The 93,699-nt window shown below is 69.2% G+C and carries 89 protein-coding genes and 2 pseudogenes; 48 read left to right on the plus strand and 43 right to left on the minus strand.

Translation table 11 applies throughout. The features are described 5' to 3' along the window. Nucleotides 1-487 precede the first annotated feature (487 nt). Together ACFOYY_RS34995 and ACFOYY_RS35000 are read left to right on the plus strand one after the other, a co-directional pair. On the plus strand, nt 488-871 hold the full coding sequence (locus ACFOYY_RS34995; protein ID WP_386195445.1) for a hypothetical protein: 384 nt from the start codon (nt 488-490) through the stop codon (nt 869-871). Between the two features lie 71 nt (nt 872-942). Continuing rightward, complete coding sequence (locus tag ACFOYY_RS35000) at nt 943-1,233, plus strand: hypothetical protein (RefSeq protein WP_386195446.1); 291 nt, start codon at nt 943-945, stop codon at nt 1,231-1,233. 113 nt (nt 1,234-1,346) lie between these two features. Here the strand turns inward: ACFOYY_RS35000 and ACFOYY_RS35005 are convergent, their stop codons facing one another. Both ACFOYY_RS35005 and ACFOYY_RS35010 read right to left on the minus strand, forming a co-directional pair. Further along, nucleotides 1,347-1,559, minus strand: coding sequence for a DUF397 domain-containing protein (locus tag ACFOYY_RS35005; protein ID WP_386195448.1), 213 nt, complete (start codon nt 1,557-1,559; stop codon nt 1,347-1,349). Beyond that, nucleotides 1,550-2,374, minus strand: coding sequence for a helix-turn-helix domain-containing protein (locus ACFOYY_RS35010; RefSeq protein ID WP_386195449.1), 825 nt, complete (start codon nt 2,372-2,374; stop codon nt 1,550-1,552). The genes ACFOYY_RS35005 and ACFOYY_RS35010 overlap by 10 nt, the downstream gene beginning before the upstream one ends. Before the next feature lie 250 nt (nt 2,375-2,624). Here ACFOYY_RS35010 and ACFOYY_RS35015 point away from each other — a divergent pair, with 250 nt between their 5' ends. Both ACFOYY_RS35015 and ACFOYY_RS35020 read left to right on the plus strand, forming a co-directional pair. After that, nucleotides 2,625-3,068 carry an ATP-binding protein gene (locus ACFOYY_RS35015; RefSeq protein WP_386195451.1) on the plus strand — a complete coding sequence of 148 codons (444 nt, stop codon included), beginning with the start codon at nt 2,625-2,627 and terminating at the stop codon, nt 3,066-3,068. Nucleotides 3,069-3,605: 537 nt separating this feature from the next. Beyond that, nucleotides 3,606-4,331: a hypothetical protein gene (locus tag ACFOYY_RS35020; RefSeq protein ID WP_386195453.1), complete on the plus strand. Its 726-nt coding sequence runs from the start codon at nt 3,606-3,608 to the stop codon at nt 4,329-4,331. 733 nt (nt 4,332-5,064) lie between these two features. On the opposite strand, the gene ACFOYY_RS35025 is transcribed toward ACFOYY_RS35020, so the two are convergent. Further along, on the minus strand, nt 5,065-5,268 hold the full coding sequence (locus tag ACFOYY_RS35025; RefSeq protein WP_386195569.1) for a hypothetical protein: 204 nt from the start codon (nt 5,266-5,268) through the stop codon (nt 5,065-5,067). A 228-nt stretch (nt 5,269-5,496) separates the two neighbouring features. Further along, nucleotides 5,497-5,724, minus strand: a pseudogene (locus ACFOYY_RS35030) (winged helix-turn-helix domain-containing protein); the annotation flags it as partial. A gap of 128 nt (nt 5,725-5,852) precedes the next feature. On the opposite strand from ACFOYY_RS35030, the gene ACFOYY_RS35035 reads away from it, so the two are divergent. From ACFOYY_RS35035 to ACFOYY_RS35055, 5 genes are all read left to right on the plus strand, one after another. Continuing rightward, on the plus strand, nt 5,853-6,305 hold the full coding sequence (locus ACFOYY_RS35035) for a hypothetical protein (RefSeq protein WP_386195455.1): 453 nt from the start codon (nt 5,853-5,855) through the stop codon (nt 6,303-6,305). Nucleotide 6,306: 1 nt separating this feature from the next. Then, nucleotides 6,307-6,621 carry a hypothetical protein gene (locus ACFOYY_RS35040; RefSeq protein ID WP_386195457.1) on the plus strand — a complete coding sequence of 105 codons (315 nt, stop codon included), beginning with the start codon at nt 6,307-6,309 and terminating at the stop codon, nt 6,619-6,621. Between the two features lie 49 nt (nt 6,622-6,670). Further along, nucleotides 6,671-7,372 carry a hypothetical protein gene (locus ACFOYY_RS35045; RefSeq protein WP_386195459.1) on the plus strand — a complete coding sequence of 234 codons (702 nt, stop codon included), beginning with the start codon at nt 6,671-6,673 and terminating at the stop codon, nt 7,370-7,372. Next, on the plus strand, nt 7,369-8,082 hold the full coding sequence (locus tag ACFOYY_RS35050; RefSeq protein WP_386195460.1) for an FtsK/SpoIIIE domain-containing protein: 714 nt from the start codon (nt 7,369-7,371) through the stop codon (nt 8,080-8,082). The genes ACFOYY_RS35045 and ACFOYY_RS35050 overlap by 4 nt, the downstream gene beginning before the upstream one ends. 993 nt (nt 8,083-9,075) lie before the next feature. Beyond that, nucleotides 9,076-10,527 (plus strand): replication initiator, encoded by a 1,452-nt coding sequence (locus tag ACFOYY_RS35055; protein WP_386195567.1) that lies wholly within the window; start codon nt 9,076-9,078, stop codon nt 10,525-10,527. Between the two features lie 416 nt (nt 10,528-10,943). Here ACFOYY_RS35055 and ACFOYY_RS35060 read toward each other — a convergent pair whose 3' ends face one another. Next, nucleotides 10,944-12,503 carry a recombinase family protein gene (locus ACFOYY_RS35060; RefSeq protein WP_362780157.1) on the minus strand — a complete coding sequence of 520 codons (1,560 nt, stop codon included), beginning with the start codon at nt 12,501-12,503 and terminating at the stop codon, nt 10,944-10,946. A gap of 45 nt (nt 12,504-12,548) precedes the next feature. On the opposite strand from ACFOYY_RS35060, the gene ACFOYY_RS35065 reads away from it, so the two are divergent. Beyond that, complete coding sequence (locus ACFOYY_RS35065; protein WP_386195462.1) at nt 12,549-13,205, plus strand: ABC transporter ATP-binding protein; 657 nt, start codon at nt 12,549-12,551, stop codon at nt 13,203-13,205. A gap of 177 nt (nt 13,206-13,382) precedes the next feature. Here the strand turns inward: ACFOYY_RS35065 and ACFOYY_RS35070 are convergent, their stop codons facing one another. The 5 genes from ACFOYY_RS35070 to ACFOYY_RS35090 all read right to left on the minus strand — a co-directional run bounded on the left by ACFOYY_RS35070 (nt 13,383) and on the right by ACFOYY_RS35090 (nt 17,482). Continuing rightward, entirely contained in the window at nt 13,383-15,212 is a 1,830-nt protein-coding gene (locus ACFOYY_RS35070; RefSeq protein ID WP_386195464.1) for a caspase, EACC1-associated type, read from the minus strand. Continuing rightward, complete coding sequence (locus ACFOYY_RS35075) at nt 15,202-15,606, minus strand: effector-associated constant component EACC1 (protein WP_386195466.1); 405 nt, start codon at nt 15,604-15,606, stop codon at nt 15,202-15,204. Before ACFOYY_RS35075 ends, ACFOYY_RS35070 begins: the two co-directional genes overlap by 11 nt. Nucleotides 15,607-15,979: 373 nt before the next feature. Then, entirely contained in the window at nt 15,980-16,438 is a 459-nt protein-coding gene (locus tag ACFOYY_RS35080; RefSeq protein WP_352014398.1) for a GNAT family N-acetyltransferase, read from the minus strand. A gap of 203 nt (nt 16,439-16,641) precedes the next feature. Next, nucleotides 16,642-16,827, minus strand: coding sequence for a 4-oxalocrotonate tautomerase DmpI (dmpI, locus tag ACFOYY_RS35085; RefSeq protein ID WP_352014399.1), 186 nt, complete (start codon nt 16,825-16,827; stop codon nt 16,642-16,644). 259 nt (nt 16,828-17,086) lie between these two features. Next, a complete protein-coding gene (locus tag ACFOYY_RS35090; protein ID WP_352014400.1) occupies nt 17,087-17,482 on the minus strand; it encodes a winged helix-turn-helix transcriptional regulator in 396 nt (131 codons plus the stop codon). Between the two features lie 159 nt (nt 17,483-17,641). Between ACFOYY_RS35090 and ACFOYY_RS35095 the strand changes: the two genes are divergently transcribed. Next, nucleotides 17,642-18,607 carry a zinc-binding dehydrogenase gene (locus ACFOYY_RS35095; protein ID WP_386195468.1) on the plus strand — a complete coding sequence of 322 codons (966 nt, stop codon included), beginning with the start codon at nt 17,642-17,644 and terminating at the stop codon, nt 18,605-18,607. On the opposite strand, the gene ACFOYY_RS35100 is transcribed toward ACFOYY_RS35095, so the two are convergent. Both ACFOYY_RS35100 and ACFOYY_RS35105 read right to left on the minus strand, forming a co-directional pair. Next, nucleotides 18,591-18,794: a hypothetical protein gene (locus ACFOYY_RS35100; RefSeq protein WP_362913595.1), complete on the minus strand. Its 204-nt coding sequence runs from the start codon at nt 18,792-18,794 to the stop codon at nt 18,591-18,593. The two genes, ACFOYY_RS35095 and ACFOYY_RS35100, sit on opposite strands and share 17 nt — an antisense overlap. Before the next feature lie 316 nt (nt 18,795-19,110). Next, nucleotides 19,111-19,764: a type 1 glutamine amidotransferase domain-containing protein gene (locus ACFOYY_RS35105; protein ID WP_352014403.1), complete on the minus strand. Its 654-nt coding sequence runs from the start codon at nt 19,762-19,764 to the stop codon at nt 19,111-19,113. 96 nt (nt 19,765-19,860) lie between these two features. On the opposite strand from ACFOYY_RS35105, the pseudogene ACFOYY_RS35110 reads away from it, so the two are divergent. After that, nucleotides 19,861-19,956 (plus strand): annotated as a pseudogene (locus tag ACFOYY_RS35110) (helix-turn-helix domain-containing protein); the annotation flags it as partial. A 226-nt stretch (nt 19,957-20,182) separates the two neighbouring features. Continuing rightward, nucleotides 20,183-20,680 carry a substrate-binding domain-containing protein gene (locus ACFOYY_RS35115; RefSeq protein ID WP_386195470.1) on the plus strand — a complete coding sequence of 166 codons (498 nt, stop codon included), beginning with the start codon at nt 20,183-20,185 and terminating at the stop codon, nt 20,678-20,680. 4 nt (nt 20,681-20,684) lie between these two features. Here the strand turns inward: ACFOYY_RS35115 and ACFOYY_RS35120 are convergent, their stop codons facing one another. Together ACFOYY_RS35120 and ACFOYY_RS35125 are read right to left on the minus strand one after the other, a co-directional pair. Continuing rightward, nucleotides 20,685-21,881 carry a hypothetical protein gene (locus ACFOYY_RS35120; RefSeq protein ID WP_386195472.1) on the minus strand — a complete coding sequence of 399 codons (1,197 nt, stop codon included), beginning with the start codon at nt 21,879-21,881 and terminating at the stop codon, nt 20,685-20,687. Continuing rightward, on the minus strand, nt 21,881-22,402 hold the full coding sequence (locus tag ACFOYY_RS35125) for a SigE family RNA polymerase sigma factor (RefSeq protein ID WP_386195474.1): 522 nt from the start codon (nt 22,400-22,402) through the stop codon (nt 21,881-21,883). Before ACFOYY_RS35125 ends, ACFOYY_RS35120 begins: the two co-directional genes overlap by 1 nt. A gap of 827 nt (nt 22,403-23,229) precedes the next feature. Here ACFOYY_RS35125 and ACFOYY_RS35130 point away from each other — a divergent pair. Then, a complete protein-coding gene (locus ACFOYY_RS35130; RefSeq protein WP_386195475.1) occupies nt 23,230-25,356 on the plus strand; it encodes a tetratricopeptide repeat protein in 2,127 nt (708 codons plus the stop codon). 76 nt (nt 25,357-25,432) lie between these two features. Here ACFOYY_RS35130 and ACFOYY_RS35135 read toward each other — a convergent pair whose 3' ends face one another. From ACFOYY_RS35135 to ACFOYY_RS35145, 3 genes are read right to left on the minus strand one after another with little or no spacing between them, the layout of a single operon-like run. Next, nucleotides 25,433-26,365: a carbohydrate kinase family protein gene (locus ACFOYY_RS35135; RefSeq protein ID WP_362780178.1), complete on the minus strand. Its 933-nt coding sequence runs from the start codon at nt 26,363-26,365 to the stop codon at nt 25,433-25,435. Continuing rightward, nucleotides 26,362-26,922: a hypothetical protein gene (locus ACFOYY_RS35140; RefSeq protein WP_386195478.1), complete on the minus strand. Its 561-nt coding sequence runs from the start codon at nt 26,920-26,922 to the stop codon at nt 26,362-26,364. The genes ACFOYY_RS35135 and ACFOYY_RS35140 overlap by 4 nt, the downstream gene beginning before the upstream one ends. A gap of 11 nt (nt 26,923-26,933) precedes the next feature. Then, complete coding sequence (locus ACFOYY_RS35145) at nt 26,934-28,061, minus strand: hypothetical protein (protein ID WP_386195479.1); 1,128 nt, start codon at nt 28,059-28,061, stop codon at nt 26,934-26,936. 319 nt (nt 28,062-28,380) lie between these two features. Between ACFOYY_RS35145 and ACFOYY_RS35150 the strand changes: the two genes are divergently transcribed. Then, a complete protein-coding gene (locus ACFOYY_RS35150; protein WP_386195480.1) occupies nt 28,381-31,467 on the plus strand; it encodes a tetratricopeptide repeat protein in 3,087 nt (1,028 codons plus the stop codon). Nucleotides 31,468-32,228: 761 nt separating this feature from the next. Here ACFOYY_RS35150 and ACFOYY_RS35155 read toward each other — a convergent pair. Further along, complete coding sequence (locus tag ACFOYY_RS35155; protein ID WP_386195482.1) at nt 32,229-33,875, minus strand: MFS transporter; 1,647 nt, start codon at nt 33,873-33,875, stop codon at nt 32,229-32,231. A 122-nt stretch (nt 33,876-33,997) separates the two neighbouring features. On the opposite strand from ACFOYY_RS35155, the gene ACFOYY_RS35160 reads away from it, so the two are divergent. The 3 genes from ACFOYY_RS35160 (at nt 33,998) to ACFOYY_RS35170 (ending at nt 40,777) form a co-directional block, all read left to right on the plus strand. Continuing rightward, nucleotides 33,998-34,573, plus strand: coding sequence for a helix-turn-helix transcriptional regulator (locus ACFOYY_RS35160; RefSeq protein WP_362780192.1), 576 nt, complete (start codon nt 33,998-34,000; stop codon nt 34,571-34,573). 857 nt (nt 34,574-35,430) lie between these two features. Next, nucleotides 35,431-37,476 carry an elongation factor G gene (gene fusA / locus ACFOYY_RS35165; RefSeq protein ID WP_386195484.1) on the plus strand — a complete coding sequence of 682 codons (2,046 nt, stop codon included), beginning with the start codon at nt 35,431-35,433 and terminating at the stop codon, nt 37,474-37,476. Nucleotides 37,477-37,876: 400 nt separating this feature from the next. Next, on the plus strand, nt 37,877-40,777 hold the full coding sequence (locus ACFOYY_RS35170) for a DUF6493 family protein (RefSeq protein WP_386195485.1): 2,901 nt from the start codon (nt 37,877-37,879) through the stop codon (nt 40,775-40,777). Nucleotides 40,778-40,923: 146 nt separating this feature from the next. Here the strand turns inward: ACFOYY_RS35170 and ACFOYY_RS35175 are convergent, their stop codons facing one another. Both ACFOYY_RS35175 and ACFOYY_RS35180 read right to left on the minus strand, forming a co-directional pair. After that, a complete protein-coding gene (locus tag ACFOYY_RS35175; RefSeq protein WP_386195487.1) occupies nt 40,924-42,165 on the minus strand; it encodes an MFS transporter in 1,242 nt (413 codons plus the stop codon). Next, complete coding sequence (locus ACFOYY_RS35180) at nt 42,162-42,641, minus strand: GNAT family N-acetyltransferase (protein WP_362913567.1); 480 nt, start codon at nt 42,639-42,641, stop codon at nt 42,162-42,164. The genes ACFOYY_RS35175 and ACFOYY_RS35180 overlap by 4 nt, the downstream gene beginning before the upstream one ends. A gap of 26 nt (nt 42,642-42,667) precedes the next feature. On the opposite strand from ACFOYY_RS35180, the gene ACFOYY_RS35185 reads away from it, so the two are divergent. Next, nucleotides 42,668-43,345: a CGNR zinc finger domain-containing protein gene (locus tag ACFOYY_RS35185; RefSeq protein WP_386195489.1), complete on the plus strand. Its 678-nt coding sequence runs from the start codon at nt 42,668-42,670 to the stop codon at nt 43,343-43,345. Here ACFOYY_RS35185 and ACFOYY_RS35190 read toward each other — a convergent pair. From ACFOYY_RS35190 to ACFOYY_RS35215, 6 genes are all read right to left on the minus strand, one after another. Next, nucleotides 43,306-44,172 (minus strand): ParB N-terminal domain-containing protein, encoded by an 867-nt coding sequence (locus ACFOYY_RS35190; protein WP_386195491.1) that lies wholly within the window; start codon nt 44,170-44,172, stop codon nt 43,306-43,308. The two genes, ACFOYY_RS35185 and ACFOYY_RS35190, sit on opposite strands and share 40 nt — an antisense overlap. Nucleotides 44,173-45,447: 1,275 nt before the next feature. Continuing rightward, entirely contained in the window at nt 45,448-45,672 is a 225-nt protein-coding gene (locus ACFOYY_RS35195) for a BldC family transcriptional regulator (RefSeq protein WP_386195493.1), read from the minus strand. Between the two features lie 12 nt (nt 45,673-45,684). Beyond that, on the minus strand, nt 45,685-45,918 hold the full coding sequence (locus ACFOYY_RS35200; RefSeq protein WP_386195495.1) for a hypothetical protein: 234 nt from the start codon (nt 45,916-45,918) through the stop codon (nt 45,685-45,687). A 427-nt stretch (nt 45,919-46,345) separates the two neighbouring features. After that, the gene (locus tag ACFOYY_RS35205) at nt 46,346-46,657 is read right to left on the minus strand and encodes a hypothetical protein (protein WP_386195497.1); all 312 of its coding nucleotides are present in this window, start codon (nt 46,655-46,657) and stop codon (nt 46,346-46,348) included. 59 nt (nt 46,658-46,716) lie between these two features. After that, the gene (locus tag ACFOYY_RS35210; protein WP_386195499.1) at nt 46,717-47,178 is read right to left on the minus strand and encodes a hypothetical protein; all 462 of its coding nucleotides are present in this window, start codon (nt 47,176-47,178) and stop codon (nt 46,717-46,719) included. Beyond that, nucleotides 47,175-47,399: a hypothetical protein gene (locus tag ACFOYY_RS35215; protein WP_386195501.1), complete on the minus strand. Its 225-nt coding sequence runs from the start codon at nt 47,397-47,399 to the stop codon at nt 47,175-47,177. The genes ACFOYY_RS35210 and ACFOYY_RS35215 overlap by 4 nt, the downstream gene beginning before the upstream one ends. Nucleotides 47,400-48,325: 926 nt before the next feature. On the opposite strand from ACFOYY_RS35215, the gene ACFOYY_RS35220 reads away from it, so the two are divergent. The 4 genes from ACFOYY_RS35220 (at nt 48,326) to ACFOYY_RS35235 (ending at nt 50,143) form a co-directional block, all read left to right on the plus strand. Then, the gene (locus ACFOYY_RS35220; protein ID WP_386195503.1) at nt 48,326-48,571 is read left to right on the plus strand and encodes a GntR family transcriptional regulator; all 246 of its coding nucleotides are present in this window, start codon (nt 48,326-48,328) and stop codon (nt 48,569-48,571) included. A 220-nt stretch (nt 48,572-48,791) separates the two neighbouring features. Then, complete coding sequence (locus ACFOYY_RS35225; protein WP_386195505.1) at nt 48,792-49,616, plus strand: helix-turn-helix domain-containing protein; 825 nt, start codon at nt 48,792-48,794, stop codon at nt 49,614-49,616. 2 nt (nt 49,617-49,618) lie between these two features. Further along, nucleotides 49,619-49,825, plus strand: a complete 207-nt coding sequence (locus tag ACFOYY_RS35230) for a DUF397 domain-containing protein (protein WP_386195507.1) — start codon at nt 49,619-49,621, stop codon at nt 49,823-49,825. A gap of 114 nt (nt 49,826-49,939) precedes the next feature. After that, the gene (locus ACFOYY_RS35235; protein WP_386195509.1) at nt 49,940-50,143 is read left to right on the plus strand and encodes a DUF397 domain-containing protein; all 204 of its coding nucleotides are present in this window, start codon (nt 49,940-49,942) and stop codon (nt 50,141-50,143) included. Nucleotides 50,144-50,199: 56 nt separating this feature from the next. On the opposite strand, the gene ACFOYY_RS35240 is transcribed toward ACFOYY_RS35235, so the two are convergent. Genes ACFOYY_RS35240 through ACFOYY_RS35265 form a run of 6 tightly spaced genes read right to left on the minus strand, consistent with a single transcriptional unit; the run spans nt 50,200 to nt 56,880 of the window. After that, nucleotides 50,200-52,857, minus strand: coding sequence for a fumarate reductase/succinate dehydrogenase flavoprotein subunit (locus tag ACFOYY_RS35240; RefSeq protein WP_386195511.1), 2,658 nt, complete (start codon nt 52,855-52,857; stop codon nt 50,200-50,202). Then, nucleotides 52,857-53,594 (minus strand): ABC transporter ATP-binding protein, encoded by a 738-nt coding sequence (locus ACFOYY_RS35245; protein ID WP_362913559.1) that lies wholly within the window; start codon nt 53,592-53,594, stop codon nt 52,857-52,859. Before ACFOYY_RS35245 ends, ACFOYY_RS35240 begins: the two co-directional genes overlap by 1 nt. Further along, nucleotides 53,591-54,448: an ABC transporter permease gene (locus tag ACFOYY_RS35250; protein ID WP_386195513.1), complete on the minus strand. Its 858-nt coding sequence runs from the start codon at nt 54,446-54,448 to the stop codon at nt 53,591-53,593. The genes ACFOYY_RS35245 and ACFOYY_RS35250 overlap by 4 nt, the downstream gene beginning before the upstream one ends. Continuing rightward, the gene (locus ACFOYY_RS35255; RefSeq protein WP_386195515.1) at nt 54,445-55,890 is read right to left on the minus strand and encodes an ABC transporter substrate-binding protein; all 1,446 of its coding nucleotides are present in this window, start codon (nt 55,888-55,890) and stop codon (nt 54,445-54,447) included. Before ACFOYY_RS35255 ends, ACFOYY_RS35250 begins: the two co-directional genes overlap by 4 nt. Before the next feature lie 16 nt (nt 55,891-55,906). After that, nucleotides 55,907-56,134: a 4Fe-4S dicluster domain-containing protein gene (locus ACFOYY_RS35260; RefSeq protein WP_352014431.1), complete on the minus strand. Its 228-nt coding sequence runs from the start codon at nt 56,132-56,134 to the stop codon at nt 55,907-55,909. Continuing rightward, nucleotides 56,125-56,880 carry a GntR family transcriptional regulator gene (locus ACFOYY_RS35265; RefSeq protein ID WP_352014432.1) on the minus strand — a complete coding sequence of 252 codons (756 nt, stop codon included), beginning with the start codon at nt 56,878-56,880 and terminating at the stop codon, nt 56,125-56,127. The genes ACFOYY_RS35260 and ACFOYY_RS35265 overlap by 10 nt, the downstream gene beginning before the upstream one ends. 164 nt (nt 56,881-57,044) lie before the next feature. Here ACFOYY_RS35265 and ACFOYY_RS35270 point away from each other — a divergent pair, with 164 nt between their 5' ends. Continuing rightward, entirely contained in the window at nt 57,045-57,920 is an 876-nt protein-coding gene (locus ACFOYY_RS35270) for a class II glutamine amidotransferase (RefSeq protein WP_386195518.1), read from the plus strand. A 4-nt stretch (nt 57,921-57,924) separates the two neighbouring features. On the opposite strand, the gene ACFOYY_RS35275 is transcribed toward ACFOYY_RS35270, so the two are convergent. Further along, on the minus strand, nt 57,925-59,160 hold the full coding sequence (locus ACFOYY_RS35275; RefSeq protein WP_352014434.1) for a beta-ketoacyl-[acyl-carrier-protein] synthase family protein: 1,236 nt from the start codon (nt 59,158-59,160) through the stop codon (nt 57,925-57,927). Between the two features lie 59 nt (nt 59,161-59,219). On the opposite strand from ACFOYY_RS35275, the gene ACFOYY_RS35280 reads away from it, so the two are divergent. The 3 genes from ACFOYY_RS35280 (at nt 59,220) to ACFOYY_RS35290 (ending at nt 63,686) form a co-directional block, all read left to right on the plus strand. After that, nucleotides 59,220-59,801, plus strand: coding sequence for a TetR/AcrR family transcriptional regulator C-terminal domain-containing protein (locus ACFOYY_RS35280; RefSeq protein WP_352014435.1), 582 nt, complete (start codon nt 59,220-59,222; stop codon nt 59,799-59,801). A gap of 288 nt (nt 59,802-60,089) precedes the next feature. After that, complete coding sequence (locus ACFOYY_RS35285) at nt 60,090-62,405, plus strand: NACHT domain-containing protein (RefSeq protein WP_386195521.1); 2,316 nt, start codon at nt 60,090-60,092, stop codon at nt 62,403-62,405. An 18-nt stretch (nt 62,406-62,423) separates the two neighbouring features. Beyond that, nucleotides 62,424-63,686 carry a M28 family metallopeptidase gene (locus ACFOYY_RS35290; RefSeq protein ID WP_386195523.1) on the plus strand — a complete coding sequence of 421 codons (1,263 nt, stop codon included), beginning with the start codon at nt 62,424-62,426 and terminating at the stop codon, nt 63,684-63,686. On the opposite strand, the gene ACFOYY_RS35295 is transcribed toward ACFOYY_RS35290, so the two are convergent. After that, nucleotides 63,572-64,339 carry a DUF2306 domain-containing protein gene (locus ACFOYY_RS35295; protein WP_386195524.1) on the minus strand — a complete coding sequence of 256 codons (768 nt, stop codon included), beginning with the start codon at nt 64,337-64,339 and terminating at the stop codon, nt 63,572-63,574. The genes ACFOYY_RS35290 and ACFOYY_RS35295 overlap by 115 nt on opposite strands. Before the next feature lie 164 nt (nt 64,340-64,503). On the opposite strand from ACFOYY_RS35295, the gene ACFOYY_RS35300 reads away from it, so the two are divergent. Together ACFOYY_RS35300 and ACFOYY_RS35305 are read left to right on the plus strand one after the other, a co-directional pair. Further along, entirely contained in the window at nt 64,504-65,643 is a 1,140-nt protein-coding gene (locus ACFOYY_RS35300) for a sensor histidine kinase (protein WP_386195526.1), read from the plus strand. Next, nucleotides 65,640-66,296 carry a response regulator transcription factor gene (locus tag ACFOYY_RS35305; RefSeq protein WP_362913543.1) on the plus strand — a complete coding sequence of 219 codons (657 nt, stop codon included), beginning with the start codon at nt 65,640-65,642 and terminating at the stop codon, nt 66,294-66,296. The genes ACFOYY_RS35300 and ACFOYY_RS35305 overlap by 4 nt, the downstream gene beginning before the upstream one ends. Nucleotides 66,297-66,347: 51 nt before the next feature. On the opposite strand, the gene ACFOYY_RS35310 is transcribed toward ACFOYY_RS35305, so the two are convergent. The 3 genes from ACFOYY_RS35310 to ACFOYY_RS35320 all read right to left on the minus strand — a co-directional run bounded on the left by ACFOYY_RS35310 (nt 66,348) and on the right by ACFOYY_RS35320 (nt 68,160). After that, on the minus strand, nt 66,348-66,719 hold the full coding sequence (locus tag ACFOYY_RS35310) for a YciI family protein (RefSeq protein ID WP_386195529.1): 372 nt from the start codon (nt 66,717-66,719) through the stop codon (nt 66,348-66,350). 98 nt (nt 66,720-66,817) lie between these two features. Next, the gene (locus ACFOYY_RS35315) at nt 66,818-67,606 is read right to left on the minus strand and encodes an SDR family oxidoreductase (RefSeq protein ID WP_352014442.1); all 789 of its coding nucleotides are present in this window, start codon (nt 67,604-67,606) and stop codon (nt 66,818-66,820) included. 185 nt (nt 67,607-67,791) lie between these two features. Next, on the minus strand, nt 67,792-68,160 hold the full coding sequence (locus ACFOYY_RS35320) for a YciI family protein (RefSeq protein ID WP_386195531.1): 369 nt from the start codon (nt 68,158-68,160) through the stop codon (nt 67,792-67,794). Between the two features lie 202 nt (nt 68,161-68,362). On the opposite strand from ACFOYY_RS35320, the gene ACFOYY_RS35325 reads away from it, so the two are divergent. Together ACFOYY_RS35325 and ACFOYY_RS35330 are read left to right on the plus strand one after the other, a co-directional pair. Further along, nucleotides 68,363-69,895, plus strand: coding sequence for an MFS transporter (locus ACFOYY_RS35325; RefSeq protein WP_386195533.1), 1,533 nt, complete (start codon nt 68,363-68,365; stop codon nt 69,893-69,895). A 223-nt stretch (nt 69,896-70,118) separates the two neighbouring features. Then, on the plus strand, nt 70,119-70,895 hold the full coding sequence (locus tag ACFOYY_RS35330) for a DUF2306 domain-containing protein (RefSeq protein ID WP_352014445.1): 777 nt from the start codon (nt 70,119-70,121) through the stop codon (nt 70,893-70,895). A gap of 116 nt (nt 70,896-71,011) precedes the next feature. Here the strand turns inward: ACFOYY_RS35330 and ACFOYY_RS35335 are convergent, their stop codons facing one another. From ACFOYY_RS35335 to ACFOYY_RS35345, 3 genes are all read right to left on the minus strand, one after another. Next, nucleotides 71,012-71,353: a VOC family protein gene (locus ACFOYY_RS35335; protein ID WP_352014446.1), complete on the minus strand. Its 342-nt coding sequence runs from the start codon at nt 71,351-71,353 to the stop codon at nt 71,012-71,014. Nucleotides 71,354-71,485: 132 nt separating this feature from the next. Next, nucleotides 71,486-72,406 (minus strand): TIGR03619 family F420-dependent LLM class oxidoreductase, encoded by a 921-nt coding sequence (locus tag ACFOYY_RS35340; RefSeq protein ID WP_362780270.1) that lies wholly within the window; start codon nt 72,404-72,406, stop codon nt 71,486-71,488. Between the two features lie 24 nt (nt 72,407-72,430). Next, entirely contained in the window at nt 72,431-73,747 is a 1,317-nt protein-coding gene (locus tag ACFOYY_RS35345) for an extracellular solute-binding protein (protein ID WP_352014448.1), read from the minus strand. Nucleotides 73,748-74,024: 277 nt separating this feature from the next. Here ACFOYY_RS35345 and ACFOYY_RS35350 point away from each other — a divergent pair, with 277 nt between their 5' ends. Beyond that, entirely contained in the window at nt 74,025-75,206 is a 1,182-nt protein-coding gene (locus tag ACFOYY_RS35350) for an acyl-CoA dehydrogenase family protein (RefSeq protein WP_352014449.1), read from the plus strand. 57 nt (nt 75,207-75,263) lie between these two features. Here the strand turns inward: ACFOYY_RS35350 and ACFOYY_RS35355 are convergent, their stop codons facing one another. Further along, nucleotides 75,264-75,968, minus strand: coding sequence for a DUF2306 domain-containing protein (locus tag ACFOYY_RS35355; protein WP_362913529.1), 705 nt, complete (start codon nt 75,966-75,968; stop codon nt 75,264-75,266). A 322-nt stretch (nt 75,969-76,290) separates the two neighbouring features. On the opposite strand from ACFOYY_RS35355, the gene ACFOYY_RS35360 reads away from it, so the two are divergent. From ACFOYY_RS35360 to ACFOYY_RS35395, 8 genes are all read left to right on the plus strand, one after another. Beyond that, the gene (locus ACFOYY_RS35360) at nt 76,291-77,766 is read left to right on the plus strand and encodes an FAD-dependent oxidoreductase (RefSeq protein WP_386195536.1); all 1,476 of its coding nucleotides are present in this window, start codon (nt 76,291-76,293) and stop codon (nt 77,764-77,766) included. Next, complete coding sequence (locus ACFOYY_RS35365) at nt 77,684-78,841, plus strand: epoxide hydrolase family protein (RefSeq protein ID WP_386195538.1); 1,158 nt, start codon at nt 77,684-77,686, stop codon at nt 78,839-78,841. Before ACFOYY_RS35360 ends, ACFOYY_RS35365 begins: the two co-directional genes overlap by 83 nt. Before the next feature lie 7 nt (nt 78,842-78,848). Next, nucleotides 78,849-80,219: a condensation domain-containing protein gene (locus ACFOYY_RS35370; protein WP_386195539.1), complete on the plus strand. Its 1,371-nt coding sequence runs from the start codon at nt 78,849-78,851 to the stop codon at nt 80,217-80,219. 139 nt (nt 80,220-80,358) lie between these two features. Beyond that, nucleotides 80,359-81,597, plus strand: a complete 1,239-nt coding sequence (locus ACFOYY_RS35375) for an acyl-CoA dehydrogenase family protein (protein ID WP_352014454.1) — start codon at nt 80,359-80,361, stop codon at nt 81,595-81,597. Beyond that, nucleotides 81,594-82,955, plus strand: coding sequence for an FAD-binding oxidoreductase (locus ACFOYY_RS35380; protein WP_386195541.1), 1,362 nt, complete (start codon nt 81,594-81,596; stop codon nt 82,953-82,955). Before ACFOYY_RS35375 ends, ACFOYY_RS35380 begins: the two co-directional genes overlap by 4 nt. 40 nt (nt 82,956-82,995) lie before the next feature. Next, the gene (locus ACFOYY_RS35385; RefSeq protein WP_386195543.1) at nt 82,996-84,477 is read left to right on the plus strand and encodes a multicopper oxidase family protein; all 1,482 of its coding nucleotides are present in this window, start codon (nt 82,996-82,998) and stop codon (nt 84,475-84,477) included. Nucleotides 84,478-84,677: 200 nt separating this feature from the next. Then, the gene (locus tag ACFOYY_RS35390) at nt 84,678-85,439 is read left to right on the plus strand and encodes a maleylpyruvate isomerase family mycothiol-dependent enzyme (RefSeq protein WP_386195544.1); all 762 of its coding nucleotides are present in this window, start codon (nt 84,678-84,680) and stop codon (nt 85,437-85,439) included. A 166-nt stretch (nt 85,440-85,605) separates the two neighbouring features. Beyond that, on the plus strand, nt 85,606-86,142 hold the full coding sequence (locus tag ACFOYY_RS35395; RefSeq protein ID WP_352014458.1) for an NUDIX hydrolase family protein: 537 nt from the start codon (nt 85,606-85,608) through the stop codon (nt 86,140-86,142). Between the two features lie 227 nt (nt 86,143-86,369). Here the strand turns inward: ACFOYY_RS35395 and ACFOYY_RS35400 are convergent, their stop codons facing one another. Beyond that, nucleotides 86,370-87,698 (minus strand): helix-turn-helix domain-containing protein, encoded by a 1,329-nt coding sequence (locus ACFOYY_RS35400; RefSeq protein WP_386195547.1) that lies wholly within the window; start codon nt 87,696-87,698, stop codon nt 86,370-86,372. A gap of 161 nt (nt 87,699-87,859) precedes the next feature. Between ACFOYY_RS35400 and ACFOYY_RS35405 the strand changes: the two genes are divergently transcribed. From ACFOYY_RS35405 to ACFOYY_RS35440, 8 genes are all read left to right on the plus strand, one after another. Then, the gene (locus ACFOYY_RS35405; RefSeq protein ID WP_386195549.1) at nt 87,860-88,087 is read left to right on the plus strand and encodes a hypothetical protein; all 228 of its coding nucleotides are present in this window, start codon (nt 87,860-87,862) and stop codon (nt 88,085-88,087) included. Further along, nucleotides 88,084-88,452 carry a hypothetical protein gene (locus tag ACFOYY_RS35410; protein WP_386195551.1) on the plus strand — a complete coding sequence of 123 codons (369 nt, stop codon included), beginning with the start codon at nt 88,084-88,086 and terminating at the stop codon, nt 88,450-88,452. The genes ACFOYY_RS35405 and ACFOYY_RS35410 overlap by 4 nt, the downstream gene beginning before the upstream one ends. Nucleotides 88,453-88,934: 482 nt before the next feature. Further along, nucleotides 88,935-89,180 carry a hypothetical protein gene (locus ACFOYY_RS35415; RefSeq protein ID WP_386195553.1) on the plus strand — a complete coding sequence of 82 codons (246 nt, stop codon included), beginning with the start codon at nt 88,935-88,937 and terminating at the stop codon, nt 89,178-89,180. A 17-nt stretch (nt 89,181-89,197) separates the two neighbouring features. Next, the gene (locus ACFOYY_RS35420; RefSeq protein WP_386195555.1) at nt 89,198-89,428 is read left to right on the plus strand and encodes a BldC family transcriptional regulator; all 231 of its coding nucleotides are present in this window, start codon (nt 89,198-89,200) and stop codon (nt 89,426-89,428) included. A 97-nt stretch (nt 89,429-89,525) separates the two neighbouring features. Further along, nucleotides 89,526-90,365, plus strand: a complete 840-nt coding sequence (locus ACFOYY_RS35425; RefSeq protein ID WP_386195557.1) for a hypothetical protein — start codon at nt 89,526-89,528, stop codon at nt 90,363-90,365. After that, nucleotides 90,331-91,791, plus strand: a complete 1,461-nt coding sequence (locus ACFOYY_RS35430; protein WP_386195559.1) for a B12-binding domain-containing radical SAM protein — start codon at nt 90,331-90,333, stop codon at nt 91,789-91,791. The genes ACFOYY_RS35425 and ACFOYY_RS35430 overlap by 35 nt, the downstream gene beginning before the upstream one ends. Next, the gene (tmk, locus tag ACFOYY_RS35435; protein WP_386195561.1) at nt 91,788-92,423 is read left to right on the plus strand and encodes a dTMP kinase; all 636 of its coding nucleotides are present in this window, start codon (nt 91,788-91,790) and stop codon (nt 92,421-92,423) included. Before ACFOYY_RS35430 ends, tmk begins: the two co-directional genes overlap by 4 nt. Continuing rightward, nucleotides 92,420-92,878 (plus strand): NUDIX hydrolase, encoded by a 459-nt coding sequence (locus ACFOYY_RS35440; RefSeq protein WP_386195563.1) that lies wholly within the window; start codon nt 92,420-92,422, stop codon nt 92,876-92,878. Before tmk ends, ACFOYY_RS35440 begins: the two co-directional genes overlap by 4 nt. A 58-nt stretch (nt 92,879-92,936) precedes the next feature. On the opposite strand, the gene cyaB is transcribed toward ACFOYY_RS35440, so the two are convergent. Further along, nucleotides 92,937-93,476 carry a class IV adenylate cyclase gene (cyaB, locus tag ACFOYY_RS35445; RefSeq protein WP_386195565.1) on the minus strand — a complete coding sequence of 180 codons (540 nt, stop codon included), beginning with the start codon at nt 93,474-93,476 and terminating at the stop codon, nt 92,937-92,939. Nucleotides 93,477-93,699: the final 223 nt, after the last annotated feature.

The following is a 93,699-nucleotide window of genomic DNA, read 5'->3' on the forward strand; positions in this document are numbered from 1 at the left end:
AGGGAGGGGCAGAGCCCCTCCCAGCGGGGGCGGGGTGCCAGGGGAGGGGGTAAGACCCCCTCCCCTGGGGCGGGGGTCCGGGGGAGGGGTGGAGAACCCCTCCCCTGGGCGCGAAGCGTCTCCTCCTTCCCCTTCTCCCGATTTTCCTTCCTCTTCCTCTGCCTCTTCCCTCCCCTTTCCCCTGTCTCTTCCTCTCATTTTTGGGGGCCGGTACGGGGTGGGTGCGGGGGGTGGGTGGTGGGCAGGGTAAAACCCCTTCCCTTCGGCTTCTTGCGGGTATTTCAGCAGGTGGGAGCGTGCAGCCGGCGCCACGCCGTAGGCGCCCCGCAGGGGCCGCGTAGCGGTGGGGCCGGTCGCAAAGCGGCTCTGATCAGCGGCGGAAAACTCGTGAGGCCACTTTTCGTGACTCGGGAGGCGAGCTGTTCTTATGCTCGCTTTACTCGGCTCCGGGAAAGGGGCCACCTTCACGGGAAAGATAGGTTTCCGCATGCCTGAAATGCTGAGTATGCCGTCCGCCGTTCGCCGTGCCAGGGCCTTGATGTGGATTCAGACGGCGCTTTGCGTGCTGGGTCTGCTGGCCATGTTGGTGCTTATCGGGATGGCGGGGGCACGTGCCGGGAGCGCTGGGGGGCTACTGGTGATCTTCCTCTTTGGCGTGACGCAAACAGGCGTGCTCGGATGGTTGGCGGCTGCCTTAGAAGATCCACGCCAGTGGGTCAAATGGACTTGCATCGGCGTCGAGGCGATCCTCATCGCACTGCGGATTCCATCTGTCCTGAGCGGTGACATTCCCGCGCTCATAGCTGTCGTCCTGGCGCTCGTCGTCATCGGCTCGCTGTCAGGAAAGGAGGCGGCCCGATGGTTCGGGTAAGGTGGCCTGCCCCTGCCGTTATGGAGTTGGTGATATGGGCGCTCCTGGCCCTGCAAGTTCTTCTAGGGGCGGTGAACGCCCTCGTTACAACTATCGTCCTCGCTGCGATGGGGATGCCTTTGGAAGCGATGCCGCTTCCGCTGGTGGTCTTCTACGTTCCGGTTCTCTTGCTGCTGGGCGTCACGATCGCGGGTCCGCGCCGCGCCTGGGGGCCGATAGCGACAGTCCTCATCGAAGCCGCATGGCTCGTGTGGACGAACACAATCGCAGTGGTTCATTACATAGAGTGGGCGGATTCGATCGCCGCGTTAGTAGTTATCTTCCTGATCGGCGTCGAACGCCTGCGTAAGGTTCACGACTGAGCGCTAGGCAGGAAGCAACAGGGGCGGTCCGCCGTAGGCGGGCCGCCCCTGCTTGATGTAGTAGGGAAGTTCGTCACACGCTTCAACCGCATGGTTCGAACCCCGAACAGCTTCTAGAAGTCGAACTCGCCCTTTTTGGCACCGTCGATGAAGGCGTCCCAGACACCAGGGCTCACAACGAACGGCGCCTGGTCGGGGGCTTCGGTGTCGCGGATGCCGACGCGCCCGCCCGCCAAGGGAGCCACCTCAAGGCAGTTACCTTGGTTGGAGCCGGACTTCGTCGCCTTACGCCAGACAGCGGTCTTCAGTTCCTCGTTCAGGTCCATTTCTGAATCATCTCCTCTATGTAGCGTCTGCTCTCTCTACGGGAGAGAGCATCAGCTCTAAGGGCCTCATACCTGATGCTGGTAAGCCGCACAGTGTCAGGCTGGTCCGTGACCTGGCCTGTGTCTGCGGACTCCAGATACGCAGTTTCCCTTGCCCCGGGGACTAACGCCAACGCAAATCCACCGAGGATTCCGACGGTCGAACCCAACTCTAGGGGGGAGACCTGGACACTGATGTTGGGAAGCTCTATCGCCCCAAGTAGATGTGTGAGCTGTCTACGCAGCACGGCCTGACCCCCGACAGGTCTGATCAGGGCGCACTCGTCCAGCACAGCCCACAGCAGGACCGGGGCTTCTCGATGGAGCACCTCCTGCCGGGCCATTCGGGCCTCGACTGCTTTGTTCGCCTGAGCCTGCGTGATGCCGGGTTCACCGAGGATGGCCGCCATGGCGTACTCCTCAGTCTGGAGCAGGCCCGGAATGACTAGGGGCTCCCAGGAGCGGATGGAGACAGCGACCCGCTCGACCTCAACCCAGTTACGGAACCAACTCGGTGCGCTCTCCGACTCCAACGCCGTGTAGAGGGTCAGTAGCTCGTCCTTAGCCCCCAGGACCCGGGAGCACTCCTCAACGAAGTGCAGTGAGGGGAAGCGCCCTCCGCGCTCCACTTGGCTCACCTGCGAATGTGAATATGAAATTCTTTCGGCTAACTGCTCTTGGGTGAGACCCGAAGCCTCCCGAAAACGACGAAGCGCCAGGCCAAGGGCCATGCGGGGAGTCTTCGGGTTGGGGTCTAACTTCTTCGGTGCAGGCATGGGGGCTCCTTGTTACCGAATGCGACCTATTAAACATACGCCGGAGGCACATCTGTCGAATAGGTGTGCACTAGATCCACTCCCAAACGACAGCCCTTCGAGGGCATTCTTAGCAGTGCCCAGCCACACGGCCGGGAACAGTGGGAATCTCTCCGAAGCTCGACCTTGACTCATGCCAAAGTCGGGCAAGGCAGTCAAAGCGGGTGATACCGAGATGGTATGGACAGAGGATCCATTAGGGACCTTCCCCTTGAAGAAGGCGGTTGAGAGCGTCCCAAAGGCTAGGGCTCAGGCCCGGACCCTGGACCCTATCGAGAACAGTCCGAAAAGGGATGACATCCTTCTCGTGCTCTCCGAGTTGGTGACCAACGCAGTGGTTCATTCGAGCCTGGGCGACTCAAACTCGGAGATAACGGTAAGTCTCATAACCGGTAGGGATGTCCTTATCGTCGAGGTCCGCGACCCGGGCTCGATGCTGTCGGGTCCTCACGTGAATCGCTCAAGTCCCCTGATGGGCGCCCGGGGTCGGGGCTTGGTCCTCGTTGAAGACCTCTGCGGTCTGCGATGGGGTACTCACATCTCCATCGACGCGGAGCGCGTCGTCTGGGCCGCCATCCCTCTCGGAGACGACGCGCCGTCCGCTGAAGAGATCATGATTGCTCGCCGGAAGCAACGGTTTCGAGCGGTCTCCTAAAGCACCCCCGGCAGGGGTGTCAGCAGGTACGTTTCGTCAGCTCGGGGAAGACGCGCCTCGCCCAGGCCCTGGCCTCTTGGGCCTCCCGCAGTTCTGGGTTTCCTCCTGCCGGGGGCACCACCCCTCCACCATCTACGGAGCCGACCATGCCCCGGAAGGTCCTCTTCGTCGCCCTGGCAGGCGGTGAACTCGGCTACTTCATTCGGGCCCGGTCTGTGCGTCATACGAATTGTTCTTTGTTGCCGCAGTCGGCGGAATCGCGCTGATTGCGATCGGAACGCCCCCTCGGTGGCTCCGCCGCCGACCTTGAGCCCCCGGCAGGGGTCCGACCCAGAGAAATTCTCTGGGTTCATCCATCTCATGACCTCTGCCGGGTTTTTCATGCCCGCAGCTACGTGAAGGGAGTCGTTATGCATTGCCGCAATTGTGGTATTGGCCACCTCTGCCGCTGTAAGCCCACGATATTGCCCCCCAAGCCCCAGCCGAACCCCTCCGAGGGGAATCCCTCAGCGGACCAGAAGAAGAAGTAGGAGAGCAATGAGAGCTATCACGCTCAACCTCGGCTACCCCGGCCCGACCGGTGGGAAGCTCGCCGAGATGTTGATCCAGGTCGCCGACCTCAAGCCGGACTTCCTCGGCGTGCAGGGGGCGAAGGGCTGGGAGAAGGCGAACGCCCCGTTCCCCTACGGGGGCCAGGTATTCCACACGGCAGAGGAGACCCTCAACATGAGGGGCTACCTCGTACCGAGCGCCCATGATGGGCACCACCTTGTGGGTTTCGTCGGCGAAGCCGTCCGCGTCGTCGGGCAGGACCACGAAGTGGGGTCTCCTTTCTGGCACGGGGTGGTCTGCCTGGATCTCCGTATGGGCGACCACGACTTTCGAGGCGTCGTCACCCAGGCGGCTCCGGACTCGCCGAGACTGCGCGAGATCGAGGCCGAAGCGCTCGCCGAAAAGGTCAAGGTCGAAAGAGTGGTGATGTTGGGCGGCTGGAACGCCGTCCCGACCTCCCACCCGGGAGGCGGGCCTCGGCGCAAGAACGACGTGGCCGCCGCGCGAGCGCTGGAGGAGGTGAACCTGCTGGACGCCGCAACCGAGGTCGGCAACGCTACCCCGACCGTCCTCACTCCCATGCCCTACCAGTCGGATCGGGTCTACTTCAAGGGATTGACCGTGAAGACGGTCCAGATCGTCGGGGTGGGCAGTAAGCACGCGGCGGCTGTCGTTGACTTCGCCATCCCCACGCAGTCCGGGGCGGCCTAACCGCGATGGCATATCTCTGCAATTTGTGCCAGGACAAAGGGATCATCATCGAGTACGGCCCCAGGGGGCAGTATTCGAGGATCTGTTCCTCTAACGTCCACCAATACCCGCCTCCGTCGCCGCCTCCCCGAGGAAGTAGCTGAGTCCGCAGAACCTCTCCCCGGGTCTAGAGCCAAGATCTACCTTATGACTCCAAGCACCTGACATCTCGCGGGAGAAGTTGTGCGTCAGCATGGCGGGAAAATAGTACATCTGTTCTTAGACCCGGACGCTCGGGCCAGCGAAGTGCAGCAATGGGACAAAAGGGCATCTCGTCGCGCTGCAAGCGGATACATCGTTACCGAGCAAGTGTTCGGACATCCCCTAGACATCGTCTGCCCGTACTGCAAGGTGCAGGTGGTCGTTGCCAGCTCTCCAGAGCGAAGAAGGCAGGAGTCACATGGCAGATTGTCGGACTTGTAGAGGTTCGGGTACGGTCACGAAGCGTGAGCGAGTCAAGAACCCTGACGGTTCCGTCACCATCATCGAGAAGACGGAGAATTGCACCTTCTGTCGAGGGACCGGCCAGAGGCAGTAGTGAGAAGTAGCGGTTGAAGTTACGAAAGCTCTTCCCCGGCGCGCTGGGGAAGAGCTTTCGTTTTTTCATGTGCTCCGGCGGCGGTCGTACGGGGACGCCCCATGCGGTGTGGACGTGGACAAGCCGTAGGCACCTTCTATCAGTCGCCCTCCTTGTTCAGGGCATTTCGTAGTAGTCACTGAGGCGCACCCTGCTGTGCAGCACGGACCTGATGACGGCGATGGGGGTACGGGTGCCGTCGTACAGCACAGCATCCCTGGTGAGTGCTGGGCGCCCTTCGGTCGTCAGAGTGGGCGTGGTGGTCTCGGTGACGTAGCGAACCGCGCCGGTGTCGTATCCCGGCGTAGGGGTGTACTTCATTCGCATCTCAACGGGTCCGAAGTCGTCGGCTAAGGACACTTGCTCGCAATACAGCGGGTGGTCTGGGGCTACCCCCAACATGTTCGCGACATCGGGCGGTGACACCTGGGGACCGGTGCTGATCTCTGTTCGTGTCAGCCTCGCGTAGGGATCGGCTGGGGTGTCTGCGGGCCGGTACCGTCTCGCTGGCAGGGTGAGCCGGGGCTGAGGACGGGTCACGATGGTCCCGCGTCCCTGTTTGGCCTCGGCCAGTCCTTCCGTGACGAGCTGGCTAAGCGCGCGGCGGGCGGTGGTGGTGGATACCTCGTACGCCTTCGTGATCTCGGGATATGAGGGCAAAAGGCTGCCGGGGCCGTAGAACCCATCAGTGATCTTCTGGCGTAGGTCGTCGGCGATTTCGGCCCATCGGTGGGGCGGTGGCTGGGCTGGTCCGTGGGTCCCTGGGGTCTCGGGCACGGCTCTGGCCTCCTCTGGTGAGGGAAAGATCTTGGCTCCCTGAATTTGCGCATCTTCATGTGTCAGGTCTTAGGTTGAAGTTAGCGCGCTAATGCGCGCGCGCCAACCTGTCGAAAGGTGATCCCGGCATGAAGTTCCCCATCGACACCAGTTCCATCCTCTTTGCCATCGCCATCCCTGGCGTCGTCGTCACCGACTTCCGTACGAAGGAGATCCGCAAGAACGCTGACGGTCACATCTTGCACGCGGTCCACCTGATGGCCATGGACGGGGTGGACTCGTACCTCATCAAGATCAGCCTGCCGTACGATCCACAGCTTCCCGCCGGGCAGCTCGTGACGGTGAAGGGGCTTGCCTACCAGCTCGCCAAAGCGGGAGAGATGCGCTGGTGGTCGGCTGAGAGCGTCGAACCGATCGGGCCTCGGCTGCCCACGCCGGGGACTCCGGCTTCTGTTCCTCCTGCGCCTCCCGCTTCTCCTGGTCCGGCGTCGGCGTCGGGTCCTCCGGGGCAGACGGCACAGACGCAGACGAGGCGGCGTAGTCCGATCGAGGGTGCGCAGACCCCGGGGGGTGAGGGCTGACATGCTGATCATCCCCCCGTCCCCCTGCACAGCGGTACGCGCCTACAGCTTGCCGGGCGCCTGGCCCGCACTCACGATCACGATGGTTCACGGTGAGCGCGCGGTCTTCGCCATGGATCACCTTGCGCCGGTGGATGCCCTTCGGACGGCGGAACGGCTGGCGCGTGCGGCGACGGCGTACGCGGTTGAAGCGCGGAAGGCGTTCACGGCTTTCGACGGCACCGAGCGTCTTCGGGGTAAGCAGCAGCCGGACCCGTGGACGCTGCCGGACTTCCGGGGCGCGGTCCTGCTGGACACCTACCGTCCGGGAGGCTGAGGTGGGGCGGCATGATCCCCGCTACGGGTGGGGGCCGCCGAGTGAGCCCGTGGGCGGTCTGCCTCCCTGGATCGAACGGCCCGACCTGCCGGTTCGGGTTCCATACGATCGGCAATCGCGTCTTGTCGCCGATGTGCTGCGCCCCCTGTGGCTGAGCCGGAGGGAATGGGCGTTCGGCCTGCTGGTGCTGACGCTGGCCATGGTGGGACGGGCGGCCGGTGGCTGGCCTGGCGCCCTGGTGGCCGTGGGCCTGCTGGCTGCCGTGCTGCTCGGGCCGCCTCCGATGCGGCGGTGGACTCTGAGGGTGTTCCGGCATGCGCGGGTGCGGCGGCGGTGGGACAAGGCGTGCCGGTTTGCGGGGCTGACTACGTCGAACGGTCGCATCCCGCGCATCACGAAGGTGATGGATTCACCGGCTGGTGAGCGTGTACGGGTACGCATGCCGGGCGGCCTGGCGGTGCCCGACCTGGAAGAACGCGGTGAACACATCGCCGCTGACTTAGAGGTGCGGGATGTCCGTATCCGGCGTGATCCGGAGAATGCCCGGTTCGCCGCCGTGGAGATCGTGCGCCGTGATCCGCTGGGGTCTCGGGGCGTGCTGGCGTGGCCGTGGCGGGATGCCTGGCGCACGACTCCAGTCGTCAGTATGTGGGAGCCCTTCCCTGTGGCCGTGGGGGAAGACGGCGCCGTTCTCACCGTGAGCTGGTTCGACGACAACCACGAACCCGGGGATGAGGAGGAACCAGCATGATCAACCTACTCATCGGTGGTGGCGTCGGGTCGGGCAAAAGCTCCACACTGCATACGATCATTGCGGCGGCGGCGATCGATAAGGACCGGCCTCCGCTGGTGTTGATCGACGGCAAGGGCGGCGTCGAACTGGGCTTGTGGGAAGCGGTCGCCCATGGTGGGGTTCGCCGGACTCCGGCGGAGGCGGTTACGGCGTTGACCTGGGTCAAGGGTCAGATGGACAGCCGGTATGACTCCATGCGGGCCTTGGGCGTGCGCAAGCTGGGCCGCATGCACGATATCCCCCCGCTTCTGGTTGGTATTGACGAACTGGCAACCTTCACCATGGGGAGAGACCGCAAGCGTAGGGACACCTTCATCGGTCTGCTTCATGACGTTGCCTCGCGCGGCAGGGCGGCGGCTATCCGCATCGTCGCCACCACTCAGAAGCCGGGGACTGACGTGGTGCCGTCCCATGTCCGCGACCTTTTCGATACGCGGTGGGCTTTCCGGGTGTCCACCCGGGACGCCTCCGACACGATCCTCGGGGCGGGCATGTCGGCCGCCGGATATTCGGCTGCCAAGCTTCCCGCCTATCCGGGAGCGGGGCTCTTGCTGGCGGGAGGCGAGCCGCCGGTAAGGACGCTTTCTCATTATCTGGGCACCAAGGATCTGGAGCGGCTGGCGGCGTATGCAGCGGCGCTTCGCAATCGTCAGATAGGCGGGTCCTGATGAGCGCTTCTTTTCTTCCCGGGGCCGGTGGGATCGGCCTGGTGTTCGCGGTGCTGGCGGGGGTGATCTATGGCTTGCTGCGGCGTGAGATGCGTGCACAGATCTACCTGGATCATGCCCGGGTTCGTGCTGCCCGTGACTTTCCGTGGCCGCATGAGGAGTACATCATTGCGGCGCGGTTTGCGCCTGGGGCTGGTCCTGACGTGTGGACTGACCGGGTTCGTACGACATGGCCCGAACTTGCGCGGTGGGCGGCGTCCTGGTCTAGCACACCTAGCGTGATCGAGGTGTGCGCACTGCGGCGATCTCGGTGGGGAGTGGTGAGTTGGCGGTGGGCGAATGGCTCTCAACTGTCCCCGTTGATCGGCCGTCAACCCGATGTCAACCCGAAAGGTAGCTTTTCCGACTACCTTGATCGTTCCACCTAACGAGAAAGCGAAAGATGGTCGCTCCCTCCCGGGGGCGGTAGTGGGGACACACAGAAAGGTTCGGAAAGGGGCACCGTGCGATTTCGGGTAGCGGCACGTGACTACGAGGCGCTCGAAATCGAAGACACAGAGCTTGTCAGATTGTTCACCGTTTGGTTACGCGGGCCTGCCGGGCAGGACGAGATGCGGCGGGTAGTGCAGCGGTGGATGTGGACTCCGGCGGATCTAGGTGGCCTGGGTACTGCTGAGCCCGATACCCCCGATGGGGTTGACGAGCTTCGCCGTGTGGTCCTGGCGAGCATGACTAAGTAGGTGACCGTGCCCCTTCCTCCCTCGGGAGGGGCACGGCCCTCCGCTCCTTGCCCCGGTCGGGAGGGTGGGCCGGTCGCTGCCGAAGGCACCCGTCAGGGCGCGCGTAGCGCGGCAGCCGGCGCACCCGGCGGAGAGATCTCAACGGCGTGATGGGCACGCGCCTTCTTGGACGGCCAGGGGCCACGCGCTTCCCTGAGCCGCGCTTCCTTCTTCTCTTGTCGTGAGGTGGACGGTGACGTCAGTTCTGATACAGATGGTTGAGCGGGTCTCCGACCCTGCGGGATACCGGCGCTGGGCCGGTCAGGTAGAGCGGACAGGGCACTGCATCCGGCCTGTGCGGCTGGTCGGGTCGGCCATGGCGGCGGACCGAACCAGCGGCGAAGTGCGTGCTTCGACGGGTGATGGTGACGGCGTGCTGTTGGTGGCCTGCGGCGACCGGCGGGAAACCGTGTGCCCGCCGTGCGCGGCGACGTATAAGCGGGATGCGTGGCATGTGTTCGCGGCGGGCCTGACCGGGCGGGAAGATGCCGGGCAAGGGCCGCGCGCTGCGGCGTCGGCGTCGGTCCCGGAAACAGTGGCTCGCCACCCGGCGGTGTTCGCGACGCTGACCGCTCCGAGCTTCGGGGCGGTGCACTCCTACCGGGACGGCGGGGTGTGCCATCCGGTACGGCAAGGCGGCAAGGTGCGGCGGTGCCCGCACGGGGTGGTGCGCTCCTGCGGGATGCGGCACGGGCCACGTGACCGGACCCTCGGCGCGCCGCTGTGCCTGGCGTGCACGGACCTGGTCAGTATGGTGCTGTGGAACGCCTTCGTAGGGGAGTTGTGGCGGCGGACCACGATCTATGTTTACCGGGCGCTGGCTCGGCTGGCGTCGGTGCGGACGGGGCAGGCTGTCACTGTGCGATCCGTGCGGCGTGTGCTGCGGGTGTCGTACGCGAAAGTGGCTGAGGGGCAACGGCGCGGGGTGGTGCACCTGCATGTCATCGCTCGGTTGGATGGCGTGTGCCCTGATGATCCGGATGCGTTGCTTCCTCCTCCGGCCTGGGCTGATGCCGCGCTGCTGGGGGAGGCGATCCGGGAAGCCGCGGGAGTGGTCGGCGTTCCGCTGCCCTCCCCGGACGGGCGAATGCGCGTTGCCGAGTGGGGTACGCAGTTCGACGTACGGGCGATCAGCGCCGGAGACGACCGAAGGAAGCTCGCCGGGTATCTGGCGAAGTACTCGACGAAGACCGTAGGCGCCGTGCTGGACGATGCGGTTCCCCGTGATGCGCTGTGGGACCGGGAGCAAGCGGGCTCCGCTGGGGGGCGTCGTCGGCATCGCGTACCTCCGCCTGCGCACCTGGGCGCGTTGGCGGCGACGGCTGCGCGGCTGGCCGGTCATCCGGCGTGCGCGGGTCTGCGGCTGGCTCGTCACGCGTCGGCCTTCGGGTACCGGGGGCACGTCACCAGCAAAAGCCGGAAGTACAGCACAACCTTCGCGGCGCTTCGGGCGGTGCGGCGGGCGTGGCGCATCGCCCATCGGGCGGGAACCCCCTCGGAGGGTGATCCGTGGGCGTTCACGGATGACCCCGGGACGGTCGTGGTCTCGTCGTGGCGCATGGTGGGAGTCGGACACACGTCCCTCGGCGATCTGGCGCTTGCGGAGAGCCTGGCCCGTGAGCACCGGCAAGCCCGTCAAGCGGCGCGGGTGGGGTTGCTCGAATAGCGGTGGCGGGGCTGCGCCCAGTGCCTGAACCCCTCGTTGACGTTGTGCGCGCTGAATGTCGCGCCGAAGGCTCCTCTTCTTCTTGGTTCTCGTGTTCTTCTTGGTTCTCGTGCCCGCGTCTTGTCGCGTGCCTTGCCCTGCGCGGTCGTGTGGGCGGGTGGGTGGGGCTCGCGATGCGGGGGCATGCCAATTCCCCTCACGATTACGGAGAGTAATTAATGAGTGCGAAAAGTGATGATGCGACTGGCCGGTCCTCTGCCCTCCCTCCCGATGCTGACGAAGTGATCGCCTCGATTCGGGCGATGGTGGCCACCTGGCCCAAGTTGAGTGAGCGCCAGCGGGCACGCCTGGCGCTGCTGCTGCGACCGTAGAACGAACTGGGCGCCCCCACCTAAGCGGCGGGGGCGCCCATGAGGTTAAGCGGCGATGGGGCTGGCCTGAGTGGTCGGCGCGTCGGGCATGGCAGGCGTGATCACGATGTAGTCCCGGATGTCCACCTGTCGGCGCCCCCGGCCGATGGGCAGCAACTTGACTCTCATGAGCAGCTTCAAGACCTCGCGCTGACGGCCCAGATGCATTTCCTTCCACGTACGCCTTACATCACTGGAGGAAACGAACGGTTCTAGCGGGCTCTCTGCCGCGCTGCCTCGGAGCTTCTCCCAAATCTCGGCGGTGCGCCTCTCGATCACTTCTCGGGCCGACTCCCACTCCTCGTCATCCATCTGCCCAAGAGCGTTTCTCGCTGCAATCTTCCGGCGGTTCGCGTCAAGCATGACGAGTTCCTCGCGTAGCTCCGTAAGGCCCTCCGTCTGCTCCTCTTCCTTCGGCAGGAGGTCTACCACATCATCGTGGGAGAGTCGTTCCACGATCGTGCTGGTAATGTACGCGTCGGTTCTCTCCACCCAATGAACTATATGGTTCTTGTCTCGGCATGTGTAAGCGGGCCGCTCGTGGATGTAGCGCACGCTCATGACTGCCCCGTTATTGCATATGCCGCACTCGTAGATGAGGCTCCCGAGCCACTTGGGCGTATTGCCTCTCATCGTGCGGCGGGAAGGGTCAGAGAGCAGATCAATAAGGGCTTGCCGTTGGTCTTCGGGAATGATCGCGGGGTACGCGTTCCTCTTTATGATCTTGCCCTGATGCACGGTGTGGCCAGCAACGCGGGGGTTGGTAAGGACATAATGAATCGTGCTGGAACTCCACCCGTTGTGCTTGACCTCTTTGCCGTTCCGGTGCCTGGTGAGCCCGTCGGTCTGGGCCACCGTCGGGACCTTCCGTGCGGCCAGATCGGCGAGGATGTGACGTATGGACACCCCTGTCAGCAGGTCTTTCGCCCATCGGCGGATCTCCGCTACCTCGTTGGGGCGGTGCTGGGTCATGTCCAGCACGGGGCGGTCTTCGTAGATGCGCTCTGACACTGGAGCCTGCGGATTGACGCACACCGACCGAACGCGGCCCGTATCAACGCCCCATCCGTAAGGGCGTATTCCACCGCCGTAGACTCCATTCCTGGCCTGGCGCTTCCGGGCGTCCGATACTCTTTCCCCTCGATGCTCGCTCTCGTACTCAGCATCTACGGTGTCGTTGATCAGGTCCTTTCTCCCCGCTGCTTTCTCCAGGTTGTAGAAGCTTCCGCGCATGCCGCTGTACAACTTCACCTTGTGCGCGCGGGCTACCTTGATGAATGCTGATACCTCGTCTACCGACCTATGCAACCGGTCGGCGTGACGGATGATGATCACGCCAACCGTTCCGGCTTTCATGTCCTTCAAGAGCTGCGCGTACTGCGGACGCTCCACACCGGAGTAAGCCGACTTGTCGTTGTCTACGTAGGACCTGGCGATGGTTAGGTCCAACTCTTCTGCTGAGATCTCGTTCTCAAGGTGCTGGGTCGCTACCCCCTCGGCTGCTCCGCGCTTGTCGAAAGAGATCCGGCAGTAATCGACGGTTGCCCTTGCGGTCGTTTCAAGCATCGTCTTTCCTCCCCTATAAACCAGCTTATATGTGCCAATCTATTAGTGGGGAAGTCGACCCTGCTGCGCACCGTCTACCGGTCGCTGCGCCCCTCCGGCGGGGTGGTACGGCTGGACGGCGAGGACCTGTGGGGGATGCGTCCCCGGCAGGCGGCCCGGCGCCGCGCGGTACTGCCCCAGCACGGCCAGGCGGCCGACGGGTTCTCGGCCGAGGAGGTCGTCGCCGTCGGCAGGCACAGCCGCAGGAAACCGCTCGGCAGGGAGACGGCGGCCGACCGCGAGGCGGTCACGACCGCGCTGCGGCGGGTCGGCATGGACTGGGCCGCCGACCGGCTGATGACCACGCTGTCCGGGGGTGAGCGTCAGCGGGTCTTCCTGGCCCGCGCGCTGGCCCAGGAGGCGCCGCTGCTGGTCCTCGACGAACCGACCAACCACCTGGACGTCGGCTCCCAGCTTCTCCTGCTGGACCTGGTCCGTTCCCTCGGCCTGACGCTGCTCGCCGCCCTGCACGACCTCGACCAGGCGGCGGCCTACGCCGACCGGGTCGTGGTGCTCAGGCGGGGCCGCGTCGTGGGACACGGCCGGCCGCTCGACGTGCTGACCCCGGCCTTCATCGAGGAGGTGTTCGGCGTGCGGGCGCACGTCGGCCCCCACCCGCTGACCGGCCGCCCGCACATCGCCGTGGCCTCCCCGGAGAGGTAGGCCCGCCGGGAACCCGTGGGGTCGTCGTCCGGCCGTGGCCCCACGGGTTCTCTCGGGTTCCCACCGGTTCCCACGGTGGATCCGGCCATGGTCCGGGACGGCCTTGGTCACGGCTCAGAGCGGTCCGGCGGCCTTGGTCGCCGATCCGGGTGGGGCGGTGGGGTTCGGGGTGGCTTCTCAGCCGGTTCGCCAGAGCCGGATGGTTCTGTCGAGGCCGCCGCTGGCGAGGGTGTGGCCGTCGGGGCTGAACGCCAGTGAGGTGACGCCACCGGTGTGGCCGGTGAGCGGCGGCCCCTTGTGCTTGTGGGTCTTGGTGTCCCACAGCTGGATCCTGCCGTCGCCGGTGCCGACGGCCAGTGTCCTCGCCCTGGGGTGGTAGGCCACCGCGTTGACGGGGTTACCGGTGCGCAGAGGAGGGTCCTCCGGGTGGCCCCCGCCGTTCCCGTTCCACAGCGTGACGTCGCCGGGGCTGTTGCCGAGGGCGATGACCCCCTTGCTGTTCACGGACAGGGTGTTGACCGAGCTGATCCCGTTCACCGTCAGCAGGCCCATCTTCTCGTGGGTCCCCACGTTCCAGAACCGCACGTGGTTGTCACCGTAGGCGGTGAGCAGCACGGTTCCGTCGGTGCCGAAGCGCACGGCGTTCACGACCGCAGGACGGTCGGTGAGGGTCGCGGCGGTGCGCCTGCTCGCCACGGTCCACAGCCGGGCGGAACGGTCGGCTCCCCCGCTGGCCAGGATGTTCCCCCTGACGTTGAACGCCACCGAGTTCACCGCGCCGGTGTGGCCGGTCAGGACGGCGGTCGTGGTCTCGTTCGCCACGTCCCACAACCGGACGGTGCCGTCGGCTCCCCCGCTGGCCAACGTTCTCCAGTCGGGGCTGAACGCCACCGCGTTCACCGCACCCGCGTGCCCTGTCAGTACGGCGACGGCCCCTCCGCTCTCCGGGTTCCACAGCCGGATGCCGCCGTCGGCGCCTCCACTGGCCAGTGTTCTCCCGTCCGGGCTGAACGCCACGGAGTTCACCGCACCCGTGTGACCCGTCAGGACGCTCCTGTCGACCGTCGGGGTCACGCTCAGGCTCGGTGTGTTCGTGGGACGCGGTGTGGCCGCCGTACCGCCGTAGAAGCGTCTGACGACCTCGGCGACGCCGAAGACCGTGGCGACCGCGGCCGCGCCGACACCCGTGGCCAGGACGGCACGGCGCCCGACCCTGAGAGGCGGGGCCTTCCTGGAGGGAGGGACCGGCCGAACGGACGGTGCCCTGTCAGCGGCCTGGTTGCGCACGAAGGGGTGGTGGATCGCGGTGTCGGTGCCCCGCTGGTTGGGGGCGGGCAGCCCGCGTCCACGCAGCCGTTGCCTCAGGTGGGAGTAGATGTCGTTCATCGTCAGCCACTCGGGACCGCCGGAGACTCCGGTGCGGACCAGGTCGAGAAGCTCGGCGGTGAAGGAGGTCGGGGTGTCCGCCTGCTGGTCGAGGGAGACGACGTGGGCGTTGTGGTCGCTGGCGGTGAGGGTGTAGGCGCCGTGGATGTCGGTGCTGTCCACGACGGTGCTGGAGAGGGCCTCGATGGCGCGGCCCGAGTAACAGCAGTCCAGGATCACGATCTTCGTCCGGGCGGGGCTGTCCATCAGGACCTCCCTGAGCCGCTCGAACTCCAGGCCGGTGATGTCGGTGTCGGTGAAGTCGGTGTCCTTGAGGATCATGCACAGCTGCCCGCGCCGGGTGATGGTGCCGTGCCCGGCGAAGTAGACCAGCAGCACGCTGGTGGTCTCCTCGGCCACACGTCGTAGGTTCTGCACGAGCCTGCGCATGTCGGTGGGGTCTCGCCAGACCTCGACCTGTTCCTCGGACCAGCCGCACAGTTCGGGATCGGTCAGGACCTCCGCCATCCCGCGCAGGCTGTTGGCCACCGCGGGAAGCTGGGGGAAGCGCCGGTCGGAGTATTCGGAGGTACCGATGAGAACGGCCCGCGATTCCGAACGGTCGTGGATGTCACCCCTCATCGCCGTCCCGCTGGGTCTTCTCCTCGCCGCCGTCCCGAAGGATCTCCTCCTCGCCGTCCCGCAGGATCTCCTCAAGCAGCGACAGCACGGCGGTGTCCCTGACCCGCTGCGCGTTGAGCTCCACGGTCCCCGAGGGAGAGGTCACCGTGATGGTCACATCGGCGCGACGGGTCCGCAGCCATGTGGTCAGAGCCCTGACCAGGGCCATCCCGGCACCGCTCGACCCGAGTGCGACGGCGAGCGTGTCGAGCACCCCGCCCAGTTCGCCCTCGGCCGGGGGACGCCGCACCACGCGAACCCCGCCTGTCAGGGCGCGTTCGGCGGACAACCACCCGCGTAGTTCGGTGAACTCGGTGATCTCGTCGCCACCTGAGACCTGGACCAGGGCATCCATCGGCACCTCTGACCTGTCGGCCCTCCGGCCCGCCGGGCGGAGGGACACTCGACAACGCGCTGAATTATTTCAGGAAACGCCCCGGCCGTGAGGTTGGTTCCGCACAGAGGAAAAAGAGATCGCTTCCATGCGGATCTCCATATTTGCCATTTTCACCGGTATAAATTAAGCCTTTTTCGTCCCGGCTTCCACAGGAGCGGGCGAGGCTCGGCCCATGACCTGCGACGACAAGGGCTGCGAGCGAAATCACGGGGTGCCGTTCCCCTGCGTCACCCCCGACCAGGCGACGACCCCCGGGAGAGCGAAAAAGGCTTATTGATATGAAATATCCGGATATCACACTATATAGCGATGGATCGCCCTGGCCCTTCGCTCACCCCTCGGGCAGCGCGAGCAGCACGTGCTCGTGCTCGCCGTACCGGACCGTGTCGACGCGCCGGAAACCGCACCTCTCCAGCAGGCGCACCGAGGCCGTGTTGCCGCCCGACGGGTCGGCGTAGAGCGGGCGGACCCTCTCAAGGGCCAGGAACAGGCTCAGCGCCTCGGTGCCGACGCCCCGGCCCCAGAACGGCCTGCCGAGAACGTAGCCGATGAAACGCCTGTCCTCCGCCCACCAGGAGACGACGTTTCCCGCGGGCTCGCCGTCCACGGTGACCGTCCGCACCAGGACGGTCGGATCGCCCAGGACCCGCGTCCGCCAGTGGCGCATGAAGACCTCACGCTCCCTGGGGGTGAACATCGAGCGCCTGACCGTCTCGGGGTCGTGCTCGTGCTCAAGGAACAGCTCCAGATCGGACTCCACAACGGCCCTCAGCCGCACGCCTGCGCTCACGGCGCCGATTCTCACACCGGCCACCGACATTCCCCCGCCGGGAAAGCGGGTCGCCGACGCGCCGGTCCGTCGCGACGGGGAGAGCGGTCCGGGCTTACGCGTTTCCCCTGCCGCGGAAGGCTCTTCCCCGGAAGGGAGCGGCGCCGTGCCGGGCGATCGAGACGGTGTCCCGGAACGCCCGGCTCGCCGTACGGACCGTGGGCCTACTTGTCGTCCACCACCAACGTGCCCGCGACGCCCCAGCTGTCCGCGGGAACCTCGGTGATCCACACCTGGACGGTCTCCGGCGGCAGGCCGTACGACTCGACGAAGGCGTCGGTGATCCTCCTGACCAGTTCGCGCTTCGGCTCGATGTCCCGCGGACCCTGAAGCACAGTGACGACCGGCATGGCTACTCCCAATGATGTCGGCCCCGGATTTCGGAGCCGACACCAGTTTCCGAACGGCCGGCCGCGGGCGGAAGACGGCACCGAAAGGTGCCATGGGCACCACCGGGTGACCTACCTCCGAACAGGTGACCGCCCAACGGCTTTGTCGCCGGACGTTTTCCTGCCGGGTCGGAGGGGCAGCGAAGACCGGCAGCCCCGTTCACGGGCCTCAGCGGAAATGCGGAAATCGCGCTGAGGATTCAAATGGTCCGTCCGGCTCTCAGCCGATGCCCACCCGCGGCGTTTCCCGGTCGTTGTACTCCTGACGGGCGAGCAGGATCTCCCCGATGTGGCCGTAGGCCCACTCACGCACCACGTCCACCGTCCTGGCGAGGCTGTGGCCCAGGGGGGTCAGCGAGTATTCGACCGTCACCGGGACGGTCGGGTAGACGGTGCGCAGGATCAGACCGTCGGACTCCATGCCACGAAGGGTCTGCGTCAGCATTTTCTGGGAGACGCCCTCGATCCTGGCCCGCAGCTGGGTGAAACGAAGGGTCTCCTCTCCCAGCGAGAGAATCACCAGCATCGTCCACTTGTCGGCGATGCGGTCGAGGATCTCGCGGGTCGGGCAGGCGGACTTCAGCATGTTCCAGCGGGAAGAGGAGCTGTCTGCCATGGCGACATCATAGCCTCGGCCTTTTCGGTTTCCTCCAGGTGCCCTGGCCACCTCGAAGTGCCGACTTCCGGGAGCGGGAAACCGTTTTTAGACTCCGAGACCGGTCGGCGGGTTTCCCGAACTTCGAATGCTCGCCGGATGGAAAAGGAGAAGTTTCACATGAAGGCTCTGGTGCCCACCGGCGACCTGGATTCCCTGGTCCGGTACGACGACGTGGCGGCCCCGTGCCCGAAACCCGACGAGGCGTTGGTCGCGGTTGAGGCGTTCTCTGTCAACCGGGGGGAGTTCTTTCTCCTGGCGAGACCGCGTGAAGGCTGGAGGCCGGGCAAGGACATCGCGGGCACGGTCGTGCGGGCAGCCGACAACGGGACCGGACCGGGTGTCGGAGAACGGGTGGTCGCCCATCCCGCGTCCGCCGGGTGGGCGGAGAAGGCGGCCGTCCCCACCTCCTCGCTCGCCGTACTGCCCGGCTCGATGACAGCCGTGACCGCGGCGGCGCTGCCGCTGGCGGGACTGACCGCCCTGCGCCTGATGCGGCGGATCGGCGGCGTCCTGGGAAAGAGGATTCTGATCACCGGCGCCTCCGGCGGCGTCGGTCACTACTTCGTCGAACTCGCCGCCGCCTCGGGCGCCGAGGTGACGGCTGTCAGTGCCTCGCCGGAACGCGGGCTACGGCTGACCGAACTCGGCGCGGCGGACGTCGTGCACGACGTGGCGGAGGCCACGGGACCGTTCGACGTCGTACTGGAGTCGGTCGGCGGCGGCTCGGCTCCCAAGGCACTGTTGAAGACGGCCAAACGGGGGACCTTCATCTGGTTCGGCCAGGCGAGCCGCCAACCCGCCACCTTCAGCTTCTTCGACTTCTTCGCCGGGCCCGAGTCCGCCCGGTTGCACCACTTCCACTACGCCGACAGCGACGTGGCCGATGGAACCGACCTGGCCACTCTGGTCAGGCTGACCGCGACCGGGCGGCTCCATCCCGAGATCGGACGTGAGACGGACTGGGCGGACACCGCCACGGTGCTGGCGGACCTGCGGGACCGGAGAATCCGTGGCAAGGCCGTCCTGCGCGTGGAACCCGCGCCGACGAGCGGGGCTGACCGCACGGCTACGCACGCGGCCTGAAGTGGCGCACGGTCAGGGCCACGGCGCAGGCGACGGTGACCACCCCCGCGGTGAGCCCGAGCGTGCTGCCCTCACCGCCGTTGGCCATGTTGGAGACCACGTTGACCGTCGCGCTGACCGCGAGGAGCATCCACAGCAGAGCACGCGCGGCCCGAAAACGCCTGCGGGGAACCGGGAAATAGTTCATGCCGAAACCCTAGGAAAACCCCAGGACCTGGGTAATCCGGTCCGCCACCGACCTGGGTTGGGGCTGACAGGAAGGCCGGAAGGTGGGGCCGGCACCACCATCCCCACCGAACCGGCCCCGGTTCGAACCACGGCTCGCCCCACCCCCGCTCAGGATCCCGGCTTTCGTCCCGCGTCAGCCTTCGCCCGGCCCCCGCTCAGGCTCCCGCCCCGCCCGGCCCCTCCCGGCGTTCGTCCCGCGTCAGCCTCTATCCGGCCCCGTTCAAGCTCTCCGCCCCGTTCGGGCGCCGGCCCCCGTTCGGACGCTCAGGGCCTGTTCACTCCCCGGCCAGTACCCGTACGACCTCCTCGGCCACGCCACGGGCCGAGGCCGGGTTCTGGCCGGTGACCAGGCGGCCGTCCGTGACGACCTGGGCGGCGAAGTCGGCGGCGGGCACGTGCTCGGCCCCCTGCTCGCGCAGCCGCTCGGCCAGCGGGAACGGCACCACCGCGGTCAGCCCGACCGCCTCCTCCTCGCTGCCGGTGAAGGCCGCGACCCGCCTGCCCGCGACCAGCGGCTTCCCGTCGGACAGTTCGAGGTCGACCAGCGCGGCCGGACCGTGGCAGACGGCCGCGACGACACCACCCCGCTCGTGGACCCCCCGGGTCAACCGGCCGATCCCGGGGTCGCCGGGGAAGTCCCACATGGCCCCGTGACCACCCGCGAAGAACACGGCGTCGTACCTCTCCGGCTCCAGGTCCGCCACCCGCGCGGTCTCCCCGAGCACGTCGAGGAAACGACGCTGCACCGGGTCGTCGGCGTTCTCGCCGTCACGCGGCGGCACACCCCCGGCCACACTGACCACCTCGACCTCGTGCCCGGCCTCGGTGAAGATCTCCCACGGCTCCGCCGCCTCCGACACGTAGAAACCGGTGCTCCTGCCGGTTTCACCCAGTTCGCCATGGCTGGTGAGGACAATCGCGATACGCATGCCATGATCGTCACCCATCTCCCCGTGGACGACCAATAACGCCTTCCGGGTACTACCATCAGAAATCTGATCTCACTCGACCTGCTGCGTACGTTCCTGGCCGTCCACCGGTCAGGGTCGGTCACCCGTGCCGCCGAGCACCTCGGCCTGTCGCAGCCCGCCGTGACCGCGCAGGTCAGGGCGCTGGAACAGGCACTCGGACAGCCGTTGTTCGAACGGCTGCCCCGGGGCATGGCCCCGACCCCCGCCGCCGACGAACTGGCCGGACGCGTCGCGGCGCCGCTCGACGCGCTTGAGGAACTCGACGTCACCGAGACGCCGGAGCGAGCCGTACACCTCGGTGGGCCCGCGGAGCTGATGTCCGTCCTGGCACTGCCCGCGCTGGCCCCCATGGTCGCCGGGGGGGCTGCGGCTGCGGGTGACGCTCGGCCTCGCCGACGACCTGCTCACCACGCTCGCCGGGGGCACGCTCGACCTGGTGGTCTCCACCGTACGGCCCCGAAGGGGTACCGCACTGACGGCCGAGGCGCTGTGCGACGAGGAGTTCGTGCTGGTCGGCGCCCCCGGCTGGGACCTCGGCCGGCTTGAGGCGGCTCCCCTGGTCGCCTACGCGGAGAACCTGCCGATCCTGCGCCGTTACTGGCGGGTCGTCTTCGGGACCCGCCTGACGCGCGTGCCCGCCCTGGTCGTCCCGGACCTGCGCGGGGTCCTCGCCGCGGTGGTCGCGGGCGCGGGGGTGACCGTCCTGCCCCGTTACCTGTGTACGGCGGAGCTGACCGGCGGCCTGCTCGTCCCCCTGCTGGAGCCCGAGCTGCCGCCGATCAACACGCTGTTCCTGGTGTCCAGGGCAGGAAGGCTTCACCCCATGGCCGTCGCGGTCCGCGACCACCTGCTACGACGGGGACGTTCCTGGTGACCGGTCACGGAATCCTGGACAGGACGACCACGTGGAGTTCACCCTTGAGCCGGTAGGACATGATCCGGCCCGTCGGGTCGGTGACGGGGATCCCGCCGTTCGCCACCTCCTCCCGCAGGCCCAGGTCGACGATCGTGCCGGTGCTCACGTCGAAGAGCCCGAGCGCCTGCTCGTCCTCCTTGATGTTGCACAGATGGAAACGGTCCTGCCTCGGCGGCTCGGGGATCTGGTAACCGAGGGGCACGTCCTTCTGCTGTGAGCCGTCACGCAACCGGACGAAGCCCTCCTCGTCAGCCGTCACGCCGATGCAGGAGCGCACCCCGCAGGCGTACACCCGGTCCTTCCCGTCGACGGCGGCCGAGTCGACCTTTCCGGTCTCCAGGTTGACCAGCCGGGTGAAGAGGGGCTTGTCGCGCCCGCCGCCGATGCCCGGCGAACCCGCCCACGGCCACGACAGCAGGTGCTGCCTGTCGCCGGCCGGAATCCGCGTCGCCTTCCCCCCGGTCAGGGGAACGGTGAACACCCCGCCGTTCACCGGGGAGAACACGACCTTGCCGTTCGCCACGCCGAAGCCGTCGAACCCCTCCATGTCCTGGTCGGCCACGGGACGGGCCCCCGCACCGTCCAACGACGCGGCCCAGATGTGGGTCTTGCCCTTCGTCGTGTTCCACCAGGCCACCTGACCGTCGCCGACGCTGAAATCGGAGGCGAACCGCACCGCCTTCTGAGGCTCGGGCACGTCCGCGATCTTCCGCGGCTCCCCGCCGGCCAGGGGGTAGGCGTAGATCGTCTCCGGCCGCTCGAAGTCACGGTCCGCCGCGACCAGCAGCGTCTGGTCGTCGATCAGGGTGATCGGCCGCAGGTCCCGGCCGTTCGGCGCCTTCAGCGGCAGCTTCACCACGGCCTGCGGCCACACCTGCTCGATCGGCTTGGCCTCGATCTTCGTTGAGGTCATCACCTGGGACGACCTCCCGCCTGTGGTGCTGGCCGACGAGGCCCCCGTGTCACCGCTCACGCGCAGCCCGACCACGCCTCCTCCCGCGACCGCGACCACGGCCGCCGTCGCGAGTGCCGCCTGCAGCCGCCGCCTGCGCCGCCGGTATCCGGTCTCCAGCCGGGCCGCCGCCGTACCGGCCAGCCGGGGTGCGTTTCCCGCCGCGTGCCCCAGGGTCTCCTGCAGACTCCTTTCGAAATCGTTCATCACCACTCCCCCTGCACTGCGCCGATATTTCCCGAAATTTCGTGGCTTTCCGTCCGCATGGCGGAGCGAAGCTTGTCCAACGCCCGTGACGCCTGGCTCCGTACGGTCCCCCGGGAGATCCCCAGGGTCGCCGCGATCTCCGCGTCGTCGAGCCCCTCGTAGTACCGCAGCACCAGCACCACCCGCTGTCTGCGCGGCAGTACGGCCAGCGCCTCCCACATCGCCTGCTCCCCACCGTCGGGCAGCCTGTCGTGGTACCCGTGCTCGGGCGGCTCCCAGCTGAGCACCTCACGGCGCCGCAGCCGCCAGACGGCGACGTGCAGCCTGGCCATGATGGTGCGCACGTAACTCTCCGGATTCTCCTTCGTCAGGAGGCGCGGCCAGGCGGCGCGGAGCTTCAGCAACGCCTCCTGCACCAGATCCGCCGCGTCGTGTGGGTTCCCGGCCAGCACGTAGCCGTAGCGCAACAGCGCGTCCCCCCGCTCGGCGACGAACTCCGCGAACCGTGGATCCGCTTCCAACTACCTTCGCCTCCCGTCGTCCTCATCACCACCCAGATGAGAACGCCCCCCAAACTGTTGCATCCACGGCGAAATCCATGCGGATCACGCGTGACCTGTCGGCGTCGGCAGGAATCTGTATGACAGGCCTGTCCCGGTCGGCCGGTGCCCCATGGCTCGCAGCCCGAGCTGTGGAGCCGCCTGCCTCCGTGTTCTTCACCGTCCGCAGCCAACATGGCGGTTTCACCGTCGAGGGCCGCGATCCGAATCTTCGGACCTACGTTCGAGTGTGAAACATCACGACTTTATGGTGCGTCTCTCACAGTTCGTACCGGAAGCAGCCGCCCTCCGACGTTTCCCCTTGCGGGAACTCGGGCGTTGGCCCTTTCACGTCGAACGAACCGTCCGCGAACAAGGTGACCGTATTTGCTCACTTCCCTTTTCCCTGGAGTTCCCCAAGTCGTCGGAGCGATCCGTACAACTCCGCCCCCGAATCGATCGCCGAAGTCGAAGCTCCAGGACACGGCTGGGGCGGAGCGCCATCCGGGGCGGGCCAGAGCGTCTCTCCAGAGAGCGGGCAGTGGATTTACGACGCGTTCCCCATTCACCATACGGTGACCCTATGTACACGGAAGACCCGGAACAACCACCACACTCAGCATCACCCGGCAAGCCATCACCATAATAATCCTGGATAGGCCAATGAAATAACCATCTCGACCGCTTGACGAATTCAAGAGCAACGATAAAAATGGAAGTTCCGGCCAGATTTCCCCAACCGCAAAGAGATATAACCGCAGTCAAAAATCCCAGGAGCATGAATTATCGCTCACGACGCGAGCAGGGCGATGGGTGAGGACCTCAGAGACCAGGGACACTCCAACGAGCTGGGCGGGACCGTGTTCGGGCCGGCCCTCCAGGCCCGTGACGTTCACGGCGGAATCCATCTGCACCAGACCGCCTCCCCTGAGGCCCCGCTGCTCAAGCCCAACCAGCTCCCGGCCGGGCATCCCATCGTGAATCGCCATGACGAGCTCGCCCTGCTGGACGACATCCGTTCCGGCTCCGGCGGAACAGGGGCTCCCAAGGTCGCGGTGGTCAGCGGCCCGGCGGGCGTCGGCAAGACAGCGATGGCGTTGCACTGGTCGCACCGGGAACACGACTCCTTCCCCGACGGCGGGCTCTTCGCCGACCTGCGGGGACACGCGACCGACAAACCCATCCAGCCGACCGAGGTGCTGGGGTGGTTCATCCGCGCGTTCGGCGTCGAACCCAAGCGCGTCCCCGCCGGACTGGCGGAACGTTCCGCGCTCTACCAGTCGCTGGTGAGCGGACGCCGCCTGGTGGTCATGCTGGACAACGCCATATCGGTCGCACAGGTGACCCCCCTGCTGCCCGCCTCGGCGGAGAGCGTCACGATCGTCACCAGCCGGTGGCGCCTGGCGGGGTTGCTGATGCGCGGGGCCCGAGCCGTACGGCTTGAGCAACTCAGCGCGCAGGCCGCGCTCGAACTGCTGGAACGCACCATCGGCGGTGACCGGGTACGCGCCGAGCAGGAGTCGGCGGAGAGGTTGGTCGAGTTGTGCGCCCGGCTGCCGCTCGCCCTGTGCGTCGCCGCGGCCCGGCTGGCCACCCGGCCGCGTCGGCCCCTGTCCGAAATGGTGCGGGCTCTCACCCACGAACGACGGAGGCTGGCGGAGTTGTCGATCGGCGACGAGGACGAGACGAAGGTCCAGGCGGCATTGGCGCTTTCCTACAACGGGCTCTCCTCCGACGACATCAGGCGGATCTACCGGCGGCTCGGCCTCTTCCCCGGCACCACCTTCGACAGCTGGTCGGCCGCCGCGACGGTCGCGATGCCGCGTGCCCACGTGCGGGAACTGCTGGAGATCCTGATCGATGCCAACCTGCTCGACGACGCGCCCGGCGGCCACTACCGCTTCCACGACCTGATTCGGCTGCACGCCCGGGAGATGGCCGAACGGGACGAGTCCGAGGAGGTCCGCGCGCGGACCGTGCACCGGGCGGTCGACTGGTTCCTGTCCACCGCCACGACCGTGAACCGACTGGTCATGCCCTACCGCAAGGTCAACTTCGACGCGGTCGTCAACGAGCCCGCCGAACCTCTCACCTTCGCTGATCGAGCACAGGCGCTCGACTGGCTCGACGACGAACTCCCCAACCTCAGGGCGGCCATCCAGGTCGCCATGGAGCAGCGGCTTTTCCCCACGGCATGGCAGTTGGTGGACGCGCTGTGGCCGCTGTTCCTCTACCGCGGCCGCCATGACGAACGCCTTGAGATCGACAGGATGGGCCTTGAGGCGGCGCGGGCCTGCGCGGACGCCGAGGCCGAGGCCAAGATGCTGAACCGGACCGGGCTGGCACACCGCGCCCTCGGTGAACTCGACGAAGCCGCAGCCGACTTCCATGCGGCGCTGGAGATCTGGCGCCGGGAGGAGAACCGGTATCGCATATCCGGCAGTACACGCAGGCTGGGACTGATCGAACTGGACCGAGGCCATATCGAGGAGGCCGTCGTACTGCTCCAGGAGTCACTGAGCCAGTACCGAGCGGCGAAGGAGTCGCGCAAGGTCGCGCTTCTCCTCTGCGACCTCAGTGAGGCACTGATCGAACTGGGGAAGACAGCCGAGGCCGTTGACCACCTCGCGGAGGCCGAGGGCCTGCTTGCCGAGGTGGACGATCCACACAACCGGGCCAGGGCACGCATTCTTCTCGGCAGTGCCAGGGGAGGAGAGATTGGGACGGCCCTGGTCGAGCGGGAGTTGGAGGAGATGAAGAGGATCGGTTCGGCGATCGGCCAGGCGCAGGCCCTTCAGGCGTTGGGTGACCTCGCCCTGCGGGAGCACCGTGAACAGGACGCGCGGACCCTCTACGAGGAGGCTCAGCGCGTCCTGGCACAGAGCGGCAGCCGGAGCAGACAGTTACAGGAACGTCTGTCCCGGCTGGCCAGGTGACCACGCCACGTCAACCGCCCAGACAGAGCGCGCCGTACCGATGCCCAGACAGGCAACGCTACGGCGCGCGACGAGTTCAGCTGTCCCAGCGTCCGACGACAGTGTTGGGCGTGTGGGCGGCGTCAAGGGCTGACAGTTCGTCGAGGGTCAGTGACGCGGTGACCGACGCTGGAGCACCGACCTTCCAGCCCGCGTGCACCACCGCCAGCCGTAATGCCCGAACCGGATCCTCCGCCTCACACCAGAAGTGCAGGAACGTGGCGAACAGTGCGTCGCCCGCCCCGGTGGTGTTGACGACTCCACGAGGCGCGACCGCCTCCACCCGGACGAGCGTTCCCTCCCTGGTGGCCAGCAGCGCCCCCCGGGCGCCCAGACCGACCCCCGCCAACCGGCAGCGCGGGTAGCGGGCGAACAGCCGCCGCACCCACACCTCGGGCGGGTCGGGCAGCCGTTCGTCACTGCAGAAGACGACCGTCGCCGCGTCGAGCCACGGCCGGTTGTACTCCCCGTCGAGGTCGGAGACGAGGTGGAGATCCACAGCGATGGGGACGCCGAGCCGGGAGGCGGGTTCGACCAGCTCACGGACGAATTTCGTGTTCGTCAGGACCAGCAGGTCGGCGCCGTGGGCATTCGCCGCAAGCAGGTTCACGGGATAGGGGACGGTGTTCACCGGCGTCAGATGGGGAAGCCCCATCCGGCGGCCGTCCGGACCGACGAGCGCCACCCCCACCGACGACTCGGCCCCCTCGACGATCCCAGGGCCGAGCAGGCCGTTCCTGCCGAGTTCGGCCGCTATGCCGAGGCCGGGCAGGTCACGGCCAAGGACGGTGCACAGGCGGACGTCGTCCCCCAGGGTTCTGAGGATCTGCGCGATGTGCCCGGCCGCCCCGGAGACCCCGGTGGCGATCCACCGGGGAGACGAGGTGGAGGCGTACCGTACCGGGAACTCCGTCACCCCCACCGACATGTAGAGACTGACCGCGCCCGCGACCACGATCCGGCGTGTCACGCCGCCTCCTCTCCCGTACGGACACACGCCCGTCTGGTCGTCTCAAGTGCTTCGATCCGTCCCACGTACCGGCCGAAGAACACCGAGTCCGTGGTCAGGGCGTCGAGCGGCATCCCGGCGGCGCGCCAGCCGTACAGGAAGGAGCCGCAGAGCGCGGGACGCGCGCTTCCCGCGATCGTGACGAGCCGTCCGTCGCGCAGCGCGGCCAGGCAGCCGGGCGGACGCGCGCCGACCGCGACCTCGCAACCCGGGTAGCGGCCGAGGATCTCTCTTCCCGGCTGCGGGGTCACGAGCACGTCGGCCACCTCGTACCAGTCCTGGTCCGCCCGCTCGTCGAGACGGGCCACGACGTGCGTGCCGTCGAAGATCCTGGTGCCTCGGGGCGTGCCGCGCCTGAGGGTTCCTCGGCCGGGGGTGAGGAGCATGACGTGGGTCTCACGGACCGACGTCACCATGAGTGCCGATGTCCCCTGGCGCGGTATGGCAACGCCGCGCCGTTCGACCGTGGGCAGGTGCCCCACCCTGAACAGCTGGGCTGTGACGAACCTGTTGGTCATGGCCGTTCTCCTCACGCGGCGAGCCGGGGAGCCGGCACCGCCGGGGTCACGTGGACGTGCTCGGGCCGTCGTAAGCCCAGTAAGCGGTAGATGAGACGGCGCATGTTCTGGTCGAAACGGCCCGGCTCCGAGGTGATCAGCTCGGTGACCGCCTGGTAGCGGTCGGGCCGCATCTCCTTGGCCGCCCGGTCGAGCTGGGCACGCAGCGAACCACGCCGGGAGACCCGGGGGGCGACGGCCGCCAGCTTGGCGAGACCGGAGGCCGGGTCGACGTCCGCGTTCGGGAACCCGGCCAGCATGACGGGCTTACCGGTGACGGCGCCGTACAGGGTGACCGAGCCGTGGTCGCCGATGATCCAGTCGGCGGCGGCGAGGACCGCACGCCAGTCGACGTCGGGCGGGATCAGGCTCAGCCCGTTCCTCAGCTCGTCGGCGAGCCAGGCCCGCACCTGCCAGATGCCGTGCCCGAACCAGACGTTGGGGTGGAAGAGCACCGCGACGCGGAACTCCTCGCGCGGCAGTTCGGCCAGCAGGCGCGGCAGCAGGTCGGAGTGCCTGCCGAACAGCGACTGCTGCCCCCAGGTCGAGGTGACCACGACCAGCTTCTGACCCGGACCGACCTTCAGCGCCTGCCGGTAGAGGTCGCGGTGCGGCAGGCTGGCCACCAGCAGGTCGTGGGAGGAGTCGCCGACGACCGCCGCGACGGGAAGCGCCTGCGGGCACGTGCGGGCCAGCCGCCCGAGTTCGATCTCGTGCGGCAGGATGATCGCCGCGGGCAGCACGGCGCCGTCGCGCATCAACCGCTGAGCGTCGAGTCCGTACGGTGCGCGGTCCTCCGCCCTGGCCCCGTCCCTGGCGGGCACCAGCTTGTTGAAACCCGCACCGTGCGGCATGACGGCCAGCGGCGCGTGGATCTCGTGGATCGATCCAAGGCTCGCGGCCAGGGCGAGGTCGAACACCTGGTGTGGGACCTGCGCCCAGGGGAGGGAGGCGCCCCCCAGGCCGCTGATGAACTCATCGACCCCGGCGTTGAAGATGTCCGGAGCCTTGGTGAAGACGACCTGGATCCCCAGGTTCGACTCCAGCAGACGGGCCGTGTCCAGCAGCCGCTGCCCCGCGGTCACGGTGTGGACGGCCACCAGGACCGTCTTGTGGACTCTGCGCGTCGCCCATCGACGGGAATCGAGCCCAACTGCCACCCTGTTCCATTCGACCATTCTCCTGCCCCACCTCTTGGATTCGTCCGGCCTTCGGCAGTGGGCAAAGCCCACTAACCGGAGCATCACCCCCGAACCTTGCGGAACCCCTTGCGGTCTCCTTGTCGGAACCCTGCGCCGTCTCATAGGACCTCGCTGTGAATGACGTGAGATACAGAAGTGACATCACGGCCCTGGATCCGCTCCAATTTCGATGAAAAAATCTCACGTAGATGCTGACGCCCTAGGAAAAGGGGCTCGAATGGAATTCCGTATTCTCGGTCCAGTCGAGTTATGGTCCAGCGGGCAACGCCACGACCTGGGACAGGCCAAAACACGTCTCGTTTTGGCCATCCTCCTCATGAATCCGGGACGACCGGTAACCGTGGAGTCGCTCGTCCACAAGGTGTGGGGCGACGACCCGCCCGCCAAGGCCAAGGACAGCCTGTACAGCCACGTTGCCCGGCTGAGAGGCTCCCTCAACGGCACCGTTCACCTGCGGCGACATGCCGGGGCCTACCTCCTTGAGACCGACCCGGAGAACATCGACTACCACCGGTTCCTGAGACTCCGCGCACAGGCCAGGGAGAGCGAGACGACCGAACAGGCACTGCGCCTCTATCACGAGGCGGACGCGCTGCACCGGGGAGAGGCACTGACGGGCCTGACGGGACCATGGGCCGAACAAACCCGGGAGAAAATCGAAGGAGAAGTGCTCGACAGCAGGATCGAACGCATCGAACTCGAAATTCAGCACGGCCAAAAACCCGAAGACAGTGCGGAACTCGTTGAGCTGGTCAACAAATTTCCGTTCCGCGAGAAGCTCGTGGAGCTTCACATGCGGAGGCTCTGCCACGAAGGGAGGCCGACGGAGGCGCTCAACGCCTACAACCGGGCGCGCCAGGAACTCCGTGAACTCGGCACGGAACCCAACCCGGCGTTACAGGAACTGCATCTGCGCGTCCTCAAGAACGACCCCACATTATTGCCCGCGCCCAGAAAAGAGGCTGCTCCGAACACCCTGCCCCGGGACAAGCAGACCTTCACCGGCCGCACCGCGGAGCTGGACCAACTCGTCGGTTTCCAGGCCCGGCGGGACACGGTCACCGTGCTGGCGATCGACGGCATGGCAGGGGTCGGTAAGACGGCACTGGCCGTACATCTGGCGCACCGGCTCACCGGCGACTATCCGGACGGGCAGCTCTACCTCGACCTGCACGGCCACGACGCCCAGAACGACGCGATGGACCCGGCGACCGCCCTTGACCGGCTCCTGCGAGATCTCGGCATTCCCGGCAAGCTCGTGCCGAACGGTCTGGACGGCCGGGCCGCGATGTGGCGGGCCGAGTTGGCCCGCCGCAAGGTGCTCATCCTCCTCGACAACGCCGCCCGGCACGACCAGATCAGCGACCTTCTTCCTGGGACACCCGGCAGCCTCGTCGTGATCACCAGCAGGCGGCGGCTTGCCGGACTCGACGACGTCCACTCCCTCTCGCTGAACGTCCTGCCGCCCGAGGACGGCGCCGTACTCCTGCGTCGCGTCGCCGGTCCAGGGCGTGCCTTCCAGGAAGAAGGAGTCGCCTCGGTCGTACGGCTCTGCGGTCACCTTCCCCTGGCGATTCAACTGGTCGGCAGTCGGCTCAAGAACAGGGCCGCCTGGGACGCGGCCGACATCGCGGAACTGCTCAGCAGGACTCGACGAAGACTTCCAGCCATCAAGGCTGGGAACCGCGAAATCACCGCTGCCTTCGAACTGTCCTTTCACGCTCTTGACGAACGCCTGAAGCAGGCGTTCTGGCGGCTCGGCCTGCACCCCGGCGCAGACCTCACCCCCGAGAGCGCGTCGGCACTGTTGGACACGAGCCTCGCCGAGGCCGAGGAGATCCTCGACGAATTCGTCGATCACCATCTGATCGACGAACCCCGCAAGGGCCGTTACCGATTCCACGATCTCATCCGTGAGTACGCCCTTCTGCTGTCGGACCGCGAACCGGAGGCGTCCCGCACCGAAGTCCTCGGCCGAGCCTTCGACCACTACCTCCTCACAGCGGACGCGGCGGACCGTCTCCTCTACCCCTACCGCGCCCGCGACCCGCTCGGGGTTCCCTGCCCACCGTCTCAAGTGGTCGAATTCGACAGCGCCGACCAGGCCTCCACCTGGATGGAAGCCGAGCTGGACAACCTGGTCCTTATCGTCCACCACGGATGGGCGAAACACGCGGCACTGCTCGCACACGTGCTCAGCCGCCATTTGGACCTGTTGAGCCGTTGGGCCGAAGGCGCCGCCCTCCACGAGCGGGCTACGACGATCTACCGAGAGCTGAACGACCGTTCAGGACTAGCCTACGCGCTGGCCGATCTTGGTATGGCCCAATGCCAGACCGGCCAATACGACGAGGCGCTTCTCCACGTGGCCGAGGCTATGGAGATCCAGAGAGCCGCCGGAAATCAACGAGCGATCGGCGAACTTCTCGACCAGAGCGGCGTGGTGCACTGGCAGCGCTCCGAATACGACGTCGCCTTCGGCTACTTCGAGCAGGCGCTCCAGATTCGCAGAACAGTCGGGGATCGTAACGGACAGGCGAACACTCTCAACAACATCGCGGTCATTCATTGGCATAGAGGCGACTACCCTCGTGCCGCCGAACGCATGTGGGAAGCATTCGGCATGTACCAGGAAGACCATGACTTACGTGGCCAGCAGGTCACAATGAACAATATCGGTTACGTCGAGGTGCGATTCGGCCACTACGAGGAGGCGCTGCGCCACTATGAAAAGGCGGCCTCCCTCAACCCGAACCTGGACCCGCGGAACGCGGCCATCCGACTCAACAATCTGGCCTACGTCTACCAGTACATGGGCCGCTATGCCGAGGCATTTGAGTATTACCAAAAATCCCTGGAGGGGCACCGAAGAATCGGTGACCGCTGGTACGAGGCAGAAGTTCTGAACAACATCGGCAGCTATTACATGCGACTGGGAAAGAACAGCAAGGCACTCGCCCAATATCAGACGGCCATGAGCATATCAATTGAGACAGCAAATCAGCACCAACACTGCATAGCCCTTCGCGGAATCGGCACAACCCACCTCAAGGCGAGCAGGAACGAAACAGCGATTTTCTTCTACAAGAAATCACTCGAACTGGCGCAGCGGATCGGCGACGTCTACGAAGAGGCATGCGCCCTCGACGAGCTGGGCACCGCGTTCGCCCAGACAGGTGAGCAGGAACGCTCGAAGGAGCACTGGCGACACGCCCTTGGCCTCTACGAACGCCTAGGGGTCGTCGAAGCCGGACCACTTCGGGCGCGACTCAACCAGCAGGAGACCTCTGTTCAGTCTCACTAAAGCACGAAACACCCAAAAGCTACAATCAGCCTAGGCACCATTCATGCACCGCAGAACCTAACATACCCTCCCCACCTGGGCGCCCAAGTCTCACCCAGGCATACATGGCAACGAATCGTTTGGATCCAAATCCTGTCATTCCCCCAAGACCATCGGGGTAGGATATGAGAAGAGGTGAGTAAAACCCTATTCACATAATCTAAGGACGGTAAGTGATCATAAGCTTGGCAACGTTTATCGTTGTCACTGCTATGGGCCCTATGAACCACAGCCCGAGCACCACAGAAGCTTCCATTGTCATCAATGCAAGCTCCATGTACTACAGCTCGAACACCAAAGAAGCTCCCCTTGTCTACAAGACAGGCTTCATGCGGTACGGCTCAGACGCCAAAGAAGTTCCCTATACCATCACCGATAAGGTGATCTAAATAAAGGGGGAGGCGGAATTGCCTCCCCCTTTTTCATGCGCGAGCCGTACACATTCTGCGGCGGCGTTGGGAACGGGCACCGCCGCACCGGTCCATGAAGTCAGCCAGAAGCGACCTGGAACCAGACCGCGCATCCCGTCTGCCGGATGTGCTCCGTTCCCCATCGCCGGGACATCGAGTTCACCCAGCTGAGGCCCCGCCCGCTGAGGCGGTCTTCGACGGCGGGTCGCATCCTAGGAACGCCGGTCGTCGAACCTTCGTCGACCACTTCGACGTGAACCAGGCCGGCCCCGAGCCCGACACCAACCGTGATCACTCCGTCCGCGACCCGGGTCACCGTGAACGATCGCGTTTTGTGACGACCTCACTCACCGGCAGCGTGATCGTTTCCAGGACCTCGTCCGGAAAACGAGCCCCCGGCACGCGCCAAAATCCCTTCCTTCCATCCAGAGATGATCGGCGGTCGCCTCCAGGCCGAGGCATACGCGGACCTCGGTCCCCCGCAGACAGGTCAAGCGTCTTGCGGCGTTGTTCGACCTTTTCGTTGCGCGTTCTCTCGGAGTGCCTTCCCTTCCCCGCGGTCTCGATGATCTGGAGGGCGGAGGCCCAGCCAGGGCGACAACGGCTTGGGGTGGCGAGAGTCGTCAGGAGGACAAGGAGGCCGCAGGCGGTGACAAGCGCCCAACCGGGACGTGAGGCTTCCGCCAAGTGTGCCGGCGAAACATGGGCGATGAAGGTGCCCGCCGCGGCGACGCCCAGGGCCGAGCCGAGCTGGCGGGCGGTGGAGGTGATGCCTCCGGCGACGCCCGCACGGGCGGGAGGGAGGCCGCTGACGGCCGTGTTGGTGATGGGGGCGTTGGCGAAGCCGAACCCGGCACCGACGAGCAGGTAAGCGAGGGACAGCGACCACAGGTTCGTGTGGTCGCCGATGCCCACGAGGGACAGGCCGCCCGCGACGATGAAGCCACCGGCGAGCAGCAGCGGCAGGCGTGGGCCTGACCGGCCGACCAGTAGCCCGGACAGTGGTGCGAACACGGTCGCGGCGATGGCCATGGGGAGGGTGACGATGCCCGCGGCCACGGGGCTCAGGCCGCGGGAGTGCTGGAGGTAGAGGGTGGTGAGCAGGAGGGTCGCGCTGAGCGCTACGAACACTGCCACCGCGCCGACCACAGCGGCCAGGAAGGATGGCCTGCGGAACAGGGCCGGGGCGACCAGCGGCTCGGTCCTTCGCGACTCGACCAGGCCGAGCGAGGCCGTCCCGGCAGCGACCACGAGGTAACCGGCGATCACGGTGGGTGAGGTCCACCCGATGTGCGGGCCTTCGATCAGCACGGCGACGGAACCACCCACCACGACGGTCAGCAGCACCTGCCCCGGAACGTCGAGCCGACGTGGCCGTTCCGCCCGCGACTCGGGGACGAAGAGGGCCGTCAGCACCAATGCCATGACGACCACGGGCAGGTTGACCCAGAAGATCGACCTCCAGCCGAGACCCGACACCAGCGCTCCGCCCACGACGGGACCCGCCGCCATGCTCACCCCGAAGACGGCCGCCCACACGCCGATCGCCCGCGCCCGCTCCTTCGGGTCAGTGATCACGTTGACGACGATCGCGAGGGCCACGGGGCTGAGCATCGACCCGCCGACGCCCTGCGCCACCCGTGCCGCGACCAGTACGCCGATTGTCGGGGCGAACGCGCATGCCACCGACGCCGCGCCGAACACGACAAGACCGAGCCGGAAGACCCGCCTGCGCCCGATGCGGTCGGCCAGTGCCCCCGAAGAGATCAAGAGGCTGGCCAGGACGAGTGTGTAGGCGTCGACTGTCCATTCCAGGCCGCGGGTATCGGTATCCAGACCCGCGCCGATCGCCGGTAGGCCGATGTTGACGATCGTCGTGTCCAGACCGACAAGGAACAGGCTCAGGCAGCAGACCGCCAGTACCTTCCAGCGTCCGGGAGGTCGGGGTTCCTCGTCCATGTCGCTCCTTCGGTGGGTGTCAGGCCACCCACTGTCCGGGCGCCGGGAGCCGACCGGCCAGAAAATTTGCGGAAATCGCAAAAAACAACCGGACCGCTGCGACCGCCCGACACACTGGAGAGGTGGATGCGGAACTGGAGCAGACGCTCGCCGCCATCGGGCCCCGACTGCGCTCGCTGCGCCGCGATCGCGGCATGACCCTGGAGGAGCTGTCGGCGGCGACCGGTATCTCGGTCAGCAGGTTGTCGAGAATCGAGTCCGGCAAGCGGCGCCCGACGCTCGAACTGCTCATCCCGATCGCGCGAGCGCACCGCGTCGCGCTCGACCAGCTCATCGCCGCCCCTGCGACCGGTGATCCGAGGGTCCACCTGACCCCGCTGCGCCGCCGAGAGGGCAGCGTCCTGATTCCGCTGACCCAGTACCCGGGACGCCTCAAGGTCTTCAAACAGGTGATCGCGCCCTGCCCTCGCAGGCTTGTCACCCATGACGGCTACGAGTGGCTGTTCGTCCTGGCGGGAGAACTGTTGTTGGTTCTCGGGGAGCGAGAGCTGATCCTTCGTCCCGGTGAGGTCGCCGAGTTCGACACGTCCGAGCCGCATTGGTTCGGCCCGAACGGCGACCACTCCGTCGAGATCCTCCACATCTTCGGCAGGAAGGGCCACAAGGCCACCGTACGGGCCCATCCTGTCGACCACTGACTCTCTCCGAGTGCCGGTCCACAAGCCGCACAAGCAATCGCCAAGGCGGCGCGGCGATACCGAAGTTCGGCGTCGCCGAACGGAAGAGCGCCTCCTTCGAGACGTACCGCAGGGTCGCCCCCATCGTGACCGGGCCCACGTCCTGGGCGCTTGAGGCCGAGGCGCCGACCACCTGCCCGCACCTGAGGCACGGAGCACCGTTCGTCTGCACGATCGGCGGTCGCGCTCACCTCGGCGACCTCCGCCGTGCTCAGCGTCTCCGGCTGCCCGGTGATCCAGCCGCGCACCCGGGAGGCGCGCAGCAGCGGCACGCCGGACGCCTTCGCCACCCGCAGCGTGGAGCCCGGCGTATCCGTGCCGTCCCAGAGAGCGCAGCATCCTGGCGGTACGCCGTTCCCGATCGCCCCTTTGCGTCAGGTTCGTACGGCCTCGTGCCGACGCCAGCGGTACACCGTGTCGGCGGTCCCGACCACAATCGCCGGACGCGGGACCGGGATGCTCTACGCCCCGCCGGGAAAAACCGGTTTTCCGTCTGAACCGGCTTCAATACACTCGCCACGAACGGCGCACCGGGCGTTGTGACGAGAGAGGGGCCAGTCGTGCGACACAGCACCGCTGCGATCGTCCCCCCGTCACGACACGAGGTGATCCTGGTGTCTTCGTCGTCCCGGTGTCCGCTGCGCGGCTGACACCGGATGACCTCCTGACGACCATCTGATCCCTGTCCGGCGCCGAAGTCGCCGGCCGGGTCTCTCCCGATGCGGTCACCCCGCACGAGGACTCCCATGGCCCGGTCCCGGGCCGTTTCGTCAGGCGATCGCGCTGTCCTGTCCGGACCCCGAGAAGGGCCGTAGGCCGTGCGTACCGACCAGTTGAACAACGTCCGCAACCTGGGCATCCTCGCCCACGTCGACGCCGGGAAGACCACCGTCACCGAACGGATCCTGTACGTCACCGGCACCACCCACAAACGTGGCGAGGTGCACGACGGGACGACCGTCACCGACTTCGACCCCCAGGAGCGCGATCGTGGGATCACCATCTTCGCCGCGGCGGTGAGCTGCGTCTGGGACGGTCACCGGATCAACCTGCTCGACACCCCGGGCCACGTCGACTTCTCCGACGAGGTGGAGCGCTCGCTGCGGGTGCTCGACGGCGCGATCGCGGTCTTCGACGGCGTCGCGGGAGTCGAACCGCAGAGCGAGGCGGTGTGGCGGCGGGCCGACCGGCACGGGGTGCCGCGGATCGCCTTCGTCAACAAGCTGGACCGCGCCGGGGCCGACCTCGACACGGCCGTCGAGTCGATCCGCGCCCGGCTGCACGGGACCCCGCTGGTGGTCCAGCTGCCGATCGGGCGGGAGGACACCTTCACCGGGGTGGTGGACCTGCCGCGGATGCGGGCGCTGCTCTGGGACGACGACGGCGCGTTCACGGAGGGTCCGGTGCCGGAACCCCTGCTGGAGGAGGCGCTCCGGCGTCGCCGGCTGCTGGAGGAGACGGTGGCCGAACTGCATCCCGTCGCGCTGGAGGAGTTCTGCGCGGAGTCGGCGGTCTCCGCGCGGACCCTCACCTCCGTGCTGCGCGACCTGACCCGTACCGGTGAGGGCGTCGTGGTGGTGTGCGGATCGGCCTACCGCGACCGGGGGATCGAGCCGCTGCTGGACGCCGCCGTGGCCTACCTGCCCTCCCCGCTGGACGTGCCCGCGGTACGCGGCGTCCAGGACGGCTCGCCGCAGGAGCGCGCCGCCGACCCGGCGGCGCCGTTCTCCGCTCTGGTGTTCAAGGTGAACGCGACCGCCACCGGGCGGCTGACGTATGTGCGTGTGTACTCGGGAACGGTACGGAAGGGGGACACGGTGCTGGACGCGGGAACGGGACGCACCGAGCGGATCGGCCGGATCCTGCGGGTGCGGGCCGACCGGCACACCGAGGTGGACCGGGCGGTGGCCGGGGACATCGTCGCGGTGGTCGGGCTGAAGACGTCCCGCACCGGGACCACCCTGTGCGCGCCCTCGGCTCCGTTGCTCCTCGAACCGCCGGCCGCGACCGACCCGGTGGTCTCCGTCGCGGTCGAGGCGCGCGGGGGCGGCGACGCCGACCGGTTGGCGACGGCTCTGGCGCGGCTGGTCGAGGAGGATCCCTCGCTGACCGTCAGGACCGACGCCGAGACCGGTCAGACGGTGCTCTCCGGGATGGGCGAGCTGCACCTGGAGGTCGCGGTCGAGAAGATCCGTCGCGCCAACGGGCTGGAGGTCGGTGTGGGCCGGCCGCAGGTCGCCCACCGGGAGACGGTCGCCTCGGGGGTGTCCGGGCTGCTGTACCGGCACGTCAAGCAGGACGGGGGCGCCGGTCAGTTCGCCCACGTCGTCCTCGACGTGGGTCCCCTGGAGGCCGGTTTCGAGTTCCACTCGACCGTCACCGGTGGACGGGTTCCCCGGGAGTACGTCCGGGCGGTGGAGGCCGGTTGCCGGGACGCCCTGGCCGAAGGTCCGCTCGGCGGTCATCCGGTGACGGGCCTGCGGGTCACGCTGACCGACGGGGCCACCCACCCCAAGGACTCCTCCGAGCTCGCGTTCCGGGCGGCCGGGCGGCTCGCGCTGCGGGAGGCCCTGCGCGCCTGCCGGATGGTGCTGCTGGAACCGGTGGTCGAGGTCACGGTCGTCGTGCCCGGTGAAACCGCGGGCGGGGTGCTGGGCGACCTGGCGGCACGGCGTGGCCGGATCCTGGACACGAGCGCGAGGACGGACACGGTGGTGATCACCGCGACCGTTCCGCTGGCCGAGGTGTTCGGATACGCGACCCGGCTGCGCGGCCGGACCCGGGGCCGGGGGACCTTCACCACCCGGACCGCGGGCTACGCCCCGGTGCCGGGCGTGGCCTCCGCCGGGGAACCGTCCCGGTAGGACCTGACGACGGCCCCGCCCGCGTCCGCGCGGGCGGGGCCCAGGCGTCCCGTTCGGCGTCGTAACCCGCGTGCGCGGGAGGACCCCGCGGGTGTCCCAGGAGGCCGGGCCACGCCTCACCCGCGTGCGCGCAGGAGGGCCCTTGGGGGACGGCTTCCACGTGTGCATACGTTTTGTCGGTGACGATCCCTAATGTCCCGCGCATGACAAGTGCGACGTGGGCGTACGGCTACGCCGCGCCTCCCAACCTGGTAGAGGGTCGTCCGGAACGGCCGGCCTCCGGCTGCGTCGTGTCGAGCGCGTGGGAGACCGAACCGTCGGGAACGCGCCGCACGCCGACTCACCGACGTGGTTTCTCCGGGTGTGCGCGGACCACCAGGATCGTCGTGGAGGGGGCCCGGTGACCGCCTGGCAGGAGGTACGCGACCTCGTCGTCGCGCGCAGGGTCAAGGCGCTGACGGACCGCGTGGCCGTACTGACCGAGGCCGAGCGGGTCGAAGTGGCTCGTCGGCTGCCGGAGCTCCTGGCGGAGCTGCGGGAGAACGCCGAGCGGAAGACCCGTGAGGACTGGCGGGCCCGCCTCCTGGCCGACTACGGCGCGGAGGACGACTGGCCCTCCTGGTTGCGGTCCTCCGCGCAGACGGCCGCCCGTTCGGCGGGGCGCGACGGGCTCGCCGAGTTCGGGACGCCGCTGCGGATCGTCGGCGCGGGCACGATCTCGGGCCCCGCCGCGGCGGTCGCCTGGCTGGCCCGCCGCGAGTTCGCCCCTCGATGGGCGGCGGCGCCGCCCCCGGCAGAGCTGGTCCGCACGCTGGCCACCCGTCCCGCTGCCTGGCAGGCCGACGTGGCGGTCCGGCTCGCCAGGAAGATTCGTACGGCGGACGACCACGTCATCCCGCTGGCGCTGGCGCTGCTGCGGACGTGTGGCGTCGAGCCGCCCAGGCACGACCCGCTCGTGCTCGCCTGGCTCTCCGCCGGGACGGTTGAGGACGACCCGCTGACGGACACGCTGCTTCCCCGGATCTTCGAGGCGGAGGGGGTGGGCCGCGCCCTGCGAGAGGAGCGGCTGACCCCCGCCCCCACCCTGTGGCTCGCCCGGATCCAGTGGCTCCTCAAGGCCGGGAAGGTCTCACGTGAGGAGTTCCTCGACGGCTGTCTGAGCCGTTTCCTGCGGGGTGGCGACGCCGTCGACCTGCGGTTCTTCGTACGGTTGCACGAACTCCTCGCGCCGGAGCCGCACGAGGCCGCCGCCCGGGCGCGTGACTACCTGCGGCTGTTGCCCACCGCTCCCAGCGCGGTCGCCACGCTGGCGCTCGCCCAGGTCCGCCGTACCGGCCCGCACGACGCGGCCGACGTCGCCGAGGCGATCGACGCGCTGGTCTTCCGGCCCGAGGTGAAGCTGGCCGACGCGGGCCTGCGCTGGCTCGACGAGGAGGTACGGCGGGCGCCCGAGCTGGCCGGGGAGACGGCGTCGGCGCTGGCCACGGCATTCGCGCACACCTCCTACCAGGTGCAGCGGCGCGCGGCCCGGATCGCCGTCAAGCGCGCCGCCGCGTTCGGGGGCGGGGCCGCGACGATCACCGACGCCGTTCCGTCACTGCCCGCCGACCTCGGCGCGCAGGTGGCGGCGGTGTTCGGTGGCGAGATCGCGGGGGCGGAGACGCCCGAGGCGTTCGCCCCCGCGGCGTTGCCCGCCGTCGAGGAGCCCGACCCCTTCCCCGCCCCCTCGCTGGACGACCCCCACGGCGGCTGGGTGGGGTGCGAGCGGTGGCTGGCCGCCTTCGTCGGGCAGGCCGGGGGTGACCGTACGGCCCTGCGCGAGCGGCTGGCGGCCTTCTCCCCCCTGGACGACGAGACGGGACCGTGGCTCGACGCCTCCTCCTGGATCACCGCCCTCGCCAGGGAGGTCGTCGCCTCCGGCAGCGACCCCGGGGTGCCGGAGCCCGCACCGGTCGATCCCCTGGCCGGTACGGGCTTCTCGGTGACGCACGCCGCCACCGACGAGGACGAGTTCCTGCCCAGGGACTGGCGGGATGAGATCTTCCGCCGGGTCGCGGAGCTCGGGGTCTTCGCGCAGAGGCTGCTCATGCCCTCGCCGGACCGGGCCGAACCGCGCTTCGGCCTGAGCCTTCTCCCAGCGAAGTACCGCACGCGGAACCGGTTGCCCGACCCCCGGAACGTCTCGGGGCCGCACATGTTCCTGCTGCGCCGGTTCGCTGAGCTGTACGACGCGCTGCGGAAGGGCGCGCTGCCGCCCGTTCTGCTGGCGACGCCCACGTCGATGACCGGGCATCTCGCGCCCGACGTGCTGGTCGAACGGCTGGAGGTCTGCGCGGCGGCGGGGGTCGAACCGCTGCCCGCCGACCTGTGGCAGGCGTTGCTGCGGCTGCCGAGGGGGCGCCGCGCCGAGGCGGCGGAGCGTGCCGCGCGGGTCGGGTCGCGGGCGGCGGAGGCCGTCGCCGCCTGGTTGGCCGGGGGCGGCCTGTCCGACCCCGAGACGGGTGTGAAGTGGGGATACGTCAGGAACGCGCGTGAGCGCGTCTTCGACGACGACGAGCTGACGCGCTCCCCGAACATCCGGCTGATACCGGTGCTGCGCGCCGAGCCGACCGGGCACGACCTCGTCGACGAACTGCTCGGCGAGCCGTCGCGGTGGTACCGGGAGGGGTACGGCCAGGCCATGGAGTGGTGGCCCGCGATCCTGCCGTCGCACCGGGAGGTCGTCGCCGTCAACTACCTGCCCCACCTGCTCTACCAGTGGGACCGTCCGGGGGTGTACCCGCCGCATCTCGTGGCCCTGACCCAGGCGGACGGCCCCGCCGGGGAGGCGACCGCGCTCGTCCTGGCCTACTTCCTGGCCGCCGAACGCCCGGAGGCCGTACAGGCGTTGCTGCGGATGGCGGCCAGGGGGGATCTGCCCGGTGCGGCGGTCGGCCGTCAGCTGGCGTACCTGATCCGCCGCGCCTGGTTCGAGACCCGTCCGGTGCTGGCCGCCCTCACCGAGGCCGTCCACCAGGGCGCGCACAGGCAGGTCTGGGAGATCCTCATGACCATGACGCCGATGCTGTTGCCGGGCAAGGGGGAACGGCCGACCGTCGTCCACTCCGAGCTGGTGGCCCTCACCGCCGACGTGGCGTCCTGGACCGGGGCCAAGGGTGAGATCCCGGAGGTCTCGTCCCACGCGGCGCGGGGCGGCAGGAGCCGTTTCGTCCGTGAGTGCACCCGGCTGCGCGACCTGCTGGCCCCCGAGAAGACCGAGAAGGCCGGGAAGACCGAGAAGGCCGGGCAAGGGGCCGGCTGATGTACGGAGGTCGCGCCCGGCGTCGCCGTCACCGAGTCGGTCCCGGCCATGCGCCTGGGACGTGTGCGGCGACGCGTCGGGCCTCCTCGCTCCGGCATGCGCTCACCAACGGCCGGATCCGCCGGTTCCGGCCGCCGGAAAGACCGTCAGTGACCCGAGACCTCGTTCGTGTCCTGCTCTCGTACGGCTTCCGCCGGGCCGTACCGTCGAGGCCGGCGGTGCCCGGAGGCCGTGGCCGGCAGGGTGACGGCGGTCAGCGCGGACAGCAGCAGCCAGGGCGCCGTGAAGCCGCCGGTCAGGTCCTTGACCAGGCCGAGGGCGGGCGGCGCCAGGACGACGGCGATCTGGTTGGCGGCCATGGCCGCGCCGAGGACGAAGCCCGTCCTGCCCGGGGGCGCCGATTCGGCCACGTGGGCGACCCATGGGCCGTACCAGCCGATTCCGAAGAAGCCGAGCCAGACGAACACCAGGCAGGCCGCCACGGACGAACGCCCCACCGGGGTGGCCAGCGCCGACATCCCCACGGTCACGGCGGCCACGCAGGTCAGGACGCAGGTGTGATGTCCGGATCGGCCTCGGTCGCTCCAGGCCGCCAGGCAGACGCGACCGGCGACCCCCGCACCCTGGACCGCCACCAGGGCCAGGGCCGCCGGGCCCGCTTCGAGGGCCGTCACCTCGTGGAGGTACAGCGCGGTCAGGACGCCGATCCCGCTGTGCACCGAGACCAGGCTCATCCCGGAAACAACGGTCCTCACCATGGCCGGTTCGCGGAGCATCCGTGACCGCGATCCGAGCGAGCCGCCCGGAGGACCGGGGAGAGGCCGCGCGGGCGGCCTGCGGTAGAGGGTCACGAAGGCGACGGCGCCCAGCAGCGCGACGAGCGCACCGGCCGTGAGCGCCGCCCGCAGGCCGAGTTCGGCGGCGAGGGCGGGCAGCGTGGCCGCGGCGAGCACACCGCCCAGCGGCAGGCCCGCCTGGCGGATCCCCATCGCCAGCCCCCGCTGGGACGTGTCGAACCAGGACGCCACCGACTTGCTGCCCCCGGGCTGGACGGTGCTGTATCCGGCGCCGACGACCAGCAGGACGAGGAGCAGGGACTCATACGTCCGCGTCGTGCCACCCACCCCCAGGCTCACGGCGACGACGCAGGCGCCCGCCCCGACGACCCAGCGCTCGTCGTGGCGGTCCAGCAGCTCCCCGGCGACCAGCAGCCCGACCAGGGGGGCCAGTTGCGCCGCCGAGAGCAGCAGGCCGAGCTGGGCCGTGCTCAGGCCGAGGTCGCGTTGCAGGTGGACACCCATCGCCCCGATGCCCTGCACGAAGAATCCTGAGGCGGCCTGGGTGAAGGTGGCGACGCCGAGGACGACCCACCGGTACCGCTCCCTCACGGGCGCCAGCACAGCGCGGGGTCGGGATGGTCGAAGAAGCCGAGTTCCCGGTAGAGCGGCTCGCCCTCGCGGGAGCCGTACAGGTCGACCCGGACGGCGTCGCTCTCCCTGAACCAGTCGAGCAGGCCCCGCATGATCGCGCGGCTGTGGCCACGTCGGCGATACGCCGGATCGGTGACCACGCCGATCACGTGTCCGATGCGGCCGTTGCGCGAGTGCGGGCCGGGAAACCACTGCTCGACGGTGCCGATGCCGCAGGCGGCGAGGCCTTCGTGGCCGTCCACGACGAGGATTCGCGCGTCGTCCCGCGTCAGTTTCTCCTTCAGGACCGCGGCGAGGGCCGTCCGCCATTCGTCGCCCGCCGACGAGGGGTTGAAGAAGTCTCCGCCGAGGTCTCCGAACAGCAGCGCCCGCAGGCGGACGAGTTCGGCGATGTCGTCCTGGGACGCCTGGCGCACGCCGGTGTGATGTGTCATATGGACAAGGGTGATGTAATGGTCTTGTGCACCTCAACCCTTACGGCGGAGACGCCGTGAACCTCGCCGCGGATCTGGCCAACCGGCGCCCGGCGACCGCCGAGGAGCTCGCGGACCGCTGCGAGGCCGCCGGACTCGTACTGGAACACCCGGTCACACCGCAGGACGTGGACCGCGTCCACGCCGTACTCGACGCGTGGGAGAAGGTCGTCGACGCCACCGACGAGCACGAACGCGCCGAACTGGTCAACCGCATGCTGGCCGGGTCCGCCGCCTACCCACGGCTGACCGACCACGCGGGCAGCGGCTGGCACCTGCACTACCGCGACGACCAGCGGTCGCTCGGCGCCGTGCTGTTCGCGCTCATCTCCGTGGGCACCGCGCTGCATCTGGTCGGGCGGGGAATGCACCGGCTCCGGCGGTGCGCCGTGGCCGAGTGCGCCACGGTCTTCGCCGACACCTCCCGTACCGGGCGGCAGCGTTACTGCTCCCAGCAGTGCGCCAACCGTGACGCGGTTCGCCGGCACCGCGCGGGCCGCGCCGCCGAGAGCACCACCGGGGACGCCACCGAGGGCACCGTTGGGGGCACAACCGAGGGCGCCGTCCTACGGGAGCCCGTACGCGTCCCCCTCGACCGGCACGCCCAGGACCGGCGGGAGTCCGGTCAGCTTTCCCGGGGTCTGGGCCGCGCCGTCCGCCGCTGAAGGTTCTCGGCGAACCTCTCCCACACGGCGGCGTTCTCCATGGCCACCTGGCAGACCAGGCCGACGCAGTACTCCGGGACGACGCCGACCAGCCACTCCGAGGACTGGGCGAGCGCGGCGTTGGCGCTGAGCAGGCGGAGGAGGTGCCGGCCGCGTTCCGCGGACCGGAGGGAGGGGTCCTTCATCAGGATGTTCAGGGGCGACCTCCGGCGCTGGTCGCGCCCGGGTTCGGACGCCGAAGGCCGGCGCGACCCGGGCGGCGTCCTCTCCGGCGCCCGCGGGCGCAGTGCCCTCGGCAGGGGGTCCTCCCCGCGTCGCAGCCGGTCGCGGACGTCCCGCACCGTGCCCGGTGAGATCCCCACCTGCTGCGCGATCCTCCGCAGGGAGGCCTGCGGCTCCTTGACGATCAGTTCGGCGGCGCGCATCCGGCCGGCGGAGCCGTCCAGCGGGCGTGTCCGGCCGTCACGCCCCAGCCGGGCCTTCGGCTGCGCGTCCTGCGGGAGTACGGTGCGGCGGATGTCCGCCACCTTCCGCGCGGACAGGCCTGAGATCCTGGCTATCGCCCTGTCCGACCAGTGTGGGTGCGAGCGGAGGATACGGGCCGCCGCCGCGACGCGGTCCCCCGTGGAGAGCGGGAGGCCGTGCGCCGTGTTCTCCTTGACGGCCACCACGAAGGCGTCGTGTTCGTCGCCTTCGAAGAACCGCACACGAATGGTCTCCTCACCGCGTACGACCGCCGCCTGTAGCCGGTGCATCCCGTCGATGACCCGCATGGTCTCCCGGTGCACGATCACCGGAGGCAACGTGTCCTCCGTACCGGAGAGCATGCGTATGTGCTGGGCGTTCTCCCCGAGGCGCCGTGGGGAGTCAGCGGGAAGCAGCGAACCGACGGGGACCGTCTCAACCGCGGAAAGCTCGGGCTGATAGCCCTCTCTCGTGTGGGCGCCGTCTGACGACGACGTCTCTCCGGCCTGAACAGCCAATTCTCTTCTCCCTCGGCGAAGGGTGCCCTTTCTCCGTTCCTGGACCAGGTCGTCCGACACGCCGATCACGCGTTCCGGTGTCGCGCGCTCCGAAAGAAGGAATGCCCCACCACCGCTTTACCGATATCTCGTTTCCGCGGGCGTCACGGCCGATAAATCGCCGACGGCCGCACTCTTCTCATGGAATACCGCCACAGAGGCGCCGACCGGTCGACGGAGACGGCGACCCGGCCCCGTCAGCGGCACACCCCGGAAACCTCCGGCACGACGGGCGGAGGAAGAACACGTTCTGAACGAATATCGACACGACCGTTAACGCCCCGCCCGGAGCCCGTTTCGGCCCGACACGGGCCGTTCTCTCTTTCAGCGCCCCAGGGCTGCGAAAGACGACCCCCCACTCCCCGAGACATGAAGACCACACGGGCCGACCGGAACAGATTGACCTGGTAAAACATTCACCCTGTTGATATCGCAAAACAATATGTCACCCTCAAGAGTGACTGTCAACTATTGTCAGACAGGTAATCGCGACCTCTGCCGCTTCGATCCTCCCGTCAACCGCTTATTCACACGGACGGTGGCGACGATGCTCCCGCCCCCTCCGTGAAAGGGACTTCTGTCCCGTTCGCGAATCGACACGACGCCCGGCCGGGAAAATACCGCCCACTCCCCGCCCTGTTGACACCCGAACAATGCCGCACGACCCGAAGAGACCACGGTCGTACGGCACCCGCCACCTCCGGAAAGGCCGAGAAGTTCTATGCGCTGAGAACGCCTCACATTTCACCGGTCCGACCGTCGTCGAAACCCGGTGAATTCCCCGCGTGGGCCCCGGGTCTCAGATCCCCGCTCCGTCCGTGAGACAGCCGGAGCACCCCGTCCGGGCCCTTCGCCGAGGACCCGGGGAGCGGTCAGGCGGGCGTAGGCGCGGACGTCGGCGTCCGGGTCGGACAGTACGGCCCGCAGCGCCTCGGTCACCTCCGGCCTCGCGCGTGTCGAAACCGGGGTCGTCGGCGAGCGTCTCCAGGGCGGCGGACGGTTTGCCGACGGCACCCAGGCCGACGGCCACCGCTCCGCCGACAGGCGCACGTCCGCCAGGAGACCGCCGAAAGGTGACGGTCAAGGTGAGGCGTTGAGAAGGGCGTTGATATCGCTCTGGCGGTAGCGGCGTTGCCTGCTGGGGGTCCTGACCGAGGGGATGCGCCCGGTCAGCGCCCACCGATTCACCGTCTTGGGATCGACTCCGAAGATGCGGGCCACTTCGCCGGGGGTGAGGAGGCGTTCGGTGGTGTCGGGCCCGGTGGAGAAGGTGCCGTCCGGGGCGACGGCTTTGAGGGGGGACATGGGGGTTCTCCTTCAGTAGCGGAGCATGTGCAGGATCTGGTCATGCCGGGCCAGCGCGCGGGCGAGCCGGCGCAGGGTCGTACGGCCGAGGGCGTCCCGGGCTCCGGCTCTGCGCTGGTCGGGGCGTAGCGGTTCGTACCGGATGGCCCACCAATGGGGTAGGCCGGGCAGATCGTGTTGTTCGTACCGCCAGCCGGGGTGGGTGCTGATGAGCAGGTCGATCAACCGTCGTTCGTCGTCGGTCATGGTCTTCCCGGTTCGGAGGGCGGACAGGAACACGCTTCGCTCGGGCCGGGGTTTCCGAGGTCTTTCGACCCGGGTCGTGAGGTCCGGGACCTTCGTTCGAGCCGACCTTTCGAGGGCCTTCGTTCTGGCCACGAAGCCCGGAGTTCGGGGCCTTTTCGTGGGGCAGGTGCCCGGCCCCGAGCCGGGGAGCACTTGGCCGGGCACCCTGGAGGAGAACCGGCCCCACGTGCTCGGGGCCGGTGCGCCAGACGACTCCCTCTTCCCCGGCACGCCCATCTGTCCCGGCGTGCGTGGGAACCGTCTGCGAAGGTGTGCGGTCCAGACCCCTCCCGCCTGGACCGCACGCTCATGGGGTGCGGAGGGGTGCGGTCCAGACCCCTCCCGCCTGGACCGCACGCTCAAGGGGTACGGCGAGCCGCCGTACCGGCTATGGGGAGCGCAGCAACCTGCGCAACGCCGTAGACCGACCAGGCGCGATGGCCTGACCAGGGCATACGGCCTGAACGACCCGGGCGGCCCGGGTCCGAAGCGCGCGGGCGACGGCCACGGCCTGGATGCTCGGCGGCACCACCGGAGGTGCCTGGGCGGTCAGCTTGCGCTCCAGCTCCTCGACCGACCCGGCCCGCACCAGCAGCACGTCATTGAGGTACGGCCTGCCGGACAGGACACTCCGATAGGCGCTCCACAGGCCGGACCGTGAGCTGTGGAAGACCAGCCAGTCAGGATGAGCCCGTCGCAAGCTGTCGCAACTGGGATGTGCGACACCGCCCACTGGACGCGGCGGTCCGACGAACGGCATCATGCCGCCCTCCCACCCGGCGAACGCCCTCCGGCGGACACCACTCCCTCACCCGGCGAAGACCGTCCCCCGGCGGACGCCGTTTCCCCATCAGGCGAACCCCGCACCCCGGAGGGCGCCTCGTCCCGCACCCCGGAGGGCGAACGACCGGCCCCACGCCGCCTGCGCCGAACCGGCACCGGAGAAGGCCGCGACGCGGGCGCCGCCAGCCGAATCGCCCGGATCATCTCCGCCTCCCGCATCCGCTCCTCCAACCCCTCACCCGTGGGGTCCTCCACGATCACCGGCCGAGGACCGTCCCAGGCGGCCACCGCGTAGAAGGACCGTCGCCCCAGGCTGTAGAGCACCGTCCAATCGGCCCATGCCAGATCGATCCGCTCGGCCTCCGCCCGCGCGGGCCCGTCCCAGACCCGCCGATACACCGGCGCGTACGGCTGGCCGTCACGGTGACGTCCCGTCACGAGGTGACCTCCTCGACCAGAGCGGCAACGCGGGCCTTCTCCTCCTGCTCCGCGATGACGGCCTGAATCTCTTCGAAGGTGTCGGCGTCCACCGCCGACTCCGCTCCGGCCCGTACGGCGGCGTGGGGGAAGAGACGGTTGCGGAAGGCCCAGAAGCGGCCCGCGTCGCTGACGAGCAACCGCCAGCCCGGGACCACCGGGCGACTTGGGGTGTTGTGCATGATCTGGACCTCCGTGATCCGATCAGAGGCTCTTACCGACGAGGTGCTCGCCAGACGGGCCTGCCCTGCGGGACAAGAAAGAAGCCGCGCGCCGTACGACACAGCCGAGAACCGGAGCCCATGAACACCAGACCGACAGGTCCTACGAACTTGGGGAACGCGACATCGGTCTCCACGTCGCGGCGGCCCGCCGCTCGCAGGCCGGACACCGGAATGGCCGGACTGGTGCACCCTCGTCCAGATGACCCCCGACCGAGGAACCCGAGGAAACGGACGCCGAACCCGCCTGGGCAGCGGCGCCTGAGTAGGCCGTATCGGCGTGACAGGCACCAAATCCGGAACCACACCCGGGTCATCCACAGGAACCGACCCAAGATCCGACTCCACAGCACCGTCCGGTACGGCCGTCGCGGCCGGGGCCATCGCGGGCGCCTCAGGATCGGGGTCGGGCTCGGGACGCCGCTGGGCGGGCACCAGCGGAATCACCTCGGCGGGCGTCACCTCCACCGGAGGCCGGGGAGCGGGAAGAATCTGCGGCCCGTACTCACGACGGGCCTGAAGACGGGCGTTCATCAACAGCCCGGACGGCTGCACATACTCGTGCCCGTCCTGGTGTGGGCATCCGTGGGCATAGGGGGCATGCCCACACTGGGCACATCCCATGGGCAGCGGAACGGCACCGCCGAAACAAGCGCACGTGTCCGGGCCGGAGGCCGGGGCACTACTCTTGCTCACGTCAGGAGTTACCTTCCTGATCAAGGACCTGTTCCGGCGGCGCAACGCCGGGCAGGTCCGTTTTTTACGCTTCGGGTGTTTTGATCGCTTGTACGTTCGACTTCTTATCTGCACTCGTATCTACTCATGTAGATCCGTTACTAGCCGTAGCCATATGACACGGCGCGTGGATGCATCTCTACGTTCGTCTCGTGCATGACTACGAGCCCGATCGCCCGATCTGGATTCAGGTGGTCGAGATCCTGGAAAGCAGGATCCACAGCGGGGAGTACCAGCCTCGACACCTGGTCCCATCAGAGGCGCAGATGGTGCAGGAGTTCGGCATCGCCAGGACCACGGCACGCAAGGTGGTGGCCTACCTCCGCGATCAGGGGCTGGTCTACACGGTCCCCCAGATCGGAACCTTCGTCAGTTACCCCGGCCGAGAGGGTGGCTGAAGTGTGCTTGTCTCCCCCGATGCTCGGCTTTCCTTCGTCAGGGGAGAACGTCTGACACCCCAGACGCACGGCTGGCGGGGGTCGATCCGTGCGTTTCTGTCATGATGACCTCACTCACTGTGTCGGTGTTCCTGGTCTATAGTGCACTCGCAAGTTGCGAGCACGCAAGGAAAATTGCCAATCAAGTCATTCATCTTCTGCAGCACCCTGGGGCGCCTTGATGAGTCCGACCGTGCGGCATCGCCGCCTGAGCCGTGAGCTGCAACAACTTCGTGAGCAGGCGGGCCTCTCGCCCGATGAGGCGGCACGCCAGCTCAACTGGAGCCGCTCCAAGATGAGTCGTGTCGAGAATGCCCGACTCCTGTTGAATACAGGGGATATCGCCAATGCCTGTGACCTGTATGGAGCAGATTCCGCGACGAAGGCCAACCTGATTCAACTCGGCAAAGACGCTCGTCGACGAGGCTGGTGGATGTCCTACAAGGACGTGTTCAACGGCAACTACGTCGCACTGGAAGCTGAAGCAACAACCATCAGAACTTGGGAACCACTGTTGATCCCTGGCTTACTTCAGAGTGACGGATACGCCCGGTCGATCATCAAGGCGGCGCGACCACAATTGAGTGAGGACGAGGTGAACCGGCGAGTAGACGCTCGCATGACCAGGAAGGTTCGTCTTCTTGGAGAGCAAGCTCCAGTGTTCCATGCGATCGTGGACGAATACGCGCTCGTCCATCCCGTTGGCCCGGCAGGCGTCATGACGCGTCAGCTCGATGAGCTGTGCCAGATCGCCAAGTGGCAGCACGCCATCATCCAAGTTCTTCCGATGCGGACCAACGAGCACGTAGGGATGGAGGGCGCGTTTTCCGTGCTCTCTTTCGAGGAAGAAGATCCAGATGTTGGCTATGTCGGTTGTCCTGGTGGGGAGATCTACATCGAGGCAGCCGACCAGGTGAGAGACCTTAAGGTGATATTCGAGCGCCTCGCAGAGCTGGCGCTACCTCCCCAGGAGTCCGCGGCCTTCATCGCCGCAGTCAAGGAGTGATCATGTCTGCTTCCCCCCTAATCAGTGCGGTCTTCCGAAAGTCCAGCCTTAGCGGAGGTGGTGACAACTGTGTGGAGGTCGCCACCAACCTCCCTGGCCTGGTCGCCGTCCGTGACAGCAAGGACCCCTCCGGACCCGCCCTGGCGTTCACCCCCGCCCAGTGGCGCTCGTTCATCGGCCGCGTGAACACCGGCGCCTTCGACGCCTGACCGCTCACCTTCTCGCAAGCCTCTGGCGCTGACACGGCGTCAGGGGCTTGCGCGTGTCAAAGGACACTCACACAGTGAGGATCAGGAACCCTTCAGACGAAGGCGAGGAAGGCCATGTCCCCCAACCTGACCGGCGCCGAGTTCCGCAAGTCCACCCTCAGCGGCACCCACGACAACTGCGTAGAGGTCGCCACCAACCTCCCCAACCTGGTCGCCGTCCGCGACAGCAAGGACCCCTCCGGACCCGCCCTGGCCTTCACCCCCACCCAGTGGCGCTCGTTCATCGGCCACGTGAACACCGGCACCTTCGACGCCTGACCGCTCGCCCTTCCTTCGAGGCCCCGGCACCGTACGGCGCCGGGGCCTCGCGCGTGTCAGGCGGGCAGGGCCCGGCGGGCGTAGGCGCGGACGTCGGCGTCCGGGTCGGACAGTACGGCCCGCAGCGCCTCGGCCACCTCCGGCCGCGCGCTCCAGGGGGTCAGCGCGAGGACGACGGCCTTGCGCACGTCGAGGTTGGGGTCGGTCGCGGCCTCGGTGAGGAGGGGCACCGCGACCTCGGGGCCGGACGCGCCCAGGCAGCGGACCGCCCCCACCCGCACCTGCCAGGCCGCGTCCCCCAGCCCCCGTACGGCCGCCGCCGTCAGCGGGGAGCCGGTGGCGCCGGACGATTCGAGGGCGGCGGCCCTGACGAGCGGGTCGGGGTCGTCGGCGAGCGTCTCCAGGGCGGCGGACGGTTCGCCGACGGTGCCCAGGCCGACGGCCACCCGGACACGGACCTCCCGGGAGGCGTCTCCGGCCGCCTCGGCCACCAGGCCGGACGCGTCGAGGGAGACCAGGCCGCGGATGGCCTCGATGCGCACCCGGTGGTCGGCGTCCCCGATGGCCGCCGTGAAGACCTCGGCGTCGCCCAGCCGCAGGGCGCGCAGCACGTCGAGCGCGCTCGCCCTGACCACGGCGTCGGGGCTGTCCGCCCGGCCGACCAGGCCCGCGCCGAGCGCGGCGTCGGCGGGCAGCACCTCGACGAGTTCCCGCAGGCCGTTGGCGGCGGCCCGCCGTACCATGCCGTGGTCGTCGGCCAGGGCGGCGACCAGCGCCTGACCGGCGCCGTCGGGCACGGTCTCGGTGAGCACCGCGATGGCCGCCCGGCGCACCTTGGGGTCGGGGTCGGCGAGGTAGGGGGTGAGCCGTTCGACCGGTGGCTGCTCCTCGGCGAGCCGGTGCAGTTCCAGGATGCGGGGCGAGCGGCCGACGGCGGTCCCGGCCGAGCGGGTCTCCACGGCCGTGCGCACCGGGGCGCTGGTGTGGGCGCCGATGAGCACGGGCTCGGCCTGGACCGGCTGGAACTCCTCGACGGGCACGATGTACGGCTCGACGGGACGCTTGACGAACTCCATGGCGCCGTCGGACCGGCGGCGCAGGTTCAGGTGGAACAGCCAGCCCTCGTCGTCGCGTTCCGGCAGGTCGGCGCGGTCGTGGTAGAGGCCCCAGCGGCTCTCGGTGCGCACCAGGGAGGAACGGGCGGCCATCTCGGCGCAGTCGCGGATGAAGTCCACCTCGACGCAGCGCATCAGCTCGTGCGGGGTGTGCGCGCCCATCGCGGCGATCTCCTGGCGCATCCGTTCGAAGGACTCAAGCGCGATCTCCAGCTTGGCGCCTGTCTTGGGCGGGGCGACGTAGTCGTTGACGAAGCGGCGCAGCTTGTACTCCACCTGCGGCTGCGGCGGCCCCTCGGGGTTGCGCAGCGGCCGGTAGACGAGTTCGTGCGCGGCGGCGACCTGGTCCTCGGGGAGCGTCGCGGGGACCCGGTGGCCGGCGGCGGCGTGCGCCCCGGCGAGGTCGCCGAAGACGAAGGCGCCGATCATGTAGTTGTGCGGGACGCACGCCAGGTCTCCGGCGGCGTACAGGCCGGGGACGGTGGTGGCGCCGTTCTCGTCCACCCAGACGCCGGAGGCGGAGTGGCCGCCGCACAGGCCGATCTCGGAGATGTGCATCTCCACGTCGTGGGTGCGGTAGTCGTGGCCCCGCCCGGCGTGGAAGGTGCCCCGGGTCGGCCGTTCCGTCGAGTGCAGGATGGTCTCCAGGGCCGAGACGCTCTCCTCGGGCAGGTGGGTGAGTTTGAGGTAGATGGGGCCGCGGGCGGAGTCGATCTCGGAGGCGACCTCGGCCATCATCTGCCCCGACCAGTAGTCGGAGTCGACGAACCGGTCGCCCTTCCCGTTCACCTGGTACCCGCCGAACGGGTTGGCCACATACGCGCAGGCGGGGCCGTTGTAGTCCTTGATCAACGGGTTGATCTGGAAGCACTCGATGCCGCTCAGCTCGGCCCCGGCGTGGTAGGCCATGGCGTAGCCGTCCCCGGCGTTGGCCGGGTTCTCGTAGGTGCCGTAGAGGTAGCCGCTTGCGGGCAGGCCGAGCCGCCCGCAGGCGCCGGTGGCCAGGATGACCGCCCCGGCCCGTACGACGACGAACCTTCCGCTGCGGGTGTCGAACCCGGCGACGCCGACCGCCCTGCCGCCCTCGGTCAGGACGCGCACCGGCATGACCCGGTTCTCGATCCTGACCCTCTCCCTGATGTCGCGGCGGCGCAGCACCCGGTAGAGGACCTTCTTGACGTCCTTGCCCTCGGGCATGGGCAGCACGTAGCTGCCCGAACGGTGCACCCGGCGGACGGCGTAGTCGCCGTACTCGTCCTTCTCGAACTTCACGCCGTAGCCTTCGAGCCTGCGGACCATGTCGTGGCCACGGGTCGCGGTCTGGTGGACGGTCCGCTGGTTGACGATGCCGTCGTTGGCCCTGGTGATCTCGGCGACGTAGTCCTCGGGGGTCGCCTTGCCGGGGATGACGGCGTTGTTGACCCCGTCCATGCCCATGGCCAGGGCGCCGCTGTGCCGTACGTGGGCCTTCTCCAGCAGCAGCACCCGGGCGCCGCGCTCGGCAGCGGTGATCGCAGCCATCGTGCCCGCGGTGCCGCCGCCGACGACGAGCACCTCGCACACCAGTTCGAGACGGTCCGTGACCGGGGGAATCTCCACTACAGCTCCTTCAGGATGCGTTCGCGCAGGGCCGCCCTGGGCCCGCCCCGCGTCTCCAGGACGGTCTTGACCCCGGTACGGCCGAGCACCGCGACGCGGTCGGCCAGCAGCAGCGCCTCGTCCACGTCGTGGGTGACGAAGACGACCGTCGCCGAGGTGTCGCGCAGCACGTCCAGCAGCAGGCGTTGCATGTCGGCCCTGGTCTGGGCGTCCAGGGCGCCGAAAGGTTCGTCCATCAGCACCGCGCGCGGCGCGCCGACCAGGGCGCGGGCCAGCTGCACCCGCTGGCGCATGCCGCCGGACAGCTCCCTGGGCAGCCGCTGTGCGGCCTCGGCCAGGCCGACCCGGTCGATCCACTCGGTGGCGGCCCGCGCCCGTTCCCGCCGGGGGACCCCCCTGATGGCCAGCGGCAGTTCGACGTTGCGCCGTACGGTGCGCCACGGCAGCAGGCCGTCGTCCTGGAAGACCATGGCGCGCTCGGCGCCGGGGCCGGTGACCGGTTCGTCCCCGGCCAGGACACGTCCCTCCCAGGCGGGCAGCAGCCCCGCGAGGGCGCGCAGCAGCGTGGACTTGCCCGAGCCCGAGGCCCCGACGACCACCATGACCTCGCCGGGCGCGACGTCGAGGACGACGTCGCGCAGCACGGCCGTCCCGCCGTAGCCGAACCCGGCCCCGTCGAGCCGGAACGAAAGCCCGGTACGGCCCGCGCCCACGGTGATCCCGCTGGTGAGTGTCACGTCCCGCTCCCTTCCCCACGCGGCAGCCAGCGGGTGACGCGTCTGCCGACCAGTTCGACGACGGAGGAGGTCAGCCAGCCCAGGGCGCCGATGGTGACCATCCCGACGATCACCCCGGGGTAGTCGACGATCGTGTAGGCGTGCCAGGTCCGGTAGCCGACCCCGAACTCACCGGAGATCATCTCCGCGGAGATCACGCAGATCCACGCCACCCCCATGCCGACCGAGAGGCCGCCGAAGACGCCGGGCAGGGTGCCGGGCAGCACGACGTTCCACAGCACGTGGCGACGGCTCCCGCCGAGCGTCCTGACCGCGTCCTCCCACAACGTGGGCAACGCCCGTACGGCGTGCCGGGTGCTGACCATGACGGGGAAGAAGGCGGCGGTGAAGGTGATGAACACGATGCCCTGCTCGTCGGTGGGGAACAGCAGGATCGCGATGGGCACCAGGGCGATGGCGGGGATGGGCCGTACGGCCTCAAGGAGCGGCAGCAGCACGTCGCCCGCGCGGCGGGAGCGGGCGATCAGCACGCCGACGGTGATCCCGGCGACGGCGGCCAGCGCGAAGCCGGTGAGGATGCGGATGAGGCTCTGCAGCAGGTCGAGGTAGTACAGCCGGGTCGTGAGCTGGGTGGCGAAGCGCGCGGCGACCTCACCGGGCCCCGGCAGCCGGTCGAACCTCAGCCACAGCCGGGCGTCGGTCGCGGTGAGCGCCTGCCAGAGCCCGGCCGCCACCAGCAGGCAGCCGATCCTGGTCGCCCACCGCGCGGCCGGGTGACCCTGGGAACGCCCGCGCCGTACGGCGGGGCGGGTCACCGGGCGGTCCTGGACGCTCTGGCGCGCGGGGCCGGTCACCGGGACGCCCTGAGGACGGCTTTGAGGGCGTCGTCGTAGGTGACGGCCTCGGTGCCGGGGTGGGCGTCACGGTAGGCCCTGGCGCCGTCCTCGGTGGTGAAGGGCAGGAACTCGGCGTTCCTCCCGCCGTCGGGGTCCCTGACCCAGACGGCCCGGTCGGCGAACCAGCGGGTCCCGGTGGCCGTGTCGGGGACGTAGGCGGCGCGGACCTTCGCGGTGCCCGCCCCGGCGATCTGCCGCAACAGGCAGGTGGGCGTCGCGGCGGGCCGGGTGGTGTCCTGGCCGGACAGCCACAGCTCGGAGGCGGTCGCCGGGTCCTTGACGGGGACGTCGCAGACGGGGTCGGTGCCGGTGATCGCGGCGGGGTTGACGGTCGAGGCGAGGTCGGTCTCGTAGGCCGGGCCGTACGCCCTGCGGAGGTAGGTGTCGTTGACGAACGTCGTGACGTCCACCCCGGAGAAGCCGTCGCCGATGCGTCTGAGGTAGGGCACGTCGTGCTCGTGGGCGGCCCTGAGTCGCGGCTTCAGGGTGGCGTCGAAGGTGGAGATGCCGTTGGGGCCGTTGTAGAGGTAGACGACCTCGGGGGGAAGTCCCGTCTGGCCGGCCACGGTCAGCGCGGCCTGGAGCGGGTGTTCGTGCAGGTAGCGGGTGGCGTCGAGCTGCGCCTTGAGGAAGGCGTCCACGACCTCGGGGTGCTCCTTGGCGTAGGCCTGGCGCAGCACGACGCCGTGGAAGGTCGGCACGTCCAGGGCTGCGCCGTCGTAGAGCAGGCGCGCCTTGTCCTGGAAGACCAGCAGGCCGGGCCAGGCGACGAACTGGGCGTAGCCCTGGACTCCGCCTGACTCCAGCGCCGAGGCGCCGACCGGGGGTTGCTGGTTGACGGTCTCCACGCCGGTCGCCGGGTCGATGCCCGCCTTCTCCAGCGCCTGGACCAGGGTGCCGTGCCCGGCGGAGCCGACGCTCGCGGAGATCTTCCTTCCCTTGAGGTCGGCCAGCGTCCTGGCGGGCGAGTCCTTGGCGACGACGACCATGTTGAGCGCGCCGCGCAGGTTGTAGCCGGTGATGGAGACCAGTTCGGTGCGGGCCGAGGGGGTCTGCTGGGTGCGGGAGGCGTTGATCAGCAACGGGTAGTCGCCCATCGAGCCGATGTCGATCTTCCCGGCCACCATCTTGGCGGTGATCGGGGCGCCGGTGTCGTGGTCCTGCCACTCGACGGTGTAACGGTCGCCGAGCCTCTTCTCCAGGTAGCCGAGCGAGCGCAGCAGCGTCCCGGCGGTCACGGTGTTGATCGTCTTCGACTGGTAGCCGACGACGAGGTGGATCTTCCCGTCCCCGGAGAAGCCGGAGGAGCCGGAGCCGTCGGAGCCACCGGCACCGGCGACCGAGCAGCCGGAGAGCAGGAGCGTCAGGGCGGCCAGCGCCGCCGTACGGAGAGGTCTCATCTGACGGTCAGGTCCTTCAGCGCAGCAGGTAGGGGATGTTGATGGTGACCGCGTCCACGGGACAGCGGGCGGCGCAGGGGCCGCAGTACCAGCACTCGTCGACGTACATGTAGGCCTTGCCGGTCTCGTCGCTGATGGCGAGGGAGTCCAGCGGGCAGGCCTCGACGCAGAGCGTGCAGCCGTCGATGCACAGGGATTCGTCGATGGTCACCGGGACCTCGACGCGCTGGTTGATCAGGGGCATGTGTCCTCCTCCCGGCCGCGGTGCAGGTGGCCGCGCATGGTCAGGCGGTCCCCGCGGAAGCGGACGTACTCCAGGTCGACGGGGCGTCCGTCCGACAGGTGGGTGAGCCGCTCGATCATGAGCAGGGCGGCTCCGCGTGGGGCGTCGAGCACGGCGGCGGTGTGGGCGTCGGCGTTGACGGCCTCCATGGTCAGCTCCGCCGTACCGAGGGGCTGGCCGGTGACGCGTTCGAGCAGCACGAAGATGTCGTTGCCTTCGAGGTCGGCGTCGAACAGCGGTTCGCCGACGTCGCGGACGAGGTAGGTCAGGTCGAGGGAGAGCGGCAGGCCGTTGAGGCTGCGCAGCCGTTCGAGGTAGACGACCTGCTCCCCGGCGGCGAGGCCGAGCCTGCGTCCGACGGCGGCGGGCGGGGCGATGAGGCTCATCGTGCGGACCTCGTTGGTGACCCGGCCGTGCTCGTGGAGGGTCTCGGCGAGGCCGAGGAGCCGGTGCAGGTCGTGGGGGTACTTCTCGGCGGCGACCGTGGTGCCGACGCCGGGGCAGCGTTCGACGAGCCCCTCGCCGCGCAGCAGGTCCAGGGCCTCGCGGATGGCGTTGCGCGAGGTCCCGAACTCGCGGGCGAGCGCGGCTTCGAGCGGGAGCCGCCCGGCGCCGTACCCGCCGTGCACGATCTCCCGCCGCAGCAGGTCGGCCACCTGTCTGGCCCGGTCGGCCCTGCTCCGGGACGCCACCGTTGCCGCTCTCACGCGGCCGTCGGACTGTCTCACAGGAAAAGCCTATTAAATGAGTAGGGAAAATGGCATAACGGTCGGATTGCGCCACCCAGGGCACTTCCCCACCTGGACTTTCACCGCCGACCGGGCAAGATCTGCCATGCCCGGGGAAGGTCTCCTGAGAGAAGGGGGGCGGGATGTGCCGTCTGTTCGGGATGACCAGCGCGCCGCAACGGACCCGCGCCACGTTCTGGCTGCTCGACGCCCCCGACAGCCTCAGCGTCCAGGGGCACCGCGACCCCGACGGCACCGGTCTCGGCTACTTCGAGGAGGACGGCGAGCCGCAGGTGCGCAAGGAGCCCGTCGCCGCCTACGCCGACCGGCGCTTCGCCGAGGAGGCCAGGACCGTGCGCTCGGCCACCTTCGTGGCCCACATCAGGTTCGCCTCGACCGGCGGCCTCGACGTCCGCAACACCCACCCCTTCGCGCAGGACGGACGGCTGTTCGCGCACAACGGGGTCGTCGAGGGCCTCGACCTGCTCGACGAGCACCTCGGCGACGCGCGCTCACTGGTCAAGGGGGAGACCGACTCGGAACGGGTGTTCGCCCTGGTCACCAAGGAGATCAGGGCGAACGGCGGGGACGTGGCCGCCGGGCTCGGCCGGGCCGTGCGATGGATCGCCGGACACCTGCCGCTGTACGCGCTCAACCTCGTCCTCGCCACCCCCGGCGGGCTGTGGGCGCTGCGCTACCCGGACACCCACGAGCTGTACGTGCTCGAACGCGCCCCCGGCGGCAGGCACGGCGACCGGCACCTCGACCACACGGGAACCGGCGGACGCATCCGGGTGCACTCCGGCGACCTGTCGCGGGCGCCCGCGCTCGTCGTGGCCAGCGAGCGGATGGACGACAACCCCGGCTGGCGGCTGATGGAGCCCGGCGAGCTCCTGCACAACGGCCCCGATCTGGGCCTCGTCCGTACGGCGCTGCTGACCGATCCCCCGGCGCACCCGCTGACCCTGGCCGACCTGCGCCCCGACGCCGCCGCCTCCCAGCGCGCCGGGGTCCGCTGACCGGTCAGGGAGCGGTGAAGAGCAGGGAGACGTTCTGGCCGCCGAACCCGAAGGAGTTGCACACCGCCGCGCCGAGGTGCTGCTTGCGGGGTTCGCCGCTGACGACCTCAAGCTCGACCTCGGGGTCCTTGCTGTCGAGGTTGAGGGTGGGCGGGATGACGCTGTTGGCGACCGACAGCAGGGTGACGATGGCCTCGACCGCACCGGCCGCGCCGACGAGGTGGCCGAGGCTGGACTTGGGCGCGGTGAGGACGACGTCGTTCCCGAGCGCCCGCTGGATCGCGGCCGCCTCGCCCACGTCTCCCACGACGGTGGACGTCGCGTGGCAGTTGACGTGGTCGACGTCCTCCGGCCGGAGCCCGGCGGAGGAGACGGCCCTGAGGATCGCCTGGGTCTGGCCCGCGCCCGTCGGGTCGGGGCCGGTGATGTGATGGGCGTCCGAGGTGATGCCGAAGCCCGCCAACCGGCCGATCGGGCGGGCGCCCCGCGCGGCCGCGAAGTCCGCCCGCTCCAGGACCATGACACCGGCGCCCTCGCCGAGCACGAAGCCGTCACGGTCGACGTCGAACGGCCGTGAGGCGCGCTCGGGGGCGTCGTTGCGCTTCGACAGCGTGCGAACCTGGGCGAAACCGGCGATGGTCAACGGCGTGATGGCGGCCTCCGTGCCACCGGCGATGACGACGTCGGCCTCGCCGGACCGGATGAGCCTGGCGGCGAACGCGAGGGCCTCGGCACCCGACGCGCACGCGGAGACGGGTGTGTACACGCCGGCTCTGGCGCCGTACTCCAGGCTGATCCAGGCGGCCGGGCCGTTCGGCATCAGCATGGGGACGGCGAGCGGGGCGATCCGCTGGGGCCCCTTCTCCTCTATCAGGTCGTCCTGCTCCAGGAGGGTGCCGATGCCCGCGATGCCGGTGCCGACCACCACCGCGAGACGGTCGGGATCGACCTCGGGCATGGCGGCGTCGGCCCAGGCCTGCCGCGCGGCGACGAGTACGGCCTGCTGGCAGCGGTCCATCCGCCGGGCCGTGACGCGGGGCAGCACCTCGTCGGGGGAGACGGCCATCGGGGCGGCGATCCGCACCGGCAGGTCGTCGGCGTGGGCGAAGGGCGCCACGAGGTCGTCGATCCGCCGGATGCCGGAGCGCCCGGCGAGGAGCCCCTCCCACAGTGAGTCGACGTCCCCACCGAGAGGCGTGGTCGCCCCGAGACCGGTGACGACGACGTCCTGAACGCTCATGCTGATCCCCTCGATGTTCCGGCTTGCTCTGGCATAGTTGTATCGCATACAAATACAGCATGCCCACGAGCGACCCTCCCCGGAGCCGGGGCCGCCGCACCCGCGCGCAGCTTCTCGACCAGGCCGTGGCGCTCTTCGCCGAGCACCCCTTCGGCTCGGTGAGCGTGGCCGAGATCGCGGCGGCGGCCGGCGCGCACCCGAACCAGATCACCTACTACTTCGGGTCCAAGGACGCCCTGTTCGTCCACGCGGCGTTCCTGATGCTGCTCCGCGACGCCGAACGGCTGGAGCCGGTCGGGCACCGGCAGCGCACGCCCAGGGCGTTCCGTGAGGCGATGGCCCGCACCGCGCTGGCGCTGCCCGCCGTACCGGTCGCCGTGCAGGCCATGTCGACGACGCGGCTCAGGCCCGAGCTGCGGCCGGTGGCGCAGCACAACCTCACCCTGCTGTTCCGGCTGGCGGAGCGCTACCTCACCGTGGTGCTCGACCGCCACGGCTGGGTCGTCGACCGTCCCGCCGCCGTCGAGGCGCGCACCTTCTGGAGCGCCGTCCTCGGGGCCCGGCTGATCTCGGAGTCCGGTTTCGGCGGTCGCTCAAGCGACATCGACCTCGCCGGGGTTCTGACGGTCCACGAGAAGTAGAAGTCCCACCATTCCCACAAAACCCGATATTTCCGGATTATCGGGAAAAATGACACTCGCCGGAGGGGACGCCGCAAATCCCCGGACGTGGAATCCCGCACAGACCCGGTAGAGCCACGGAAAGGCACCCACACCGCCCGCCGACCAGGCGAAACCCCCAGCACGCCCGGGAAGGCCCCCACAAATCCACGACCGGCCAGGACAGAACGGGAAAAACTCCTTGAATCAGGGTTGGCCACCTGATTCCATTAGCGGCAGATTCCGTACGGGGCCGGCCAAGGAGTGGGAATGGTCCCCAAAAGGCGATCGTGGGCCAGAAGGATCTTCATAGCGGTCTTCTCCCTGGTGTGCGGGTCCGCCGTCCTCATCTCAGTGTTGATCTTCTTCGTCAGGCAGGACCAGGCGGCCGGGTGGGGCGCCGTCCTGGGAGTGCTCACGGCGGCGGCCGGCCTGCTCCTGTCCCAGCTCGAACGCTTCTTCGGGCCTCGGGCCGGTGGCTCCTCGCCGAAGTCCGAGGCGGACGCGCTGCTCAAGGTCGCCGACCAGCTGGCCGTGGCGGTGCGTGAGCAGTGGGAGGCGGAGGCGGCCCTGCGCAGGCTCAACGACCCCTGGCCGCTGAACGTCAGCTGGACCAAGGAGGAGGAGCTCACCGACCCCATCTACGCGCTGCCCGCCGCCAGGGCCGGGGACGCGCGGGCCGCCCGCGCCGACGTGCCCCTGGACGGCGACCTCGCCCAGGTCGCCGACTTCTTCGAGAGCCTGCCCGGCGGACGGCTGGTGATCCTCGGGCCGCTCGGCTCCGGCAAGTCGGTCCTGGCCCTGACCCTCCTGCTCGAACTGCTGGAACGCCGCGTGCCCGGGCGGCCCGTCCCGGTCCTGATCCCGCTGAACAGGTGGAACCCGGCCGAGATCCCGCTGGAGGAGTGGCTGGCCGACCAGCTGGCGACGAACTACCAGCTCGGCTCACCCCGGCACCGGGACGCGCGGGAGCTCGCCAGGCGCCTGTTGCACGACAACCTGGTCCTGCCGATCCTGGACGGCCTGGACGAACTCGCCGAGCCCACCCGGCCCCAGGCGATCACCGACGTCAACGGCTGGCTGGGGCGGGACCGCCAGATCGTCCTGACGAGCAGGACGAACGAGTACCGCGCCGCCGTACTGGCCGGCGACGCCGTCACCCGTGGGGCGGCCGTCGTGCTGCAGCCCCTCGGCTGCGCGAGGGTCGAGGAGTATCTCCGGGGGGCCACGGCGAGGCCCCGCGTGCGCCGCTGGGACCCGGTGTTCGCCGAGATGCGGGACAACCCCGACGGGCCGGTCGCCACGGCGCTGCGCACGCCGCTCATGGTGACGCTGGCACGTGCGATCTACGGTGATCGGCCGGGGGACGCGGCGATCCTGCTCCAGCCGCGTCTCGCCACGGCCGGACTGGTCGAGGAGCACCTGCTCGGCGAGCTCATCCGGGCCGCCTACCCCGACGAACGACGTGGCCCGCAGGCCGGCGACGTCCAGGTCTGGCTGACCTTCCTCGCCCGCAACCTGAGCGGCCGGGACCGGCCGGACATCGCGTGGTGGCACCTGGAGACCGCGGCCCCGGCGGCCGTCGTGCACGCCCCGGCCGCCGTCGCCGGAGCGTGTGTCGTGGGCTTCGTCTTCGGCCCCGTCGCCGCCGTCGTCTTCGCCGTCGCCGTACTCCTCCTGGCGGGCGACCGCCGTACCGAACGGTGGAGCCTTGAGGGGATCCTGAAGGGGCCGATGAACGCCTGGCTGCGCGGGCTGCGGGAGTCCGGGACGCGGGGCGGGCTCCTCACGCCCCTCATCGGCCTGAACGAGAAGACGCCCCTCGAACGGAGGCTGGCGCTGGGCGCGGGCCGCGTCCTGGGCATGGTGACGGGGCTGATCCAGGGATTCGTGGTCTACCAGACGGGCGGCCTGTACCGGGCGGTCGCCGAGGGGGTCGGCCTCGGCCTCGCGGTCGGCCTCGCCGACGGATACCTGACCATCTCGACCCGGTCCGAGCCGAGCGAGGTCAGGTTCGCCTCCCGCCGGGGCGCCGTGGCGTTCGTCCGCCACGTCGCCATCGGGTGTGTCACCGGCGTCGGGGTCGGGGTGACGGCCTGGGCGATCTCGGCGTCGTGGTTCGGCGTGCTCGTCGGCATCCTGGTCGGCCTCGCGTTCGGGGTGATCGACGGGCTGAACATCTGGCTGGACGTGTCGACCGACGTCACCCTCGCGCTGAGCCCGCGCTCGACCCGGCGTGCCGAACGGCTCGCGGCCCTCGCCCGCAGTCTCACGCTGTTCACCACGATCTCCGTCACCACGGGCATCGCCTACACGTTCGCGTACGGCGTCCGGGCGGCCGTGCTCCCGGCGACGGTCTTCGGGCTCGGGTACGCGCTCGCCGACCACCTCATGGGGCTGACGACGTCGGTGTGGGGCCGTTACGCGGTGGCGAAGGCGTGGCTCGCCCTGCGGGGCAGGCTGCCGTGGCGGTTCATGGACTTCCTGGACGACACCCACCGGCGTGGTCTCCTGCGCCGGGTGGGCGCCGTCTACCAGTTCCGCCATGTGAGGTTCCAGGAGTACCTCCTGACGTGGCACAACTAGAGACGGGTGAGGCGGGCCATGACGGCTGACCGGTTACCGGACGGGTGGCGACGGCGGACCTGTGACGAGGTGATCCGCGCCTACGCAGGAATCGCCCGGCTTCCCACCTCGCCCGGGGAGAAGCGGGTGGCCGCCGCGCTCGCGGAACGGCTGCGCGGCCTCGGCTACCGGGCCGGTGTCGAGTCGGTGCGCGCGACGAGCTCCTACGCGCTGCCGATCGGCCTGCTCAGCGCCGCCGGACTCGCCGCGGGGCTCCTCTCCCGGTACGGCACGCGGCCCTCCCCGCACGGCGGCGGCTCGTACGGCGGCGCGCGGAGGGCTGCGGCCCGCTGGGGCGCCGCGGTGGTCGCGGCGGCGGCGTCGGCGGCCATCGCCGACGACGTCGCGGGAGGCGCCCGCTGGTTCCGCCGGGTGGCGCTCCCCCACCGGCGCGCCCACAACGTCGTGGCGTACGGCGGCGACCCGACGGCGAACCGGACAGTGGTCGTCCTCGCCCACCACGACGCCGCCCCGTCGGGAGTGATCTTCGACCAGCGGGTGCTCCGCTGGGTCGCCCGCCACTTCCCCGCCGTCATCGCCGCCGCCAAGGAGAACCCGCCGACCTGGTGGCCGGTCATCCTGGGCCCGGCCCTGGTCGCCGTGGGCGCCGCGAGCGGCGACCGCAGGCTCGGAGGCCTGGGAACGGTGATCACGGCGGCCAATCTGGCGTTCCTGGCCGACATCGGCCGCAGGCCCGCCGTACCGGGGGCCAACGACAACCTCTCCGGGGTGGCCGCGCTGGTCTGCGTCGCGCGGGCGCTCCAGCGGGACCCGGTCTCCGGGCTGCGGGTCGTCCTGCTGTCCGCCGGTGCCGAGGAGGCCCTGCAGGAGGGCATCCGCGGGTTCGCCCGCAGGCACTTCCCCGATCTCGGCTCCGGCACCTGCTTCGTCAACCTCGAAAGCGTCGGCTCGGGCAGGCTCGCCCTCCTCGAAGGTGAGGGACCCGTGCTGATGCGCGACTATCCCGAGCCGTTCCGCCGGTTCGTCGCGGAGTGCGCGCGCGACATCGGGGTGCCGCTCCTACGGGGACTGCGTTCGCGCAACAGCACCGACAGCGAGGTCCCCCGGCGGCACGGGTACCCCGTCGCCACGATCGTCTCGCTCGACCACGACAAGCTCATCACCCACTACCACCTCGACTCCGACGTCCCCGACAACGTCGACCTGGACAGCGTGGTCTCCGCCGCCGAACTGGCCGAGGCCGTCATCCGCAGACTGGCCCGCGAGGAACCGGCCCCCTGACGAACGTCCCGGCGTCCGCGGCTCCGCCGCAGCAGGACCTCGGCGAACAGCAGGTTCGGCACCCAGCTCAGGAAGGAGTCGGCCAGGTAGGAGCGGTCGAAGGCGGTGACCTCGTCCACGCCGAACGCGGTCTGGAGCGGAACGAGGACGAGCGGCCACGCCCTGAGCATCACCGCGGCGTACGTCAGCGCGAACGCCCGTGTCGCCCAGCGGCGGTGCGCGGCGACGTCACCGCGCCTGATCGCCCGGTAGGCCGCGACGGCGAAGGTCGTCCACAGTACGGCCAGCGTCCCGAAGCCCGCCGTTCCCACCGGACCGGCCATGTTGGCCGGAGCCATCACCAGCCCCGCCACCCCGGCCACGATCATGGCGACGATCACGACCCGCCCGCAGAGCCGGTGAAACCCGGGAAAGCGGGTGCGCAGCCGTACGACGAACTGGGTGGGTGAGACCAGCAGCGCCAGGCCGCCGAAGCAGATGTGCACGTACAGGGCCGCCTGCGCCCAGCCCGGCTGATCGACGTAGGTGGCCGCGATCCCGACGTCGCTCCGCGCGAGGTGCCGCAGCGTGTCCGTCAGGTACGGCAGCGGCGCGTACACCGCGATTCCCACCGCGGTGAGGACGACCCACCACAGTCCGACTGTTCTTCTCATGAACGCCCCCATCGTCGATCGACCGTCCGTAACGGCCTTCCAAGGCCGTCCACAACGTAGGGTCCTCGGGGCGCGGCGGTCGCCCCTCTTCCTGGTGAGGGCGCCTCCCTCATCCGAGGGAGAGCGGTTGACCCACCTGCCCGGGTTCGGGGAAAGATGGGGCCATGCGTTTGACCGGCGGCTTCCGCCGTACCCGGCCCGCCGGGGCCGACCGCTGGCTGGCGGGAGCCCTGACCGCCGGGTCCGCCGTCGCGAGCCTGCTGGCCGCCGCGGGGCCGCCCTACCGGGAGGCCGACCTCCCCGGGCTCGTCCTGGTCACGGCCGCCTCGCTGGCCCTGCTGTGGCGGCAGGTCTTCCCGCTGCCGGTGGTCGCCGTCGTCTCGGCGCTGCTGATCGTCAACGAGGCGGCGGGATACGCGGTGACCGTCGTGCAGTGGCCCGCCTGGATCGCCCTGTTCACCTGCTTCTCCCTGTACCGCGACTGGCCGCGCAGGCTGGTGGCCGCCCTGTCCGGCGGGCTGGCGGTCCTCGGGTACGTGGTGTTCGACCGTGGCCAGGTGAGCCTGCTCGAACTGTCGGGGATCACCATGTGCTTCCTGATCTCGACCATCGGGGGTGACGCCGCGCTGAGCCGCCGCGCGTACGCCGCGGCGGCCGAGGCGCGGGCCGTGAGCGAGGCGCGGGAGCGGGTGGCGCTCGCCGAACGGGTCCTGCTCCAGGAACGCGCCCGGCTGGCCGGGGAACTGCACGACGCCCTCGGCCACGCGGTCAACGTGATGGTCATGCAGGCCGGGGTCGGCAGGCGGGTCTTCGCGGAGAACCCGGACTTCGGCCACGAGGCGCTCGGGCACATCGAGACCCTCGGCCGGGGCGCGCTCGACGAACTCGACCGTCTGTTACGCGTCCTCGACCCGGCCGCCGACCTCACCGACCTCCCCGAACTCCCCGACCTGGCCGTCCTCGCCGCACGGGCCCGCGCCGCCGGGCGGGAGGTCGAACTCAACACCGGCGAGGTCGAGCTCCCGGCCAGCGGGGCGCGGGCGGTCTACCGGATCACCCAGGAGGCGGTGACCAACGCGCTGCGGCACACCTCCCGCGGACGTATCCGGATCGACCTGACGCAGACCGGGGACCGGGTGCTGCTTGAGGTGACCAACGAGGGGGACGACTTCCCCGAGCCGGTGCCGGGACGCGGCCTGGTCAACATGCGGGAACGGGCCCGGCTTGAGGGCGGCGACCTGGAGGCGGGCCCCGTCGCGGGCGGCTTCGGCGTCCGGGTGGTCCTGCCGGTGGCGCGGCCATGATCAAGGTGTTCCTCGCCGACGACGACGCGCTGGTCAGGGGTGGTCTGCGAGCCCTGCTCGGCGCCGAGAAGGACATCGTCGTCGTGGGAGAGGCGGCCAACGGGACGCAGGCCGTACACGGGGTCAGGGCGAGCAGGCCGGACGTCGTGCTGATGGACGTGCGGATGCCCGGCCACGACGGGGTCCGCGCCACCCGGGAGATCACCTCCTGGCCCCGGCCGAGGCCCCGGGTGCTGGTGCTCACCACCTTCGACCTCGACGAGATCGTGGACGACGCCATCGCGGCGGGGGCCGACGGCTTCCTGCTCAAACGGGCGACCCCGGAGCAGGTGGTCGAGGGCATCCGCACGGTCGCGGGCGGGGACGCGCTCGTCGCGCCCTCGGTGACCCGCAGGCTGCTTGAGACGCTCGCCGCCCGGCGCGGCACCGGCGGCCGGGACGCCGCCCTCGCGGCTCAGCTGACCGAACGCGAGGCCGACGTACTGCGCGCCCTCGCCGAGGGCCTGTCGAACATCGAGATCGCCCGGTCGATGCACGTCTCCCTGGAGACCGTGAAGACCCACATCAAACACATCCTGTACAAACTACGCGTACGCGACCGCACCCAGGCGGTCGTCTGGGCCTACCGCACCGGCTTCGCCGACAGAAGGTGAGCCCGTTCCCACCCGCCCCGAGCCGGGTGGGAACGGGTCACGGGAAGGTGCTCAGAGGTTGGCGCCGGCGGAGAACAGGATCGGGCGGACCTCGACGGCCAGGCCGTCGATCTTCGCGTCCGGGATCAGCGCGGCGACCTCGTAGGCGCGGTCCTTGCTCTCGCACTCGACGATGTAGTAACCGCCGATGCCCAGCTCACTCACCACGGCCGGGCCTTCCTTGACGACGGTGGTGCCGTCGGCGACGCTGACCACCGCGCTGTTGGACGTGTCACCGAGCGCGTGCGTCGAGACGAACTCCCCGGACTCCTTGATCGTCTCCTGGAAGGTGCCGTGACCGCTCATGATCTCGTTGAGTTCGGCCTCGGACAGCTTCTCCATGACCGCGGGGCTGGTGTGCATGATCAGCATGAACTTCGACATATGAATCGCTCCTCCGATTGGGCTTTCGATGTCTTCCATAGAGAGGTCGGAGCCGGGAGCGGGGTTTTGACATCCCGGCGCCGACGAGTTCGGGAGGGTCAGCTGTGGTACTCGCCACCGTTGACGTCGAGGCAGTGCCCGGTGATCGCACGGGCCATGTCGGAGGCCAGGAAGATCACCGCGTCGGCCACCTCCTCGGGCTCCTGGAGCCTGCGGCGGTCGATCGAGCTCGTCATCTCGTCGTAGACCGTCGTCGGGGGGACACCGCGGGCGGTGGCGATCTCCTCGACGAACGCCTTCACCGTGTCGATCAGGATCGGCCCCGGGGCGACGCTGTTGACGCGCACCCCCTGCGGGCCGAGTTCGGTGGAGAGCATCTGGGCGAGCGCGAGCAGCCCGGCCTTGGCCATCTTGTAGGAGCCGCAGCGCTCGATGGAGTGCCGCAGGACCGAGGAGTTGACCATCACGACGGAGCCCCGGTTCTCGACCAGCGTCGGCGCGAGCAGCCTGACCAGCCGCAACGCCGCGTAGACGTTGATCTCGAACCCCTCGCGGACCTCGTCGAGGCCGACCTCGACCATCGTCAGGTGCCGCGGCGCGGCGAAGGCGTTGTGGATGAGCGTGTCCACCCGCCCGTAGGTCTCAAGCGCCGCCAGCACCAGGCTCTCGGTCTCCGCCTCGTCGGTCAGGTCGGCCGGTACGACCAGCGCCCGGCGGCCGAGTTGCTTGACCTCGTCGGCCACCACCTCAAGGCGGGACGCGGTGCGCGCGGCCAGCACCAGGTCCGCTCCCGCGCGGGCGCACCGTACGGCCAGCTCCCGCCCGAGGCCGGGGCCGACTCCGGCGACCAGGACCACCTTTCCCGGCAGCAGTTCAGGGACGTTCACGGTTCCACCTCCGGTCGAGGACCCGGGAAACGGGCCTTTCCTCGATGTTCGCGATTCCTTTCCCGGCCACGGGACCGGGTTCTCCCGGCCTCGCGTCCAAGATTTCCGACCCCCGTGAAAAGACCTCCCGCCGAAGCGGAAACACGCCTTTCCCGATGCTCTGACGCGGTGCGGAAAGGCGTTTCTCAGACACCCACGCCCACCGAGAAGGCGATCGGCCGGACCTCTATGCCCAGTCCCTCGATTCCCGTGTCCGGGATCATCGCGGCGATGGCGTGCGCGCGTTCCCTGCTCTCGCACTCCACGACGTAGCAGCCGACGAGGTGGTCGGCGCGTTCGGCGTGCAGGCCACCGGTGACCCAGGTCAGTCCGTCACGGACCTGGACGACGGCGCCGTGCGAGAGGTCCCCGAGCGTGATCCTGCCGAGGAGTTCCCCGCTGGCGCCGATCTCCTCGACGAACCGGTGACGGCCCTCGTGCACGTCGGCGCGGACCCGTTCCGGCAGGCCGTTCCAGACGCCGGGGTTCTCGTAGATCGCCAGCAGGTACTTCACGTCTTCGCTCCTAGCGTTCGCGCCGGTTCCGTAGACATGTCGGAGCGGACGTCCCGTTCTTGTCATCCAGCCGCGGAACCCGGCGAATCTCTCGAAGGAGGGCGTCGAGATCCTCGAACCGGCTCCGATCTGTCCATGAGGGGTGCCTTCGGCACCGTCCTCACCAACCGCCATCCGACCGGACGAGGAGTGACAAGCCCCCATGCATGACGAGACGACGAAGGAGGCACCGCCCAGGGCCGGACGCAGGGAGTGGACCGGGCTCGCGGTGCTGGCCCTGCCCACCCTGCTGGTCGCGCTGGACATCGGTGTCCTGTTCCTCGCGGTGCCCCACCTCAGCGCCGACCTGGGGACCAGCAGTGTCGAACAGCTGTGGATCGCCGACGTGTACGGCTTCCTCCTGGCCGGGTTCCTCATCACCATGGGCACCCTCGGCGACCGCGTCGGCCGCAGGAGACTGCTGCTCATCGGCGGTGCCGCCTTCGGCCTGGCCTCCATACTGGCCGCCTACTCCGGCAGCCCCGGCATGCTCATCGCCGCCCGCGCCCTGCTCGGCGTCGCGGGCGCGACCCTCATGCCCTCGACCCTGGCCCTGATCAGCAACATGTTCGCCGACGCCGGGCAGCGTGGCCTGGCCATCTCGCTGTGGGCCGCCTGCCAGTTCGGCGGCGCCGCGCTCGGCCCCGTCATCGGCGGCGTCCTGCTCGAACACTTCTGGTGGGGTTCGGTCTTCCTGCTCGGCGTCCCCGTCATGGCGCTGCTGCTGGTGCTGGCGCCGCTCCTGCTGCCCGAGTACCGCAACCCGGACGCCGGGCGCCTCGACCTCGTCAGCGTCGCCCTGTCGCTGGCGACCGTGCTGCCCCTGGTCTACGGGGTCAAGGAGCTGGCCGTCGGCGACGGCACCGCGCCCGCCGTACCCCTCGCCGCGCTCGCCACCGGCCTGCTCCTCGGGTTCGTCTTCGTACGGCGCCAGCTCAGCCTTGAGCGTCCCCTGCTCGACCTGCGGCTGTTCGCCGAACGCTCCTTCGGCGTCGTCCTGGTGACGATGCTGCTCGGCGGCGCGATGATCGCCGGGACGGGGCTGCTGGTCAGCCAGTACCTCCAGTCGGTGCTCGGCCTGTCCCCGGCGACGGCGGCCCTGTGGTACGCGCCCATGGGCCTGGCGCTGGCCGCGGGAGCCGTGCTCTCACCCGCCCTGGTCCGCAGGATGCGGCCGGGCACGGCCATCGCGGGCGGCCTGGCGCTGTCCGCCGCCGGGTTCGCGCTCGTCGCCCTGACCGGCGGCTCCGGTGGCCCCGGCGGGCTGGCCCTGGCCGTCCTCGGCATCGCGGTCATCGCGCTCGGCGACGGCCCGCTGGTCTCGCTGGGGACGGGCCTGGTCGTCGGCTCCGTGCCGCCAGGGCGGGCGGGTTCGGCCGCCTCGATCTCCGAGACCAGCCTGCACTTCGGCGGAACGCTCGGCATGGCCCTCATGGGCACGGTCGGCGCCGCCGTCTACCGCTCGCACATCGCGGGCGCGCTGCCCGCCGGGCTCGGTGACCAGGCGGGACAGGCCGGGGAGACCCTCGCCGGGGCCGTCTCGGTGGCCTCGGGGCTGCCCGCGGAACCCGCGGCCCGGTTGCTGGCCGTCTCGCGGGAGGCCTTCACCGCCGGGCTCAACACCGTCGGCGCCATCGGCGTCGTCGTCTTCGTCTGCCTGGCCGCCCTCACGGCGGCCACCCTGCGCCGCCCCTGACCCGGAAATCGACCTGTTTCCTGAGAACACAACTCCGCATTTTCAGAGAAACGCCGTCCCGATCCCGGTGGGACCATCGAGGCGCGACATTCCCACGCCGTGTTCGAACGCCGATGAGGCGTTTTTCGGCGCGCATTCGTGAACGGCCTCGGAGGGATTCACGCCCCGGCCGAAAAACGCCGTCCGCGTCCCCCGCCGAGATCTTCCAGAGAGGGAGTCGACTGTGACGCAATCACCGGAGAAGGCATTCGACGTCCGCGACGCGCCGGACGAGATGGCCGAGCTCGACCGGAGGCTGACCGAACGGGCGAGGCGGATCTCGCCCAGGCCCCGGTGGTGGCGAAGGCCGTGGATGATCCCGCTGGTCATCCTGGTCGGGGTGTTCCTGACCTACATCTGGGGTCCCTACATCAGGCTGGACCCGCGCACCGCGACCGTGCACCTGGTCCAGAGCATCCCCCTGCACTACGTGCTGGTCGTCACCCACATCGTGACCGCCAGCGTCGCGATGGCCACGGCCTGCCTGCAGGTGTGGCCGTTGGTCCGCAGACGGTACCCGGCCGTGCACCGGATCAGCGGGCGGCTGTTCGTCTTCGCGGGCGCCGTCCCCACCTCGATCGTCGCCATCGTCCTGATGCGCATCCGCAACGACCGCGACGGCGGCGTACAACCCGGCAGCTCGGGCCTGTACATCACGGCCGCCCTGTGGCTGGTCATCACGCTCGTCGGCTACCGGATGGGACGCAAGCACCGGTGGGCCGAACACCGCCGCTGGATGACCTACAGCTTCGCGCTGTCGCTGACGAACATCTACAGCAGGCCCATCGCGATCTACGTGTCGAGCATCCCCGGCGCCAACATGAACCTGTGCTTCGAGCTGATCGGCTGGCTGCCGTTCATCGTGCATCTCGGCATCGCCCAGTGGTGGCTCGACCGGACCTCCGGGCTGCCGTGGGGAGGCCGTCGCAGACCCAGGCGCGCCGTACCGTCACAGAGCTGAGCCGTCGTAAAGCCGAGCCGTCACGGAGCCGGAGCCATCATCGCGCCGGGCCTCCGCCGGCGGGACCTCGGGCCGGGCGCGCATGGCCCGCCCGCCCGAGGTCCACGTCCGCCGCGTTACTTCTGCTGCATGATCTGGACGTAGTTGCCGTCGGGGTCGACCAGCGTGCCGATCCACCCGTGGTCGTTCTCGCTCAGCTCGGACAGCCACGTCACCCCCAGCCCGTTGAGCCGCTCGGCGGTCTCCACGGCGTTCTCGACGTTGAAGTTGAGAATGTGCCTGCCGGGTTCTGAGTTCTTCTCCGCGACGTCTTCACGCTGGTCGCAGAACAGGGCGACGTCGCCGAAGAACAGGGCGGGGCCCTCGGTCCTGGGGTTGAACGCCTGGACGTACCACTCGCGAAGCCGCTCGGCGTCAGCCGTACCCAGCAGAATGCCGGCGAAGCTCTGTGCGGACATGTCTCCTCCTCAGTGCGGCCCCCTGTGGGCCCCTCTACCTGTGGGTCGGAGCCGTGGACCGATCCTTGACATCCGGCGCGGAAAAAACCGGGCCCCGGGAAGAACGCCCCGGAACCCGGTCAGGAGAACGGCTTAGAAGCCGGCGTCCGTCACCGCCTCGAACACCTCAAGGGCCCGGTCGAGCAGTTCCTCCCCGCCCTTCGCCGAGGGCACCAGGTCGAGCAGGATCTCGGTCGCCCCGGCCTCCGCCAACGCCGCCACGTCCTCGACCACCTGCCCGATCGACCCCTGGAACGGCCTGCGCCCGGCGGGGGCGGGCGTCTCGGACAGCACGACGGCGGCCCTGGGGACGAGCTCCAGCGCGGCGGCGTCCCTGCCGTGTTCCACGGCCCGCTGCCTGATCCTGTCCCACAGCTCGGCGACCACGGGCGCGGGCAGCCCCGAGGGAAGCCACCCGTCGGCCTTGCGGGCGGCCCGCTCCACGGCCCTGACGGAACGGCCGCCCAGCAGCACCGGGATCCGCCCGGCCGGTTTCGGGGCGACCAGGGCGCCCTCGACGCTGAGCCGTGAGTCCCGGTGCGAGACCGGATCACGCCCCCAGAAGGCGCGGCAGGCGTCGAGGGTCTCGTCGAGGGTACGGCCCCGCGCCGCGAAGTCGGCCTCCATCCCCCGGTACTCGTCGGAGGACCAGCCGCTGCCGAACCCGGCGACCACCCGCCCCCCGCTGGCCCGGTCCAGCGTCGCCAGCGCCCGCGCCAGGTGCAGCGAACGGTACAGCGGTGCCACCAGGACGCCGGTGCCGAGCCGTACGGTGTCGGTCACCGCGGCGGCGAGGGTGAGGACGGTCAGCGCGTCCGCGCACTCCCGGTAGTGGTCGATCCACGGCAGCCCCGGCACGCCGTTCATGCCCTCGGCCGGTTCGAGCGGGAAGAGCACCCGTTCGTAGACCCAGAGGCTGGAGTAACCGGCGCTCTCCGCTCCCCTCGCGATCCTCGCGACGTCGAAGCGCAGGTCGAAGCCGCTGCTCTGCGGCAGTCCCAAGCCGAACCTCACGGTGTTCCCTCCGGTCGTCAGAAGTCAGTGCACGCGGTAGCTGCCGGGGTCCCTGCCCGGTCCCCGGTGCGCGTTGTAGTCGTCGATGAGCCGCTGCCCCTCGGCGTTGGCCTGGGCGAAACGGGCGACCGGGTCGGCGCCGGACAGCAGCACGTCGTGCATGGCGTAGGTCATCACGTCCTGGAGTCTGGGCAGCTCCCCCACCAGGGCGCCCAGTGCCGCGGGCGAGTCGTCCGAGCCTTCGAGCTGGTCGACGGCCACCTTCCGGTGCGGGTTCTCCTCGAACCAGCCCTGCTCCTGGAGGAGTTCGACCGCGGAGTAGGTGATCGGCATGTAGTTGGTGCGCCGGTGCCTGTCGATCGCGTTGGCCGGGTTGTTGAGGTACTGCAGAAAGGCCAGCGCGCCGTCCCTGACCTCCTCGTCGAGGCCGTCGGCCAGGAAGATCCCGTCCCCGCCGAGCACGTTGCCCACGTAGGGCACGTCGTCGTTGTACGGCAGGCGGCTCGCCCTGACGACGAACCCCCGGTCCTTTCCGACCTGCACCAGCCGGGGCGCGTCGACCGAGGAGGTGAACATGAAGGCCACCTGCTGTTCGGCGAACACCCCGAAGCTGCCGACCCAGTCCATCCGGGTGCCGGTGTAGTGGTAGTGGCCGTCCCGGTGCAGGCGCCGCCACCAGTCGACGAAGGCCATCATCTCCTCGGAGTCGAGGTGGGCGGTGTCGGCGACGCCCGCCCTGCCGTTGTCCCGGTTGACGAGGTGGCCGCCCTGCGCGGCGACGGCCTGCATGAACATCCAGCCGTGGTTGCACCAGGTGATCGCGTGCGCGGGCGGGTCGGGCAGCTTGGCCAGAGCCCGGCAGGCGGCGTCGATCCCCGCCCAGGTCCGCGGCACCTCGGTGATGCCCGCCGCCTCAAGGAGCGTCATGTTGGCGTACAGCAGGGTCGTCGAGGACAGCGGGGACAGGCCGGTGCGCCCGTCGGGGGCGGTGAAGTAGTGGCGGGCGTGGGAGAGCACGTCGTGGTCGACGACCGGCTCCCCGAGGATCTCCGTACGGCCTCCGATGGCGTCGGCGACCGAGGTGTACAGCGGTGAGCCGTCGTTGCGCACCATGTCGAAGGCGACCTGGCTCGACGTCGAGTAGTACTGGCCAAGAGTGGGGATGACGCCCCGTTCGACCGCGCGGGCGATCTCCAGGGGCATCCGCACGTAGTCGTGCTCGTGCAGCCTGACCTCGTAGCCGGGGTGCGCCTCGTTGAAGCCTCTGATCGCGTCCCTGGTGCTGTCCAGGAAACGCGGGGTCTTGTAGTAGTGCAGCCACGCGTCGATGACGATCCTCATCCGGCGTGCTCCCTCATCTCTGGGTGGTCCCTTGGCGGATGATTCCGCGCGCGACCCCGTGGCAGAGGTTTTCCCGGGATGGCCGGAATCGCGGGGAAAACAAACTCGAAGCCAATGATGCGGGCCGTTCCCCGAAAAGGCATCTTCCTGGTTGCGGCGTTTGTTCTCTCATGCGAACGGTGTGGGAGGTGGGCAATCAGGGAGATGCGTCACGGTGAATGCGACTGTCAGGGTCAACGTGCACCGAAACCTGCCGCATTTTTCCCGAGGAGGACCGATGGAAATCACCGAGGCGCCGTCGAGGGAGGAGCTCGTCCGCCGGGCGTCCGAACTGGTGCCCCTGCTCCAGAAGAACGCCCTGTGGGCCGAGGAGAACAGGCGTCTGCCCGAGGAGTCGATCGAGGCGCTGACCGAGGCGGGCATCCTGAAGATGCGCGTCCCCACCAGGTACGGCGGCTACGAGTCCGACATGGGCACCGTGGTCGAGGTGCTCGCCGAACTGGCCAGGGGGGACGGCTCGCACTCCTGGACCGTCGCGGTCTGGGCGATCAGCACCTGGATGGTCGGGCTGTTCCCCGACGAGGTGCAGGACGAGGTCTTCTCGACCCCCGACGTCCGGGTCAGCGGCATCCTGAGCCCGACGGCGGTCGCCGTACCCGTCGAGGACGGTGTGGTGCTCAACGGCAAGTGGTCGTTCAACACCGGCTCGCAGCAGAGCCACTGGAACACCAACGCCGCGGTCCTGGCCACCGCCGACGGCGGCTACGAACCGATCATGGTCGCGATCCCGCTGCCCGACCTGCGGATCATCGACGACTGGCACACCTCGGGGTTGCGCGGCTCGGGCAGCGTCACCACCGTCGCCCATGACCTGTTCATCCCGCAGGAGCGGGTGCTGGCCATGGGGCCGGTGCTCCAGGGCCGGATCTCCTCGAAGCTGAACGCCGACTCCCCGATCTTCCGCGCGCCGTTCATGCCGACCGCCTGCACCACCGTCGGCGCCACGGCGCTGGGCCTGGCCAGGGCCGCCAGGGACGCCTTCTTCGAGCGCCTGCCCGGCCGGAAGATCAGCTACACGAACTACGACAGCCAGAAGGACGCCCCGCTCACCCACCTCCAGGTCGCCGAGGCCGTCACGAAGATCGACGAGGCCGAGTTCCACGCCTTCCGCGCGGCCCGCCTGGTGGACACCAAGGGGCCGACCGGCGAGCCGTGGACGCTTGAGGAGCGGGCCCGTGTCCGGCTCGACCTGGGGGCGGTCTGCCGGCGGGCCAAGGAGGCGGTGGACATCCTCAACACCGCCAGCGGCGGCTCCTCCGTCTACACCTCGGTCCCGATCCAGCGCATCGAGCGTGACGTGCAGACCCTCAACCTGCACGCCATCATGCACCCCAACACCAACCTCGAACTGTACGGCCGGGTCCTGTGCGGCCTTGAGCCCAACACGGTCTACCTCTGAACCGCCGAAGGGGTCCTCACGGGAGATCTCCCGTGAGGACCCCTGACGCGGACGGCCCTACCGTCCGGCGGGGACACGCCTCCTGGGGGTGGTCCGCTCAAGCCACAGGTAGGCCGCGACGAGGCTGACCACCCAGCCCATCCACGAGGAGATGTCGAAGAAGACCGCCACGTCGATGCCGTTGCCCGGGATGGCGAACTGGCTGATCACCCGGCCCCACGAGGTGCCCATGGCCAGCGCGAAGCTGTAGACCATCCAACGCCGGTGGTCCACGTAGCGGCGCTGCCGCGCGGCCCGCAGCCCGGCCAGCGACGTCGCGATCCACAGCACCGCCATCGTCGCCAGCCCCAGCTTGCCCATCGGCGCGGTCGAGTACGGCAGCAGCACCAGCGACAGCAGCGAGGCCGGCAGCGCCCCGGCGAAGACGTAGACCCGCCCGGAGATCCGGTGCAGGCCGGGACGGTGACGCCGTACCCACGGCAGCAACTGGACGAAGACCGTCACCAGCGCCACGTTGCCCGCGACGACGTGCGCCACGACCACCGGGTAGTGCAGGGCGAAGCCCGGGTCGATACGGGTGCGCGACAGGACCGGGTCGAAGCTCAGGTAGCGCGGCAGCGCGTAGATCAGGTTGAACACGACGAGCGCGCCGAGCCCGTACAGCCACGGGCTGCGCCACCACGGCCACGGAGAACGTCGCGTGAGGCCCCCCTCCCTGTCCTCCAGCCCGTCGACCAGGGTCCCTTCGGATTTCTTCGTCACTGCTTTTCCACCTTTTCCTAGGCGGCCCCGCCCAGGGCCGAAAACGTCGTCCGGGGGAGAGAAAGATCGCGGCTGAAGGCGCCAATGGGAGTTTCACGTCCGCTCCCCGGAAAACGCATCTCCCGTATTGCCATGTTTGTCGGCGACACCTGGAAAGCGATGACCCGGAGCAATTCAGAAGATGTCTCACCCGTGTCCCCGGTGCGACCATGCAGTGGCGGAGAGGGCGCACGGAATCCACTGGGAAATCCATTTCGGTTGTCCCTTCCGCGTGCCCGGCCGTACCCAGGCCACGGAGTCGAACTTGTGAGGTGAACCCCTGATGGCCGATGGAGCGGGAACCCGCGCGGTGGTGCTCGGCGGGAGCATGGCGGGCCTGCTGGCCGCCCGGGTGCTCTCCGAACGGTTCACCGAGGTGCTGCTCGTCGATCGTGACCGGCTGACCGGGGTGGCCACCTACCGGCCGGGCGTCCCGCACGGGCGGCACGCCCACGGCCTGGTCGCCAGGGGCCACCAGATCCTGGAGGAGCACTTCCCCGGCCTCACCGGGAACCTGGTCGCGGCGGGCGTACGGCCCGGCGACTTCAACGGCGACATCCGCTGGCTGTTCAACGGCCGGCGGATCGCCCCGTCCCACTCGGGGCTGGGGTGCGTCCCCGCGACCAGGCCGGTGCTGGAGAACCAGGTGCGCCTGCGGGTCCAGGCCATCCCCAACGTGCGCTTCGTCGAGGGCCACGACGTCCTCGGCCTTGAGACGACGGCCGACCGGAGCCGGGTGACCGGCGCGCGGGTGCAGCGGCACGACGGCGGCGCCCCGGCGGAGACCCTCGACGCCGACCTGGTGCTCGACACCACGGGCCGGGGGTCGCGCACCCCGCTGTGGCTTGAGGAGCTGGGCTACGGACGTCCCGAGGAAGAGCGCATCAAGATAGACCTGGCCTACACGACCAGGCACTACCGGCTGCGCGCCGACCCGTTCGGCGGCGACCTGGCGATCATCCCGGCCGCCACCCCGCGGACCCCGCGCGGGGCGTTCTTCTTCCCCATCTCCGGAGGTGAGGGCCTGGTCGAGCTCTCGCTCACCGGCATCCTCGGCGACCACCCGCCGACCGACCCCGACGGCTTCCTCGACTTCGCCAGGTCCCTGCCCATCCCGGACATCCACGAGTCGATCAAGGACGCCGAACCGCTCGACGACCCGGTGACGTTCAAGTATCCGGCCAGCGTGCGGCGGCACTACGAACGGCTGGCCGACTTCCCCTCCGGCCTGCTCGTCATGGGCGACGCGGTGTGCACGTTCAACCCGGTCTACGCCCAGGGCATGACGGTCTCCGCGCTCGGGTCCCTCGTCCTGCGGCGCCACCTGGAGCGGGGGACGGAACCGGACGCCAGGGCGTTCTTCAGGGACCTCTCCCGGGAGATCGACTCCCCGTGGGAACTGGCCGCCGGGTCGGACCTGGGCTACGCCGGGGTGCGGGGGAAGCGCTCGGCGAAGGTCAGGTTCGTCAACGCGTACGTGGCCAGGCTCCAGGACGCCGCCGTCAACGACCCCACCCTCGCCAACGCCTTCATCAGGGTCGCCGGGCTCGTCGACCCGCCCACCTCCCTCATGCTGCCCCGCCACGTCGTCCGGGTGCTGCGCGGGTCACGGCGGCCCCCGGCCGCGCACGGAAACCATGACTCCAGCCCCTCCGCACCGACCGAAAGGCCCTTCGATGCGTCCCTTCCGAGTCGAGTTCCCCCAGGCGGACATCGACGACCTGAACCGGAGACTGGCCGGGACCCGCTGGCCCGGTGAACCGCCGAGCGCCGGGTGGGAACGCGGCGTCCCCCCGGACTACCTCAGGGAGCTGGCCGAGTACTGGCGCACCGGTTTCGACTGGCGGGCGGCGCAGGAGCGCCTGAACCGCTTCCCCCAGTTCGTCACCGAGATCGACGGCGTCGACGTGCACTTCCTGCACGCCCGCTCCCCGCGGAGCACGGCCGTACCGCTGGTCATCACGCACGGCTGGCCCGGCTCCTACGCCGAGTTCCTCGACGTGGTCGGGCCGCTGACCGACCCGGCGAGCCACGGCGGCGACCCGGCCGACGCCTTCCACGTCGTGGTCCCCTCCATCCCGGGGTACGGCTTCTCCGGCCACCCGGGCGAGCCGGGGTGGTCGACCCGCAGGGTCGCGCGGGCGTGGGCGGAGCTGATGCGGCGCCTGGGCTACGACCGTTACCTCACGCAGGGCGGCGACTGGGGCATGCCGATCTCCCTGGAGGTCGGGCTGGCCGACCCGGACCACGTGCTGGGCGTCCACGTCAACATGTTCGCCGCGTTCCCGCCGCAGGACCCGGCCGAGTGGGGTGAACTGAGCGAGTCCGACCTGGCGCGGCTCGACTTCGCGGCGCGTTTCGAGCAGGACGGGGCGGGCTGGCGGTTCATCCAGTCCACCAGGCCGCAGACGCTGGCGTACGCGCTGACCGACTCCCCCGCCGGGCAGCTCGCCTGGATCGTGGAGAAGTACAAGGAGTGGACCGACTCGGCGAAGTCGCCCGAGGACGCCGTCGAACGCGACCACCTGCTGACCATCGCCTCGATCTACTGGCTGACCGCCTCCGCCGGGTCGAGTGCCCAGCTCTACTACGAGTCCAACCACCTGACCGCCGACTTCCTGCGGACCTGGGGCGGCCCCTGGCCGTTGCGGGCCCCCGTCGGGGTCGCGGTCTTCCCCTCCGACGTGGTGCTTCCGGTGCGCTCGTTCGCCGAACGGGTGCTGCCGACGCTGTCGCACTGGTCGGAGTTCGACCGGGGCGGGCACTTCGCGGCCATGGAGCAGCCGGGACTGTTCGTCGAGGACGTGCGGGCCTTCGCCCGCCCGCTGCGGTGAGGACGCCATGACCACTTCGGACACCGTCACCGGAACCATCGCGCCGCTCTCCCTCAACCAGGAGTTCGTCTGCGTCTTCGACCAGGGGGACGGCTGCGGCCCGTTCGGCCCGCGCTACCACCTCGTCCACGGCTGGCGGGTACGCGGCGGCGTGGACGAGGAGACCCTGCGGGGCGCCCTCGCCGACGTCGTCGTCAGGCACGAGGCGCTGCGCACCCTCATCGTCAGGAGGGACGGCTCCCGCCACCAGGAGATCCTGCCGCCCTGCCCGGTCGAGCTGGAGGTCAGGGACCTGTCGGGAACCGCCCCCGAACGGCGGGACGCGGTGGTCGACGACCTGCTGGACGAGGTCGAGGCGTCCACGATCGAGTCGGGGACGCTGCCGCACCTGCGGGCCGTACTGGGCCGGTTCGACGACCAGGACGCGATCCTGGTGATCATCACGCACCACACGGCGACCGACGGGTGGTCCATGCGGCTGATCATCAGGGACGTCGCCCGGTACTACGCGGCGCGGCGCGAGGGCGTCCCCGCCGCGCTGCCGGAGACGCGCCCCTACCGGGAGTACGCGCGCTGGCAGCTGGCCTCCGCGCAGGAGGGGGGCGCGGAGGCCGACCACGCCTACTGGCGGGAGAACCTGCGCGGCGCGGAGATCTTCACGGTGCGCACCGACCGGCCCCGGTCGGCCGAGGCCGGGCAGGAGACGTCGGTGCATCGTTTCCTGATCGGCGCCGAGACGATCTCCCGGGCGACGGCCCTGGCCAGGGCGGTGCGCGGCACGCTCTTCATGGTGCTGCTGTCCGCCTTCTACCTGCTCGAACACCGGGAGACCGGCCGTACGGACATCACCGTGCCCACCTTCACCCCCGGCCGGGGCCGGGAACGGGACGGGTTCGGGGACATGGTCGGCTCCTGCTTCAACTTCCTGCCGCTGCGGACCGACCTGGCGGCCTGCCGTACCTTCCGCCAGGTCGTCGAACGGACCAGGACGACCTGCCTTGAGGGGTACTCGCACGACATCCCGACCCTGCGGATCTTCGGGCAGGCGCCCGAACTGATGCGGCCCGCCATGGAGGCCGACCGGGCGCCCTGGGTCTTCCAGGTCTTCCCGTTCCCGTTCGTGCTCGACGGCGAGGTGATCGGCGACCTGGAGTACACGGAGGTACGGCTGCGCCTGCTCGACCAGTCCGTCGGCTCCGACGTGCCCGACGGCGCGCTGTGGACCCTGAACCTCCACCCGACCGGCGAGATCGTGGGCAGCGTCCAGTACAAGAACGCCCTGTACGACCACGACACGATCGCGGGCCTGGTCGCCGAGTACGGCCGCCTGCTCACCGAGGCCGTCGCCGCCCCGGACGCCCCGCTCCCCCGGGACTGACCCGGAAGGAACCGCCGCCCCGGAACCCGACATCCGGAACCGGAACCGGCGCCCCGGAACCCGAAACCCCAGGGCCGAGACCCCTCCAGGACCCGCCGCCCCCGGACCGAGATCCCAGAACGGAAGGAGCCGATCAGCGATGACGGCCGTCACGAACGCCCCGGGACAGGGCTTCCCGGCTCCGCCCGAGCCCGGCCTCACCCCGAACGAGGTGCTGGCCAGGGCCGAGGCGATCGCGCCCACGCTGGTCGGCCTCCAGGCGGAGACCGAGCAGCGCACCCACTACTCCCGGCGGACGCACGAGGAGTTCGCCAGGGCCGGTTTCCACCGCATCCTGGTGCCCCGCCGCTACGGCGGCTACGAGTTCGGGATCGACACCTTCATGCGGGTGGTGACGACGCTCGCCCGTGGCTGCCCCTCGACGGCCTGGATGTACTGCCTGGGCGCCACCCACGCCATCGCCGCCGCCACGCTCTTCGGCGAGGAGGCGCAGGCCGAGATCTTCCGGGACGGCGACTTCGTCTGCCCGGCGACGATCGTGCCCAGCGGCTCCGCCGTACCGGCCGCCGACGGGGGGTGGGTGCTCAACGGCACCTGGAACTACTGCTCGGGCGCGCCGTACGCGACGCACTTCATCGGCCACGCCCTGGCCCAGACCGGCGACGGGCCACCCGCGCCCATGCTGTTCATCGCCCCGCGTGACCAGTGGCGCCTCGTCGACGACTGGGGGCGGCAGCTCGGCCTCAAGGGCAGCGGGTCGCACAGCGTCACCATGGAGAACGGCCGCATCCCGGCCTCCTTCGCGCTGCCCGGCACCCACCTGAGCGAGGCGACCGTCGCCGGCGGGACCCCGGGCCGCGAGCTGCACGGCAACCCCCAGTACGGCGGCGGCCCGCTCAGCTACATGGTCCTGGAGATCGCGTCGCTGGCCGTCGGCATCGCCCAGGGCGCCCTCGACGTCTACGGCGAGCTGATGCGGTCGAGGAAAACGCTGCTGCCGCCCGTCGTCGGCCGCGCCGAGGACCCCGACTACCAGTTCTGGTACGCCGAGGCCGCCGGAATGATCGCCGCGGCCGAGGCCGGGGTGCAGGGCGCGATCAGGCAGTGGCAGGAACTGTGCGCGCTCGGCCCCGAGGCGTTCACCAGGGAACAGGACCTGCGCATCACCACGATCTGCCGCCACACGATCCGGCTGTGCTGGACGGCGGTGGAGAGCTACCTGTTCCCGACGGCCGGGTCCAGCTCGGTCCGCCAGGGCGAACGCCTCGAACGGGTGTGGCGGGACATGTCCATGCTGCACAGCCACGCCGGGTTCGCGGTCTTCCTGCCGACCGTGGCGAACCGCGAGTTCACCCGCGTCCACTTCACCGCGCCATGACCGCTCCTGAGGCCCGCCTCGCTCGCCGGGGCGAGGCGGGCTACGCGGAGGCGACACGGGTCTTCAACCTGGCCGCGCCCGCGGAACCCGCCGTCGCGGCGACGGTGCGCGACGTCGCGGGGATCAGGGCCGCGCTCGCCCACGCCGTTGCGGAGAACCTGCGGGTCCGTGCGCACTCGACCGGCCACGGCTCGGCCACCGCCCGCCCGATGGGCGAGGCGCTGCTGCTCAGGACCGAACTGTCCGGCGGCGTCGAGATCGACTCCGCGGCCCGCGTCGCCCGGGTGCCCGCGGGGACGCGCTGGGGTCAGGTCGTCGAGGCCGCCGAGCCGTACGGCCTGGCCGCCCCGCACGGCTCCTCCCCGCTCGTCGGCGTCGTCGGCTACCTGCTGCGCGGCGGGGTGAGCCTCTACGGACGGCACACCGGGCTGGCCGCCAACTCCGTCAGGGCGGTCGAACTGGTCACCGCGGACGGCGAACCGCGCAGGGCCGACGCCTCCTCCGATCCCGAGCTGCTGTGGGCGATGCGCGGCGGCGGGGGCGGGTTCGGCGTCGTCACCGCCGTCGAGTTCGACCTGTTCCCCGTGGAACGGGTGGTCACCGGCGCCGCGTACTGGCCCGCCGTACACGCCGAGCGGCTGCTGCCGCTGTGGCTGGACTGGACGCGCAAGGCGCCGCGTGAGGCGACCACGACGCTGCGGCTGATGAACCTGCCGCCGCTGCCCGAGGTCCCGGAGCCGTTGCGCGGGCGGAGCGTGCTCTGCGTCGACGGCGTCGTGCTCGGCGGCCCCGGGGACGAGGCGGTCGCCGAGGACCTCCTCGGCCCGCTGCGCGCGCTCGCCCCGCCGATCCTCGACACCTGGGGTACGGCCCCGCCCCGCCAGGTGACGCTGACCCACATGGACCCCACCGAGCCGTTCCCCATCTTCGGCGACCACATGCTGCTGGACGACCTGCCCGAGGAGGCGGCCGGGGAGTTCCTGCGGATCGCCGGGCCGGGGTCGCCACTGACCAACGCCGAACTGCGCCAGCTCGGCGGGGCGCTGGCCGTACCGGAACGGGAGGGCGGGGCGCTCGACCGCCTCGACGCGAGCTTCGCCTACATGGGCGGGGGCGTGCCGTTCGGCGACCTCACCCCGGAGGCCCTCGTCGGCCACTGCGCGCGGACGCGGGCCGTACTACGGCCGTGGGACACCGGCCTGACCGCGCCCTCGTTCGTGGAGAGCCTCTCCCAGCCCCAGCGCCACCTGAGTCCCGAGCGGGTCGAGGCCGTCGACCGGGTCAGGGCCAGGGTCGATCCCACCGGGCTGTTCCGCGACGACATCGCCCCCGGCGCGACGGCCCACAGCAATCCGTGAGACGCCCGGGTGGAACCGGTATGACCCGATTGGGGAGAAGATGCTGAACAGACGACGCCTGCTGACGGCCGGAGGCCTCACGCTCGGCGGCATGGTCGGCGGGACACTGCTGCTGCCCAGGCAGGAGGCCTCCCCCGCCATGGCCGACGCGGGCCTCGGCCCCCACCGGCGGACGCACATGACCCACGGCGCGACGCCCACCCGGGGCTCGGACCCGGCCCCGTTCCGGGTGCGGATGCCCGTGCCCCGCGTGCTCACCCCGGTCGCCTCCTACCGCGACGTGGACGTCTACCACCAGGACATCCGCGCCTCCCGGGTGGAGATGCTGCCCGGCGTGCGCACCGAGGTCCTCGGGTACGGCGGCGCCTTCGTCGGCCCGACCCTGCGCGTCAGGCAGGGGCGGCGGGTCGTCGTGCGTTACCGCAACGGCCTCGACCGGGCCGTCAACACCCACCTGCACGGCGGGCACGTCGCGGCCGACAGCGACGGTTATCCGATGGACCTCATCGAACCCGGCCGGTCACGGTTCTACGAGTACCCGAACACCCAGCCGGGGGCGACGCTCTGGTACCACGACCACACCCACCACATGGAGGCCGAACACGTCTACCGGGGCATGCACGGCTTCTACCTGGTCGAGGGCCGGGACGAGAGGCGCCTGCGGCTGCCCTCCAGGGACCACGACGTGCCGATCATGCTCACCGACGCCCACTTCGCCCCCGACGGCTCCCTGATCTACGCGCCGGAGGACACGCCGAACCGCACGACGCTGCTGGCCAACGGACGGCCGCGGCCGTACTTCCCGGTGGCGGCGCGCAAATACCGGTTCCGGCTGCTCAACGTGTCCAACTTCCGGACCTTCCACCTGAGCCTCGACCGTGACATGACGATGACGCAGATCGGCTCGGACGGTGGCCTGTTACCCGCGCCGGTGCGGCGGGAGGTCGTGGTGCTCTCCCCCGGCGAACGGGCCGAGGTGGTCGTCGACTTCGGCCCCCGCAGGGTCGGCGAACAGGTCGTGCTGAACGACGTCAGCGGCCCGGTCCTGCGCTTCGACGTGGTCACCAGGGCGGCGGACGACAGCCGGGTACCCGACGTGCTGCGCCCCCTGCCGCCGCTGCCCGCCCTCGGCAGCGGACGGACGGACCGGGAGATCACCCTCAAGGTGGACATGGTCCGCGGTGCCGCCTACATCAATGACCAGGTCTTCGACCCCAACCGGGTGGACGTCCGCGTCAAACGAGGAAGCACGGAGATCTGGCGCGTCACCAACCTCGACACCGACGTGTCCCTCGACCACAACCTTCACCTGCACCTGGTGCAGTTCAGGATCCTGGACCGCGACGGCGCCCCTCCGCTTCCCGGCGAGTCGGGGCTGAAGGACACCGTGCTGGTGCCCGCGGGCGCCTCGGTCAGAATCCAGGTCACCTTCGGCGACTTCCTCGGCCGTTACCTCTACCACTGCCACATGCTCGAACACTCGGTCGGCGGAATGATGGCGCAGATGGAGATCGTCCCCTGACCCCGTTCCCCGCCGAAAGCCATGCTGTGAGCCCCGCTGAAAACCATGCCGAAAGCCCGCCGGAAACCCCACCGAAAGCCATGCCGAAGGCCCGTCGGCGGCCACCGGGAGCCTGCCGGATGCCCGCTCCCGGAACCGATGAGGGCTCTGGGTCACCGCGACGACCTTCCCCGACTCCCAGAACTGATGAGGAATCCGCCATGAGCGACCTGAGGGACGTGACCGACGACCTGCGCGCCGAGGCCGAGGAGCTCGACCGGACGGTCGTCGATCTCGACGCCGACGGGTGGGCGACGCCGACCGCCGTACCCGGCTGGACGGTCGGACACCAGATCGCCCACCTCGCCGCCCTCTACCGGCTGATCGGCCTGGCGGCCTCGGACCCGGTGGCGTTCACCGCGCTGACCACGCAGCCCAGGTTCGACCTGGAGGCGAGGCTGCGCGCGTCGCTCTCCGGCTACCTGCTCGAACCGCCGGGGGCGCTGTTCCCCCGCTGGCACACCGAACGCGAGAACACCGCCGCCGTCCTGGCCGCCCTCCCGCCGGACCGTACGGTGCCGTGGCTGGGCGGCCCGCTGGAGGCCTCGGCGCTCGCCGGCGCCGCGATGACCGAGTTGTTCCGCCACGACCAGGACATCGCGGACGCGCTCGGGCTGAGCAGGAAACGGACGGACCGGGTCAGGCACGCGATCGAGTTCGGGCTGCTGCCCGACAGCGCCCGCTACCGCCCCACCGGCTGGACCCCGCCCGGCCCCGGCCTGCACGTTTTCCTCACCGCCCCCTCGGGAGCCCTGTGGGACCACGGCCCCACCGAGTCCCGGCAGAAGATCGTCGGCGCCGCCGAGGACTTCTGCCTGCTGGTGACCGGACACGGAGCACAGGCGGTCGACCTCCTCGCCAGCGGCCCCGAGGCAAGGCGATGGCTGGCCGACGCCCAGGGGCGATCCGCCGAGGCACCGTGACTCACGAAAGCCTCCTGCGGCACTCCGTGCCCCCTTGGACACATCCCGTATGACCCGTGTACCTTTACCAACCCCTGACATGTCCCACATGACCTGGGCATATCCGGTTCGCCACGCCCCAGGGCGCCTGCGTGTCCACGCGCTGACCGCGAAGTACGATCGACCAATGACCGAAATGACCGATACCGCGCCCGGATGGCTCTCTCCCGACGAGCTTGAGGCCGCTCGCGCCCGGATGCCGATCCTCTACGTCGACGCCGTCCCCGTCCGGGTGGACGACACGGGGGTGGTCACGCACGTCGGCCTGCTGCTGCGCATCGGCGCCGACGGCACGGTCAGCCGTGCCCTCGTCTCCGGTCGTGTGCTCCTGCACGAACGGGTCCGCGACGCGCTCATGCGCCACCTGGAGAAGGACCTCGGCCCGGTGGCGCTGCCGCGCGTACCCGCCTCACCGCAGCCCTTCACGATCGCCGAGTACTTCCCGACGCCGGGTGTCACGCCCTACCACGACCCCCGGCAGCACGCGGTCTCCCTCGCCTACGTCGTCCCGGTGGCCGGAGACTGCCGCCCCAGGCAGGACGCCCTGGACCTGGTCTGGTTCACCCCTGAGGAGGCGGCCTCCCCCCTGGTCCAACAGGAGATGCAGGGCGGCCACGGCACCCTCCTCAAGCAGGCCCTGGCCCACGTGGGCCGCCTGTCCTAAGGCTCAGACGCCCGGCGCCGGAGCTTCCCCGATGCCGTGCGTAAGGGGTGTCGGCTTGTGCTTTACCGGCGCCAGGTGTGAGGAGTGTCGGCTTGGGCGCGTCGGTGTCTGGACTGAGGAGTGAGGGAGCGCAGCGGACGAACGACGAGGGAAGACACCGACTCAGGGCGCCCAAGCCCGCGCCGCCGAAGGCGGCGCAAAGAAGCAGGGCCGTCATCGGATGCAGCTCAGGCTGTCCGGTCGGCCGTCAGCGCACGCAATTCGCGGGCAATGGGCAGAGTTCGAGCATGCTCCGGCAGGGCGCCGAGGACAAGATGAGTGTCCGTTGCATAGCGGGTCATCCAGCGTCCGGAAGGAAGCCCGTCAACGATCCGGAGGGCTTCCTGCGTGGCGTTCTCTGGATCAGTTCGGGCGTGCAGCGCGACACGGTGCAATCGAATTCGAGGCGAGGTTTGATCGTTCACCGGATACAAGGCTTCGGCGGCATCCTGCGCCCAGGTAGCGTTCCTCACATCACTTGCGAGGGTGTAGATCAGACTTCGATCGAACCACAGTCCACGCTCGCTGAGGCTGCGAAATGCGCCGGTCGCTGCCGGAAGCTGGTCAAACGCCCTCTCAGCTTCTTGCAGCGTGTTGATTGCATCCGCGTGAGAACCCATTGCCGCCAGCGTCTTCGCCTCGGTGGTCAAGGCCGCCACAAGCGGAGCGCTTGGCTGCGGACCGGCTAGCCGACGAGCTTCCCGAGAGAGCTTGAGGACCTCGGCGAGATCCTCGGCCGGATCGCTGCGCCTGTGGATCGCCTCGCGGCTTCGCAACCAGGAGGCAAGTAACCGATCACCGGATTCGTCGATAAGCGTCCGGGTTGTGCTCCACCACCGATGGGCCTGCCTGCGGTTGCCCATGTCGGTCCACTTACCGGCGATCAAGGCGGTGTGCCGGGCAGCGGCGTGGGCGAGGTCTCTCCGCACCGCGTCGGGCTGATCGCGAGCGAGATGGGGAGCCATCTCGGCGAAGTCGGCAGCGAGGGCGGCGAGGACGATGGCGGGCGATTCGACGCGGGCGGCTTTGGCGTGTACGTCGGCGGCGTCTTCCCAGTCGTCGATCATCGCCTGTGACACGCTCGCCCCGGAGATGGAGGGTTGGGATACCTGCCAGGCGTCCGTCAGCGCGGCCAGCGCGGGCGCCACCACGCCGCCGACGGCGACGACAGCGGCGTCCCGCATAAGTCGTCTGCGCTCCATGTCTTCATCCTCATCCCGCGTTGAGGCCTTTGCCTCGACGGTACTCTTTCGCGCCTGATCGGCGTCAGTCATCGCCGCGTGAAGCGCTTGTGCCATGAGTTCACCTCCGGCGCAGAGTTCGGCGTCAAGAGCCTTGATGGCCTCGACGGGCGGGCGGTTCTTTCCCTGCTCCCACTTGCTGATCAGGGAGTAGTTCCACCGAATCTGCTCAGCGAGGTCACGCAGGCTCCGTCCATGATGTTCTCGCCGGATCCGCAGGGCACGGCCGAACTCCTGCCAGCCTGTCGAGGTGTTCGGAGTCGATTGTCCGCTCACGTTCGCCCTCGCGATCCGTTGCACCTGCGCCGATGCAACGCGGTGTGTCTTGCCTCACACCCCCAGCGACTTCAACTATGGCACCAGCAAGGGCCGTGTAAAGCGGAACCCCGCAGGCTGGCAGGCCGTACGGGGTCCCTGATCGCAAAAGAGGTGCGATCGTGAACGATGGTAAGGCCGCTGTGCCTTCACCGACCATCCCGGGCTGGCGGCTGCTCATCAGTGACGCGGGCCGGTTCTGGGCCTTCCGGCAGAAGCCCTTCCCCGTCGAGGCGCGGCGGGCCGGTGCCGAACCGGACCTGGACGCCGACACCTTCGACGACATCCAGGCCGTCATCACCCGCCACGAGGAGATCGCCCGTCAGGCCGCCGGACAGGTGGCGTTGTGATCGGGCGGTCTCGCCGCTGCGGACGGCACCGCGACGGGCAGCCGCTCACGAGGGTGTACCGGCGTCTGTGGGACGGCCCGGCCCGTTCCGAAGCGGAACGACTGGACCGTTCCTGCCTGTGGTGGAGCGTGCTCTACAGCCTGGGACAGCGCCGCTTCTACGCCATCGCGATCTGGCCGACACCTGAACCGCTGATCATCTCCGACGTCAGCCCTGAAGGGCTTCAGGAGCGGATACGTGAGGCGGAGACGGCCCTTGCCTGGCGGGCGCTTCCCCCTCACTCGATCCGGCACGGCGGCGACCACTCCCAGGTGCCCGCCGTCGCGCCGTACCGCCTCCGAAGCAACCGCCGGGACGTGGCCTGATGAGCCGGTACGGCGGGCGGGGACCTCATCCCACCCCTGCCCGCCGTACCTATGAACGTGCGGCTCAGGTATGAGGGACCTGGGCCGCACACCTTCGACGGCTCCGAAACGCATCGGGGAAGCGGGGTCGTCAGCGCCGGTCACAACGGAGTGGCCGGTCCCTTCGGGCGCCCGGCCAGGCAACCTCGCCGGCCGGGCGCCCTCCAAGCCATCCGTCGCCATCCGTCACGGACAGGAGACCCGTGAAGAACCCGCTGAGCGTGTTGCTCTACCTGCTCGCCACAGCCCTCCCCGGCCTCCCGGGCACCGAGGCGGAATCTCGACCCCCGAGAGAGTCCTTGAAACCGCCCACGGACCCTCCTGAGAACCGGGAGGGCTCCTGACATGGCCGTCCCGATCGGGGTCGAGCCGGTCCCGTGGATCGCCATGCGGGCCGTTCCCGCATGGCCAGTGATCGCCGTCCGGCTACGAAGGGACCGTTCGTGACCGGTCACGATCCCGAGAATGAGCGGCGGCTGATCGAACTGCTCGGCACCATCCATCGCGGCTGGAGGTACGAGGCCCAGGACATGCCGGGCCTGCCCCGGTGGTGGGCCTACCGCTACCAGCCGGTCACCCCGGCCCAGCACGCCGCCGGAGCACGTGACGTCCTCGCCCGCACCACCGTCCGCCGCCTGGCCCAAGCCCTCGGCCGCCAGGACGAGATCACCCACATCATCCGCACCTGACGCCATACAGGAGTCCCATGACCAGCATCATCAGCCCCGACGGCACCTTCAGCACCGAAACCGGAGCCACCGACCGCCTTCTCACCCCCGGCGAGGTCGCCCGCATCTTCGGGGTGGACCCCAAGACCGTCAACCGCTGGGCGTTGACCGGAAAGGTCCCGTCCATCCGCACACCCAGCAGACAACGCCGCTACCTGGAGTCCGAAGTCCGCGCGCTGCTACGCGGGCCAGGAGCCTTTGGCGCATGAGAACGAACACGCGATGCTCATATCAAGGGCGCGATCCGCCGTGAATGTCCGAAGCAACTCTTCTGTTTTCCCGCGTCGGCACCGGAGGCTGCGTACGGTGGCGCGAACATCGTTGATCGTCGAGCCGAAAGGCCACGTCATGACCTGGCTCATGCTGGACCACCCCGCCTGGGACCTTGACACCGGTACACCGATCAGGGCGCTGCGTACCCCAACAGGGACGTGGACGTTCACCGGCTCATCCGAGCGTATGGCCACGCTGATCTGCGGAGACGGTTCCGCGCCCGTCATCGACTCCTACGACCCGGTATCTCTGCTGGACGGACGGGTGCCAGTCGGACTCGCCGCCTCCCTGCACCGACTCGGTCGCGTCGAGCGGGTGCGCAACCCCGATCTGTGGGAGGCATTGGCAACCGCCATCGTCCGACAGGTCATCCGGGCTGGGCAGGCACGCAAAATGCATCGTGCGTTTCGGACCACCGCAGGTGAAGCTGCTGGAAGTACCTGGCTGATCCCGACTCCGGAACAGACGCTCGCTCTCAGTGCCGAGGACTTCGCCGAACTCGGCATGGCCTTCAAGCACCGACCACTTCAGGCCGCAGCCTCCGCCTACCTGACCCACCACGCAGAATGGGCGCAGCTTGCCCCTGATGCCCTGGTTAAAGCCTTGCAGTCGGTGCCGCGCATCGGGCCGTGGACCGCCGGGGCTGCCGTCGCCGATGCGACCGGCGACTTCTCCCTGTACCCGTACGCCGACCTGGCCGTCCGCACCTGGGCGGCGCTGGCTGATCCAGCCACCGCGTGGCCGACCGACGAGCCCGGCTTCGCTGCTACCTGGCGGCGTCTGGCCGGACCGCACCTGTCCGTACTCACTGTCCTCACACTCGCCTGGGGAGATCACCATGCACAAGTTGATCAAGGGAGCACGCACCACTGACTTAGGAACCACACCTGCGCAACTTGACCTGCTGCTCGTCAACGCTCCGCTGCGGGACTACTCCCTCCGGCCCCGCGTCAACGACTACACCTTGCCCGTGCTGGGCATGGCCTACATCGCCACCTACGCCGCCTCTCAAGGCTTCACGGTCGGCGTTCTGGACGCCGAGGCAGCGGGCCTGCCGATCGCTGACACCGTCAGCCTGATCAACCAGGCTGCGCCTCGCTGGGTCGGATTCAACCTGTTAGCCCCCACCTACGAGATCAGCGCGACCATCGCCGCCGCCCTCGACCCGCACATCCGCATCATGGTGGGGGGTCACCATGCCAAAGCCATGCCGCAGCGAATCCTCGCCGATCCCCGGATGGCCCGTTGCGACGCCCTGGTCATCGGCGAGGCCGAGACTCGCGTTGCGGAATTGCTGGCCAACCACCGAAACCGGACCGGCCTGCCCGGAGTCATGTGGTGTGATCCCGTTCTGGGCGCTCCGGTCACTGGCGGTCGCCCTGGTACCAGCCATCACCTGGCACCGGACATCAACACGCTGCCGTTCATCGACCGTGCTTATCTTGCCCAGGACCCCTACCGGGCCGAGGACGGCCGAATCGAGGCGAACATGGTCGGGGCGCGTGGCTGCCCCTACAACTGTTCGTTCTGCGGCGCGGCGATCAGTGCGAACCCAGATGTGACGATTCGAGTACGCGAGCCATACGGGATTCTCGGCGAGATGCACCAGCTCCGCGATAGCCAGGGTGTGACGGCGTTCCGGTTCGTTGACGACCTGTTTCTTGGCGCCCGCCGCGTGATCGACCAGATGACGGCCGCGTTCGCCGCCGAGAAAGTGAGCGACTGGGCGGTCTGGGATGCGACCGGACGCATCAACGTACTCCACCGCGTACCGGATGAGACGCTCGATCTGCTCGCCGCGTGCGGGCTGCGCGAGGTCGCCCTTGGCATCGAATCCGGCTCGGAACGGATGCTGGCCCACATCGACAAGCGCATTACTCAGGAGATGGTCCTCAACGTTGTTCGCCGTCTCACCGTCCGCGGCGTCAAGGTGAAGGGCTACTTCATTCTCGGTTTTCCCACCGAGACCTGTGCCGAGCTGGCCGAGACCGTCGACCTGATCCACAGACTGTGGGATCTCACCGACGGTCAGGCTGGAGCGTTCCGCGCGTCGGTGTTTCAGTTTCGTCCCTACCCTGGCACCCCTGAGTGGGAGCGGTTGATGGCCACCGGCCGCTACACCGCCGAGCAACTCCTCGACTACGCGCCCGTGGACCTCGGCGCCGAAGACGCGGCTCTGCGTGGCCGGGACGAGTTCAACTTCTCCTCGCGGCTCCAGTTCGGGGAGGCCACCGAGGAGGAGATCCACCGTCATCTGGCCGATCTCGCACGCGCCCAGCACTCTCGGAGGATGCCATGAGCTTGTTCGTCACCCTCGACGGTCCCGGTGGGGCCGGAAAGTCCACTCTGGCTCGCTTGGTCGCTGAGCAACTTGCCGTTGCAGGCGTCCCCGCGCTGATTACCCGGGAGCCGTCCGGTGGGCTTCTCGGTGAGGTCGCTCGTCGGCAGACATCGACGTTTTCCGGTCTCGCGTTGGCCTGCCTGGTGGCCGCAGACCGTTACCACCACCTTGAGACCGAGGTTCGGCCAGCACTGGCCAGAGGCGAGGTGGTGGTGTGCGACCGATACGTGCCCTCCTCCTATGTTCTCCAGAGCCGTGACGGCGTCCCCCTGGACTACATCCGCCACCTCAACGCCCTGGCCGACCGGCCCGGTCTGGCAATTCTGGTCACAGCCGCTTCTGCCGTTCTGGAGGAGCGGCTCACCGTGCGAGGAGCACACTCGCGATTTGAGCACGAAGGCTCCAGCGCCGCCGAGGTCGCCCTATACGAGGACCTCGCCGACGTCCTGGCTGTCGATGGATATGTCTTCCACCGAATCGACACAGGTCATCAATCACCGCAAGACGCCGCTGCGGCCCTCACCGGCCACATCCTTGGGCTATCGTCACGGGCGTCCTACCCGCCTCGGGAAAGGCTTCTGCCGCCATGACGACGCAGCGCCAGCAGGTCACCGTGGATGTTCATGTGATCCTCGAACGCGACGGTCATATTCTGCTGTCCCTTCGGCAGGGCACCGGGTACGCCGACGGGCTGTACTGCCTGCCCTCCGGTCATCTCGACCCCGGTGAGACCGTCGTCGACTGCGCGATCCGTGAGGCCCGTGAGGAGGTAGGCGTCATCATCGACCCCGGCCGTCTACGGCCTGCCACCGTGGTCCACCACCTGTCTCCTGAAGGTCGGCCACGGGTCGGGTTCTTCTTCGCCACGGATACCTGGGACGGGGAGGTGGTCAACGCAGAACCGAACAAGTGCGCCAAGGTCGAATGGGTGCCCGCTGACGTCCTGCCGAGTAACACCGTGCCATACACCGTCGCCGGGGTCAGGCTCTACCGCACCGGCACCGGCATCGGCATACATGGTTGGTCCGAACCGGCAGCCACATAACACGAGTACGGCCCCGGCCTCCGAAGAGAACCGGGGCCTTCTTACCAGTTGTTCTAAATCAGGCCAGGACGGCACGTACCAACGAGTCGTAGGTGTCCCTCGTGCGTTCCAACTCGATGCCGAGGGAGCGGGCGAAGGTGTCCAGCTCGTCCTGTACGGCGGTGCCGGGCTCCTGGTCGCTCGTTGTGCGTTCGAATTCGATGAACACTCCGGCGTGCTCGACCTCGTCCACGCAGATCGCCATGTCGCCAAGCGTCGCGCTCCGGCGAGTCTTCACGATGCGGACGGTGGGGTGGAAGCCCATCGCGACGATGGCGTGGTGCATCTGCTCGCGGTCGGCGATCTCGGTCTCGTGCTCAAGGCAGGCCATCGCGTTGTCCAGTGGTCGTTTGATCGTGAACAGGTGCCGCCCCCGCTGGGTGCGCAACCGGGCGAACGTCACGCCGATCTTGCTCTGCTCGTAGGTCCAGCCGTTCTCGGCATACGCCTGGTCGTCCTGCCGTACCGGAGGAGAGAGAATCACTCCGCGTCGGGCCAACGCCTCCTCCAGGGCCACGAGGTCACGCACGCGGTACTTGACCTCAATCTCCTGCGCCACATCGGCCTCCCTGGTCTCCGCTGGGACGCGGGGAGCCTACCGAGAGCGTGCGTGGTTCGACATGGAATCAGCACAGCCGACTCTGAAACGGCGGAACGCCAAACTCACATCACAAGAGAACCTGGCTGGACCCGTCGATGAGGGAGGGGTTTGGGTTTGGGGTACCGGTGCCAAGTGTGAGGAGTGTCGGCTTGGGCGCGTCGGTGTCTGGACTGAGGAGTGA

It is taken from the genome of Streptosporangium jomthongense (genome assembly GCF_042650425.1).
Taxonomy (GTDB): Bacteria; Actinomycetota; Actinomycetes; order Streptosporangiales; family Streptosporangiaceae; genus Streptosporangium.

Excerpts from the sequence above, each read along its gene's own strand:
- ACFOYY_RS35365 (WP_386195538.1), top strand. The coding sequence starts at position 77,684 with ATGCGTCCCTTCCGAGTCGAGTTCCCCCAGGCGGACATCGACGACCTG.
- ACFOYY_RS35325 (WP_386195533.1), top strand. The coding sequence starts at position 68,363 with ATGCATGACGAGACGACGAAGGAGGCACCGCCCAGGGCCGGACGCAGG.
- ACFOYY_RS35430 (WP_386195559.1), top strand. The coding sequence starts at position 90,331 with ATGCACAAGTTGATCAAGGGAGCACGCACCACTGACTTAGGAACCACA.
- ACFOYY_RS35295 (WP_386195524.1), bottom strand. The coding sequence starts at position 64,339 with ATGAGAAGAACAGTCGGACTGTGGTGGGTCGTCCTCACCGCGGTGGGA.
- ACFOYY_RS35120 (WP_386195472.1), bottom strand. The coding sequence starts at position 21,881 with ATGAACGATTTCGAAAGGAGTCTGCAGGAGACCCTGGGGCACGCGGCG.
- ACFOYY_RS35235 (WP_386195509.1), top strand. The coding sequence starts at position 49,940 with ATGTCCCCCAACCTGACCGGCGCCGAGTTCCGCAAGTCCACCCTCAGC.
- ACFOYY_RS35230 (WP_386195507.1), top strand. The coding sequence starts at position 49,619 with ATGTCTGCTTCCCCCCTAATCAGTGCGGTCTTCCGAAAGTCCAGCCTT.
- ACFOYY_RS35350 (WP_352014449.1), top strand. The coding sequence starts at position 74,025 with ATGGAAATCACCGAGGCGCCGTCGAGGGAGGAGCTCGTCCGCCGGGCG.
- ACFOYY_RS35280 (WP_352014435.1), top strand. The coding sequence starts at position 59,220 with ATGCCCACGAGCGACCCTCCCCGGAGCCGGGGCCGCCGCACCCGCGCG.
- ACFOYY_RS35385 (WP_386195543.1), top strand. The coding sequence starts at position 82,996 with ATGCTGAACAGACGACGCCTGCTGACGGCCGGAGGCCTCACGCTCGGC.
- ACFOYY_RS35420 (WP_386195555.1), top strand. The coding sequence starts at position 89,198 with ATGACCAGCATCATCAGCCCCGACGGCACCTTCAGCACCGAAACCGGA.
- ACFOYY_RS35290 (WP_386195523.1), top strand. The coding sequence starts at position 62,424 with ATGACGGCTGACCGGTTACCGGACGGGTGGCGACGGCGGACCTGTGAC.
- ACFOYY_RS35155 (WP_386195482.1), bottom strand. The coding sequence starts at position 33,875 with ATGGACGAGGAACCCCGACCTCCCGGACGCTGGAAGGTACTGGCGGTC.
- ACFOYY_RS35060 (WP_362780157.1), bottom strand. The coding sequence starts at position 12,503 with ATGCTTGAAACGACCGCAAGGGCAACCGTCGATTACTGCCGGATCTCT.
- ACFOYY_RS35005 (WP_386195448.1), bottom strand. The coding sequence starts at position 1,559 with ATGGACCTGAACGAGGAACTGAAGACCGCTGTCTGGCGTAAGGCGACG.
- ACFOYY_RS35090 (WP_352014400.1), bottom strand. The coding sequence starts at position 17,482 with ATGGCAGACAGCTCCTCTTCCCGCTGGAACATGCTGAAGTCCGCCTGC.
- ACFOYY_RS35345 (WP_352014448.1), bottom strand. The coding sequence starts at position 73,747 with ATGAGGATCGTCATCGACGCGTGGCTGCACTACTACAAGACCCCGCGT.
- ACFOYY_RS35215 (WP_386195501.1), bottom strand. The coding sequence starts at position 47,399 with ATGCACAACACCCCAAGTCGCCCGGTGGTCCCGGGCTGGCGGTTGCTC.
- ACFOYY_RS35310 (WP_386195529.1), bottom strand. The coding sequence starts at position 66,719 with ATGTCGAAGTTCATGCTGATCATGCACACCAGCCCCGCGGTCATGGAG.
- ACFOYY_RS35020 (WP_386195453.1), top strand. The coding sequence starts at position 3,606 with ATGAGAGCTATCACGCTCAACCTCGGCTACCCCGGCCCGACCGGTGGG.
- ACFOYY_RS34995 (WP_386195445.1), top strand. The coding sequence starts at position 488 with ATGCCTGAAATGCTGAGTATGCCGTCCGCCGTTCGCCGTGCCAGGGCC.
- ACFOYY_RS35360 (WP_386195536.1), top strand. The coding sequence starts at position 76,291 with ATGGCCGATGGAGCGGGAACCCGCGCGGTGGTGCTCGGCGGGAGCATG.
- ACFOYY_RS35050 (WP_386195460.1), top strand. The coding sequence starts at position 7,369 with ATGATCAACCTACTCATCGGTGGTGGCGTCGGGTCGGGCAAAAGCTCC.
- ACFOYY_RS35070 (WP_386195464.1), bottom strand. The coding sequence starts at position 15,212 with ATGAGGGGTGACATCCACGACCGTTCGGAATCGCGGGCCGTTCTCATC.
- ACFOYY_RS35040 (WP_386195457.1), top strand. The coding sequence starts at position 6,307 with ATGCTGATCATCCCCCCGTCCCCCTGCACAGCGGTACGCGCCTACAGC.
- ACFOYY_RS35055 (WP_386195567.1), top strand. The coding sequence starts at position 9,076 with ATGGTTGAGCGGGTCTCCGACCCTGCGGGATACCGGCGCTGGGCCGGT.
- ACFOYY_RS35305 (WP_362913543.1), top strand. The coding sequence starts at position 65,640 with ATGATCAAGGTGTTCCTCGCCGACGACGACGCGCTGGTCAGGGGTGGT.
- ACFOYY_RS35200 (WP_386195495.1), bottom strand. The coding sequence starts at position 45,918 with ATGACCGACGACGAACGACGGTTGATCGACCTGCTCATCAGCACCCAC.
- tmk (WP_386195561.1), top strand. The coding sequence starts at position 91,788 with ATGAGCTTGTTCGTCACCCTCGACGGTCCCGGTGGGGCCGGAAAGTCC.
- ACFOYY_RS35275 (WP_352014434.1), bottom strand. The coding sequence starts at position 59,160 with ATGAGCGTTCAGGACGTCGTCGTCACCGGTCTCGGGGCGACCACGCCT.
- ACFOYY_RS35255 (WP_386195515.1), bottom strand. The coding sequence starts at position 55,890 with ATGAGACCTCTCCGTACGGCGGCGCTGGCCGCCCTGACGCTCCTGCTC.
- ACFOYY_RS35285 (WP_386195521.1), top strand. The coding sequence starts at position 60,090 with ATGGTCCCCAAAAGGCGATCGTGGGCCAGAAGGATCTTCATAGCGGTC.
- ACFOYY_RS35225 (WP_386195505.1), top strand. The coding sequence starts at position 48,792 with ATGAGTCCGACCGTGCGGCATCGCCGCCTGAGCCGTGAGCTGCAACAA.
- ACFOYY_RS35190 (WP_386195491.1), bottom strand. The coding sequence starts at position 44,172 with ATGCTCTCCGGTACGGAGGACACGTTGCCTCCGGTGATCGTGCACCGG.
- ACFOYY_RS35335 (WP_352014446.1), bottom strand. The coding sequence starts at position 71,353 with ATGTCCGCACAGAGCTTCGCCGGCATTCTGCTGGGTACGGCTGACGCC.
- ACFOYY_RS35105 (WP_352014403.1), bottom strand. The coding sequence starts at position 19,764 with ATGCGTATCGCGATTGTCCTCACCAGCCATGGCGAACTGGGTGAAACC.
- ACFOYY_RS35375 (WP_352014454.1), top strand. The coding sequence starts at position 80,359 with ATGACGGCCGTCACGAACGCCCCGGGACAGGGCTTCCCGGCTCCGCCC.
- ACFOYY_RS35100 (WP_362913595.1), bottom strand. The coding sequence starts at position 18,794 with ATGAACTATTTCCCGGTTCCCCGCAGGCGTTTTCGGGCCGCGCGTGCT.
- ACFOYY_RS35180 (WP_362913567.1), bottom strand. The coding sequence starts at position 42,641 with ATGACACATCACACCGGCGTGCGCCAGGCGTCCCAGGACGACATCGCC.
- ACFOYY_RS35095 (WP_386195468.1), top strand. The coding sequence starts at position 17,642 with ATGAAGGCTCTGGTGCCCACCGGCGACCTGGATTCCCTGGTCCGGTAC.
- ACFOYY_RS35260 (WP_352014431.1), bottom strand. The coding sequence starts at position 56,134 with ATGCCCCTGATCAACCAGCGCGTCGAGGTCCCGGTGACCATCGACGAA.
- dmpI (WP_352014399.1), bottom strand. The coding sequence starts at position 16,827 with ATGCCGGTCGTCACTGTGCTTCAGGGTCCGCGGGACATCGAGCCGAAG.
- ACFOYY_RS35035 (WP_386195455.1), top strand. The coding sequence starts at position 5,853 with ATGAAGTTCCCCATCGACACCAGTTCCATCCTCTTTGCCATCGCCATC.
- ACFOYY_RS35300 (WP_386195526.1), top strand. The coding sequence starts at position 64,504 with ATGCGTTTGACCGGCGGCTTCCGCCGTACCCGGCCCGCCGGGGCCGAC.
- ACFOYY_RS35025 (WP_386195569.1), bottom strand. The coding sequence starts at position 5,268 with ATGAAGTACACCCCTACGCCGGGATACGACACCGGCGCGGTTCGCTAC.
- ACFOYY_RS35270 (WP_386195518.1), top strand. The coding sequence starts at position 57,045 with ATGTGCCGTCTGTTCGGGATGACCAGCGCGCCGCAACGGACCCGCGCC.
- ACFOYY_RS35440 (WP_386195563.1), top strand. The coding sequence starts at position 92,420 with ATGACGACGCAGCGCCAGCAGGTCACCGTGGATGTTCATGTGATCCTC.
- ACFOYY_RS35395 (WP_352014458.1), top strand. The coding sequence starts at position 85,606 with ATGACCGAAATGACCGATACCGCGCCCGGATGGCTCTCTCCCGACGAG.
- ACFOYY_RS35370 (WP_386195539.1), top strand. The coding sequence starts at position 78,849 with ATGACCACTTCGGACACCGTCACCGGAACCATCGCGCCGCTCTCCCTC.
- ACFOYY_RS35130 (WP_386195475.1), top strand. The coding sequence starts at position 23,230 with ATGGGTGAGGACCTCAGAGACCAGGGACACTCCAACGAGCTGGGCGGG.
- ACFOYY_RS35195 (WP_386195493.1), bottom strand. The coding sequence starts at position 45,672 with ATGTCCCCCCTCAAAGCCGTCGCCCCGGACGGCACCTTCTCCACCGGG.
- ACFOYY_RS35140 (WP_386195478.1), bottom strand. The coding sequence starts at position 26,922 with ATGACCAACAGGTTCGTCACAGCCCAGCTGTTCAGGGTGGGGCACCTG.
- ACFOYY_RS35150 (WP_386195480.1), top strand. The coding sequence starts at position 28,381 with ATGGAATTCCGTATTCTCGGTCCAGTCGAGTTATGGTCCAGCGGGCAA.
- ACFOYY_RS35075 (WP_386195466.1), bottom strand. The coding sequence starts at position 15,606 with ATGGATGCCCTGGTCCAGGTCTCAGGTGGCGACGAGATCACCGAGTTC.
- ACFOYY_RS35380 (WP_386195541.1), top strand. The coding sequence starts at position 81,594 with ATGACCGCTCCTGAGGCCCGCCTCGCTCGCCGGGGCGAGGCGGGCTAC.
- ACFOYY_RS35010 (WP_386195449.1), bottom strand. The coding sequence starts at position 2,374 with ATGCCTGCACCGAAGAAGTTAGACCCCAACCCGAAGACTCCCCGCATG.
- ACFOYY_RS35390 (WP_386195544.1), top strand. The coding sequence starts at position 84,678 with ATGAGCGACCTGAGGGACGTGACCGACGACCTGCGCGCCGAGGCCGAG.